At 60.2% G+C, this 113133-nt stretch carries 97 protein-coding genes, 25 pseudogenes and 1 riboswitch (1 of these 123 only partly in view); of the genes and pseudogenes, 85 read left to right on the top strand and 37 right to left on the bottom strand.

The annotated features are described in order from the left end of the window. From IVB22_RS27960 to IVB22_RS27950, 3 genes and pseudogenes are all read right to left on the bottom strand, one after another. Positions 1-83 carry the 5' portion of a chaperone NapD gene (locus IVB22_RS27960; RefSeq protein ID WP_247520396.1) on the bottom strand. It extends 241 nt beyond the left edge of the window, so 83 of the gene's 324 nt are visible here — the first part of the coding sequence; the start codon lies at positions 81-83; its stop codon lies beyond the left edge, outside the window. 24 nt (positions 84-107) lie between these two features. Beyond that, positions 108-260 (bottom strand): annotated as a pseudogene (locus IVB22_RS41435) (periplasmic nitrate reductase, NapE protein); the annotation flags it as partial. Between the two features lie 275 nt (positions 261-535). After that, on the bottom strand, positions 536-943 hold the full coding sequence (locus tag IVB22_RS27950; protein ID WP_247520394.1) for a hypothetical protein: 408 nt from the start codon (positions 941-943) through the stop codon (positions 536-538). A 316-nt stretch (positions 944-1259) separates the two neighbouring features. Between IVB22_RS27950 and IVB22_RS27945 the strand changes: the two genes are divergently transcribed. After that, complete coding sequence (locus IVB22_RS27945) at positions 1260-1664, top strand: hypothetical protein (RefSeq protein ID WP_247520393.1); 405 nt, start codon at positions 1260-1262, stop codon at positions 1662-1664. 126 nt (positions 1665-1790) lie between these two features. Here IVB22_RS27945 and IVB22_RS27940 read toward each other — a convergent pair whose 3' ends face one another. The 4 genes from IVB22_RS27940 to fixL all read right to left on the bottom strand — a co-directional run bounded on the left by IVB22_RS27940 (position 1791) and on the right by fixL (position 5231). Then, entirely contained in the window at positions 1791-2486 is a 696-nt protein-coding gene (locus IVB22_RS27940; RefSeq protein WP_247512622.1) for a helix-turn-helix domain-containing protein, read from the bottom strand. A gap of 124 nt (positions 2487-2610) precedes the next feature. Continuing rightward, positions 2611-3045: a response regulator transcription factor gene (locus IVB22_RS27935; protein WP_247520392.1), complete on the bottom strand. Its 435-nt coding sequence runs from the start codon at positions 3043-3045 to the stop codon at positions 2611-2613. A gap of 43 nt (positions 3046-3088) precedes the next feature. Next, positions 3089-3706: a response regulator FixJ gene (gene fixJ, locus IVB22_RS27930; RefSeq protein WP_247520391.1), complete on the bottom strand. Its 618-nt coding sequence runs from the start codon at positions 3704-3706 to the stop codon at positions 3089-3091. Further along, entirely contained in the window at positions 3696-5231 is a 1536-nt protein-coding gene (fixL, locus tag IVB22_RS27925) for a sensor protein FixL (protein ID WP_247520390.1), read from the bottom strand. Before fixL ends, fixJ begins: the two co-directional genes overlap by 11 nt. Before the next feature lie 269 nt (positions 5232-5500). On the opposite strand from fixL, the gene IVB22_RS42085 reads away from it, so the two are divergent. The 6 genes and pseudogenes from IVB22_RS42085 to IVB22_RS27900 all read left to right on the top strand — a co-directional run bounded on the left by IVB22_RS42085 (position 5501) and on the right by IVB22_RS27900 (position 9250). Continuing rightward, on the top strand, positions 5501-5659 hold the full coding sequence (locus IVB22_RS42085; protein ID WP_374207695.1) for a hypothetical protein: 159 nt from the start codon (positions 5501-5503) through the stop codon (positions 5657-5659). A gap of 45 nt (positions 5660-5704) precedes the next feature. Next, positions 5705-6169: a hypothetical protein gene (locus tag IVB22_RS42080; RefSeq protein ID WP_374207693.1), complete on the top strand. Its 465-nt coding sequence runs from the start codon at positions 5705-5707 to the stop codon at positions 6167-6169. 260 nt (positions 6170-6429) lie between these two features. Further along, positions 6430-6837 carry an HPP family protein gene (locus IVB22_RS27915; RefSeq protein WP_374207715.1) on the top strand — a complete coding sequence of 136 codons (408 nt, stop codon included), beginning with the start codon at positions 6430-6432 and terminating at the stop codon, positions 6835-6837. Positions 6838-6915: 78 nt separating this feature from the next. Next, positions 6916-7377: pseudogene (locus IVB22_RS27910) on the top strand (MlaE family ABC transporter permease); the annotation flags it as partial. A 2-nt stretch (positions 7378-7379) separates the two neighbouring features. Next, positions 7380-8155 (top strand): annotated as a pseudogene (locus tag IVB22_RS27905) (ABC transporter ATP-binding protein). A 3-nt stretch (positions 8156-8158) separates the two neighbouring features. Beyond that, positions 8159-9250: pseudogene (locus IVB22_RS27900) on the top strand (MlaD family protein). Between the two features lie 4 nt (positions 9251-9254). Here the strand turns inward: IVB22_RS27900 and IVB22_RS27895 are convergent. After that, entirely contained in the window at positions 9255-9572 is a 318-nt protein-coding gene (locus IVB22_RS27895) for a cytochrome c (RefSeq protein ID WP_247520388.1), read from the bottom strand. 186 nt (positions 9573-9758) lie between these two features. Between IVB22_RS27895 and IVB22_RS27890 the strand changes: the two genes are divergently transcribed. The 12 genes from IVB22_RS27890 (at position 9759) to ccoS (ending at position 20520) form a co-directional block, all read left to right on the top strand. Next, on the top strand, positions 9759-10472 hold the full coding sequence (locus tag IVB22_RS27890) for a Crp/Fnr family transcriptional regulator (protein ID WP_247520387.1): 714 nt from the start codon (positions 9759-9761) through the stop codon (positions 10470-10472). Positions 10473-10564: 92 nt separating this feature from the next. Beyond that, positions 10565-10705 carry a hypothetical protein gene (locus IVB22_RS27885; RefSeq protein ID WP_247520386.1) on the top strand — a complete coding sequence of 47 codons (141 nt, stop codon included), beginning with the start codon at positions 10565-10567 and terminating at the stop codon, positions 10703-10705. 43 nt (positions 10706-10748) lie between these two features. Beyond that, on the top strand, positions 10749-12077 hold the full coding sequence (hemN, locus tag IVB22_RS27880) for an oxygen-independent coproporphyrinogen III oxidase (RefSeq protein ID WP_247520385.1): 1329 nt from the start codon (positions 10749-10751) through the stop codon (positions 12075-12077). Between the two features lie 83 nt (positions 12078-12160). Beyond that, entirely contained in the window at positions 12161-12490 is a 330-nt protein-coding gene (locus IVB22_RS27875; protein WP_247520384.1) for a hypothetical protein, read from the top strand. Between the two features lie 147 nt (positions 12491-12637). Next, positions 12638-14260 carry a cytochrome-c oxidase, cbb3-type subunit I gene (ccoN, locus tag IVB22_RS27870; RefSeq protein ID WP_374207714.1) on the top strand — a complete coding sequence of 541 codons (1623 nt, stop codon included), beginning with the start codon at positions 12638-12640 and terminating at the stop codon, positions 14258-14260. A gap of 11 nt (positions 14261-14271) precedes the next feature. Further along, on the top strand, positions 14272-15006 hold the full coding sequence (ccoO, locus tag IVB22_RS27865) for a cytochrome-c oxidase, cbb3-type subunit II (RefSeq protein ID WP_247520382.1): 735 nt from the start codon (positions 14272-14274) through the stop codon (positions 15004-15006). A gap of 27 nt (positions 15007-15033) precedes the next feature. Beyond that, positions 15034-15198 (top strand): cbb3-type cytochrome c oxidase subunit 3, encoded by a 165-nt coding sequence (locus IVB22_RS27860; RefSeq protein WP_247512611.1) that lies wholly within the window; start codon positions 15034-15036, stop codon positions 15196-15198. 6 nt (positions 15199-15204) lie between these two features. After that, positions 15205-16077, top strand: a complete 873-nt coding sequence (ccoP, locus tag IVB22_RS27855) for a cytochrome-c oxidase, cbb3-type subunit III (RefSeq protein ID WP_247520381.1) — start codon at positions 15205-15207, stop codon at positions 16075-16077. 95 nt (positions 16078-16172) lie between these two features. Continuing rightward, the gene (ccoG, locus tag IVB22_RS27850) at positions 16173-17636 is read left to right on the top strand and encodes a cytochrome c oxidase accessory protein CcoG (RefSeq protein ID WP_247520380.1); all 1464 of its coding nucleotides are present in this window, start codon (positions 16173-16175) and stop codon (positions 17634-17636) included. A gap of 17 nt (positions 17637-17653) precedes the next feature. Next, entirely contained in the window at positions 17654-18151 is a 498-nt protein-coding gene (locus IVB22_RS27845) for a FixH family protein (RefSeq protein ID WP_256467462.1), read from the top strand. A gap of 12 nt (positions 18152-18163) precedes the next feature. Further along, positions 18164-20356 (top strand): heavy metal translocating P-type ATPase, encoded by a 2193-nt coding sequence (locus IVB22_RS27840; RefSeq protein WP_247520379.1) that lies wholly within the window; start codon positions 18164-18166, stop codon positions 20354-20356. Then, entirely contained in the window at positions 20356-20520 is a 165-nt protein-coding gene (gene ccoS / locus IVB22_RS27835; RefSeq protein ID WP_247512607.1) for a cbb3-type cytochrome oxidase assembly protein CcoS, read from the top strand. Before IVB22_RS27840 ends, ccoS begins: the two co-directional genes overlap by 1 nt. A 665-nt stretch (positions 20521-21185) precedes the next feature. On the opposite strand, the gene queD is transcribed toward ccoS, so the two are convergent. After that, positions 21186-21548, bottom strand: a complete 363-nt coding sequence (queD, locus tag IVB22_RS27830; RefSeq protein WP_247520569.1) for a 6-carboxytetrahydropterin synthase QueD — start codon at positions 21546-21548, stop codon at positions 21186-21188. A gap of 1470 nt (positions 21549-23018) precedes the next feature. Between queD and IVB22_RS27825 the strand changes: the two are divergent. Continuing rightward, positions 23019-24209, top strand: a pseudogene (locus IVB22_RS27825) (Glu/Leu/Phe/Val dehydrogenase). A gap of 512 nt (positions 24210-24721) precedes the next feature. On the opposite strand, the gene IVB22_RS27820 reads toward IVB22_RS27825, so the two are convergent. The 4 genes from IVB22_RS27820 to IVB22_RS27805 all read right to left on the bottom strand — a co-directional run bounded on the left by IVB22_RS27820 (position 24722) and on the right by IVB22_RS27805 (position 27424). Beyond that, the gene (locus tag IVB22_RS27820; RefSeq protein ID WP_247520378.1) at positions 24722-26080 is read right to left on the bottom strand and encodes a hypothetical protein; all 1359 of its coding nucleotides are present in this window, start codon (positions 26078-26080) and stop codon (positions 24722-24724) included. Continuing rightward, positions 26077-26340 (bottom strand): outer membrane protein, encoded by a 264-nt coding sequence (locus IVB22_RS27815; protein ID WP_247520377.1) that lies wholly within the window; start codon positions 26338-26340, stop codon positions 26077-26079. Before IVB22_RS27815 ends, IVB22_RS27820 begins: the two co-directional genes overlap by 4 nt. A gap of 470 nt (positions 26341-26810) precedes the next feature. After that, positions 26811-27119, bottom strand: coding sequence for a hypothetical protein (locus IVB22_RS27810; RefSeq protein WP_247512599.1), 309 nt, complete (start codon positions 27117-27119; stop codon positions 26811-26813). A gap of 53 nt (positions 27120-27172) precedes the next feature. Further along, positions 27173-27424, bottom strand: a complete 252-nt coding sequence (locus IVB22_RS27805) for a hypothetical protein (protein ID WP_247520568.1) — start codon at positions 27422-27424, stop codon at positions 27173-27175. Positions 27425-27640: 216 nt separating this feature from the next. On the opposite strand from IVB22_RS27805, the pseudogene IVB22_RS27800 reads away from it, so the two are divergent. The 3 genes and pseudogenes from IVB22_RS27800 to IVB22_RS27790 form a co-directional block, all read left to right on the top strand. Then, positions 27641-28105: pseudogene (locus IVB22_RS27800) on the top strand (helix-turn-helix domain-containing protein); the annotation flags it as partial. Positions 28106-28169: 64 nt separating this feature from the next. Then, a pseudogene (locus IVB22_RS27795) lies at positions 28170-28449 on the top strand (hypothetical protein); the annotation flags it as partial. 161 nt (positions 28450-28610) lie between these two features. Further along, positions 28611-29105, top strand: coding sequence for a hypothetical protein (locus tag IVB22_RS27790; RefSeq protein ID WP_247520577.1), 495 nt, complete (start codon positions 28611-28613; stop codon positions 29103-29105). 1 nt (position 29106) lies between these two features. Here the strand turns inward: IVB22_RS27790 and IVB22_RS27785 are convergent, their stop codons facing one another. After that, the gene (locus IVB22_RS27785; protein ID WP_247389246.1) at positions 29107-29796 is read right to left on the bottom strand and encodes an IclR family transcriptional regulator; all 690 of its coding nucleotides are present in this window, start codon (positions 29794-29796) and stop codon (positions 29107-29109) included. A 161-nt stretch (positions 29797-29957) separates the two neighbouring features. Between IVB22_RS27785 and IVB22_RS27780 the strand changes: the two genes are divergently transcribed. The 6 genes from IVB22_RS27780 to IVB22_RS27755 all read left to right on the top strand — a co-directional run bounded on the left by IVB22_RS27780 (position 29958) and on the right by IVB22_RS27755 (position 35658). Continuing rightward, complete coding sequence (locus IVB22_RS27780; RefSeq protein WP_247512598.1) at positions 29958-30746, top strand: ABC transporter ATP-binding protein; 789 nt, start codon at positions 29958-29960, stop codon at positions 30744-30746. Beyond that, a complete protein-coding gene (locus IVB22_RS27775; protein WP_247512597.1) occupies positions 30730-31503 on the top strand; it encodes an ABC transporter permease in 774 nt (257 codons plus the stop codon). The genes IVB22_RS27780 and IVB22_RS27775 overlap by 17 nt, the downstream gene beginning before the upstream one ends. Before the next feature lie 63 nt (positions 31504-31566). Beyond that, positions 31567-32559 (top strand): ABC transporter substrate-binding protein, encoded by a 993-nt coding sequence (locus tag IVB22_RS27770; RefSeq protein WP_247520376.1) that lies wholly within the window; start codon positions 31567-31569, stop codon positions 32557-32559. 54 nt (positions 32560-32613) lie between these two features. Further along, entirely contained in the window at positions 32614-33879 is a 1266-nt protein-coding gene (locus tag IVB22_RS27765) for a CaiB/BaiF CoA-transferase family protein (RefSeq protein WP_247520375.1), read from the top strand. Between the two features lie 55 nt (positions 33880-33934). Next, positions 33935-34762: a citryl-CoA lyase gene (locus tag IVB22_RS27760; RefSeq protein WP_247512594.1), complete on the top strand. Its 828-nt coding sequence runs from the start codon at positions 33935-33937 to the stop codon at positions 34760-34762. After that, complete coding sequence (locus IVB22_RS27755) at positions 34759-35658, top strand: SMP-30/gluconolactonase/LRE family protein (RefSeq protein ID WP_247520374.1); 900 nt, start codon at positions 34759-34761, stop codon at positions 35656-35658. The genes IVB22_RS27760 and IVB22_RS27755 overlap by 4 nt, the downstream gene beginning before the upstream one ends. A gap of 856 nt (positions 35659-36514) precedes the next feature. On the opposite strand, the gene IVB22_RS27750 is transcribed toward IVB22_RS27755, so the two are convergent. Continuing rightward, positions 36515-36760, bottom strand: a complete 246-nt coding sequence (locus tag IVB22_RS27750) for a hypothetical protein (protein ID WP_247520373.1) — start codon at positions 36758-36760, stop codon at positions 36515-36517. 603 nt (positions 36761-37363) lie between these two features. On the opposite strand from IVB22_RS27750, the gene IVB22_RS27745 reads away from it, so the two are divergent. From IVB22_RS27745 to IVB22_RS27720, 6 genes and pseudogenes are all read left to right on the top strand, one after another. After that, positions 37364-38578 (top strand): EAL domain-containing protein, encoded by a 1215-nt coding sequence (locus IVB22_RS27745; protein ID WP_247520372.1) that lies wholly within the window; start codon positions 37364-37366, stop codon positions 38576-38578. Positions 38579-39113: 535 nt separating this feature from the next. Then, positions 39114-39317, top strand: a complete 204-nt coding sequence (locus IVB22_RS27740; protein ID WP_247512592.1) for a 4Fe-4S binding protein — start codon at positions 39114-39116, stop codon at positions 39315-39317. 780 nt (positions 39318-40097) lie between these two features. Further along, positions 40098-40313: a hypothetical protein gene (locus tag IVB22_RS27735; protein WP_247520371.1), complete on the top strand. Its 216-nt coding sequence runs from the start codon at positions 40098-40100 to the stop codon at positions 40311-40313. 89 nt (positions 40314-40402) lie between these two features. Continuing rightward, positions 40403-40603, top strand: a riboswitch (cobalamin riboswitch). Positions 40604-40702: 99 nt separating this feature from the next. Beyond that, positions 40703-43018 (top strand): annotated as a pseudogene (gene metE, locus IVB22_RS27730) (5-methyltetrahydropteroyltriglutamate--homocysteine S-methyltransferase). A 1602-nt stretch (positions 43019-44620) separates the two neighbouring features. Beyond that, a pseudogene (locus IVB22_RS27725) lies at positions 44621-45004 on the top strand (reverse transcriptase domain-containing protein); the annotation flags it as partial. Continuing rightward, positions 45001-45180 (top strand): hypothetical protein, encoded by a 180-nt coding sequence (locus IVB22_RS27720; protein WP_247512590.1) that lies wholly within the window; start codon positions 45001-45003, stop codon positions 45178-45180. The pseudogene IVB22_RS27725 and the gene IVB22_RS27720, both read left to right, overlap by 4 nt. A 25-nt stretch (positions 45181-45205) precedes the next feature. On the opposite strand, the gene IVB22_RS27715 is transcribed toward IVB22_RS27720, so the two are convergent. Further along, positions 45206-46252, bottom strand: coding sequence for a cytochrome-c peroxidase (locus tag IVB22_RS27715; protein ID WP_247520370.1), 1047 nt, complete (start codon positions 46250-46252; stop codon positions 45206-45208). Between the two features lie 1012 nt (positions 46253-47264). On the opposite strand from IVB22_RS27715, the gene IVB22_RS27710 reads away from it, so the two are divergent. Both IVB22_RS27710 and IVB22_RS27705 read left to right on the top strand, forming a co-directional pair. Further along, the gene (locus IVB22_RS27710; RefSeq protein ID WP_247520369.1) at positions 47265-47630 is read left to right on the top strand and encodes a hypothetical protein; all 366 of its coding nucleotides are present in this window, start codon (positions 47265-47267) and stop codon (positions 47628-47630) included. 596 nt (positions 47631-48226) lie between these two features. Continuing rightward, on the top strand, positions 48227-48520 hold the full coding sequence (locus IVB22_RS27705; RefSeq protein ID WP_247520368.1) for a hypothetical protein: 294 nt from the start codon (positions 48227-48229) through the stop codon (positions 48518-48520). A gap of 1468 nt (positions 48521-49988) precedes the next feature. Here IVB22_RS27705 and IVB22_RS27700 read toward each other — a convergent pair. Beyond that, a complete protein-coding gene (locus tag IVB22_RS27700; protein WP_247520367.1) occupies positions 49989-50147 on the bottom strand; it encodes a hypothetical protein in 159 nt (52 codons plus the stop codon). On the opposite strand from IVB22_RS27700, the gene IVB22_RS27695 reads away from it, so the two are divergent. Next, the gene (locus IVB22_RS27695; RefSeq protein ID WP_247512588.1) at positions 50137-50706 is read left to right on the top strand and encodes a hypothetical protein; all 570 of its coding nucleotides are present in this window, start codon (positions 50137-50139) and stop codon (positions 50704-50706) included. The two genes, IVB22_RS27700 and IVB22_RS27695, sit on opposite strands and share 11 nt — an antisense overlap. Before the next feature lie 81 nt (positions 50707-50787). On the opposite strand, the pseudogene IVB22_RS27690 reads toward IVB22_RS27695, so the two are convergent. The 4 genes and pseudogenes from IVB22_RS27690 to IVB22_RS27675 all read right to left on the bottom strand — a co-directional run bounded on the left by IVB22_RS27690 (position 50788) and on the right by IVB22_RS27675 (position 53895). After that, a pseudogene (locus IVB22_RS27690) lies at positions 50788-51847 on the bottom strand (pyridoxal-phosphate dependent enzyme). Between the two features lie 196 nt (positions 51848-52043). Next, positions 52044-52394, bottom strand: a pseudogene (locus IVB22_RS27685) (aminodeoxychorismate/anthranilate synthase component II); the annotation flags it as partial. Positions 52395-52550: 156 nt separating this feature from the next. Beyond that, on the bottom strand, positions 52551-52976 hold the full coding sequence (locus tag IVB22_RS27680; protein ID WP_308200474.1) for an ImmA/IrrE family metallo-endopeptidase: 426 nt from the start codon (positions 52974-52976) through the stop codon (positions 52551-52553). A gap of 223 nt (positions 52977-53199) precedes the next feature. Beyond that, positions 53200-53895 carry a nodulation protein NolW gene (locus tag IVB22_RS27675; protein ID WP_247512586.1) on the bottom strand — a complete coding sequence of 232 codons (696 nt, stop codon included), beginning with the start codon at positions 53893-53895 and terminating at the stop codon, positions 53200-53202. A 185-nt stretch (positions 53896-54080) separates the two neighbouring features. On the opposite strand from IVB22_RS27675, the gene IVB22_RS27670 reads away from it, so the two are divergent. From IVB22_RS27670 to IVB22_RS27620, 11 genes are read left to right on the top strand one after another with little or no spacing between them, the layout of a single operon-like run. Then, positions 54081-54560 (top strand): nodulation protein NolB, encoded by a 480-nt coding sequence (locus IVB22_RS27670; RefSeq protein ID WP_247512585.1) that lies wholly within the window; start codon positions 54081-54083, stop codon positions 54558-54560. Between the two features lie 9 nt (positions 54561-54569). Then, on the top strand, positions 54570-55436 hold the full coding sequence (gene sctJ / locus IVB22_RS27665; protein ID WP_247520366.1) for a type III secretion system inner membrane ring lipoprotein SctJ: 867 nt from the start codon (positions 54570-54572) through the stop codon (positions 55434-55436). Between the two features lie 13 nt (positions 55437-55449). Continuing rightward, positions 55450-56082 carry a nodulation protein NolU gene (locus IVB22_RS27660; RefSeq protein WP_247520365.1) on the top strand — a complete coding sequence of 211 codons (633 nt, stop codon included), beginning with the start codon at positions 55450-55452 and terminating at the stop codon, positions 56080-56082. Next, a complete protein-coding gene (gene sctL / locus IVB22_RS27655) occupies positions 56079-56699 on the top strand; it encodes a type III secretion system stator protein SctL (RefSeq protein ID WP_247520364.1) in 621 nt (206 codons plus the stop codon). Before IVB22_RS27660 ends, sctL begins: the two co-directional genes overlap by 4 nt. Then, the gene (gene sctN, locus IVB22_RS27650) at positions 56699-58057 is read left to right on the top strand and encodes a type III secretion system ATPase SctN (protein WP_374207691.1); all 1359 of its coding nucleotides are present in this window, start codon (positions 56699-56701) and stop codon (positions 58055-58057) included. The genes sctL and sctN overlap by 1 nt, the downstream gene beginning before the upstream one ends. Further along, positions 58033-58566, top strand: a complete 534-nt coding sequence (locus IVB22_RS27645) for a hypothetical protein (protein WP_247520363.1) — start codon at positions 58033-58035, stop codon at positions 58564-58566. Before sctN ends, IVB22_RS27645 begins: the two co-directional genes overlap by 25 nt. A 26-nt stretch (positions 58567-58592) precedes the next feature. After that, entirely contained in the window at positions 58593-59678 is a 1086-nt protein-coding gene (gene sctQ / locus IVB22_RS27640) for a type III secretion system cytoplasmic ring protein SctQ (RefSeq protein ID WP_374207690.1), read from the top strand. Next, complete coding sequence (gene sctR / locus IVB22_RS27635; protein WP_247302560.1) at positions 59671-60336, top strand: type III secretion system export apparatus subunit SctR; 666 nt, start codon at positions 59671-59673, stop codon at positions 60334-60336. Before sctQ ends, sctR begins: the two co-directional genes overlap by 8 nt. Positions 60337-60338: 2 nt before the next feature. Next, positions 60339-60614, top strand: a complete 276-nt coding sequence (locus IVB22_RS27630) for an EscS/YscS/HrcS family type III secretion system export apparatus protein (protein WP_247275802.1) — start codon at positions 60339-60341, stop codon at positions 60612-60614. Positions 60615-60626: 12 nt separating this feature from the next. Beyond that, positions 60627-61448, top strand: a complete 822-nt coding sequence (gene sctT, locus IVB22_RS27625; protein WP_247520361.1) for a type III secretion system export apparatus subunit SctT — start codon at positions 60627-60629, stop codon at positions 61446-61448. After that, positions 61445-62482, top strand: coding sequence for an EscU/YscU/HrcU family type III secretion system export apparatus switch protein (locus IVB22_RS27620; RefSeq protein ID WP_247520360.1), 1038 nt, complete (start codon positions 61445-61447; stop codon positions 62480-62482). Before sctT ends, IVB22_RS27620 begins: the two co-directional genes overlap by 4 nt. 43 nt (positions 62483-62525) lie before the next feature. Here IVB22_RS27620 and IVB22_RS27615 read toward each other — a convergent pair whose 3' ends face one another. The 4 genes from IVB22_RS27615 to IVB22_RS27600 form a co-directional block, all read right to left on the bottom strand. Continuing rightward, complete coding sequence (locus IVB22_RS27615) at positions 62526-63188, bottom strand: CpaD family pilus assembly lipoprotein (RefSeq protein ID WP_247520359.1); 663 nt, start codon at positions 63186-63188, stop codon at positions 62526-62528. Positions 63189-63198: 10 nt separating this feature from the next. Then, entirely contained in the window at positions 63199-64683 is a 1485-nt protein-coding gene (locus tag IVB22_RS27610) for a type II and III secretion system protein family protein (protein ID WP_249805381.1), read from the bottom strand. Between the two features lie 10 nt (positions 64684-64693). Beyond that, a complete protein-coding gene (locus IVB22_RS27605; protein WP_247512575.1) occupies positions 64694-65383 on the bottom strand; it encodes a response regulator transcription factor in 690 nt (229 codons plus the stop codon). A gap of 262 nt (positions 65384-65645) precedes the next feature. Continuing rightward, a complete protein-coding gene (locus IVB22_RS27600) occupies positions 65646-65801 on the bottom strand; it encodes a hypothetical protein (RefSeq protein ID WP_247520358.1) in 156 nt (51 codons plus the stop codon). Between the two features lie 621 nt (positions 65802-66422). Here IVB22_RS27600 and IVB22_RS27595 point away from each other — a divergent pair. The 5 genes and pseudogenes from IVB22_RS27595 to IVB22_RS27580 form a co-directional block, all read left to right on the top strand. Beyond that, positions 66423-66764, top strand: a complete 342-nt coding sequence (locus IVB22_RS27595; protein WP_247520357.1) for a hypothetical protein — start codon at positions 66423-66425, stop codon at positions 66762-66764. Positions 66765-67926: 1162 nt separating this feature from the next. Then, positions 67927-68238 carry a group II intron maturase-specific domain-containing protein gene (locus IVB22_RS42075; RefSeq protein ID WP_374207713.1) on the top strand — a complete coding sequence of 104 codons (312 nt, stop codon included), beginning with the start codon at positions 67927-67929 and terminating at the stop codon, positions 68236-68238. A gap of 239 nt (positions 68239-68477) precedes the next feature. After that, on the top strand, positions 68478-70883 hold the full coding sequence (locus IVB22_RS27590; RefSeq protein ID WP_308200468.1) for a hypothetical protein: 2406 nt from the start codon (positions 68478-68480) through the stop codon (positions 70881-70883). A 654-nt stretch (positions 70884-71537) separates the two neighbouring features. Next, a pseudogene (locus IVB22_RS27585) lies at positions 71538-72300 on the top strand (IS6 family transposase). 202 nt (positions 72301-72502) lie between these two features. After that, a pseudogene (locus IVB22_RS27580) lies at positions 72503-73338 on the top strand (IS5 family transposase); the annotation flags it as partial. Between the two features lie 196 nt (positions 73339-73534). Here the strand turns inward: IVB22_RS27580 and IVB22_RS42070 are convergent. Together IVB22_RS42070 and IVB22_RS27575 are read right to left on the bottom strand one after the other, a co-directional pair. After that, positions 73535-73654 (bottom strand): annotated as a pseudogene (locus IVB22_RS42070) (hypothetical protein); the annotation flags it as partial. 390 nt (positions 73655-74044) lie between these two features. Next, a complete protein-coding gene (locus IVB22_RS27575; protein WP_247520355.1) occupies positions 74045-74596 on the bottom strand; it encodes an HTH domain-containing protein in 552 nt (183 codons plus the stop codon). A 197-nt stretch (positions 74597-74793) separates the two neighbouring features. Between IVB22_RS27575 and IVB22_RS27570 the strand changes: the two are divergent. Then, positions 74794-75227: pseudogene (locus tag IVB22_RS27570) on the top strand (IS5/IS1182 family transposase); the annotation flags it as partial. Positions 75228-75723: 496 nt separating this feature from the next. Here IVB22_RS27570 and IVB22_RS27565 read toward each other — a convergent pair. Then, positions 75724-76533 (bottom strand): effector protein NopP, encoded by an 810-nt coding sequence (locus IVB22_RS27565; RefSeq protein WP_276576922.1) that lies wholly within the window; start codon positions 76531-76533, stop codon positions 75724-75726. Positions 76534-77584: 1051 nt separating this feature from the next. On the opposite strand from IVB22_RS27565, the pseudogene IVB22_RS27560 reads away from it, so the two are divergent. Together IVB22_RS27560 and IVB22_RS27555 are read left to right on the top strand one after the other, a co-directional pair. After that, a pseudogene (locus IVB22_RS27560) lies at positions 77585-77839 on the top strand (IS21 family transposase); the annotation flags it as partial. A 565-nt stretch (positions 77840-78404) separates the two neighbouring features. Beyond that, positions 78405-79091, top strand: a pseudogene (locus tag IVB22_RS27555) (helix-turn-helix domain-containing protein); the annotation flags it as partial. Positions 79092-79241: 150 nt separating this feature from the next. Here the strand turns inward: IVB22_RS27555 and IVB22_RS27550 are convergent. Together IVB22_RS27550 and IVB22_RS27545 are read right to left on the bottom strand one after the other, a co-directional pair. After that, positions 79242-79483, bottom strand: a pseudogene (locus IVB22_RS27550) (transposase); the annotation flags it as partial. A gap of 300 nt (positions 79484-79783) precedes the next feature. Continuing rightward, on the bottom strand, positions 79784-81679 hold the full coding sequence (locus IVB22_RS27545) for an HrpF/NolX family T3SS translocon protein (protein ID WP_247520354.1): 1896 nt from the start codon (positions 81677-81679) through the stop codon (positions 79784-79786). 646 nt (positions 81680-82325) lie between these two features. On the opposite strand from IVB22_RS27545, the gene IVB22_RS27540 reads away from it, so the two are divergent. From IVB22_RS27540 to sctV, 5 genes are all read left to right on the top strand, one after another. Next, entirely contained in the window at positions 82326-82511 is a 186-nt protein-coding gene (locus tag IVB22_RS27540; protein ID WP_247323782.1) for a hypothetical protein, read from the top strand. A 490-nt stretch (positions 82512-83001) separates the two neighbouring features. Beyond that, positions 83002-83892, top strand: a complete 891-nt coding sequence (locus IVB22_RS27535) for an FHA domain-containing protein (protein ID WP_247520353.1) — start codon at positions 83002-83004, stop codon at positions 83890-83892. 36 nt (positions 83893-83928) lie between these two features. Continuing rightward, entirely contained in the window at positions 83929-84465 is a 537-nt protein-coding gene (locus IVB22_RS27530; RefSeq protein WP_247520352.1) for a hypothetical protein, read from the top strand. Between the two features lie 2 nt (positions 84466-84467). Further along, on the top strand, positions 84468-84911 hold the full coding sequence (locus IVB22_RS27525) for a M48 family metallopeptidase (RefSeq protein WP_247511864.1): 444 nt from the start codon (positions 84468-84470) through the stop codon (positions 84909-84911). Beyond that, positions 84892-87015 carry a type III secretion system export apparatus subunit SctV gene (sctV, locus tag IVB22_RS27520; protein WP_247520351.1) on the top strand — a complete coding sequence of 708 codons (2124 nt, stop codon included), beginning with the start codon at positions 84892-84894 and terminating at the stop codon, positions 87013-87015. The genes IVB22_RS27525 and sctV overlap by 20 nt, the downstream gene beginning before the upstream one ends. Before the next feature lie 185 nt (positions 87016-87200). Here the strand turns inward: sctV and IVB22_RS41700 are convergent, their stop codons facing one another. After that, entirely contained in the window at positions 87201-87992 is a 792-nt protein-coding gene (locus IVB22_RS41700; protein WP_308200467.1) for a hypothetical protein, read from the bottom strand. A 2330-nt stretch (positions 87993-90322) separates the two neighbouring features. On the opposite strand from IVB22_RS41700, the pseudogene IVB22_RS27510 reads away from it, so the two are divergent. The 20 genes and pseudogenes from IVB22_RS27510 to IVB22_RS27415 all read left to right on the top strand — a co-directional run. Continuing rightward, a pseudogene (locus IVB22_RS27510) lies at positions 90323-90496 on the top strand (HupU protein); the annotation flags it as partial. Next, positions 90493-91052 (top strand): annotated as a pseudogene (locus tag IVB22_RS27505) (nickel-dependent hydrogenase large subunit); the annotation flags it as partial. The pseudogenes IVB22_RS27510 and IVB22_RS27505, both read left to right, overlap by 4 nt. Positions 91053-91341: 289 nt before the next feature. Next, positions 91342-92433 (top strand): hydrogenase small subunit, encoded by a 1092-nt coding sequence (locus IVB22_RS27500; protein ID WP_247511866.1) that lies wholly within the window; start codon positions 91342-91344, stop codon positions 92431-92433. A 30-nt stretch (positions 92434-92463) separates the two neighbouring features. After that, positions 92464-94254, top strand: a complete 1791-nt coding sequence (locus tag IVB22_RS27495; protein ID WP_247520350.1) for a nickel-dependent hydrogenase large subunit — start codon at positions 92464-92466, stop codon at positions 94252-94254. A gap of 16 nt (positions 94255-94270) precedes the next feature. Continuing rightward, a complete protein-coding gene (gene cybH / locus IVB22_RS27490) occupies positions 94271-95026 on the top strand; it encodes a Ni/Fe-hydrogenase, b-type cytochrome subunit (RefSeq protein ID WP_247520349.1) in 756 nt (251 codons plus the stop codon). 5 nt (positions 95027-95031) lie between these two features. Next, positions 95032-95616 (top strand): HyaD/HybD family hydrogenase maturation endopeptidase, encoded by a 585-nt coding sequence (locus IVB22_RS27485; RefSeq protein ID WP_247511869.1) that lies wholly within the window; start codon positions 95032-95034, stop codon positions 95614-95616. A 25-nt stretch (positions 95617-95641) separates the two neighbouring features. After that, positions 95642-95938, top strand: a complete 297-nt coding sequence (locus tag IVB22_RS27480; RefSeq protein WP_247511870.1) for a HypC/HybG/HupF family hydrogenase formation chaperone — start codon at positions 95642-95644, stop codon at positions 95936-95938. Between the two features lie 238 nt (positions 95939-96176). Further along, a complete protein-coding gene (locus IVB22_RS27475; protein WP_247520348.1) occupies positions 96177-96620 on the top strand; it encodes a hydrogenase accessory protein in 444 nt (147 codons plus the stop codon). Further along, positions 96617-97480 carry a hydrogenase expression/formation protein gene (locus tag IVB22_RS27470; protein WP_247520347.1) on the top strand — a complete coding sequence of 288 codons (864 nt, stop codon included), beginning with the start codon at positions 96617-96619 and terminating at the stop codon, positions 97478-97480. Before IVB22_RS27475 ends, IVB22_RS27470 begins: the two co-directional genes overlap by 4 nt. Beyond that, complete coding sequence (locus IVB22_RS27465) at positions 97477-97686, top strand: rubredoxin (RefSeq protein ID WP_247520346.1); 210 nt, start codon at positions 97477-97479, stop codon at positions 97684-97686. The genes IVB22_RS27470 and IVB22_RS27465 overlap by 4 nt, the downstream gene beginning before the upstream one ends. Next, positions 97683-98198, top strand: a complete 516-nt coding sequence (gene hybE, locus IVB22_RS27460) for a [NiFe]-hydrogenase assembly chaperone HybE (protein ID WP_247511873.1) — start codon at positions 97683-97685, stop codon at positions 98196-98198. Before IVB22_RS27465 ends, hybE begins: the two co-directional genes overlap by 4 nt. Then, positions 98195-99289 carry a nickel-dependent hydrogenase large subunit gene (locus IVB22_RS27455; protein ID WP_247520345.1) on the top strand — a complete coding sequence of 365 codons (1095 nt, stop codon included), beginning with the start codon at positions 98195-98197 and terminating at the stop codon, positions 99287-99289. Before hybE ends, IVB22_RS27455 begins: the two co-directional genes overlap by 4 nt. Continuing rightward, on the top strand, positions 99282-99623 hold the full coding sequence (gene hypA, locus IVB22_RS27450; RefSeq protein ID WP_247511875.1) for a hydrogenase maturation nickel metallochaperone HypA: 342 nt from the start codon (positions 99282-99284) through the stop codon (positions 99621-99623). The genes IVB22_RS27455 and hypA overlap by 8 nt, the downstream gene beginning before the upstream one ends. Continuing rightward, entirely contained in the window at positions 99623-100513 is an 891-nt protein-coding gene (hypB, locus tag IVB22_RS27445; RefSeq protein WP_247511876.1) for a hydrogenase nickel incorporation protein HypB, read from the top strand. The genes hypA and hypB overlap by 1 nt, the downstream gene beginning before the upstream one ends. Next, entirely contained in the window at positions 100510-102765 is a 2256-nt protein-coding gene (hypF, locus tag IVB22_RS27440) for a carbamoyltransferase HypF (RefSeq protein WP_247511877.1), read from the top strand. Before hypB ends, hypF begins: the two co-directional genes overlap by 4 nt. Then, a complete protein-coding gene (locus IVB22_RS27435) occupies positions 102765-103001 on the top strand; it encodes a HypC/HybG/HupF family hydrogenase formation chaperone (RefSeq protein ID WP_247520344.1) in 237 nt (78 codons plus the stop codon). Before hypF ends, IVB22_RS27435 begins: the two co-directional genes overlap by 1 nt. After that, entirely contained in the window at positions 102998-104140 is a 1143-nt protein-coding gene (gene hypD, locus IVB22_RS27430) for a hydrogenase formation protein HypD (protein WP_247511879.1), read from the top strand. Before IVB22_RS27435 ends, hypD begins: the two co-directional genes overlap by 4 nt. Beyond that, positions 104137-105177: a hydrogenase expression/formation protein HypE gene (gene hypE / locus IVB22_RS27425; RefSeq protein WP_247520343.1), complete on the top strand. Its 1041-nt coding sequence runs from the start codon at positions 104137-104139 to the stop codon at positions 105175-105177. Before hypD ends, hypE begins: the two co-directional genes overlap by 4 nt. Before the next feature lie 289 nt (positions 105178-105466). After that, positions 105467-106864: an enoyl-CoA hydratase-related protein gene (locus tag IVB22_RS27420; RefSeq protein ID WP_247520342.1), complete on the top strand. Its 1398-nt coding sequence runs from the start codon at positions 105467-105469 to the stop codon at positions 106862-106864. Between the two features lie 2 nt (positions 106865-106866). Beyond that, positions 106867-108323, top strand: a pseudogene (locus IVB22_RS27415) (sigma-54-dependent transcriptional regulator). A 322-nt stretch (positions 108324-108645) separates the two neighbouring features. Here the strand turns inward: IVB22_RS27415 and IVB22_RS41695 are convergent. Both IVB22_RS41695 and IVB22_RS41690 read right to left on the bottom strand, forming a co-directional pair. After that, positions 108646-108828, bottom strand: a complete 183-nt coding sequence (locus IVB22_RS41695; protein ID WP_308200466.1) for a hypothetical protein — start codon at positions 108826-108828, stop codon at positions 108646-108648. After that, positions 108786-109097: an ATP-binding protein gene (locus tag IVB22_RS41690; protein ID WP_308200473.1), complete on the bottom strand. Its 312-nt coding sequence runs from the start codon at positions 109095-109097 to the stop codon at positions 108786-108788. Before IVB22_RS41690 ends, IVB22_RS41695 begins: the two co-directional genes overlap by 43 nt. A gap of 567 nt (positions 109098-109664) precedes the next feature. On the opposite strand from IVB22_RS41690, the gene IVB22_RS27405 reads away from it, so the two are divergent. Next, positions 109665-110204, top strand: coding sequence for a helix-turn-helix domain-containing protein (locus IVB22_RS27405; RefSeq protein ID WP_247520341.1), 540 nt, complete (start codon positions 109665-109667; stop codon positions 110202-110204). Here IVB22_RS27405 and IVB22_RS42065 read toward each other — a convergent pair. After that, the gene (locus IVB22_RS42065; RefSeq protein ID WP_374207686.1) at positions 110128-110379 is read right to left on the bottom strand and encodes an ATP-binding protein; all 252 of its coding nucleotides are present in this window, start codon (positions 110377-110379) and stop codon (positions 110128-110130) included. The two genes, IVB22_RS27405 and IVB22_RS42065, sit on opposite strands and share 77 nt — an antisense overlap. Before the next feature lie 37 nt (positions 110380-110416). On the opposite strand from IVB22_RS42065, the pseudogene IVB22_RS27395 reads away from it, so the two are divergent. Next, positions 110417-111128, top strand: a pseudogene (locus tag IVB22_RS27395) (IS66 family transposase); the annotation flags it as partial. A 362-nt stretch (positions 111129-111490) separates the two neighbouring features. Here the strand turns inward: IVB22_RS27395 and IVB22_RS42060 are convergent. Beyond that, a pseudogene (locus IVB22_RS42060) lies at positions 111491-112206 on the bottom strand (transposase); the annotation flags it as partial. A 15-nt stretch (positions 112207-112221) separates the two neighbouring features. On the opposite strand from IVB22_RS42060, the gene IVB22_RS42055 reads away from it, so the two are divergent. Then, positions 112222-112428 (top strand): hypothetical protein, encoded by a 207-nt coding sequence (locus IVB22_RS42055; protein ID WP_374207718.1) that lies wholly within the window; start codon positions 112222-112224, stop codon positions 112426-112428. A 21-nt stretch (positions 112429-112449) separates the two neighbouring features. Here the strand turns inward: IVB22_RS42055 and IVB22_RS42050 are convergent. Continuing rightward, positions 112450-112695 (bottom strand): annotated as a pseudogene (locus tag IVB22_RS42050) (transposase zinc-binding domain-containing protein); the annotation flags it as partial. 11 nt (positions 112696-112706) lie between these two features. Continuing rightward, positions 112707-113133 (bottom strand): annotated as a pseudogene (locus IVB22_RS27385) (tyrosine-type recombinase/integrase); the annotation flags it as partial.

The raw sequence follows: 113133 nt of genomic DNA, 5'->3' as shown, positions 1-113133 counted from the left end.
GGCGGCGCCACCACGCGATCCGGATTGAGCAGACGGCCCGTAACAAGGGCCCGACGATCGATCCGCGCTATGAGGTCTGGCACGTTTTTCTCCCTGAAGAGCTGCAACTACCGCGTGGGAGGGCCGGGGGGCCCGGCCATCATCTGGTAGATCCAAACGGCGAGGGCGTAGCTGCCGACGGTCGCGACCGCAAAGGCCGGCAAAAGCACGGCAGTCAGAAATAGAGACGCGAATTTTTCCATGCGCCTGCGGCGCGGCCTTCCGCCTCCTGTCGTCGCTTGCGGCCGACATGCTGAATCTCGTTTGCGATTTGATGGCTGGATCATTGGCGGCATCGGTGCCGCTGCCCGCGTCAACGCTAGAAGAAGTATCGCTCGCTGCTTTGATCTAGACCAATCCGGCCCGAGTTCGCCGTTTCCGCAGTGCGAAATCGGGGGCGTTTTGCCGCGCCTCGGAATCGAGGCCGTCGCAGCGAATTTCCTCGGTATCTAGCCAAATTCGGCCCGTTGCTCACGGGCCGAAGCTGACGAATGCATCACGCCTTCTGACCCAGTTCGTCGATTGCCGCCGTGTTGGGGCAGTACTCGTCATACCGTTGGGCGAGGGTGCCGGCGTCGAGGTCGTGGTTGCACAGGGCCTTCCGCTCGCATGCAGAGCAGACGCGGACCATGTCACGTTGCAGGACAGGCTGGGTCCGCGACAGGGTCGCTTCGTCGATGCCCAGGACTTTCAGGAGCCTCGGCAACTCATCGCTCGCATGTGGTCCCTGCCGGACAACGGCATCGAGCTCGGCAGGACTCACACAAAGGTCCCGCGCAATACGTGCGAAATCCCCGCTATTCATATCGCGAAGTTCACGCATCTCGCGCTGATGCTGGAGCCAGTCGCCGAACAGATTAATGACGTTTTCGACGATCGGGTATGTCTTGATCTCGGTTGTCATGGCGCGCTCCCTAACGTGCTGAAACCGGCCGAGCATGAACGTATGGCCGCGCTGAGTCGTTGCGGTAGATCAAATGGCATGAAGGTGTGTACGCTTGCCTCCTCTCAATTCCTTATTGACGCCATACGCGCCAGTGCGTCGGATGAATCAGCACGGGCTGGTCGGCCCAGACGTTGAACCACATGGCCTCGCGCTTGCGGCAGGGAAATGCCCAGGGGCGCAAGCGGCCATCATGAATTCGAGCAACACGTCGGATCCATCGTCCGCTCCCTGCACACACACCTGGAGCCGCGCCTCCTGACGAGCGCGCCATGACATGGACCGTTTCCTAGAACTTGCCGCCTTCTATTCCGCGGCATTTCAATCGCCCGTCATTGCCCTTGTCCTGACATCGCTCATCATCGAAATGACGCGGGGGCCGAACATGGCCTATCTCGCCGTGCTCGGTGCGAGCCGGGGCTGCCTCGCCGGATTCTCCGCCGTCCTTGGCGTCGCGCTGGGACTGGCGCTGCTCGGCATCGCGGTCGGGCTTGGTGCGGGATCGCTGATCCTCAACAATCCTGTTCGCTTACGAAACCCTGCGCTGGGCCGGCACGATTTACCTTTTCACCTCGATGCAGTTGGCGTTCAGGCGTTCATTGTCAACCAGCCGTTCAGCCAGCACGCATCGCCTGCGACGGACCATTCGATTGGACATCGACTTGGCGCTGCAGGCACTTGAAGCTGTGGCCGTCCGAATTCAGGATATCCTTATAGAACGAGACGCGATAATTGTTCATTCTCGACTCCTAGCCGTGTGCGTTGCGCATTGTCGCGTACAGATGGAGACATAGGCAGGCGGCCTGCCTCAGGCGTCCATGTCTGCCAGACGTTGGCGGTTGCGCAGCACGATTTGACGGGCACTCGAAAACACCAGGACGCCCTGATCGTTGAGCTGCGACAGCGCGCGCGACACGGTTTCCAGCGTCAGGCCGAGATAATCGCCGATATCGCGGCGGCACATCGGCAGCGCCATCATACCGGTCTTGGCGAGCCGGCGGTCCATTTCCAGGAGGAACGTCGCAACCTTCTCCATCGCGGTCTTGCGGCCGAGCAACAGCATATGATCTTCCGCGTGCCTGAGATCGCTTGCGGTCATGGTCCAGAGATTGTGGGCGACCCTGACGTTGGATCCCGCGGCGGCTTCCAGGCTGCGGCGCTTCACCAGGCGGACGGTGGTATCGGAGATGGCTTCCGCCGTCAGGCGATGGGAGGTGCCGGGATCGAGGCCGAAGACGTCGCCGGCCAGATGGAATGCGCCGATCTGGCGCCGTCCGTCGTTCAGCAGCTTGTAAGTACGAACCGCACCCCGGATTACCTGATAGACGTACTCGGCAAGTTCGCCTTCGCCGTAGATTTCCTCGTCCTTGCGGTAGGAGAATTCGGTCGCGACCACACCCGAGCAACTGGCGATGACGCTGAACTGGTCGGCCGACGGAGGTACCGGGCTGCGCGGGGCGTTGAGAACGTGGGCTGCCGGCGCGGTGATCGTCTGGGTATGCATGTCGCCATCTCCTCGATGCGGGATGGCTTGGTTTATCGAGGAGATCTGTTCGGCGATATTTCGGACGATATCCTAAGGGGGTCTACTTACGGGGTTTTACGGGTGCCGCGTCTCGCCTGATTATTCAGGACTGGCCCGTCGCGGAGCCCGGATTGATGGCGTTTCGAATACATTCCACCAAATTGTCTTCGAGATTGGGCTTGAGGAGGACCTGAAGCACCCCGGCAGAGCTGGCCTTCGCCGAAATGCTCCCGTGTGGATAACCCGTAATCATGACGATCGGCGTGCTGATGTCGAGGCCGCGCAGTCGCTGGGCAAGTTCCAAACCGTCGATCCCTGCCATCTTGTAATCCACGACGAGGCAATCCGCGCCCTGCGGGATCGAAGATTCCAGCAACGCGGACCCGCTGCGGAAGGTGCGGACCTCGAAGCCCTCGGTCTCCAGCAAAAACCGCAGCGACTTCAGGACGTCGTGGTCATCGTCGACGACGTAAATCAGCGATTTTTTGGGGGACGGGCCAGTCTCGGAACGGCCGAATGTGTGATGGGTATGCTGCATCAGTGCAGGATAGCCAGTCCGCCCACGCCCATATTGACTTGGCTCAATCGTCGACGATCCCGGCCCGGATCGCAAACCTGACCAATTCCGAAAGGTTAGCCGCCTGCATCTTGGTCATGACGTTGGCCCGATAGACCTCCACCGTGCGAGGGCTGATATCGTATTCCCTGGCAATCACCTTGTTCGATTGGCCGCTCACCAGGCCCTGCATCACCTGCCGCTCCCGCTGGGTGAGGGACGCGACTCGTGCGGCCATGTCGGCCGTCAGCGCTTCGCTCTTCGCGCCGCCTTCATTCTGCGAGAGCGCGGTCTCGATCATCCCGATCAGCCGGTCATCCTCGAACGGCTTTTCGAGAAAGTCGAGCGCGCCAAGCTTCATGGCTTCGACGGCGAGCGGCACGTCGCCATGGCCGGTCATGACGATGATCGGAAGCTTTCGGACGCTGGAGGCTCCATTGAGTTGACGCAGCAATTCCATGCCGTCCATGCCCGGCATCCTTATATCCGTGACCACGCACCCGGCCTCCAGCTTCGGATGCTCGCTCAGAAAAACCTGCGCGGAATCGAACAGGCGCACGCTGTAGCCGGCCGAGCCGAGCAGGAAATCCAGCGAGTCGCGCATCGCCGCATCGTCATCGATGACATAAACCTTACCGCCCATCAGTCACATCCTTGGCAGCACCGGCGGGCAGCGTGAAACGAAATGTTGCACCGCCGGCTTGATTTGTTTCGGCCCACATCCGGCCGCCATGGGTCTCTATGATTGTCCGGCTGATCGAAAGGCCGACGCCCATGCCTGTCTCCTTGGTCGTGAAAAACGGCTGAAACAGGTTCACATGGGTGTCGCTGCCGAATCCATGTCCGGTGTCCGATATGGCAATTTCAATCATATCGTCCGCTACCTTGGCGTTGGAAGCGATCAGCTCGCGGTGGATCGAATTGGCCATCGCTTCCAGCGCATTGCGGAAGAGGTTGACCAGGACCTGCTGGATCTGGACCCTGTCGGCAAGCACCAGGTCGCAGGCCGGGTCGAGGTTGAAGCGCAGCAATACCCCCTGTTCGCGAGCACCGGTAAGCCCGAGCGCGCCGGCTTCCTCGGTCAGCTTCGAAAGGCTCTCGACGCGCTTCTCCGATGCCTCGCGCCCGACGAAGGTGCGCAGTCGCCGGATGATGTCACCGGCCCGGATGGCCTGTTCCGCGGCACGGTCGAGCGCGGCCTCGATCTTCGGCGCGTTGACGTCGGTGCTGTCCGCGAGCAGGCGGCGTAATCCCTTCATGTAGTTGCTGATAGCTGAAAGCGGCTGATTGAGTTCGTGGGCCAGCGCGGACGCCATCTCTCCCATCGCGCTCAAGCGCGACACGTGAACCAGTTCGGCTTGCAGTTCCTGCAGCCTTGCCTGGGTCTGCTGCTGCTCGGTGAGGTCGCGCACAAAGCCTGTGAAGTAAGGTTTCCCGGCCGATTGCATCTCGCCGATGGTGAGATGCATGGGAAATGTGGTGCCGTCCTTGCGCATCCCGGTCACGATGCGGCCGATGCCGATGATGCGGCGTTCACCTGTCTTCAAATAGCGGGCGAGATAGCCGTCATGGCGGCTGCGATCCGGCTCCGGCATCAGCTGGCTGATATTTTTCCCGATCGCTTCAGGTTCGGTGTAGCCAAATTGCCGTTCGGCGGCGCTCGAGAAAAACTGCATGATGCCGTGCTCGTCAATCACGATCATGGCATCGGGGACCGTGTCCAGGATCGAACGGAAGTGCCGCTCGCGTATCCTTAACTCATCCTCGAAACGCTTCTCACGATCGATGTCGATCATCACACCGCTGAGCCGGGCAGGGGCACCATCCGGGCCGGCTAAGATGGCGCCGAGCGCGCGCACCCAATGACCCGCATCCGCATGCCGGTGCACCCTGTATTGAATATCGAAATTGCACCCGGTTTCGATCGATTGCTGCATCGCCTTCGCGGTGCGATCGCGATCCTGCAAATCAAGCAGGGAGAGGAAATTGTCGTAATCGATCGGCATGTCAGGTGCGACGCCGAAAAGCTTCCTTGTGGTGTTGGACCAGGTCAATTCCCGGGTCGAAAACTCAAAATCCCAGGTGCCGACGCCGGATCCCTCGGCCCCGCTGCGCACGTTCTGGTCGAGCGGATCCTGACTGCGAAAGGGTCGGTCGACGTCTATCATGCCTTGCCTCGAACCATTCCATGCACGCCGGAAATCGTGTCCGATTATTGGGAACGCGGCGAATTATCACTAGCGTTTATCTTATTGAGAGAAAAGGCAATATCCACGAGCTGTATTGCTCCCCGGGTATCGCAAAGCCGGGTTTGCTCGTAACGGCGAAAGCTCTCCGTCTTGATCTAGGTCAGGTTCGATCTGGAATCGTTTTCTAAGGTGCAGCTCTGTGGGCAGCACGCCCATTCGGCATTTCGACCCAAAGGGTGGAGCAGGATATGAACTACAAAACCATCATGGTCAGTCTGGCGCTGGACCGTCCCAATGATGCCTGTCTCGCGGTGGTAGGGGATCTGGCCGAGCGATTCGGGGCGCGAATGATCGGCATTGCGGCCTCGGACGTCAAGGCGCCATTGTATTTTGCAGATGGCGGCTAGGCGCAGAAATTCCTCGATGAGGAGGCCACGGCCGTTCGAAGGCGGTTGTCGGAGCTTGAGGCGCAATTCCGTACTGCGGTCGGGAAGCGCGCCAAGTCGGTGGAGTGGCGTTCCGTCCAGGCGATGCCAGTCCCTTACGTCGTGCACCAGGCCAGGGCCGCGGACATCCTCGTGGTAGGTGCGCGCAGCGAGGCCATTGTCGACCCCTGCGCTGCTGCGGATCCCAGCGCACTTTTGATCAAGGCCGGCCGTCCGATCATCGTCGTGCCTCCTGCGGTGGAATGGTTCGATTTCAGAAGCGTGCTGGTGGCCTGGAAGGATGTGAGGGAGGCGCACCGGGCAATACTCGATGCGCTGCCGATTCTTGCCACTGCAAAAGACATTACGGTTGCAGAAATCAGGGCGCCCATCGCGCCGATGCGTTGTTACATGTTGCGGACGTGGCGGCGTGGCTGCTTGGCCACGGTATCGTTGCGAGCACCGTGGTTCCGGAGTCAGCAGCCGGGGTGACGGAACAGCTTGATAGGATTGCGGCTGACGTCGGCGCTAGCGTTGTCATTGCCGGTGCGTATGGCCACTCACGGTTCAGCGAGTGGATTCTCGGGGGCGTGACGCGACATCTCACCAACCCATCGAACCGCTGCTCCCTGCTGTCACACTGAACTTGATTTCAATCAATACCGCCGGCTGACGGTCTGATTGAATCGCACAGAATTTCGATTGAGGATCGCATCTTGGATAGTTTCATCGATCAGGTTGTTGCAGACCATATGACGGGCAAAGTCACGACGGTCGTGCGCGGCCTTACACTGCGCGAACTCGGCGATCTCTTTGAACGAGAAGACTTCAATACCTACCCGGTTGAGGAAAACGGGCAGGTCGTAGGGCTTGTCTCGAAGTTCGACCATCTAGCCTGCTTTGTCTTTACTCCGGCCCGCATGATGCCGCGTTACGACGATCTGATGAAGCGGACGGTCAACGATATCATGACCTCGGATTTCATCTATGTCGGGACGGATACCGGGCTGACCAGGGTGCTTCAGCTCATGGTCGATCATCGCATCCGCAGCATGCCGGTGATCGACGGTGATCAGCGGCTTGCGGGCATCATCTCTCGCGAAGACGTGATGCGGGCGTTGCAGCGAAGTGTCGGCGGCAAGGTGCAACGCGCTCTCTAAGTGTGCTTCCTGCCAAGGACCATCCATGCAAGCGACTATCCGGATGGAACCAAAGGTCACCTAGCTAACTCATAAAGTGCTGGCCGTTCCGGCAGCGCCTACACCGCCGAGCTCGGCTCGATGAAAATGCGCGAGGAGTTCGACGCGTTGTCGACCATGGGGCTGGATCCGATCGAGCTCCTGATGCTGCCCCGGATCATCGCGCTTGCCTGCGCGCTGCCGATCCTTAGTTTCATCGGCTCGATGGCCGCACTTTATGGCGGCGGCCTGATCGCGTGGTTCTGTGGCGGCATGGGGCCGGCGATCTTCATTGCGCGATTGCACGAGGCCGTATCCGTCACGCATTTCGAGGTGGGCATCATCAAGGCGCCGTTCATGGCGCTGGTGATCGGTATCGTCGCCTGTAGCGAGGGTTTGCGGGTGAAGGGGAGTGCCGAGTCGCTCGGTAAGCAGACCAACACCTCGGTGGTTCAGTCGATCTTCCTGGTGATCGTGCTCGATGGGTTGTTTGCGGTGTTCTTTGCATCGATCGGAATGTAGCGATGCAGGAAGCGGACGGACAGTTTGCGATACGCGTGCATGACCTTGTGGTCGGCTTCCGTCGCCATGTCGTGATCGATCATCTTGATCTCGATGTGCGCCGGGGGAGATCCTCGGCCTGGTCGGCGCTTCCGGCGGCGGCAAGTCGGTGCTGATGCGCACCATCATCGGCCTCATTCCGCGGCAGGAAGGCGAGATCGAGGTGATGGGGGCGACAATTGGTGGCAACCATGACCGCACCTCGCGAAGCGCCGCCGGGCGATGGGGCATCCTATTTCAGCAAGGCGCGCTGTTTTCCTCGCTTACCGTGCGGCAAAACATCCAGTTTCCGTTGCGCGAAAATCTCATGCTGTCGGATGAACTGATGGACGAGATCGCCACCGCCAAGCTCGAAATGGTCGGGCTCAGCCGGAGGACGGCGACAAGTTTCCGTCCGAATTATCCGGAGGCATGACCAAGCGGGTGGCGCTGGCGCGTGCGCTCGCACTCGATCCCGCGATCGTGTTTCTCGACGAGCCGACTTCGGGCCTCGATCCGATTGCGGCGGGCGATTTCGATGCCCTGATTAAGACATTGCAGAAAACACTAGGGCTGACGGTGTTCATGGTCACCCATGATCTTGCCAGTCTGAATACCGTTTGCGACCGCGTCGCGGCACTCGCCGACGGCAAGATCGTCGCCATCGAGCCGATGCGCGAACTGCTCCAATCCGCATCCGTGGGTGCGGGCCTATTTCCAGGGCAAGCGTTCCCAGATGCTGCAATCCAAAGCGAGCTAGACCATGGAAACCCGCGCTCCCTTCGTCGTTGTCGGCGCCTTCGTGCTGGCGGCGATCGCCGCCGTATTTGGCTTCATCTACTCGCTGCACAATGCCGGTGGTCTCGGTCCGCGCGCGACCTACCACGTCCAGTTCGAAGGCTCGGTGCCCGGGCTGTTGGTTGGCGCTGCGGTGCTGTTCAACGGCATCCGCGTCGGCGAAGTCTCCGAGCTCGGTCTCGCGCCGGGTAAACCGCGCGGCGTCAATGCGACCATTTCGGTGGCTTCGACGGTAGCGGTACGCGCCGACACCAAGGTCGGTCTGGAATTCCAGGGCCTGACTGGCGTTCCCGTTATCACGCTGGAAGGCGGTATGCTGGTTGCCAATACCGGCAAGGTGCCGACGCTTATTGCCGACCCCGGTGCCGGGCAGGGCATGTCGCAGGCTGCCCGTGACGCGCTGCGCAAGGTGGATTCGGTGCTGACGGAGAATTCCGGCGCGCTGAAGGACACCATCGCCAATTTCAAGTGTTTTCGGAAGGCCTTGCCCGCAACGCCGGCAAGCTCGACGGCATCGTCGCCGGCCTCGAACGTATGACCGGCGTGACCGCGCCGCCGGTAAAGATCACCTATGATTTGCGCGCCCTGCAAAATCAGGGACCGGCGGGCAAGACGGTGAACGTGCAATGGGCGATCCCGGAGCCCACGGCGGTCGCAGACCCAGCGATTTCTTTTCTCGCCGGCACAGGACCATCCAGGGTTTGCCGAAGCGATGTGGGCCGATTCGCGTCCAAAACTGTTGCAGGCAAGGCTGATCGAGAGCTTTGAGAACTACGACCTCGCGCATGCGCCGCTGTGCATGGCGGACATAGGCCAAACCGAATTCCAGCTTGTGATCGACGTCCGCCGGTTCCGTACTGTGGTCGATGCGAAGCCTTCAGCCGAACCGCTTTGTCGGCGAGGATCATACAAGAGCGGTAAGGTCGTCGCGGCACGCCTGTTCGAGGAAAGTGAGAAGTTCGACCAGGTAGAGCCGCCAGAAGCCGCCGCTGCGTTCAGCGATGCATTCGGCCGGATTGCGAAGAACGTGATCGCCTGGACGGTGGTGGCTTCGTAGAAAGCTATTCCAGCGTCTTCAGATACGACAACAGGTCGTGAATCTGGTCGGGATCGAGCTGGAACTCCGGCATGGTCGGATGCCCGGTCTGGATGCCCTCGGCGAGCGACTCAGCCAAATTCTCTATCGGATAGCGCTTGTGCAATATCCGGAACGGAGGCGCTATCTTTAGCGGGCTTTGGCCCACGCGGTCGACGGCGTGACATCGTGCACAATTATTGAGTGCAAATGTCTTGCCGCGCTGTTCGTCAGGTGAAGCGGCGAGGGCCGGCGTCAACGCGATGAACGCAAAAGCGATAGGCCTCAAAATTTGTTCGATCATTGCAGCGTCCACTCTGGCGGGTTTCCAGACATCGACGGCACAGTGCAGGTTTATTCGAGAACCCAATTGATCTCGATCAACTGGCCTGCCGTGGATCCTTTAAAATGGAACGCGTCTCAGCGGTCGTTGAGTAGCCGGCCTATGACCGCGGGATGCAATTGCCGGTCGGTCGAATGGACAGAGAACATGATCCGAACTATCTCGCCATTACGCGCCAATTTCGGTCGTTGCACGGCCTGCGCTGTACGGTCGCTCAGCATCTGCGGCGCGCTTGACGAGACAGATCTTGTCGAATTCGAGCGAATAGCCCGCCAGGTTCATTTGGCGCCCAGCGAAGCGCTGTTCTCTGCGGGCCAGGTTGCCAGCTCGGTTCACAATCTGACCGCGGGTGTTGCGCGTCTGTACAAGCTGCTGCCAGATGGGCGGCGGCAGGTAATCGGATTTGCACTGCCGGGAGATTTTCTCGGCACCATGCCATCTATTCGCTACAGCTATTCGGCGGACGCGATTAAGCGTGTTTCGGCGTGTCGCTTCCCCGTGGATGCCTTTAAACATTTTATCGAGCAGCGGCCACACTTTCTGCTCCGGATCAACGAATTCGCGTCACGCGAACTGATGCTGGCGCAGCAACAGATGCTACTGTTGGGGCGGCGCACGGCGGAGGAGAAGGTCGCAGCCTTCCTGGTCGGCTGGCGGGCGCGGCTGGCCCATATCGGCGACGAGCGGCAAACTGTTTCCTTGCCTATGAGTCGGCAGGATATCGCGGACTATCTCGGGCTGACGATCGAGACGGTGAGCCGGACGTTGACCCGATTCGAGCGCGAAAAGATGCTTGTTATCGTCAGCGGAGGCGTGCGCCTGCTCGATTGCCCACGTGCCGAGGCGATGGCCGCGGCGTGAAACCATCTTAAGCGGTAACCCATCTATTTGATTCAGCGCAAAGACGATTTGCGTGAAGCAGGCATTGTTCCTCCATCACAAGGAGATCACCTATGCCCGCTGATTCCATGCTCGTTGCCGCAGGCGTTGTCCTGATGTTCGTCGTATTTGCTGCCGTTCTGGCGTGGGGCGATTTTCAGACCCGCCCCAAGCAATTGGCCCAACAGACTGACGCCAGGCGCCGGCCTTTCTGACCCGAGGCATCCGGTCAAGTAGTCTGGCGAAGAGAGCCCTGCCGTGAACGATATTGTACGCCGTTATGCCCGATTGCAGGTGCCGCGATATACGCCCTACCCGACGGCGGCCGAATTCACGCCGGCGGTGGCGTCCGCGGACCAGCAACGCTGGTTGCGCGATCTGGATATGGCCGAGGCCGTCTCGGTCTATCTGCATGTGCCGTATTGCCGCGAACTCTGCCTCTATTGCGGTTGCAATACCAAGAAGGCGCTGCGCGAGGACGTCGGCGGCGCCTATCGCGCGGCGCTGGAGCACGAGATTGTGCTGGTCAGCGACAATCTGACAGCGTCGGTTCACATTGCGCGACTGCACTGGGGTGGGGGAACTCCCAGCATTCTGGGGGCCGAGGGTCTCGCATCCGTGATGGCAGTCCTGCGCCGGCATTTCGTTCTTGAACCCTGTCTCGAGCACGCCATCGAGCTCGATCCCCGCTGTGTGACGTCGTTGCTGGCGGGCAGCCTGAATGAGCTTGGTATCAACCGCGTCAGTCTGGGCGTGCAGGACGTCAATCCAATGGTGCAGGCGGCGATCGGCCGGTGGCAGCCGATGCAGGATGTCACCGCGGCCGTTTTGCGGCTGTGGGCTGCCGGCATCGGCAATCTGAATTTGATCTACGGATTGCCGCTGCAGACCGTCGCCTCGCTCCGCAAGACCTGCGAGATCGTCGCGATGCTCTCGCCGGATCGCATCGCCTGCTACGGCTACGCCCACATGCCGCGTCTCAAGGCCAATCAGCGGCTTATCGATGAGAAGATGCTTCCCGGTGCGGAGGAGCGTATCGACCAGGCCGAGGCCATCGCCGAGGAATTCCAGCGCCACGGCTTTCTGAAGATCGGCATCGATCATTTTGCAAAACCGGGTGATGCGCTGGCGCGGGCCGCGGCGTCGGGACGGCTGCATCGCAATTTCCAGGGCTATACCGACGACAGCAGGGAAACCCTGATCGGCTTCGGCGCGTCTTCGATTTCGCGGTTCAGGGACGGATATGTCCAGAATATCTCCGACGTTCCAAGCTATGTTCGTGTCATTGCGGATGGCCGCCTGGCGGCGGCGCGCGGTTGTCGGGTCGATGCCGCCGAAAAGCAGCGCGCCAATACAATCGAAAGCCTGATGTGCGCGTTTCGGGCCGACCTCGACGTCACCGCGCCGGCAATGGAATTTACGGAAGAAATTGCCTCGCTGCGGCCTTTGGTAGACGACGGCTTGGTACGCATTGAAGGCCGCGTCGTGACGGCGACCGATACCGGCCGTCAGGTGGTACGGGTCATCGCGGCAGTATTCGATCCGCACACGCGCACGGATGCGGCGCGTTTCAGCAAGGCGGCGTGACCCGCGCAGCCGGCTTGACTTCGATCAAGGCAATCCCCGTCCGAACTAGCATTGCTGCGGGATCATCATCCTGGAGACCTCCCATGACGAATGCTTTCGGCCAAACAGGCAAGTTGCGCGGATTCAGTGTTCTGACCGCATGGGCCAAGTCCGTCGCCGCCAGTTTTTCCCGCGCGAACGAGCTGCGCGGCATGGACCGCGCCGAGTTCGAGCAGATTGCGCGAGATCTGAATCTGTCGCCCCCGGAGCTTTACGGGCTTTTGACGGGGTGTCGGGTCTCCGCTGACGCGCTGGATGAATGCCTGGCAGCGGAACTCGAGGCATCTCCGCAGCTTGCGAAGCGACTGCGTAAGATCGAACGGAAGCATCGTGCAGCCCTACGGATGTCCGTCCCGATCGCTCCGTGTTGCTGACGTTTTGACAGCTTTTTCCCCAGCGCTCTCGCAAATTCGCCGGAGTTTGACCTTGATCAATTCGATGACGCCCCAGGTGTGATCATTCGGGACTGACCTTTGCAGAAGAGAAGCCCGCGCATGAACCAGTCTCAATCCGCAAAATCGATGACGCACGGCGAAGCCGGCCTCGCAATAGTTTTTGCCGCGTCGGCGTTTCTATGCCTGTTCGCCACCGCCAAGGCGCTGGATACGGCGTTCGCCTTTCACGCGTCTCTGGCGTGCGCGGCTAGTTTGTGGGCGGTCTTTGCGATCGTGAACCGGTATTATGACCGGCCCGCGGCGCTCCCCCTCCGGGAAATCAATGGCCGGCCCAATTACAATATGGGTCCCGTCAAATTTTCGGCTGTGATGGCGATGTTCTGGGGCATCGCTGGATTTGCGGTCGGGTTGCTGATCGCGTCGCAGCTTGCCTGGCCTGCGCTCAATTTCGACTTGCCATGGACCAGCTTTGGCCGCCTGCGTCCGCTTCACACATCGGCAGTGATCTTTGCGTTTGGCGGCAATGTGTTAATCGCAACGTCGTTCTATGTCGTGCAGAAGACCTGCCGCGTGCGCCTCGCCGGCGATCTCGCGCCGTGGTTCGTCGTGATCGGCTACAACTTCTTCATCCTGATCGCGGGCACCGGCTATTTGCTCGGCGTCACCCAATCCAAGGAATATGCCGAACCGGAATGGTACGCCGATCTGTGGCTGACGATCGTCTGGGTGGCCTATCTGCTGGTGTTCCTGATGACCATTATCAAGCGCAAGGAACCGCATATCTTTGTCGCGAACTGGTTCTATCTCGCCTTCATCGTCACCATCGCCGTGCTGCATCTCGGCAACAATCCCGCGCTGCCAGTATCCGTCTGGGGCTCGAAATCCTACATTGCCTGGGGCGGCGTGCAGGATGCCATGTTCCAGTGGTGGTACGGCCATAACGCGGTGGGCTTCTTCCTGACCGCCGGCTTCCTTGCCATCATGTACTATTTCATTCCGAAGCGCGCCGAGCGGCCGGTCTATTCCTATCGGCTGTCGATCATCCACTTCTGGGCGATCATCTTCCTCTACATCTGGGCCGGGCCGCATCATCTTCACTATACGGCGTTGCCGGACTGGGCGCAGACGCTCGGCATGACGTTCTCCATCATGCTGTGGATGCCGTCCTGGGGCGGCATGATCAACGGCCTCATGACCCTGTCAGGGGCCTGGGACAAATTGCGCACCGACCCCGTGCTCCGAATGCTCGTGGTGTCGGTCGCATTCTACGGCATGGCCACATTCGAAGGCCCGCTGATGTCGATCAAGGTGGTGAATTCGCTCAGCCATTACACCGATTGGACGGTCGGTCACGTTCATTCCGGCGCGCTCGGCTGGGTCGGCTTCGTCTCGTTCGGCGCACTGTACTGCCTGATCCCCTGGTTGTGGGATCGTAAGGGCCTTTACAGCCTCAAGCTCGTCAACTGGCACTTCTGGATCGCGACCATCGGCATCGTGCTCTACATCTCCGCGATGTGGGTTTCAGGGATCCTGCAGGGCCTGATGTGGCGCGCCTACACTTCGCTCGGCTTCCTCGAATATTCCTTCATCGAGTCCGTCGAGGCGATGCATCCCTTCTATGCGATCCGCGCAGCGGGCGGCGCGCTATTCCTGATCGGTGCGTTGATCATGGCCTATAATCTCTGGATGACGGTGCGTGTCGGCGAAGCGGAAGCGCAATCGCCTGTCGCTCTTCAGCCGGCGGAATGAGGAGCGACTAGTTGTCTTTCTGGAGCAGACACCAGATATTCGAGAAGAACTCGATCGTCCTGATCGGCGGAATTCTCACGGTCATTGCCATCGGCGGTCTCGTCGAGATCACGCCGATGTTTTATCTCAAGTCGACCATCGAAGCCGTCGACGGCGTCAGGCCGTATACGCCGCTCGAGCTCGCCGGTCGCAACGTCTATGTCCGCGAGGGCTGCTATCTCTGCCACTCGCAGATGGTCCGGCCATTGCGGGATGAAGTCGAGCGCTACGGCCATTACTCGCTCGCGGCCGAGAGCATGTATGACCACCCGTTTCAGTGGGGATCGAAGCGCACCGGTCCGGATCTGGCGCGCGTCGGCGCCAAATATTCCGATGAATGGCATGTCACGCACCTAACCAATCCACGCGCGATCGTGCCGCAATCTATAATGCCGGGATATGCGTTCCTGTCGGAAACGGAAGTCGATGTCTCTGGCATGGCCAGCCATCTTCGCACCAGCCGCGCGGTCGGTGTGCCCTATTCGGACGACCAGATTGCCAACTCCGTGGCCGATCTCAAGGCGCAGGCTGACCCGGATAATGCCGGTCTCGACGCTTTCGCCAAACGCTATCCCAAAGCGGTTGCCAGAAACTTCGACGGCAAGCCGGGCATGCCCACCGAGATGGACGCGCTAGTCGCGTACTTGCAGATGCTCGGCACGCTGGTCGATTTCAAGCTCTACAACAAAAAAGTCAATCTTCGCTGAGCACATCTCCGTCGAGCAAGCAGAACGATGAAAGCCATCCTGACAGTCCAGAATTTTACATCCGATTTCGTCACCACGTTCTGGACGCCCATCTTCGTGGGAATCTTCCTGGCGATCGTAGCTTACGCGTACTGGCCGCGGAGCAAGGCCGCGTTCGACGAAGCCGCGCAGATGCCGCTGCGGGAGGAGTGACGGATCATGGCTGAGCACAGCGATTTCGACCAAGTCTCCGGCAAGACGACCACCGGCCACGAGTGGGACGGCATCAAGGAATTGAACACGCCGCTGCCGCGCTGGTGGGTGATCACGTTTTACCTGACCATCGTGTGGGCGATCGGCTACTGGATCGTGTATCCGGCGTGGCCGCTGCTGTGGAGCCATACCACCGGCGTGCTGAATTACTCGTCGCGCGCGGACGTTGCCGTTGAGCTCGCAAACCTCGAAAAAATTCGCGGCGACAAGATGGTCGCACTCGGCGCGGCGCCGCTGGCGGAAATCGAGAAGGATCCGGCATTGCTGGCGCTGGCCCGCGCCCGCGGCAAGACAGTATTCGGCGACAACTGCGCGCCGTGCCACGGCAGCGGCGGCGCCGGTGCCAAGGGATATCCCAACCTGAACGATGACGAATGGCTTTGGGGTGGTTCGCTCGATCAGATCATGCAGACGATCCAGTTCGGTGTCCGTTCCGGGCATCCAAAGGCCCACGAAAACGCCATGCTGGCCTTTGGCAAGGATGGCGTTTTGAAGAAGGATCAGATCGTCACCGTTGCCAACTACGTCCGGTCGCTCTCGGGTCTATCGACCAGCCCGGGCTACAACAAATCGGCCGGTGCGAAAATCTTTGCGGATAATTGCGCGGCGTGCCATGGCGACAATGCCAAGGGCAATCAGGAACTCGGAGCGCCCGACCTGACCGACAAGATCTGGCTCTACGGCTCGGACGAGGCGACGCTGATCGAAACGATCAGCAATGGTCGCGCCGGCGTCATGCCGACCTGGGTCGGTCGTCTCGATCCTCCCACGATCAAGGCGCTGGCCGTCTATGTCCACTCGCTCGGCGGGGGCAAATAACGGGCGGGCACCGGAACTTGCGCATTGTTTGAGGTGGATCAATCGCGGTTGCGGGGGCGTGCCTAAAGTCCACGCCGGACCTGAGATCAACCTCGATGAACAAGCCCGTGAATCCAATCGATCTGCAGCTTGAAGACGACGGGCCGCTCTATGTGGCCCAGAAGAAGGTCTATCCGCAGAGCGTGTCGGGGACCTTCCGCCGGATCAAATGGGGCCTGATGGCGTTCTGCCTCGGGGTCTACTATCTGCTGCCGTTCGTGCGCTGGAATCGCGGCCTCGGCGCGCCCGACCAGGCGGTGCTGGTCGACCTGCCGAACAGCCGTTTCTATTTCTTCTTCATCGAGCTGTGGCCGCAGGAGGTCTACTACTTCACCGGCCTATTGATCGTCGCCGCGATCACGCTGTTCCTGATGAACTCGCTGGGCGGCCGTATCTGGTGCGGATACCTCTGCCCGCAAACCGTGTGGACGGATCTGTTCTATGCCGTCGAACGCCTGATCGAGGGCGATCGCCGCGAGCGCATGCGCAAGAATGCCGCGCGCGGCACCATGAAGCTGCAGCGCTTTTCCGAGCTCCTTCTGAAGCATTCGATCTGGCTGATGATCGCGTGGTGGACCGGCGGCGCCTGGGTGCTCTATTTCAACGACGCGCCGACACTGGTGAAGCAGTTGGTGACGTTCCAGGCGCCGATGCTGGCCTATATCTGGATTACGATACTGACAGCAACGACCTATCTGCTCGCCGGCTTCATGCGCGAACAGGTCTGCGTCTATATGTGTCCGTGGCCCCGTATTCAGGCGGCACTCACCGATGAATGGGCGCTCAACGTCACCTACAAATACGATCATGGTGAAAAGCGCACGTCGCTGAAGAAGGCGAACGAGTTGCGGGCCCTCGGCGAGTCGGTCGGTGATTGCATCGATTGCTACCAATGCGTCGCCGTGTGCCCAACCGGGATCGATATCCGTGACGGCGCGCAGCTCGATTGCATCCAGTGCGGACTGTGCATCGATGCCTGCGACACCGTAATGACCAAGATCGGCCGGGAAACCCGTCTGATCGGGTATGACAACGATATCAATATTCACCGCCGTCAGGCCGGCAAGCCGCCGATCTACCGCATTGTGCGGCCGCGCACCGTCGTCTACTCCGCCATGATCGCCTGCGTCGGCGCGTTCATGCTCTATGCGCTACTGACGCGGACGCTGCTCGATGTCAATGTACTCCACGACCGCAATCCGGTCGCGGTGAAGTTGAGCGACGGGTCGATCCGCAATGCCTATACGGTTCGCTTGTTGAACAAGCGGGGCTTCGACCGGGTCATCGCGATCGATATCGACGGTCCGGTCAACGCAACGGTCCATGTCGTCGGCGTCGATTCCGTCACCCCGGAGCGGCCGATGATCATTCTGGGGCGCGACCAGACCACCGAGCTGCGGGTGCTGGTGACGGCGCCTGCCGCAAACAATCCAGAGAAGTCGGTTCCGGTGCATTTCCGCATCACCGATATCGGCCTCGGCGAGGTGGCATCCGCCACCGATAATTTCGTCACGCCGTAAGCGGCAGGAGCCACCACATGACGGGATCGCAGGCGCCAAAACCCATCACCGGCCGCAAGGTGTTGGCAATGCTGATCGCGTTCTTTGGCGTCGTGATCGGAGTCAACCTCGTCATGATGCGGTTTGCCATCCAGACGCTGCCCGGGACCGAGGTCGACAGCGCCTATAGCGCAAGCCTCGCCTATGAGAAGCAAATCACGGCGGCCCGCGATCAGAACGCGCGAAACTGGAAGGTCGATGCGCATGTCGAGCGCAGCGGGCAGGGCGGCGCGACGCTGCAGATCAAGGCGCGCGACAGCAGCGGCCGGCCGATATCGGGCCTAAAGTTTCACGGCCGGTTCGAGCGGCCGACCGACCGGCGCGCCGATTTGCCGGTGCCCCTCGCCGAAGTGGGGATCGGCATCTATCGGGGAAGCGCCCTCGCGATCGCGCCGGGTCAATGGGACCTCGTGCTCGAAGGAGCTTCGGCCGGGCAACGGTTGTTTCTGTCGAAGAACCGTGTGCTGTTGAACTAGGAAGGGCATATCATGCAGGCGGCGCGGGACTTTTCACATTATGTCAGGGACCTCGGTTCCGGGGTGTCGCATATCGATCTTGCGGTCGAAGGCGTCAATTGTGCCGGCTGCATGTCCAAGATCGAACGCGCCCTTTCCGCGCTTCCGGATGTCACGCTGGCTCGTGTCAATTTGACTGACCGTCGAGTGGCGCTGGAATGGAAGCAAGGGGCGCACGATCCAACCCGCTTCATCGACCGGTTGGCCGAACTAGGTTACAAGGCCTATCCGTTCGAGCCGGTCCGTGCCGAAGCGCTCGAGACTGAGCAGGCGAGCTTCCTGTTGCGCTGCCTCGGCGTTGCGGCGTTTGGCGCGATGAACGTGATGATGCTGTCGGTGCCGGTATGGTCCGGCAACGTCACCGACATGATCCCGGAGCAGCGTGATTTTTTCCACTGGCTGTCTGCCTTGATTGCTTTGCCCGCGGCAGCCTATTCGGGACAGCCGTTCTTCAGGTCTGCGTTCCGCGCACTGCGGGCGCGCAGCACCAACATGGACGTTCCCATCAGCATCGGCATCGTGCTGGCGCTCGCGATGTCGGTGGTCGAAACCATTCACCACGCTGAACACGCTTATTTCGATGCGGCGCTGATGCTGATCACCTTTCTGGTGGCCGGCCGCTATCTCGATCAGAGCATGCGCCGGCGGACTCGCGCCGTCGCGGGAAACCTGGCCGCCCTAAGGGGCGAGACGGCAACGAAGTTCGTTGGCGTTGACGAGATATCCGAAGTGCCGATCGCCGCGGTGCAGGCCGGCGATATCGTGTTGCTGCGGCCCGGTGAACGGTCGGCCGTCGACGGCTCCGTGATAGAGGGCCGGTCCAAGATCGATCAAAGCCTGATCACCGGCGAGACCCTGCCGGTGAAGGCGGGACTGGGGACCGCCGTCTATGCGGGAACGCTCAATCTCTCCGGTGCATTGCGCGTGCGGGTGTCGGCGGCGTCTGAAGGCACGCTGCTGTCCGAAATCGGCCGGTTGCTCGACAACGCGGTGCAGGCGCGCACCCGTTATGTGCAATTGGCGGATCGCGCGGCCCGGCTCTATGCGCCCGTGGTCCACGCCGCAGCCCTTCTGACCATGCTGGGTTGGGTCGCGTTCGGCGCGTCCTGGCATGATGCCATCGTCATGGCGATCGCGGTTCTGATCATTACCTGCCCATGCGCGGTCGGCCTGGCCATACCGGCGGTGCAAACCGTCGTATCGGGCGCCATGTTCCGGAACGGCGTGCTGCTCAATTCCGGCGATGCCATCGAGCGGCTGGCCGACGTCGACAGGGCCGTGTTCGACAAGACGGGGACACTGACCTTGCCCGAACTTGATGTCGCCAACGCTGCGAGCATTCCGGCCGAAATGTTCGAACTAGCCGGCCGGCTTGCGCTTGCCAGCCATCACCCGGTCGCGTCCGCGGTAGCCCGCGCGGCCAAAGCAAAAACGCCGCTGGCTGGGGTCGAAGAGGTTACCGGTCAGGGTGTGCATGGTTTCGTCGACGGACTTGAAGTCAGATTGGGCAGGCCGTCATTCTGCGGCGCGGATTATCTGGCCAATGATATCTTGTGCAGGGATCCCGAAGCGTCGGTCGTTGCCTTCCGCCATGGCGAAACGTGCCACGTCTTTGCGGTACGGCAGCGGCTGCGTCCAGATGCAGCCAGAGCTGTCGCCGCACTTCAACAATGTGGCATCGGAGTCGAGATACTGTCCGGCGATCGCAAGCCAGCGGTACGTCACGCCGCGCAGTCGCTCGGAATTCACGAATGGCGGGCAGGCGTAACCCCTGCCGACAAAATTGCGCGGATCGACGAGCTGAAGCGACGTGGCATCAAGGTCATGATGGTCGGTGACGGCATGAACGACGCGCCTGCGCTGGCGGCCGCGCATGTTTCGATGTCGCCGGTGACCGCCACCCATTTGAGCCAGGCGACCGCCGATCTGGTCTTTCTCGGCGACCGCCTGACACCCGTGGTGGCTGCCATCGGCTTCTCGCGGAAAGCGCTGCGGCTAATGCGGCAGAATCTATGGTTGGCCGCTGTCTACAATCTGCTGGCTGTGCCCTTGGCAATTGCTGGTTTGGCGACGCCGCTGGTGGCCGCTGCTGCCATGTCGGGCTCGTCGCTGCTGGTGATCTTGAACGCCCTTCGCGCGCATCGTGGTGTCAGGGAGTTGAGCTGATGGAAGTCCTGGTATTCCTCGTTCCGCTGGCGCTGGTGCTCGGCCTGCTCGGCCTGGTGGGGTTTCTCTGGTCGCTCAGGAACGGCCAATACAACGATCTTGAAGGAGCGGGGTGGCGAGCGATTGCCGATGACGACCCTGTTCAGGACAAGCCGGCTCCTTGAACGTCGTGAGCCCAATGTAGAGTCCGATCGAGGCCGTTGCGGTAGCATCAGCGGCGACGTCACGAATATCCTCGCCGGCGCAATCTAAGGTGAGGGCGTGTGCACTCGGGCCGTCGTGTGCACTATGTGTGCACTGAGAACGCATTCGGATGATTTTTCCCTTCCAATCGGGTCATGTATGATCCTAGAAAATCCAAGGTGCGGAAGCTTGGTCGCGCTGATTTCCTCAGTCGGTTCAACTTATAGGGTCGACCGGAGACAAAATAAGAACGTCCATGTCGAAGCTACGGGTGTGCTCGCGGCTAGCGCCGACCTGCTGCAGCACCGAGATCGCCCAGCCGCGAGCGTCCGGGATCGAGGGTCCTCTCTCCGGTACAATCAGCATCGAATTCGCTCCAACGAATCCCCCCAGACAGTTCCGGCGGTTAGCACAACGCGGGATTCCGGATCGTCTGGCCGAATGCGGTCACGTGCTAGGGGGTCCTCATGGCCAAGCCGGGCGCGGTCCTCTGACCTCCCGCGAGATCCACGGGCCTTCCGCGAGCACGGGAATCTGACCGCGGACCCGGCCGACGAGGAGCCGAAGTGCAGATCGAGCAAGTCGGTTTCGGAGCCGAAGAAGGACAGGCGTACCGCATCGACACAGTCCCAAATGAGCGCTGAATTCAGCCATCGGGCCCGTCATATTCCGCCCAACAATCGGTCGTCTCGTACACCCTCACGCTCGAGAGTTGCGCAAGGCGCGGTTTCGCGTGCTTCCAGATCCAGATGGCGATATTTTCCGCCGTCGGATTTTCCAGTCCCGGGACTTCGTTCAGGCAACGGTGATCGAGGTTCTTTAGAAGAAGACCGAACGCTTCTTCCATGTTGAAGAAATCCATTACGAACCCGGTGTGCGGATCGACGGGCCCGTTCAGCACGACCTCGACCCGATAGGAATGACCGTGCATCCGATGACAGCGATGTGTCTGCGGGACGTTTGGAAGTCGGTGCGCTGCCTCGAACTTAAATACCTGGGATATCTTCATCTGATGCCGAGATGTTTGTGGGATTGCACGCTGAGTCGCCATTTCCAATGAGCAGACATTACGCGACGGCGTGCCGCATGTGGTCGACGGCGTCAAATTGTCCGAGCCCCCTCTCATCGAACCGGTCCGGCAGAGCTACCGGCTGCGGCTACACGAATTTTGAGTTCGTGTCCGCGAGTGATGGCCGCGCGGCGCGATTTGCTGACGCAAATCCAGTCACCACGCCGGCCGGGACCGGCAGGCTGCCGTTCGTCTCGATCGCGATGAGGAACCCGAGATCATGGAGCGCTTGCACGAGATCGTCGCCGAACCGCAACAGTGGTTCTGGGCACGTTCATTGCCTGTGCCATGCAGACGATGGAGCGTCTACTACAAGATCCGGTAGATGCAGAAGCCAACTTGAGGCCCTAGGGTGCCGGCCGCGTTCCCCCGCCGATCATCATCGAAGAAACAGAAGTGAACGCAATCGACGAGAAGCCAACAAAAGGGCAGAACGGCACAATATGACTGGCAGAACCTGGGTGGCTACCCACGAACACCTCAATCAGGCTCCTCGTTGTTCTGACTTAAGAGCCGCAGAACGGAGTTTTCTGCTGTGACCGGGCAATCAATCGTCATGAACGGTGGTCGATCGCTGCCGCGCAGGCCGAAACTCAATCTCACACTGACCGGCTAATTTTCGGCAGGAGAAAGGGCACTGCGTTCTCCTGCCTTGCCTCTTCCGAGTTTGCAGCATGCGTCAAAAAGGAAAGCGAGCTTTTGCCATTCCCCGGTCGTTTAACAAAGTTGCCCGAATCGTCTGCCGCGGTGGATCGATTCGACTTTCGTTTCGGCCATGCTTGTAGAAATACCTCGCGAACCAGAGCTTCTGCGATGAGTTTCACCAAGAAATTGGAAGATTGCCGGGCGTAACGCCGAGCATCGGTATCTTCGGAGTGCTATTCTGTGGTCAATCAGGAGATCGAACGTGAGCGGCAAAACAGCAGCCGGCCTGCCGGATCCAGATGCCGCATCGGGGAATGATATTGAGTCGGTCTACCACATCTGTTGTCAGGCTCGACGCGGCCAGCCGGGGGTGCCTTTTTGCGAGCGCGGTTGGCAGGGCGGCAAGGGCTCTACGCGGCGGTCGAAAGGCTCGGCTTTAGCAGAGTGGGTGGTTTCTGCGCTTATGCAGGTTTGTCTCTTAACCCGGGTCTTTGGACCTAACTTGAATGCCGCCGCTTTGGGCCGACACTTCGCAGGACGCTCTTGAATTTTCGCCTGCCGCGATTCGCTGTTGGGCCGTCGTGGCCGCCTCGGTCAATCTCGCTTTCATCGCATTGGTCATATTTTTGGCGTGACCGCGAGACGCAATCTTGCTGATTGGACTAGTTGTCTCGCCCACATCTGAAACGCGCAACACGCACCAGGGAGCTCGGTGCTCTGAAGCACAAGCATTCCGATGTTTCATATCCAGCCTCAGGAGCTATCGTGACTGTCTACACTGGGCCAGTGTTTGAGATGGCCGTAAAGCAATTCGACGTGATCGCGATTATCTGGGGATACCAGACGACGTAAGATCCCGCCAGCTGCTGCCGAAGCGATCTGTCACGGTGTCGTGCCCAATTCACCTTGATGACGGCACAACGGCGGCTTTTGAAGGCTATCGGGTGCAGCATCACCTTACACTTGGCCCTACAAAAGGGGGCACCAGTTCGGGCCAACCGTCGACCTTGGCGAGGTTGCAGCGCTCGCGATCTGGATGAGCTGGAAGTGTGCCCTGGTCGGATTGCCATATGGCGGCGTCAAGGGCGGAATTAACGTCGACCTTCTAGCTTGTCGAACCGTGAGCTTGAGACTCTGTCGCGCCGGTATATGCAGGAAATGATCCCGTTTGTTGGGCCGCACACTGATGTCATAGCTCCCGATCTTGGAACAAACGAGCAGATCATGACGTGGTTCATGGATACCTACTCGATGTATCAGGGCCAAACCGTCACCGAGATCGTGACTGGCAAACCTGTCAGCGCTGGTGGAACGCTCGGTCGTCGTGAAGCCACAGGCCGGGGTGTGGTTCATTTGGTTCGCCGCGCAGCGGACGAGCTCAAAATCCCACTCAATGGCGCCAACAGCCGTTGTTCAAGGCTTTGGAAATGTCGGTTCGATGACCGCACTCGAGCTACGCAACATGGGAGCGAAAGTGATCGCGGTCAGCGATCACACGGGCGCGCTTTATCGACCTCGGGGGCTCGATATACCACAGCTGGTCGGACATGCTGCCTCGCAAGGTAGCCTGGATGGCTACTCCAGCGAGCTTGCTCTAGACCCAGGCGAGTTGCTGACGATCCCGTGTGACGTGCTTGTTCCGGCTGCCCTGGAACGGGTCATCGACGCCGAAATAGCCAGCAGGAAGGCCATCAGGAGGAGATCTTCCTCATCCCCGATCTTCTCTGCAACTCGGGCGGTGTCGTGGTCAGCTACTTTGAATGGGTGCAGGACCTCCAGCGACTGTTCTGGGAGGAGGAGGAAGTCACGCGTAGGGAGTATCAACTTTTGGACCGTACTTTCGAGCGGGTCCTGGCGCGAAGCAAGCGTGAAAACCTGTTCAATCGCACGGCAGCCATGGCGATAGGTGTCGAGCGCGTTCGCGGAGCAAAAGAAACACGCGGACTGTTTCCCTAGTAGTGTGATCTCGCTGAATGTCTTTGTTGTCAGTTCGATATGTCGGGCCGATGACAGACCGAACTTTCTGCACCGTAGGCCCAGGTGGGTCGCCGCCGAAGTTCACGCGGCGGCCCCTTTTTTACTAGTGAATGAGTGCGTGCGTCTTACGAATCGCCCGTCGATCGCAGCACTAGCAGCCTGTGCGTCATTTCAAAGGAATTGAACCTTGTTTTCACCCGTCACACTTCGTGAATCGTCCTACAAGGGCAAATCTTTGCGGGGCTTGTTGAAGTTGCCTATTCCAGCCTGGCGCCGCTTCCACGTTTCCATCAGCTGCTCGACAGTATCTGACTACTATTTGGCGGCGGAATCCACCGTAAACCCGCCGCCGGCGGGCCACGCCGGTAATGACTTCCACCTTCGAAAACGTCTCGGACGGTTCAAGGTACTTCTGCTAGGGAAACGCGTACGGCTTCAGGATGCTCGTCCAGGAAGGCTGGAGTCTGGAGCTTGACTACGGTGGGGCCTTTTCAATTGACCTTATAAGAGGCCTGAAAGAACGTATCCCAGCGCTCCATGCTAAACTTCGAAAACTCAGTCGCAGTGGTTCCCGGATAACAGCCTGTGCATATCGTTTCGCTGTCCTTTTGGGTCCACATTGCCCAATAGCGCCCGCCGACGCCGATGCTGAGATTATTGGTGATGAAGTAGGACAACACGCCTTCGACCTGTACACCCCCGCCTCCTTTCCCGCGTTGATCAGCGAAGGTAGTCGTCGGGCGCAAGAGATGGTGGTCGCGACCAGCGAAATCGGTCCAAGGCAGGTAAGCGACATCGGTGCTTAAACGCCAACGCTCGGTAAGCATGGTTTCGGCGCTCAGGCCGACGCGAGGTGCATTCCAGTGCGTATCCTGGCTGCCAACGATTTGATCAGCGGACGCCGTGCATGGAGACATGGGGTTGGCAATCTGCATGCATCCCATCGTGTCGGAGTTCTGGGCGTAATAGGTCCAGCCGATAAATCCGCCGACCTTGTAGTTGGCGCCGCGCGAAAAATCGTAACCTACGTCGGCCGTGTAGTACGTGAACCTCCCGTTTGCCTGGCCCGATATCGTGTTGCTATAAGAGAGCCTGCGATGGATGCCCCAATCTTCATCGTTGAGCTTTCCTTTATCGAAGCGCCCGATGCCAACGTTGCTCTTCAGGAACACTCCCCACGGGCTGTCAAGACGGCCAAATAATTCCCCGGAAAGTCCGTCGAGGCCGTGGTAGGTGAGCCTTGATATAAGAATGTTAGGATCTCCAGTAGCGATCTCATCGGGAATAGCGCTGGCGTCCCATTGGAATCGTCCCCGGCTGAGCCAGAGCCGCGATCCGCCTTCGAACGACCAACCGGCCTTGTAAGCAATCGGCGGCGCGCCGGCAGGTGCTTTCGCGTACAGCGGCGCATCGGACCATTGCGCCGCCCATGGGTCCGCGCCGAAATGGTATTTCAATCCCATCTTTCCGATGTGATAGTTGCTGGACAGGCTCGTCATGTTCGCCGGAAGAATTGCGAACGGCGGAAACTGCACCGTCGAAGGCGTTGCGACACTTGGCCCACCGAAATGCAGATAGTCATACTCTACTTTGACCGACCATGCAGGCGTAAGCGCTTGCTCGACGCCCAGCCCGATGACGCCACCGACCTGACCATAGTCGAGATGAGTGTTCTCCTGTGGCTGCAGGCCATTATATTCGTTGTTATTGAGCACGTTGCCCTGATTGTATTGCCAAGCCACGCCTCCCTTGAGATAGGCCAGCGTATGGCCGAGAGCGCCGAACGCGTAACCGACGCGGCCGGTCCCGGTGGCAAAGAGGTTTGGACCTGCCGTGCAGTTTGCGCTCACACAAAGCCCGAGGCGGCCAGGCAAGTATTTGTGCCATCGGAGACAGCACGGCTGGCATCTAGTTCGACGCCAAACACCCAGCCGTTCTTCTGCCAATTGTAGCCGATCTGGCCTCCTGCGAGGAACACTGGGGTATTGACGACGCCGCCATAGATTGACGGACCGTCGGGATTGCTGAAGGAGGTTCGGCCGTACCCACCGCCGACGTGCCCGCCAATATAGCCTCCGGACCAGCTCCACACCGCGGGTGACAGTTTCACTTCTGGCTCAAGGTCCGCCGCATTGGCTGCACCGCTTGCGATGAGCGCAATTGTTGTGGCTCCCGAAAGAAGAACTCCAGATCGCATCCAATACTTCCGTGCATTTTCTCGGTCCACAACCGAGCGCCCTTAAGTTATCCCCGCAGCAAACCGTCGGGGCGGACCAGACGCTAACGGCGATGCGCGCCGAGTCGTCCCGAAGACCATCGCACTGCGATTGGTGATGATGACGTGAACAAAGCAAACCTCGTGCCGAAGAGAGTTCGAGGCTCTGCAGGCACTCCGTAAGGTGTGTAGCGTCAAGTTGCTGACATTTGTCTCAAGACTGACAGTCTGCGCTGCTATCGTCCGACAGGACGTTGCGCTTCGAACAGTTGTCCCATCGCCCCTCAATACGCGGGGCGCGCGTTAATGTAGGGCATTCAACTCCGCATCGTTCAGCGCGGTGATCGAGGAAGCGCTGCTTGGCGTCATCGGTCCCGGGGCGATCGCCGCTGCAATCGCGGCTGCAGAGAGCTAAGGAACGGCGGGATCAGGTGCGTGATGCTCTCCGCCGACATCATCCAGCCGTGCGCCAACTGGTGCTGACTTCCATCCTGATGCCGCGCCGCACGAACTACCACATCCCGGTGTTTAAGCCTGCCGATGGCGGAGTAGTGTGGTCGCCGCCGGGCCGTGTCCCCGTTGGTCTGCTTCACCGGCAGATCGAGATTGTACTCATTGAGCCAGCAAAGCGCCTGTCGCGCGCCGCCCAGTTCCTCGACCTTGTCGAACACCATCTTGATCGCTTCCTGGACACGCTGCCACAACGAACTCGCCCCGACGCGCCTTCTCATAGCGTGCCGAGAGCGAGCGCTGGCGCAACAGATCCGGTTCGTACTCGTTGAGGCTGCCCTTGAGCCCGAGCAGCAGGCGGTCGCTGCCATGCCTCGGCGCGTAGATGGTCTCCTGATCGACCAGAACCGGTATCGACCACGCGGCACATCTCGATGAGTTGCTGCCAATCCCGACTGCTGCGAGCGAAGCGCGAGACCTCGCGGGCGCAAACCGCACCAACCTTACCAAGGCAAACCTCCGCTACCATTCGCTCGAAGCCGGCGCGTTGTACGGCGCCGGCGGCTGAACGACCGAGATCATCATCGATCACTTCGATCTCTGACTAAGCTGGGTGATGACGGACTGAGATAGGCGGCGTATCGAGGCGGGTGTCGAGCCTGCCAGAACCTCTCAAGGAGAGCGACACGCCATGAACGAGACCAGTACCCACTTTCTTGGTCGTGAGTCGTGATTCAAGATATGGATGATCCTTGAAGCAAGAGAAGTCCACCTTTCGAGGAAAGATCGCAAGGCGCTTGAGGCGTGTTGTCGCTCGCCAATGACGTTGCAGCGCGATTTGAAGCGGCGCGGATCGTTCTGTTGGCGGCGGATGGGCGCAGCACCCGGTCGATCGCCAAGGAAGTTGGGGGTCAAGCCGCGGATTGTCAGCCTTTGGCGGCATCGCTATGCCGACCATGGCCTTGAAGGGCCGCAAGACAAGCCGCGGCCTGGCAAGCAGCCGATTTATACGAGGACGACCTACAAGCGGATTCTGAAGCTGCTGGATAAGCTGCCGCCGCAAGGGTTTGCGCGCTGGACAGGCCCTCTGCTGACCGAGGCGCTGGGCGACGTTGACGTCCAATATGTCTGGCGGTTCCTGTGCAGCCACAAGATTGACCCCGCGGCTCGCAAGTCCTGGTGTGAGAGCACCGACCCGAACTTCACGGCCCCGCTCGTGCCCCCACTACTTGATTGTTTGCGTTGACGGTCTTACTGCGCTTCTCTGTAGCGCCATGTCCACGAAATCCCGCGAGTATCTGTTCGGCACCCAAATCAGAATGTCGGCCGAGTGCAAAGGAGGCGCGCAAGCAAGAAGACAAGCTGACTTGTGAGGCGTGGAATTTTCGGATGCTTGGTTACAAGGGACCGACCCCGCCGTCACCTACGATCGGCGACGCGATCAATGCCGGTTATTTTTACTTGGAAGTTCGGTGCCTGGGGTGCGACACCAATCAGACCGTGGCGCTCGACATCATCAGGCGTGCGAAGACCACGCCGGTGCATGAGCTAGATGTAGTCTTTCAGGAGGTTGTCCATCTGGTCCGAACCGAGGAAGCTGAGGTTGCGAAGCTTCAGTGTTCCACGGAAAGACCAGATGAACAGCCACAAGAATGCTCCACTGACGCCGAAAGGTCGAGAGGCCATGGTGCGGTGTGTGGAAGCGGGACTGAGCAATGCACGCCGCCGCGCGCCAGTTCAACACCACGCCGAAGATGGTGGCCGAATGGGTCGAACGGCCGCACAATCTGCGCAACGTTCTGGCCGCGCTTGCATCGATGTCGGCGCGCCGCAGCTTGGCCCTCAGCATATGCCGGCTCCAGAACACCAGCACATATATCGAGCAGCGTAATAGCCTTCGAAGAAGCCTCCCTCCTGATGCCCGTATACGGGTGGGTGGCGTCGAGATCGAGGATGATCTGCGGCGGGATCACTTGGGCGACTCCAGGAACAGCTTCAGGGGCGTCCCACTACTCCAGACTGATCTGCACTACGCTCTGTCGTTATCAGGGCATTCCTTGAACCACCACAAAATTCTTGTCGCAAAAGAACGCCTCGCCGATTCGCGCCCCGATGCGCCTCAACAATGTGAGAAATGCACCCTGCGCTCAGGAGAGGCCCTTGCGGCACCCGCTGAGCTGTGCGTCATAAACGGAACGCTGCCATTGTAGCTCAGCGCTCGCTTGCAGGCAGCAGACCGATCAGCGCTTTAGCCTCGGACTTCAGAACTACAATCGCAGCCTTCCGAGCATCTGCATCAAAGCGAGTCCGAATGGCGGAGACCGAGAGGGCGCCGCGCAATTGGCCATGAACGTCGATCACAGGCACAGCTGCGGCCGCGACCTCAGGATCCCGTTCGCCGATCGAGACGTAGAAGCCACGATCTCTGACCTTCTTTCCATCGGCTGATGCAGAATCGCGGTAGGCGGTAAGAACACGGCCGGCAGCGCCGCGGTCAATCGGCAATCGCTGACCCTCTTCGAGGTGATGCCGGACCGAACGCGGGGAATTGACGCGATAAAGGCAGATGCGCTCGTCGCCCTCCGCGATGTAGAAGGATGCGGTCTCTCCGGTTGCCTCGACCAGACGATGGAGCGAGGGTCTGATCAGGTCACCGAGGTCGAGCCCGCGCTGATAGAGCGCCCCAAGGCGCCATAGCTCCGGCCCGGGTCGAAATAGCCGGTCCGTACCCCGCACCAGGAAGCCATCCGCCTCCAGAGATGCGGCAAGGCGAAGGACTGTGCTCTTGTAGAGGTCAGTTGCATCCGCAATCTCCGTCAGCGTCATCGCGGCGCGCTCCGGGTCGAACGCCTTAAGGATTGCCAGTGCCCGCGCGACCGCATCAACCCCTGTTCTTACCATCGATACCTCTGGTTCTGCTGTGCAGAACCAATAGTCAGAATGACGCCAGGAGTCCAGCCAGCTAGCACGAGGCCATTCTGCACATCAGAATACGATTGACTCCTCGTGAGACGCGAGCTACTCGGTTCCAGACGCCAGAACAAGTTCTATGGAGCGAAACAATGGGGCGGCCGGGACTTGCCGTGGACTTGCGCGACGTGATGATTCGCTTCGGCGACTTCACGGCCGTCAAAAGCATGAACCTCCAGGTAGCCGAGACTGAATTCGTTGCAGTGGTGGGGCCGACCGGCTGCGGAAAATCGACCATTCTCAACACTGTCACCGGACTGCTGAAGCCCGCCGCCGGCGACGTTCGCATTTTCGGCAAGTCTCTTACGGGCCTGAACGGTCAGTCCGGCTACATGCTTCAACAGGAAGGGCTGCTGCCCTGGAAGACCGCCCAGGACAATGTCGGCCTCGGGCTCGTCTTTCAGGGCAGCTCGATCGCGAAAGCGCGCGAGCAGGCACGGCCCTGGCTCGCCAAGGTCGGATTGAAGGGATTCGAGGAGCGCTATCCGCATCAATTGTCCGGCGGCCAGCGCAAGCGCGTTGCGATGGCACAAACCCTGATCATGGAGCCCAAAATCGTTCTCATGGATGAGCCGTTCTCCGCGCTGGACGTTCACACACGCCGGCTCATGCACCGCATCCTGCTCGACCTCTGGCAGGCGGACCGGCGCTCGCTCGTCTTCATCACCCATGATCTCGATGAGGCCATCACGCTGGCGGACCGCGTCGTTGTGATGTCTGCCGGTCCCGCCAGCCGCATGGTTGCCGACGTCAGGATCACGCTGCCTCGTCCGCGCGATGTTTCTGCGCTGCAGACCACCGACGAATTCGTCGCGCTCTATCGTGAAATCTGGTCGCTGCTCGGCGCCGAAGTGGAGAAAAGCTATGTCACGCAGGGGTAGGGTCGCTCTCACGCAGTTCGCCATCGTCCTTGGCCTGATCCTGATCTGGGAATTGGGCGTGTGGGCCGGACTGATCGATTCCTTCTTCTTTCCGGCACCTTCGACACTTGTCGCAAGGATCGGGGAGTGGATGTCGACGGCGGACTTTTGGACCGATATTGGCATAACATTGCTGGAGACGGTCCTGTCGTTCCTGGCTGGCATCGGGATCGGCACAGCACTTGGTATCTGGCTGGGCTTAAGCCCGTTCGCTGCCGAAGTCGTTCAGCCCTTTATCAAGATGTTCAATGCAATCCCGCGGATCTTGCTTGGACCCATTTTCGTCATCTGGTTCGGATTGGGCCTCACCTCCAAGGTTGCGCTCGGCGTCACGCTGGTTCTATTCGTCGCATTCTTTAACACGTTCCAGGGCGTCCGCGAGGTCAATCCGGTCGTGCTGGCGAATGCCCGCCTGCTGCGTGCATCGAAGTCGTCCCTGCTACGGCACGTCTACCTGCCGTCCGCCACGACCTGGATTCTGTCGAGCCTGCGGGTGTCCGTCGGCATGGCCGTGATGGGAGCCGTGGTCGCCGAATATCTCGGCTCGTCCGCAGGATTGGGGCACTTAATTGCGCAGGCCGAAGGCGTCCTCGATGCGACCGGAGTGTTCGCAGGAATTATCGTTCTCTCCGCCTTCGTCGTTGTCCTCGATGCCATCGTCGATTGCGCGGAAAAGCGGCTCCTGGTCTGGCGGCCGGCGCCTGCGCACGAAAGCTGATCGTACGCTCTCCCATCAATCATGGAGGTTCGCATGCACGTTTCCATAAGACTGACGCCGGTCGTGGCGCTGGCCGCATTCTCGGTCATTTTGGCGCATGCCACCGAGCCCGAGAAAACAAAATTGAAGATCGCCGTGGGGTCACAGATCCTCAACTATATGCCTGTCGAACTTGGAGTGAAGCTTGGCTCCTTTAAGGAAGAAGGCCTTGACGTTACCGTCGAGAATTTCCAGGCCGGTGGTTCAAAGGCTCTGCAGGCCCTGATCGGCGGCTCCGTCGACGGGACTATCGGCTTTTACGACCACACCATTCAGATGCAGGCGCAGGGTAAGCAAATTTCCTGCGTGTTCCTGCTGAATGACATTCCCGGCGTCCTGCTCGGTGTCCGCAGCGACCTCGCCGACAAGGTCAGAACCGGCGCCGACCTAAAGGGTCTCAGGCTCGGGATCACGGCGCCGGGGTCATCGACGGAGACTATGGCGCGTTACTACATCAAGAAATCAGGATTGGGTCCACGCGATGTCAACATCATTGCCGTCGGCAGCGGCGCACCGGGCATGGTGGCGCTTGAGGCCATGAACGTTGATGCCCTGGTCTATTTCGATCCCATCGCGACGCTTCTCGCGCGCAAGAAGAGCGCGACAGCGCTGTTCGATGCGCGCACGATCGAAGGCTCAAAGCAGGCCTTCGGCGGATCCTATCCGACCGCGTGTCTCTACCTTCAGCAGTCTTTCATCAACAAAAATCCAGAAACGGTTCAGCGCCTGGTCAACGCCTTGCTCAAAACTCACCGCTGGATCAACGCAACGCCGACGGAGCAGCTCGTCGATGCGATTCCTCCTGGTTACAAGACTGACAATCGCGAGGTGAATATCGAAATCATGAACGCATCGAAAGCGCTCTTCTCGCCAACCGGGCAGATGGACATTGAGGCGGCCAAGGTCCCGCTGGCTGTCCTGAGCGACTTTGATCCAAAAATCGCTGCCGCAAAGATCGACCTGAACAAAACCTTCACCAATCGCTTCGCGGAACGCGCCGCACAACAACTGAAATAGCTGCCCGCAGGCCAAGCCCTCACCATCGGATCACCTAAAGGAAGGCGTCTTCAGATGTCTCTGCCGCTCACCGGCATCCGCGTCCTGGACCTGTCGAACGTGTTGGCCGGTCCGTTCTGCGGTTATCATCTCGCGCGTCTTGGCGCGGAGGTCATCAAAGTCGAAAATCCGAACGGCGGCGACCTCGCGCGGCGCCTCGGCGCCGATCCGAAAAGGGCAGAGCGCCTGCAGGGCCTCTCTTTTGTCGCGGTGAACGCCGGCAAAGAATCCGTGGCGCTGGACTTGAAGTCGGAATCGGGCCGCGAGGTATTCTTGCGACTCGTCAAGGAGGCCGATGTGGTGCTCGAAAACTTCCGGCCGAAGGTGATGGAACGGCTTAGCCTGGGCTTTGATGTGCTCAGCAGGCAGAACCCGCGTCTCGTCTACTGCGCGATCTCCGGCTTTGGGCAGAGCGGGCCGTGGTCCGCCCGTCCAGCCTATGACCAGATCGTTCAGGGTCTGTCTGGTGCTATGAGCGTCACTGGCGATACGGCCTCGGCTCCCCTGCGCACGGGCTTTCCGATCTCGGACACGATTGCGGGACTGACTGCTGCCTTTGCCATCGCCGCGGCTCTGGTCGAACAGCGGCATAGCGGCCGCGGTCGGTTCATTGACGTGTCCCTGCTCGAAGCCACCGTTGCAGCGATGGGATGGGTCGTCTCCAACCACCTGAACGCTGGTGTCGAGCCGCAGCCCATCGGCAACGAGAACTTCACCGCGGCTCCCTCCGGCACGTTCCGCACCGCAACAGGCCCGCTGAACATTTCCGCCAACGAGCAGAAGCAGTACCAAGCCCTATGCGACCTGATTGGCCGACCGGACCTGAAGACCGATCCGCGCTTTGCTGGGCGCGAGATGCGCAAGGTCAATCGCGCAGCGCTGAACACGGAGTTGAACAAGGCGTTGAGTTGCAAGCCCGCTGACGAATGGGAGGCCCAAATGAATCTGGCTGGAGTCCCCGCAGGCTGCGTGCTGACGGTCTCGCAAGTTTTGCAGCAGCCACAGCTCCTCGAGCGCGGATTCGTCGAGACTTTGGCCCCAGAACAACACGGTGCGCAGCCGTTACGAATCACGCGGCCGGGCTTCCGGCTGGATGAGGAGTTTTCGGTGCCTTCACCACCTGCGACGCTCGGAGCAGACACCGAGCGATGGCTGCAGCGGCTCGGCTATTCGTATGCGGAGGTCGAGCAACTGGTCTCAAGCCGGGCCGTCGGGACGCCAAAGCAAGGAGAGGCTGATTTCCTGCCCGTCCGCGTAGCCGCGGACGGACCAATATCATGATATTCGACGGCTTGCGGCGGTTGGCAATCGGCAGGTTGAAGGGGCGGAACCGGAAATGAGCGAAGAAGAATTGCGACAGCAAGCGGCCCGTTGGTGGCGAACCTCCATCTGCGATATCGCGCCCGGTCGCATCGCCTATCGGGGTTATCCAATCGAAGATTTGATCGGCCGGATTTCCTTTCCCGCCATGATCTGGCTGATGTTGCGCGACGATCTGCCGACGCCAGCGCAGGAGCGGCTGCTGCAAGCTGCGCTGGTCGCGTCCGTTGACCACGGTCCGCACGCGCCCTCCATCGCAATTGCGCAGATGGCGGTGAGCTGCGGGCTGCCCCTGAACGGTGCGATGGCCTCCGCAATCAATACACTCGATGACGTGCACGGCGGAGCAGGGGAGCAGGCGGTCGAACTCTACGAAGATGTGCTGCGGAGGCGCGATGGCCTAGAGATCGGCGAGGCCGCGGCCGCCGCAATCGACCATTTCACCGCAAGGCGCGGCAAATATCTGCCCGGCTTCGGCCACCGGTTTCATCCGGTCGACCCGCGCGCGGCACCGCTATTGGCGCTGGTGGATGGCGCAGGTGCTGAGGGCAGTGTCAGCGGCGACTATGCCAAGGCCGCCCGCGCGATCGAGCGCGTGATGCAGCAGCGCAAGGGCAAACTCATCCCAATGAACATTGATGGCGCGACCGCGGTCATTTACGGAGAGCTCGGCTTCGCGCCTTCGCTGGCGCGCGGCGTCTTCTGCCTGTCGCGCGCGGTCGGAATCCTGGCCCACGCCTGGGAACAGACCAGGCGCAAGGATCGTAACAAGGGACCGATGCCCAAGCAGTTTGGCTACAAATATGAGGGCCAGCCGCGCCGCACGCTGGGAGGCGCGTCATGATGTATCTCGACAAGTCGCCTCAGCTGGTTGAGACCCGCGTGTTCTCGTCGATGCCGGCGGAATTTCGTCGCCCGGGTGTTTCCTCGAAATGGGCGGATGCCAACCGCGGGGGCCATCCGGTGGATTGTTTCATCGAGGGGCCGTCGTTCGACAACTCCGGGAATCTCTACGTCGTCGATATCCCCTTCGGCCGCGTTTTCCGGATTTCGCCCGACGGCATCTGGTCTCTGATAATCGAATATGACGGCTGGCCGAATGGTCTGAAGATCGCACCTGATGGCCGGGTGCTGGTGGCCGACTACATGAACGGCCTCATGGAGCTCGATCCGCAGCGGGGTACTATCAGGCCGCTTCTGGGGCACCGCAATTCCGAGTCCTTCAGAGGCTGCAACGACCTGCATATCGCGACCAACGGCGGCATCTATTTCACCGATCAGGGGCAAACTGGATTGCACGATCCGACAGGCCGGGTGTTCCGACTGTGCCCTGACGGCCGGCTCGATTGCCTGATTTCGAACGGGCCTAGCCCGAACGGGCTGGTGCTCAGTCCCGACGAGGCCGTGTTGTTCGTTGCAATGACGCGCGACAACAGCATCTGGCGCGTGCCGCTGATGCGTGACGGCGGGGTTGCGAAGGTGGGACGGTTCAGCTTGTTCTTCGGGACCAGCGGTCCTGACGGGCTGACGATGGATCAAAAAGGGCGGCTCTTTGTCGCGCATGCCTCCCTCGGCCACGTCTTCGTCATGGCGCCGAACGGCGAAACGATCGCCCGCATCAAGTCCTGCGCTGGGGCGACCTGCACGAACCTCGTATTGGAGGCGGCAAACGGCACATTGCTCATTACGGAATCCTCTACCGGATCAGTGTTGATGGCTGATCTCGCTCACCTTCCTTGAACGTTCGCCAGCAGGAGTGACAAGGTGGTACCGAATCCTTCACGCGACGGTCCACCGAATCAAGATGCAGGAAGGAGCCCGGTAGATGATTGGCTTGCCAGTTGCCAAGGCATTGTACTTGGCGACGAATGGATCGCATTTGTGTGCGGTGATCCGAAACTGGAGTCAGTAAGCAGCACTGTGTGGAAAGCGCGAAAGTACGACTGGGCTATCGTTTGTAAGGCTGGGTCGGGCTTCGCCCGCAACGGGCCGCCGCCGACCTGGCTTCGCGCCTTTTAGCCGGGCAGGTTTCGGCTCGCGGTCCACGAGCCTTGAGAAGACCATCGTATCGCTTCGCACCATGAAGAACGATTTGATGGCTGATATCTTGAACGTTCCCGCCAAGAAGGTCGAAGAGGTAACCGCTCGCAGTGGGAGTAAGCACCGCATCAGCGTCGAGGTTCTCCGATCATCCTCGAGCAACCGCGACGCACGCGTTGGAGCGTTCGTTTTGAGAACCAACAAGCAGCAGGGTTTGCTGCTTTGAAAGTCTTTACTGATAGGCCCAGGAGCGCTTTTAACTGTGTGGAGCAGAGGTCGCAGTACTGTCATAGCCTCTTGCGCGCCCGCAATCCTCCAACCCGATATCCCCTCTCCTCGTAGAAACGGCGTACCCGTTCTAAGGCCGGATAGCCATCCGGGGGCAACGCGACCTCAATCATCTGCCAGCCTCGGCGCTTCGCCTCCGAATGTACCGCCTCGAGCAGATGCCGACCGTGGTCAGAGCTTCGGAAGTCGCAAGAAATCCATAGCTCCTGAAGCACACCGTACGCTCCGGCTGCTCTCACGGCCTGTACGGCCGAGATGGCAGCGACCCCTACATCCGCCCCGTGGCTTGTTCTTCGATGACAAAAATGAAGCCCTCTTCGGGATCCTGAATCAGGCGCAAAGCAGCCTGCTTCGCGCCTTCAAGGCTGAACTCTGGTCCGGGGCCACCTAATTCAGAAAGTAGCTTTCCGACGGCTTCTGCGATCGCGTTCTCATCTCCTGGCACGCCTTTGCGCAAAGCCGTGCCCCCGTGGGGCAGGCCTTGCGCTTCAGCGCCAACACGAACACCCGTCACGTTAGTCCCTCCAGTCCTTCTTGAGGATATCCATGTTCAAAAGGGTACAGAAAACGCAACTGAGAGCAACTATCAAGCTCGATAGGGAATAGGACGTCCGCCCTCGCTATAAGCAACAGAGGTGAGGTAAGTGCAAGCTGTTGCCGTTCTCAGAATCGACTGCGGCTTGACCTGCTGCGAACTCATGATGGACTTCCTTCGATTAGAAAGGAAATCCACGAGACGGCACATTCGCGCGTGGGCAGGCCGGCCATGCCGATCAAACATTTCGTAAGAGCGATTGCCGATCACCACTCACGAGCGAATCGATTCAGTAGATCTTGCAGCATGATAATCGCCGTGCCATAGGGCGCATCAGCTCGGCGCGTCCGAAGGTGAGATTCCCCACACTCGTGTGCGTCACTCGTACAAAGTTGCGCGAGGCGGGACAGGTATCATACGCGTGCGCCCGACAAAATCGTCTGAACAACATCGCGAAAGATTTTGCACGCTAATGCACTATCTTAAGCTTACCTCGAAGAACCGAAAGATAATGGCAAGCACAGCTTGTTTTGGACCTTCGCTCCTCGTTTAAGGGACCGTCACGGAACGGGAGTGGTTGCGATGGAGCATGGGCAGGCCGAACTGGTCGGAGGGAAACCTGTAATCTTCGGACAGCGTAAGGTGCGGCCGCGAGCGTGCGTGGCCGTCGGCAAGCGGCATCTGCGCGCCTTTCTTCGGGATGTGCTGGAGGATATGGGGTTTGTTATCAGCGAATGCGGGACTGCTGACGAGCTGCCGCACGTACTCGGCACGGACTTCCCTGATCTGATCCTGCTCGGCATTGGCTCGGATCGCATCGAGCCTGGACGATTGCTCGAGATACTCGTACGCGAAGGATTTGCAGGCGGAGTGCTGGCGTTCGGCGCCCGCGAGTCGATCATCATGACGGCAGTGCAGCAGGTCGGGGGCGAATATGGACTTGCTATGCTGCCGCCGCTGAGGACGCCGTTTGCAGCCGAGACGCTGCGCGATCGGGTCGCCATGCTCTTGCCCAGAGAGCCGGCGCCCCGTCCCGCGGTCCATGTCGGGGAAGCCTTACACGCTGGCTGGCTTGAGCTCTGGTATGAGCCGAAGTTTGACGCGTGTACCCTCAGCCGCCGCGGCGCCGAGGCGCTTGTGCGAATGCGGCACCCGACCTGGGGCGTTGTTCCACCGGCCTATTTCATCCCGGAGGCTCACGATCCGCATTTTAGGGAGTTGTCGCAGTTCGTGATCGACCGCGCGATCAAGGATTGGCAGTATCTTCTGGAGCAGCAAACTTCAATCGATCTCTCCATCAATCTCCCGGCAGCATTCCTGATTGACCCGCAGGCGGTACGCGATCTCTGTCAGCGCATGCCGTCGCACCCCGCTTTCGGCGGCTTGACGATTGAAATCGAGAGCGAGGAAGCGATCGAGAACCTAGATCTCCTGATCGAGGTCGCGCGTGAGGTTCGCTTTCACAACATTGGCCTTGCAATCGACAATGTCGGCGCCAATTGGCCGCAGCTGATGGGGGTGGAAAAATTCCCGTTCATGAAATTAAAAGTGGACCGGCAGTACGTCGCCGGTTGCGGAAATGGGCCCCTGAAGCGAACGGTGTGCCGCCATATCGTCGATCTAGCCAAAGAGTACAGTGTGCGCACCGTCGCCGCAGGTGTGGAGAGCCACGCCGACCTGATCGCTGTGACCGAACTCGGCTTCGACCTTGCGCAGGGCCATCTGTTCGGAAAGGCCATGCCGCTGAAGCAATTTGCACAGTCATCTTTCAGCCCTGTTCCACTTCGTCCAAAATAGTTGCATGAGGAGTGGCTGAGCACAGCCAGGCAAAGCGTACCAGCGCTCGCCCGCGCCGTCATGCCTACTCGGCACCAGGCATGCGGCTGACTGCAATTAAATCGGTCACTTTGCAAAGCCAGTATCGCTCCTCCCGGCGCAACTTCATTTCCCTCCGAAGCGACGCCGAAGCTTGTTGTAGCACAAACCCGTTTTGGCAAGCCTCCAGCGAGTCAATCCGCGGAGTTAACGTTGTAGCCGTGAGCGAGGCTTGCACAAAACCTCCAGTCAGGGCGTGTGACCGGCGGTTTGCCGAGATCCGGCGTAGACGTGCGTCGGCTCGCGGCTTTTAGTCGCGCCGCCGGTTTCGGAATCGTCGAGCGTCGCTTGGCTCCGCGCTGCCGTGCCAGACAAACCGACGGAAGCTCGCAGCGCGACTGGCTCTCGGAGTAGGGCCCGAGGGCTCGCAAATTGCCCATCATTGAGCGCATCTGTGTTTGGCACGGCATTTGAAAGGGATCGCCAATGGCATCGCTCGCCTAAGGAGTCGGAAGGCATGGCTTACAAGATCGTCGCTTCGCAATGCACCGTTTGTGGGGCATGTGAGTTCGAGTGTCCCAACGCGGCGATCAGCCTCAAGCGCGACATTTACGTTATCGATGCCAAAAAGTGTACGGAGTGCGCGGGCCATTGCGACACGCCGCAATGCGCGGTCGTCTGTCCGGTGCCTGACACCTGTGTCCCGTCTAAAACAGCATAAGCAGCCCGCGTCCAGAAGGCTTCACCGCTCGATTTCGCGAACGAAGTAGTAGATGTCGAGCTTGAGGAGGCCGCCGACCGCATGGGGCGCATCGAGGTCGATCAACATCGTTATGACTTAAGGCGCTGATCTTCTCCGAGAAGCCCTCGAAGGGCTCTGTCAGAGGACACCGTCAAATTTGTCTCGAATAAGGACGAGGCCGCCTCGATGCTCCAGTCGCCGCGTCGAGGCTTATCGTCGCTGGCTGACGAGCCAAGGCGAGGTGGACGGGGCGTCAAATATCACAAGATCGATTTGCAGGATATCTAAAGCGACGTCACGGCCGAAGCCGAAGAGACGGTCTCCTCGCGCGACGAGATCGGTCCGGAGATCCTGAAGACGTACGAGAAGCTCGGCATCCGCTTCCGTGCACGAGTGCATGGAGCGTAGAGTCATAGCACGATCCCGCCGCCCGCCCTCTCGCCGCTTACTCCAGTTTGCAAGTCAGCGTGCATCCTGAGGTCCGGAACTGTTCCTGCGATGTCGCGCAGGCCAACGTCCAGGCTGCACTACTCCCCAAGCGGCGACGGAAACAACGAAGGCGCGCGCCAAAGTCGCTCAGCACGTGAGTGCCTGGCGCACCGAGAAGATCATCTTGACCAACGCCACGGGAGGCGATCGAGCTCGCGGCTCGTCGCGGGGTCAGCCGAACACAGGCAGTCCGACCTGATCATCCGTTCGATCCTGGAGTAATCCGGCCTTTGCAATTCCTCAGAGCCTCATGGCACTGTGATCAAACGGATGCCGGCCGAGGATGATCGCAACTTCCTTACGGACGAGTTCGAGAAGCTGCTGACGGAAAAGACCAGGCTTTGTCGCGATCACGCAGATGTCGAAGCGCCCGGCGCGTTCGTTCTGCTCGCGGAGCTCATCCGACTACGCGAACAGGGTGTTGAGCGGACGCATTCACAAGCGGAGTCTCCACAGATCCACGCGTTTTCACCAGGCCGGGAGTAAGACCGTTGTAGCCTACCTAGTACAGCTCGCAATCGCTTGGGCAATATCGCAGCGACACTCCAGTAGGTTGACGGATCGATCCTCGTGCGCATAATGCCAGCCATCGTGGTCTCCGGATTTCGTTTGATCCGGAGCTAAGAGGGAAGCCGGTGCAATGCCGGCGCTGCCCCCGCAACTGTAAGCGGCGAGCCGCTGTCCAACGAAGTCACTGAAGCCATGCGGCTTCGGGAAGGCCGGACAGCAGCGACGACCCGCGAGCCAGGAGACCTGCCTCGACAATATATCGTCCACGGGCGGGGTGTCCCGGTGTGCGCCAAGCAGCTGTCGCTCACGCGATATTCGCTGCATGCGTCCGCCATGGCCTTTGCCCCAATCATGGCGTCTGAGCTATGTCTATTCTTTCGCTTCCCGTTGCCACGCTGGGGATGTCACGCATCGGCCCACGACGCGAACTCAAATTCGCGCTCGAGAGCTACTTGGCGGGAAACTCCAGCGAAGCCGAGCTCCTCGAGGCGGGGAGTAAACTTCGTGCCGCTAATTGGGCACGGCAGAAATCCCGCGGTGCGACCGTCATTCCTTCGAATGACTTCTCGTTTTACGACCATGTGCTCGATACCAGCGTAATGGTCGGCGCCATTCCCGACGTCTACGGCTGGACCGAAGGTCCTGTGTCGCTCAAGACCTACGTCACCATGGCGCGTGGCGCTCAGGACGGTGGTCACGCTCAGCATGGGCCTGGCGTAGCCGCACAGGAAATGACGAAGTGGTTCGATACCAACTACCACTACATGGTGCCGGAATTTCACCAGGATCAGATCTTTAAGTATTCCTCTCGAAAAGCCGATCGAGGAATATGAGGAGGCAAAAAGCCTCGGCTACCAAACGCGCCCCGTCCTAGTTGGCCCAGTCACTTTCCTGAAGCTCGGCAAAAGCGCAGATCCCGCATTCAATCCGCTGTCGCTGCTTGACCGGCTCCTCCCAGTCTATGTCGATGTCCTCCGCGAACTAGCCTCGCGCGGTGCTGATGGGTTCAGCTCGACGAGCCATGCCTAGTGACGGACGTCGACGAAGCGTCGCGGGCGGCTGTCCGCCGGGCCTATGCTCATTTCGCAGAGGTTGTGCCGGCCCTTAAAATCATGCTGGCCACTTATTTCGGCGCTATCGGCGACAATCTTGAAACAGCCTTGGCCTTGCCCGTTGCCGGGCTTCATGTCGATCTGGTTCGGGCACCCGACCAGTTGGACGCAATTGTTGCCACAGCCCGCAGAGATCTCGTGGTCTCGCTAGGCGTCGTTGATGGTCGCAACGTCTGGCGCTCCAATCTTGCGGCGCTGCTCGACCAACTTGCCCCTATGGTCAAAAAGCTGGGCAGGGACCGTGTTCAGATTGCTCCTTCCTGCTCGCTGCTTCATGTTCCGATCGACATTGAGCTAGAGACCGATCTCGATCCCAATCTGAAGACGTGGCTGGCGTTCTCAGTTCAGAAGATCAAGGAACTTTCGATATTGGGCAAAGCGCTGGCCGGCTATGCTGCCGAGGTGGCCGATGAACTTGCGCTTTCGGAGGACGCGGTCGTGACCCGCGAAACATCGCCCGAGATCCACAATGCGAATGTCGCCGGACGAATGGCCGCGATCGACGATAGCATGCGTCGCCGTCGCAGTGCGTTCACCCAGCGTGCCGACGTCCAGCGCGTCGCGTTCGCATTGCCGATGTTTCCAACGACAACCATCGGATCCTTCCCGCAAACGGTCGACGTCCGGAATGCGCGTGCGGCTCATGCGCGGGGAGCGCTGAATGACGCGCAGTACGAGCAGCTTCTGAAAGCGGAGACAGCCCGTACCGTGCAGTGGCAGGAAGATATCGGCCTGGACGTGCTCGTACACGGTGAGTTCGAGCGCAATGATATGGTTCAATACTTTGCCGAGCAGCTGTTGGGATTCGCTTTCACCAAGCACGGCTGGGTTCAGTCTTATGGGTCGCGGTACGTTCGCCCGCCTATCCTGTTCGGAGATGTTTCCCAGCCGAAGCCGATGACCGTTGAATGGTGGCGCTATGCGCAGTCTCTGACCAAGAAACCCGTCAAGGCTATGCTGACCGGACCGGTGACGATCCTGAACTGGTCGTTTGTCCGCGACGACATCTCGCGGAGCGAGACATGCCGTCAGATCGCTCTTGCGATCCGAGATGAGGTCATCGACCTTGAGGCGGCTGGAGCGACCATGATCCAGATCGACGAGGCTGCGTTGCGGGAGGGATTGCCGCTACGCAAATCGCAGTGGAGGAACTATCTCGATTGGGCAGTGGACAGCTTCCGCGTTTGCTCCTCCGCTGTCGCCGACGGAACTCAGATCCATACCCACATGTGTTATTCCGAGTTCAACGAAATCATCGATGCGATCGCAGCAATGGATGCTGACGTCATTTCAATCGAGACGTCGCGTTCTAAGATGGAATTGCTCGAGGCCTTCAAGAGCTACAAATATGTCAATGAGATCGGGCCCGGCGTCTATGACATTCATTCACCGCGCATTCCCGCAGCGGCGGAAATCAAGCAGCTGATTGTGTTGGCGCGGCAGCGAGTTTCCGATCGGCAGCTCTGGATCAATCCCGACTGCGGACTGAAAACTCGAAGATGGGAGGAGGTGCGTCCCGCGCTCATCAATATGGTGGCCGCCGCACGCGAGTTGCGGGCTGAGCCATGATGGTGCGGAGCGTTTCGCCAACGCGTTTGTGAATAAGATGCACGCGCTTTGGGGGCTTACGATGTCCTTGCGAGTTCCCAAAGTTCCCAGCGCCTGGGAATCCGGCCGGCGCCGGCGGAGGCGGTCGCATACAGCCGGCGACAAGCTCGGTTTTCGATCCGACGGCGGACAGCGTGCCGGCGATGCCCGATCCGGTCACATATTCCGAAGTCATTAACGCTCGACGCGAAGCACAGCGCTATTTTTCATTTTATCCATCGCGTGGATGCGTCCCATCACAACAATCTATTTTACCGCCCTTACGGAATGTCATACGAAATTGGCGCCTTGGCACGCTCTTCCGGAAGATAATCGAGCGTTGGTGTTTGGGGGTGCCAAATGCTGCTGCGCGACGGCAAACTGTCGCTTGTGTTTCAGGGCACGGCAGCCAAACCGCTTGCGAAGGATCCCAGCTCAATCAAGGCACTGCCCCGCCAACCGGACAGCGGGCGAGTGGTGGACAAGTCGCGAAGTTTCCGACAGGAGCGGAAGGCAAGCGGCTCCAGATTTCGCGCGGAGTGATATCCGCTTCTCGTTGTTTGACGGCGAATGCCCTCGCCGTAAATCGATCGCCGGTAGTCCTCCCTACCGACGAAAGCTGGTGCGATGCGGAAAGCAGCGTTGTTCCTGCGTGACTTTCGCCCGGCCTCCCGAGGAGGCCGGGCGTTTTTTTGTGGTGCGCCCAGCATGGGCGCACTCTTATGGGTGAAAGTCCCGTCGCGAGTTGATCACAACGAGCGAAGCGAAGCGCAACTGCACGAGGGTGACCGAGTGTGGGCGTGGAGCGAAGCTGCGGGCCGATGAACAAGAACCGGATAGAAGGCGTTGCCGACCAGGGTGAGCGGGCCACAAACCGCGAAACTCTCGTGATCAAGGGGAAGCGGCGTAGATCCGGCGGTCGTGCAGTGAAGGAGTGCGTTCTTACCTGGGGAGATCTCGCCTTGTGCCTGAAAGGGGCAACGGTGTCGAGCCGGAGCGAGAAGTCAGCCGAGGTTGTAGTCGCCGGCGGTAAAGTCGGAAGGCTGAACGGTGGGCGAAGAACCAAACGAGAAGGAGTGTTCAATACCGTGCCGAGGTGGCAAGTATCGCATCAGATGTCTGCGCAAGCAGGGCGGTCCGGGGTAGGACGCGGTGAAGCCCCGTGTGGCTCGGGCAGCGATGAAGCTCGCCGCCCGCGGCATGGACCGGAGAGCCAGGGTCAGGGCTGCTTCTGGCGGCGCTGACGAGAGAGAACTTGCAACGCGCGATCAAGCGGGTGCGGGCCAACAAAGGCGCAGCTGGTGGGGACGGTCTGCACATTGACCAGACCGTCGCACATCTGCGTACGGCGTGGCGGGCGATCCGCGAGCACCTATTGTCGGGGACATACCGGCCCAGTCCGGTACGACGGGTGACGATCCCCAAGCCTGACGGTGGCGAGCGCGAGCTTGGCATTCGGACGGTGACGGATCGTTGGATCCAGCAGGCGCTGCTGCAGGTGCTGCAGCCCATTTTTGATCCGACCTTCGCGAGCACAGCTACGGCTTCCGGCCCGGTCGAAGCGCGCATGATGCCGTCCTCGCGGCGCAGTCATACGTGCAATCGGGTCGCCGGATCGTGGTGGATGTGGACCTGGAAAAGTTCTTTGACCGGGTCAATCACGACATCCTCATCGACCGCTTTCAGAAACGGATCGGGGACACCGGAGTCATCCGGCTGATCCGGGCGTATCTGAACAGCGGAATCATGGACGATGGCGTGGTCCAGACGCGTACGATGGGGACGCCGCAAGGCGGGCCTCTATCGCCGCTGCTGGCCAATGTCCTGCTCGATGAAGTGGACAAGGCGCTGGAACATCGGGGCCATTGCTTCGTGCGTTACGCCGACGATGCGAACGTCTACGTTCGCAGCCGCCGGGCGGACCGGGTGATGGGCTGCTTCGGCGGCTCTACGGCAAGCTGCGCTTGACGGTCAACGAGACCAAAAGCGCAGTGGCCAGTGTGTTCGGTCGCAAGTTCCTGGGCTACAGCTTCTGGCCAGGTCCGGGCGGCGCGATCAAACGCAAGGTCGCCGACAAGCCGCTGAGGACGTGTGCGGGACGCCGGGTTCTTGCGTCGCATCTGTTACTATTCGGCAAGGCATGAAGCTGGTGCTGTTAATCCTATCTGTCTATTGAAGGCTTTGGCGTCGTGTTGGTACGGGATACTCGATCTTAGGTAGGCGCCCGGTTAGCGAATTCAGAAACGCGACAATGTCGTTTTCTTCCCCATCACTAAGCTTGGCGCCGAGCTGGATTTCACTCATCAGGGCGACAGCTTGCTTCAGGCTCCAAACCTGGCCCGAATGGAAGTAAGGGGCTCGCAACGCGACGTTCCGCAACGGCGCCGCGCGGAAGACATATTCGTCGCCGACCGCCTTGGTGACCGCGAATCGGCCCTTATCGCCTTCCGGAAGGAGGGTTGCATCCGGCTTCTTCATCACGCCGAACGGGAAGTAGGCCTGTCCACCGACATTGATTCCATTGTGGCAAGAGGAGCATCCCTTCTCCATAAACAGCGCCAACCCTGACTTCTGCTGATCATCGAGAGCATGTGTATTGCCCTCCAAATACTGATCGAACGGGGCCGCAGGTGTAATGAGAGTCGCTTCAAAAGCCTCGATTGCCTTCGCAAAGTTTTCAAAGCTGACCGGTCTCGCTTCGTTCGGGAAAGCGTTTTTGAACAAGACGACATAGCTGGTCATTGAGTTCAAGGTGTCGAGCACACGATCCGGAGTCGCATTCATTTCGGCACTCGCCTGCACAGGGCCAGTTGCTTGCGCCTTGAGGTCCGCGGCGCGTCCGTCCCAGAATTGCGCCGCATTGAACACTGCGTTGTAGACGGTTGGAGCTCGACGTAGGCCGACCTTCCAGCCGTGACCGACGGAGGTCGGACCGGCATCGACTCCGCCGCTGCCGAGGTTGTGGCACGTATTGCAGCTAATGATCTCGCTTGCCGATAGCCGCGGATCGAAGAACAGAATCTTGCCAAGCTCGACCTTTTCATGCGTGACTGGATTGTCCTTTACCGCAGGAATGACTGAGGGGATCGGATGGAAGATCTGCCTGGCGGTTCTCATCAGATCATCGTCCGCGCTAGCTCCTGACGACATCAGCAACCCAGTCGCCAAAACAGATGCTTCAGCCACAAGCCGAAGCTCCCGGATCGATTTGTTCATACACCCGCCTCATCAGTTCTGATTGTTAATCAAGGAAACAGTCGAAAGCGATGCCACACCCCGTTCCCACAACGGGCCGGCGCAGCATGCACCGGATCCTTTCAAGCGAGGCTGCATCAAATGTTCGATTTTGAGGTGCTCGCTGCCGGCGTTCGCCCACGAGGCGTCAGACCGTTATTTGATTCGCGAGTTCGCTTTGAGCTTAGATCACGACCTTCCTATTGGTAGATCAGACTAGCGCCTCAACCTTCGGCATGATGGCCGATCTGACAACAACAAGCGTGCCGAAAAAGGATAATCTGTCCGGTGGCCGCATCGGTTCTCCATTAAGCGATTGGGCGGGCAATACGCTCCAGCGAAGTTGATCGTATCTGTCTTAAACCGCTGGTCGCGCTAGCGCTCACGGTGCGGCTGGACAATAGCAACCCCCATGCCAGTTGCATCTGACATGCAAGCTGCTGATTAAGTTCACAGAACGAGTCCGGGCTACCGAACAACGTCGGATGTCTTGGCTTGATGAATACATACAGTGTCACAGATGCGACAAGCGCCAGTCCCGGCTAGACATCATCGCAGAAAGTTTTGTGATGAGATCCAATTGCCAGCTCGCCGGCCGCACGTGGGACGGCGGTAATAAGATCTACGCTGGCCTACGGCGAGACACTGAGCCGAGGCGCCCGGCGGTGCGCATCGCTCACGATTTCGCCTCGCCCTGCCGACTGAAGGCTCTCCGACCTCATATCCGGGCCGGCTCTTCGCGCGCCGCCGCCGAAATCCCACTCGTTTGTAACAGACGAGCCCCCAAGCCTGAACATGGCTTGTCTTGAACCCCACCTGGGGTTCGCTGGCATGGCAATTGCCGATCTCAAATCGGTTACCCACAGTTTGACGGTACGACCGTCCGATTACTCCGATACTCCCATTCGACACCAGCCTAAGTGGCCGGCCTGACACCTGATCGGGCCGCGTGTTGGTTGGAGTAAGATAACCATTTCGACTCACTCACGGGCGAGTGGCAGCTTTTGAAATCTGCGCGCTGATGGCAAAAATCGCTGAACTTCTGCAGAAGCAACGGTCACTTCGTGCTCTTGCGTTGAAAGACTTCGATACAAGAGGACATGCTGGGAGGAGATCATTACATCATGTCCGCAGTGTCCATGGCTGGTTCAAGCTAGATATGGTGTCCGTGATGGCTTCGATTGACGATCGCTTGAATGAGATCAGATACGTGCGGAATGACATTTGGCGCTGTCGAAGAAGACTTCAAAGCGAGCTAAGTGATCTCGAGCGTAAGGTTCTCGAAAAGCGCCTGCTTGAGCGGCAATCTGCCTTTGAACGGCTCCTAGCGACCACGTTTCCTTTTACATTGACGCTGTGAAGCAAAATTCGGGACCTGTGCCGCGGGTCATTGGCGCGGAAAATGGTGTCCGCTCATAGAACGCATGCGCCTGCGTCAGGAACGTAGCGCTCCGTCGCCGCGGGCCGTCGCGCCCGTCATGGCCGCCGCCGAGCTGAATGCGTCGGCCCTCAGCCTTGGTTCACCGATGTGCTGGCCCGCGGCGCACCGTGAGCGCCGATAATGAAACCGTTCGGGCCGCCCATCCAGGCCCACCGCTGGGGGGATACCGATTGCCCCGTTTCTGCGACACCGCGGTCACATGAGTAGCTTTCATCCGACAGAGCGATCGAAGAAGCTTGAATCGGCCGTAGCGTCAGATTGTACAGAGCAGGCGAACGATACTCCAGACTAGGTGTAGCCGAATGAGAAGACCCGTTATCGCTTTTGTATTATGTTCCGCTCTCGAGTTGCTCGGGCTAAGCACGGGCGCGGTTGCGGCCACAAGGCGGTACGCGTGCACGATCACTGCCGCCGATAGAGAGCCGGTCGGAGTTCGGGACGAGCGGGTCATTCTCACGGTTCAATATGGCTGCCGGATCGCGGATGGTCTCTTGAGTGACGCGGGGATTACAGCAGTGTCCGTCAGCGAGTGGGCTGCTGATAAAGGAACATACTTAGCGTCCCTGGAATTTCACCGCGCGCTGGAGGGAGTTGCAATTGGGCAACTCTCCGAGGTGACCGGCTTCTCTAGCATGGAAGGCGAGCAAGGCATTGCGGTCGCAACTTCCGGCACGACAGTATTCAAGTTCGCATCTGGCTCATTGGCAGCCCTTTCAGGGAAGACCCTTAAATTCACCACCAAACTCACTGGCCTACGTAGCTTCGAATTGGAGTTCACAGATTGGCCAGAATCTCTTTTTTGGAAGTGACTCGTGTCTCACGCTGATTTCCGCAAGCGCTCGGGCGGACGAGCCACTGTCGACTCTTAACTCCACACGATGAATACCGCTCCGGCCTGTGTGCCGTCCTCAAAGACGAGCACACCGCAACAAAGGTTGAGCCCAAACTCCGAAGGCACTTGAAGGCGCTAGACTACTTCCCAGCGCAAATTAGGTGGACGCAGTCTGAATTCAGAGTCGGCCGGTCGGCGGAAAACTGCAAGGTCGAACGGATCGGCGCTTGACTGGTTAGGCTGCCATTGATTCATTCTTATGGATCATTAGTGAGCGAACCGTTAAAGCGCGCGACAAGCTCGTCGGCAAGCTGCCGGCCACCGGCGAGTTGCTGCGCGGTTCGTAGTTGGAGCGCACCGTCCGACATACCAAAGGCTGTCCTAAATGCGCGCGCGGCGAAGGGCACAGGTGTTCGTGCTCACCCTGACATACGCCGGCGGCCGAAGCGCTCAACGGCTTCTACCGCGAAGTACGTCGGACCTGGCTGCGTTGTCTGAGACGGCGGAGCCAGAAAAGTCGGCGCATGGGCTGGTCCGAGTTCGACACCCTGACGGCACGCTTCCGTCTGCTCGTTCCACGCATCACTCGCACTTGGGCACAGGCGCGGATATGACGCGGGTTACCCCCGGGAACAGCCGGGTGCGGGAAAGCCGCCCGCCCGGATCTGTGAGGGCAAAGCCGAATGGCCGAGCTACTCGACCACGATCATAAGACTAGGGCACGTTGACTGGCGGCAGGGACGCGGTCAGCCGCGGCACAAAGCTATCTTGGTGCCGGCCGCGTGCTGCCAACACTATTGTAAGCGCCACAAAAACGATCAGAAGTCCACGCATTCCGAAGAATTCCCCGCCAACTCCATCGCAATTATGAAACGGCTGACACCTGATGCGCTTGCTCTAAGCTCGCCGCGAAATTGCCGCCGCGTTCAATGCAGGCTGTTAGGCTTGCAAAGTCGAAAAGATAAGCCCACTCAGTCGTCAAAAATCAATATTCCTTGTATTTCCGAGTAAGTCTGCGAACTATCGGGTGGTCAGCTTGAAAAATGCACCGCGTGCGTATGATGTCCTTGTGGCGGTAAGACGTGGCCCGCTGCGATGCCGATCTCGCGATGCCAGCCCATGCACCGGTAAATTCCGGCATAGGGAGCCGTGGCTCCTGGCTCATGATCCTGGTCAAATGGCTCGCTGTTAGACTCGCGCAGATAACGCCCGTTCTTATAGCTCGCGATTCGTCATCTCTCAATCGGCTAGCTTAACTTTGCCTAAAGCCATCCATTCGGGCGCAGAGTTGATCTGAAAAGCTAGCTGAGCCCGCCTTCTGGCCTTCTGCGAGCGTGCTTGTTTATCTTTCGACAGTGCGCCCCGCAGATTGCCGCCAGTGCGGAGGAGCCCGCGCCATCGCGAGTGTACTTAGAGCTATGGCCGCGATCGTATCGTGCGTTTTTTCATTGCCTGTGCAGCGTTAATGCGCCGAGCGCCTGTTGGCGCGGTAAAACATCGATTCGTTGAACGAGAGTCGTGTTGGACGCTGAAGCGGCATGATCTTTCCCGATATCTTTCTGCGCATGACCAAGTACTTTCGCATGGACGCTCTTGACCGTCATCTACTATCGCGGCAACGAGAGCCATTATAGATCGAGAGAAAGAATGATGGATGTGATTGATCAAGCGAACGGTTCGGAATTGCCGCCCGTCTTGCAGAAGTCATCAAGACGCCTTCCGTGGGTTTTTGGATTTGTCGCCGTCTTCATCGGGCTATGCGTTGGGGGTGCATTTTACTGGCCCCATATCGACCGAATGATCGAGGCGTCAGCGGCACGTGAAGTCGTCCCAATGCCGGCGTTGTCACCTGAAGACAAGGCGGCCCTTTCGGAGATTCGGTCGGGGCAACAGGAGGTGAGCGAGGAGATTTCAGCGCTTAACCGCAACATCGATGCGCAGCAAGCCGATTTGAAACGGATGTTAGATCAAATCGCAGCCCTGACCTCAAGAATTGAGTCTCTGCAGAACATTGCTGCGCCTCTTCCTGCAGATATTCGTCCGCCAGCAGCCCAGGCCGCTTCAAAGCCGACTACAAGAGCCACTCGCCCGCCTAAACCAGAAGGGCCGGTTTCCGTCGGGGGCGCACCGCTGGTTCCCGAGCCGGAGACGGACCGCCGATGATCCAATCATGAAGCCTCGAGCCTGCCAGACATGGCGTCACTGAGAGGATGCAAGTCGAACTAAGAGCGAAGATCGCGCTGCTCACGTTCGGTCCTCCCAGTCGCGTTCGGTGAGGAGGACGAGAATGCGGCTCGACCGGTCGAGTCCGAGATCGCTTGTATGGCTCGGGTCTGCGAGAGCAGCCATGGCACCCGCCAGGCCCGCTGCACCGGACGGCGTGGTGGCGAGGCCATCATGGGCGGAGAGTACGCGAACAGCATCCACCAATTCCGCCTCGAGCACGGTAATGGCCCGAGCGCCGTGACGCCTGAGCACCGCAACGGCGGGCGCACTCGCCTGGCCGCAGGAGAGCATCTCCGCGGATGTTCGAAGATCGCCTATCACCCGAATCGGGCGACCGGCCGCGAGCGCGGGCGCAAGACACGCGGCGGTTTCCGGCTCGACCGTCACGATGCATCCCGGAGGTGCCAGCCAGCCCGAGAGGCCCTCGGCGATGGCAGCGGCGAGTCCGCCGACACCAGCTTGTATAAAGACGTGTGTCGGACGCCCATGGCCGGCGAAGTCTACTTGATCGCGGATTTCCGCCGCCGTGACGCCGTATCCCGCCATGACGTCGCAAACGATGGGGTCGTTCGGATCGTCGGTCGTGTCGGCGACAAGAATGCCGGCGCCTTGGCAGGCCGCGGCTGCGGCCGCATCAACTGCATTGTCGTAGGTGCCCGGCACCCACACGATCTCGGCACCCTTGTTCTCGATGCGGCGCGCGCGCGTTCGGCACGCCCTCGTGCAGGAACACGCGGGCGGGCGCCCCGGCAAAGCGCGCGGCGGCAGCTACCGCGAGCCCGTGATTACCGTCACTGGCGCAGACCAGGGTCGGCTGCCCCTTAGGTCGGGCCGCGAGAAGGTCGGCCACCTGCATGCGCGAGGCCCGGGCGAGCGCGCGCAACCCGGCATAGGTGCCACCAAGCGACTTGAAGCTGCCGAGCATGCGGCGGCCCTCGTCTTTCGCTAGCACCTGCGCCACTCCGAGCCGCTCCGCCAGCGCCGGAAGGTTCAGGAGTGGCGTCGGCGCGTATGCGGGATCGAGGCCGGCAAGCTCGGCTGCGATCGCATTGACTGGTGAAGAAGAGGTGCTGTTCATGCGTTGATCTTGCCCGCTACAGGTGACGGCTGCTGCCGGAGCGTTGCACAGCAACTGTTTCCGCCGATCATAACCAGCTGTACCTTCGAGCACCACCCTCGACGACTTCGATCGCGCGCTTCTCGCGGAGGCCCTTTTCGTGCTCGCGTCCGCCTCCGCAAGTTTAAATGCGCATCTGCGCAATGATCTGAGAGTTTTATCGGCAGGAAGTCTCTGCGAGCCGTAAGAAGTCTGTGAGCAGCACGTGCCATCGTTGCGTAAGTGTGGATTCGGGGTGAAACGGCAGGCCGTAAGTTGGTTGATAACGATGTGCGAGAGCCATGACCTCGCCCTCTTCCGAACGCGCTGTCACCATGAGATCCCGCGAGAAGACCTCGTCGAACTCGACGACAAGAGAATGGTAGCGGCCGACGCAAAGTGGGGACGGGAGTCCTGTGAAAAGCCCCCGGCCGTCATGGCTAATATGCGAGGCCCGTCCATGCAGACCTGCGCGCACGACGCGTCCGCCGAAAACGCTCCCAATACACTGATGTCCGAGGCAGATGCCGGCGGTTCAAGGTCTGCCAATTCCTCTAAGTCCTCCAGAGGGAATGGCAGAGCGTTTTTGATGTCGGTAATGGATTGGATATTAGCTTCACACAACATTTCGAAGCAGCGCCGAATGAGGTGAGGCGATTCTGTTTCCATTTTACCGTCAAATGGTTCACCTTTGCGCCATCGGCGCCATCCATAAGCGCTTGGCCGACAAATCATCCAAGATGTCGAGCGACTTGCAGCGCATTATCATTGCACTGACCGAAACGCCCCATCTCTCCTTAAGACTGAGCATGCCATCCAATGTTGGGGCGTATAGCTCGTCTAGGAAGTCACGCTCAGGAAGCAGCATAAAACTTGCAAACTGGTCAGCATGCTTCTCCAAGATCTTATAAGTCGTGCGGTTGTTTAGATGCTCTTGTGTCACCTTCCGATGAAGTAAAACGTGTGCGAGTTCATGCAGTGCATCAAAGCGCTGTCTCGATGCGCTCGCCTTGTCTCGTGATAACATAATGAAGGGAATGCCAAACCGGTCAGACCATTGCGAAAAAGCATCCACCTTTTCCGCGCGAACGTGAATACGAGAAACAAGAATCCCGCTTTCTTCAATACGGACGGCGACCGGCCATCCCCATACTGGAACACAAGGTGGTGCAACGGCAATTCTTGTGGGTCTGGAGTCGATTTACGAGACGCACGTCTCGCATGCTTGTACGGCGTCTGATCGGACGATCGGTCCAGGCTCCCTGCACAACCCGCGCAACGGACTCATTGAGGAGCGCGGCTAACAGGAGTTCGGAAACAAGCTCGTCTCAGTATCATCTTGGGGCCGGCCCTCGCGCAGGCAAGGCACCCTCCTGGCGCGGCATGTCTGAAGAGTACGGGCCTTCAGTTCGCCCATCCCGAACGACCGTCGCGGAGGCGCCGCGATATAACATCAGCACAGATTCCCGGGACGGCATCTCGACGGAGCGAGGTCGCGCCTGCGCCTCCGCCACAAGACCATTGAGCGTCTGATCCACGAGTGCGATGAAGCGTGGTGGACCGGACGCAAGGACTAGGCCATTTCCCGGAGCCGATCTCATGATGTAGCGTTCGTCGGAAATGGCGAGCGCATCGAGGGTTGCCTTGAGCGCGTCGCAGCTGATTGAAGTTAGGAGAAGCAGACGAGTTTGCGCTTCCTTTGCGGTAGAGACGTAAAGCACGAGCCCATCGTAATACCATTGAAGATTGTAGAGCTGAGTCAGATGGTCAAGGAACTCGCGCGGTGGTAGGTCCGGCATGTGCCCGCGAATCCGACCCTTCACCTCGGCGCTGATGGTGACTTTAATATTGAGGTTGTTGCCGAATTCCTGCAGCGCGGCAGAAAGCTCCTGATCCAGAACCGTATACCGGTAAGGGGTCGAGGGCAGCGACAGGGGAGCGCCGCGCGCGATCTGTATTCCGCCGGAAACGAAAACGGCGACACACAGAACTCCGTTCAAAACGTGCGGGATTATGGATCGGATGAGCATTCATGGTTCTCTTTGACTTAAACTAACAGGAGTACGTTTGGTACGTGAACGCGAAACGTGATCTTTAGATGGCGATGTGCGGGCGAACTCGTCAGCTTGTCGTCAGCTGGCCTGTCTAGGACATTAAGCCGCTAATCGGCTTGAACGGCTGGTCGTATCACATCTCGATGAGAGCGAGTCTTTCCATGATGATGTTAGGCGCTGCGCCGATTTCTCACAATCTAGAAGGCCTGTCCAAGGCCTTTTCGGCAACAGTTGTCGACGCGCAGGTCCAGTTTCAGCAGAGTCTCTTGCAAGCGGCTTCGGTTCAAGACCTTGCGCCTTCAGTAACGGAAGCGGCGGCCGTTCCGCCGACATCCGAGGTATCGCGTGCAACAACACAGGCGAGCCCGCTGGGCGATCGCATCCTCCAAAATCTTTCTGCGATGTATCCGGTCAATGCAGTTCCAAAAGGTGCGGAGGCCGGGCCGGCATCGGAGCCCCTTTTGCTGCAACCGGGCAAAGCGGAAGCAGGTGTGCCGGGCACCCCCAGTGGCGCGGGTGACTTCGAGGCGATGTTGGCGAATTTGAAGGATGTTTCTGACAGCGCCATCCAGGTAACACTCATTTCAAATGGCATCGGTAGCCTCGGTTCATCTCTGAACAAGCTGATATCGGCGGGCTGAGTGGGGCGAATGATTGGTTTAATCTATCGCGAAAGCGGTCAGGCGCGCCCATTCCGCAAGCGGGTTCAACTTCTGGCTCTGCTGCCACTCCTGCTTGCCCTGGTTGGTTGCAAAGCCGATCTCTACACGAAAGTTCAGGAGCGTGAGGCCAATGAGATGCTTGCGGTCCTCCTCAAAAACGGGGTCGATGCGCTCCGCGTTGCCGCTAAGGACGGGACTATCACGATCCAGGTCGAGCAGACTCAGATTGCTTCCGCAATCGACCTGCTGAATGGCGAAGGGTTGCCGCGCCACGCTTTCAAGAGTCTCGGCGAAGTGTTCAGCGCGGCGGGTCTGATTGCTTCGCCAATCGAGGAGCGCGCCCGTTACGTCTATGCGCTGAGCGAGGAATTATCTCGCACGATCAGTGATATCGATGGTGTCCTCTCGGCGCGCGTCCACGTTGTTCTGCCAAAGAACGACCTGTTGCGACGTGACACCACGCCATCTTCGGCGTCGGTTTTCATCCGGCATGACTCGAGGGCAAATCTCTCAATTTTGCTGCCGCAGATTAAAATGCTCGTCGCCAACAGCATCGAGGGCTTATCCTATGACAAGGTGGCTGTTGTTTTCGTCTCAGTCGAGCGGCCCGCACTAGAGCCGCGACCGGCGGCTGCGGCTGGTTTCGCCCAAGCATCTGGAGTCATTTCAACGCCATTGGTTGCGGTTGGCATGGGGCTCGGCGGGTCTGTATTCGGCGTCCTATCCTGCGTCTTGCTGAGCGCTCGTGGGCGTCAGCGCAGGCAATCATCTCAGAAAGTTAGCGCTGTTGGTGGGCGCTCGGGTGTCTCTGCTATCGAGATGATTCGCAAAGCGACTAAGCCTAATGCGGCGTAGTGTGGTATCCGACATGACGAGACCGAATCCGTCTGCCGAGCGGCATGATCCGCTGAAATTAGCCTCTGTAGGTATTCGTAAGCTTGCTGCCACGATTCATCCGACCCGCCTTGCCGCGCGACTTGACGCGAACCTCTCGGCCGCGACGTTGGCGCGACTGCAGAAGAGTCCTAGGCTGCAGATAAGACTGCAAGCGTTGCTGCTTGAAGGTGAAATGGGCTTGAACGGAAGTGACTTCGGGCCAGACCTTCTCCACGGGCATGATCCGAGCAGGGCTGCCCTGCTCGCCGGCGGCATTTGGCATGCCCGTTCGCTGACAAGGCTGATTTCAAAGCACGATGTCGCCGTTCTGGTCGAGCACGTCGGTACCGAGGTGCAGGCTTTCGGGATCCGACATGCAGCGCATGCGGTTTCGACCAGATTAATTGCTGATCCTCAAGAACTCGCGCTAGGGATTGAAGACGATGGACATGCCTGCCTCGGCGCTTGGCTCGATGAAGCGTCAACGCTTGATTGCCGCCGCGTGCTTCTACGCCTAGCTGTCGGAACGGCCGCCGACAATCCGGGGACTGAACACCGCGATGCCGCGGGCCAATTGTTTTCGCCGGTGTTGGCCCATTTGGCGAGGGAGGCCCCAGCGGGATGACAGCCGACGAAACTGCGCCGCCCGTCGCTCCGCACATCCGCCCGCTTGGGCCACTCATAGCGGCGAGGGATCTCGAGATTTGGCAGAGCGCCCTCGAGGCGCGTGCCGTGGCCGAGCGAAATCTGAAGCGCGTTCGCGGCTGGACACGCAGAGCTTATCAGAAGGAGCGTGCGCGCGGCCATGCCGAGGGGGTGAGGGCCGGCGCCGAGGAAATGGCACAGCTGGTGGCGCAGGCTGCCTCGGAAGTGGCACGACGAAAGGCCGTTTTGGAGCAGGAACTGTCAGCGCTCGTGATGGACATCGTAACTAATCTACTGGGCGATTTCGATCCCGGCGAGATGTTGGTGAGGACGGTTCGTCACACGATTTCGCACAGATATGGCGGGGCAAAACTGTCCCTTCATGCGTCCCCCATGGATGCTGATGCGCTTACGCGCGAATTTGCTGCCTGTGACGGACGGGAGGACCGGCCGGCGGTCCGAATTATTCCGGACCCGGCGCTGTCAGCGAACGAATGCGTGCTGTGGAGCGAATTTGGCAATATCCATCTCGGACTTGACGCGCAGCTCCGCGCACTGCGTTTGGGCTTTGGTTTAGATCATGAGGCAGACGAATAGTGACGGCGCCGAGACCAGACCATAGCTGTCCTGATGGAGACGGGACTCTGCACGCGGCGCTGGCGCGTCTGCGAACTACGGCAAGCCATGTGGACACGCGTGCCGTACGCGGGCGGATCACGCGGGCGCTCGGCACGTTAATCCATGCAGTTTTGCCGGATGCTCGTATTGGAGAAGTTTGTGTGCTCAAGGATCCGCGCACCGGATGGTCGCTTGAGGCCGAGGTGATCGGTCTGTTGCAGGACGGCGTGTTGCTAACGCCGATCGGTGACCTGCAAGGCATGTCCGGCCGTGCAGAAGTCGTTGCCACTGGCCGAATGCACGAAGTGCCGGTCGGCCCCAATTTGCTTGGCCGGGTGATCGACAGCTTCGGCCGTCCACTCGATGGCAAGGGCCCAGTCAAAGCCATGGAGACGCGCCCGCTGCGCGGCAAAGCGCCAAATCCAATGACGAGGTGCATCATCGCTCGCCCTCTGCCACTCGGTGTTCGCGCCTTGGATGGTCTTCTGACATGCGGCGAGGGCCAGCGCATCGGCATTTATGGAGAGCCTGGTGGCGGCAAGTCGACGTTACTGTCGCAGATCGTAAAAGGCGCGGTCGCTGACGTGACCGTGGTTGCGCTGATAGGCGAGCGTGGACGCGAAGTGCGTGAATTCATCGAGCGGCATCTTGGGGAGACTGCCCTCCGCCGCACGGTCGTCGTCGTTGAGACCTCCGATCGCTCAGCGACGGAGCGGGCGCAATGTGCTTATACGGCAACCGCGCTCGCCGAATATTTTCGCGAACAAGGCCTGCGCGTCGTTCTGATGATGGATTCATTGACGCGATTTAGCCGCGCTATGCGCGAGATCGGGCTTGCTGCCGGTGAGCCACCGACCCGCCGGGGCTTTCCTCCCTCTGTCTTTGCAATGTTGCCAGGTTTGCTGGAGCGCGCTGGTATGAGTGAGCGTGGCTCAATCACGGCCTTCTATACCGTGCTTGTGGAAGGTGACGGCACGGGCGATCCAATCGCTGAGGAAACGCGTGGCATTCTCGATGGTCATATCGTTCTTTCACGCTCTCTCGCGGCGCGGGCGCATTTCCCCGCCATCGATGTACTGTCGAGCCGCAGCCGCGTCATGGATGCCGTCGTATCTGCACCGCATCGCAAGGCAGCATCCCTCTTCCGTGATCTTATCTCCCGTCATGCAGAGGCCGAATTTTTGATCAAGGTTGGTGAATACAAGCAAGGCAGCGATCCGCTGACGGACCGAGCTGTCGCTTCGATCGATGATCTGCGCGAGTTTTTACGCCAAGGTGAAAACGATGCGTCCACTTTTGAGGAAACCGTCACATGGATGTGCCGTCTGACCGCATGAGTTGCATACACGTTTCGAGCTTGCGGCAAGTAAAGGATATGCGCGAGCGTAGTGCTCGTAGTGAGTTGTCCAATATGGAAGCCAAGCGTCATATCGCGACCTCGGCCGCGGAGCACGCATGGCAGGAACTTGCAATTGCTGAAAAGCATCATACAGAGGCCCAGGCGGAGGTTTACCAACAGTTGATGTCGGCCGGTACCTTGTCCGTCGTCGAACTCGATCATTGCCAGCTCACCCTTGAGAGGCTCGCGATCGAGATCACCTCGAAACGCCGCACACTTGAGGAGGCGCGTATCGCTCAAAAGCAGGCCGAGACAGCCGCATCCGAGAGGCGTGCGCACTGGGCGAAGCGTTCCGCAGCGACTCATAAATGGCGACAAATCGAGACCGACGTCCGGCGTACGGCCGATACCCATTCGGAAGTAACAGCCGAGCTAGAGGCCGATGATGAAGTCTTGCTTCGCCATGGGAGGGGTTTGCCCACGCCGGTCGCGGGCGGTTCAATTTGATGACAGCTAGTCCAGTTGGGAAGCAAATGCGCTGCCCTGTACAGCCGCCTCCTGCAACTCGCGCGGACGCATACGCGAAGTACGAGCCAACCCAGCGTCTAACGCAGAGTCTCGTCTCGTGGCTCAACAGAAACATGCGGCCCTCCGCCTCTTTGCGGAGTAACCTTTGCGACAAGCCGCTATCGGTGCGACTGGAACAACTTGTGTGGCAGGAGGAACCTCCGGCTCTGTCGATGCTCGATTGCGTTTGGGGCCTCGGCGATGATACGCTCGTGTTGTCGATACCGCATGCGCTTGCCGAGGCCTTGATCTCGACAGTACAGAGTGGCCTAGCTTTACTTTCCGAGCCAAGTCGTTCGCTGGTTCTCGAACTTGCACTTGAACCGTTGCTCGCGCGCCTGGAGACTGAGACAGAGCAGCAACTGCGACTCCTTCGTGTTGGAAAGGCCGAGAAGAACGGGCCTTATGTCGAATTCGACATCATCTACGGTCCGGTCAGGGGCAAAGGTCGCCTATTTCTTTTCTCGCCTCTTGATGGACCGATACCGCCGGCGTTCCGCGCCTTAGGCGAGCTGCTCGGCCAATTGCCGCGACAGTTGTGTGAGGTCCCCGCACAGTTACCCGTTACAGTTGCAGGAGAGGTCGGCTCCCTCCGGGCGTCAGCCTCGCTTCTTCGCAAAACGCGTAAGGGCGACGCTTTGTTGCCGGATGTAATGCCATTCGCCCGCGGTCAGATCATCCTCACTGCGGGCCGGTTATGGACCGCGGCAGATGTCACTGGCAACCACCTGATCCTGCACGGACCGTTTCGCTTGCGGCCGCGCCCTCTGGAGTATGCGCATATGACGACACTACCCGGTTCACAGCAGCCGCCTTCGGAAGCCGATCTCGACGATATTGAGATTTCGCTTGTCTTTGAATGCGGCCGCTGGCCCATCACGCTCGGAGCCTTGAGAAGCATCAGCAAAGGATATGTATTCGAACTTGGCCGGCCGGTCGATGGCCCGGTCGATATCCTTGCAAACGGCGTACGTATCGGGAGTGGCGACATAGTACGTATTGGGGACGAGCTCGGCGTTAGACTGCGTGGCGGGTTAGCGGGCAATGACTAACATTGAACCAGCAATACTGCCGCTTCTTGCGGTCACGGCCGCGCTCGGCTTGTTGGTCTTCGCTGTCGTCACGACCACGGCGTTCGTAAAGGTATCTGTCGTTCTCTTCCTCGTTCGCAATGCGCTTGGGACCCAGTCGATTCCACCGAACATCGTTCTATACGGCGCGGCATTGATGCTCACCGCTTTCACGAGCGCCCCCGTCTTTGAGCAGAGCTACAATCGAGTCGCCGATCTGCAGCTCCGCTATCAAACGCTCGAGGATTGGGTAGCCGCTGCGAAAGAGGGGCAGGAGCCGCTGCGAGCCTATCTCAAGAACTTCACCAATGAAGAACAGCGAGGCTTCTTCCTGTCCTCGACCGAACGTGTCTGGCCGGAAGAGATGCGCGGCAGAGCCACAGCCGATGATTTTGTCATTCTAGTCCCATCTTTTCTAATCTCAGAACTCAAGCGTGCCTTCGAAATCGGGTTTTTGCTATACCTTCCGTTTATCACTATCGATCTGATCGTAACGACCATTCTGATGGCCATGGGCATGTCAATGGTGTCTCCGACAGTGATCTCAGTTCCTTTCAAGCTGTTCCTATTCGTGGCGATTGACGGCTGGTCGCGGCTTATGCACGGGCTAGTGCTGAGCTATACAACACCTGGAGGGTGAGCATGGATGAGGCCACTATTCTCCCTTATATGAGCCGATCACTGGTGCTTTTCATGACCTGGGTTCTGCCGCCGCTCATTGCAGCGGCGGTCGCCGAAACCGTCATCGGCATCATCCAGGCGGCAACGCAGATCCAGGATCAGACATTGCCACTGACTGTGAAGCTTTTGGTCATTGTTGGGATTATAGGTTTGTTTGCTCCGGTGCTGAGCGCCCCGCTCATCGAACAAGCCAAGCAGATCTTCACTGATTTTCCCGCGCTCACGACGGGCTACTAGCAGCCGCCCGTCATGTATGATCTGTCAACCACCAACACGCAAAGTCTGATCCAGGCAACCATCGAACTCGTCGTTGCTGCCGGCCTTGGTGCGGCCCGCCCCGTGGGCATTATGCTGGTGCTTCCGGTATTTACGCGTCCGCAGATCGGCGGCCTGATCCGCGGTTGCCTGGCCGTTGCACTCGAACTACCATACTTGGCGCACATCGCCGATGGCCTGAAGGAGCTAGATCCGGACACCCGTCTGCTCAAGATCCCGCTACTCGGTCTTAAGGAGACGTGTGTCGGCCTGCTGATCGGCGCCCTGCTCAGTATTCCCCTCTGGAGTCTTCAGGCCGTCGGCGAGTTCATCGACGCGCAACGGGGCATCAGCAGCGTAGTCACTCCCGCCGATCCCGCGACACGCAGTCAGGCTTCGGCGACGGGACTGCTTATCGGTACCACCGCGATCACGATCTTCGTCGTCACGGGGGGGCTGCAAACCATGATCAGCGGGCTTTACGGCAGCTATCTGGTTTGGCCGGCTTATCAGCTTGGACCCACGCTGAGCATGCAAGGGACACTGGAGTTGTGGGGCGTGCTCGACAGCATCATACGTACCGCCGTCCTGGTCTCTGGACCTGTGGTAGCGTTCCTCTTGCTGGCCGACATATCCGCGCTCCTGCTCGGGCGCTTTGCGCCGCAATTCAACCCGCGGGACCTATCTTTGACGATCAAGAATATAGGCTTTGCGATCGTCATGGTCACTTATACGATCTATCTCATCGAATACATGCAATCGGAAATCATGCAGTCGAGCCGAGAGCTGGAGAGGCTTGAAAGGAAACTGAAGTGAGCGACACGAGCGAAGAGAAAACGCTCGCCCCCACTGAAAAGAAGCTAAGCGATTTGCGCAAGAAAGGCGTGGTTCCGCATAGCACGGATCTAGTCAGAGCCCTCAGCGCTTGCGCCGGTCTCGGCTATCTCTGGTTAGAAGCGAGTTCCATCTACGACAAATGTCGTGAAGCGCTCATGCTGACTGACAAGCTGCTTGATAAGCCGTTCAATCTTGCGGTCGACCTTGCGCTCGGCGTCTTGCCCGAAGTTGCACTGAGAATTGTTGGCCCGCTTCTTGGGAGTATGGTCACCTGCGCAATTCTGACGACGGTCCTGGCCAATGGTGGATTAGTGTTCTCCTCGGAGCCGATGACGCCGAAATTCGAGAACATTGATCCCATCAACGGACTGAAGCGCATCGCCTCTTTGCGTTCCCTCATCGAGCTTGGCAAGACCTTGTTCAAGGTCTTCTGCCTCGGCGCGATCTTTCTCCTCGTCGTTGTCGGCGCGTGGAAGACACTGGTCTATCTGCCGGTTTGCGGCACGGGCTGCTTCGAGTTCGTGTTCATTCAAGTGAAACTGTTGATCGGGATTGCAAGTGGTGCATTTCTGATCGGCGGATTGGTCGATCTCCTCGTCCAGCGCTGGTTGTTTTTGCGCGGCATGCGCATGACTAAGAGCGATATGAAGCGCGAGGACAAGGAGCAGCAAGGCAGTCCGGAGGTGAAACGCGAACACCGACGCCTTCGGCGGGAGCAGGCGAGCGAGTCTCCACTCGGCGTGCGTCGCGCGACATTGATCTTGACTGGGCGCGAGCTGCTGGTCGGGGTACGCTACATCCGTGGCGAAACGGGCGTCCCGGTCCTGGTTTGCCGCGGCGATGGGGAGGCGGCTTCACGGCTCCTTGATGAAGCGAGGCGCCTTCGTCTCAGTATCGTCGATGATCACGTCCTGGTCCGTGAGCTAATCCGCAACACTAGCCTTGGCAATTCCATTCCTGTCCAGCATTTCGAGGCTGTCGCAAAAGCACTCTTTGCCACCGGCCAAGTCTAGTTCGTGTTGTGAATGAGGTCGCATCGAATGACTGATGTTCTCGCTATCGAGACGGCTGCACGGTCTGGGTGCCGGCAGACGTGGGATCTGATGGCAGCTTGTTGTTAGCTATACCCAAGTTGCTGTTATTGCCGGTCGCGAAGGCTTTGTATGTGGCAACGGGAATGGCCGCACGATTGCCATCACTCGGCACAACGGCCTGATTGTCAATCAAGTCGCGCGGATCGTTGACCATGCCGGCCAAGTTGTTGCGGATCGAGCAGCCAAGCGTCGGATCGAAAGAATTGTCGTTCACTGAAGGGCCGACGATCGCAATCGACGGACAAACGGGAGGGCGCGCCTCGTACGTAATCGCCTCGATTCGGGCGGCAGAGCCATCACGCCTATCGATGAATGGACCGTACAGGCGGATGTTGAGAGCGTCGACGCCCACTGCGCGGGCCTCAGCTGCTATCTGCGCCCCGAGCCGACGTGAGCCGACGATATCAAGATGGAGCGCGTCATACCGACCGCGACTGGTACTCGCTATGAAATAACGCAGACGCTGCCGTTCGGGCCCTCCAAGGGTCTGTAACAGTAAGACGTTCTTCTCCTGTTCAACCAGGATCGCTTGCGCGGTCGGCTCGAGGTAAGTCGGCGCGGTGCTAGCGCAGCCACCTAGACTGGCCGTCAGACCGATGAGGGGGCGCACGAATCGTAATCTCATTGGTCGATCCTCATTCGATGATGTGGCCGGTGCCCCTTGTCGCGCCTGGTACGCTTATCGGGGGAGCACTGCGAACAGGCGAGCGCGTTGCCAATGTGTTCGTCAGACTGCGCGCGAGGTCTGAGGGCGGAGCGATGCGGTCGGTGGGCGCACTCAATTGCTTCGAGTTCGATCTTGGCCGCACGACGTAAGGCGTGACGATGATCACGAGTTCCGTCTCCTCCTGTTGAAATGACGATGAGCGAAATAGCGCACCAAGAATCGGAACGTCGCCGAGCCAGGGGAAAGTCGTGATCTCTGTGCTGAAGTTGCGCCGGATAAGCCCACCAATTGCAAAGCTCTGGCCGCTGGCGAGCTCGACGACCGTGTTCGCACGCCGGGTGGAGAGAGCCGGCACGGAGATGCCGTTGATGTTGACAGCACCTTGTGACGATAGTTCGCTGACTTCAGGCTTCACGCGGATATTGATCTGATTGTTACTGAGAACGGTCGGCACGAACTCCAGGCTGATGCCGAAGTGACGGAACTCGACAGAGACCTGCCGATTGTCCTGCAACACCGGAATGGGAAATTCGCCGCCGGCGAGGAAGCTGGCGGATTCGCCTGACATTGCGGTGAGGTTCGGTTCAGCAAGTACGGAAGCGAGGCGCTCGTGAGCCAGTGCATCGAGCATAGCGCTGACGTTCACATGGCCAGTGTTGACTCCCATCTTCGCCGTACCGCCGCCCTGCGCCGCGCCGTATCCACCACCACTGCCACTGACCAAGCCGAGAGTGAAAGGGCCAGCTTGACCGGAAGCGGAGAGGTTGACGCCGAGCTCCTTCATGGCGCTCCGGGAGACCTCCGCCACCCGCACGCTCAGATTCACCTGCAATGACCCAGCCACCTGAATCTTGTTGACGACGAGCGCACCAGACCCAAGAAACTGCTCGGTCACTTTCATCGCTATGTCGACGATCTCCGCATTGGGCGCCGTACCGCTAAGGATGGCCCCGCGCGGGGTGTAGCTTACCTGGATGGGATAGTCGCCGACCTGGGCTTTCAGCGTGGCGCGCAGATCCTCGATCGGCTGTGTGACGACAACACGCAGTTCAGCGAGAGCCTCCCCGCCCTCGTTCAGTGCGAACAAGCTGGTCCGCCCGGATTTTTTGCCGAAAACGAAGATGGTCTTGTTCGAAGGTGCCTGATAGTCCGCGACCGTAGGATCGGCGACAAAGATGCTCGCAGCTGGCGCTGGCAGATGAATCGTCTTACCGAACGAAGAGGAAAGGGTCAGCGTTCCGCTAATGCCGTCAGGAGCCGTACGCTGCGGCCCGCCTACATCATCCCGCTTGATCTGAGCTACGGCAGCAGCCGGGAATAGCAGGACGACCACGCACAAAAGCTGCGAAAGACAAGGAAGAAAGGTGGACGAAAGGCCGTTGGCGGCGATCGATCCTCGAGTGACGCCGGCATGCTTGTCAAGAATGATGCTCAAGATGGTCTTTTCTTTCAAGTTCGATTGACTACGCGGTCGATGCCGCGCATTTCAATTCAAGGACGTAGCCGATCCCGCGCGCGGTTTTGATCCGTAGCGTCGCACCGGACTGACTCAAATGACCGCGCAAACGATAGATTCCGACCTCAAGCGCATTGGTGGAGACCTCGTCGTCAAATGCATAGAGGCTATCCTCCAATGACGCGCGAGCCACGGTGCGGCCGGCGCGGCTGAGCAGATGTTCGAGAATGCACACCTCGCGGCGGGCAATCTTCAGCGGTCGACCATTGACCGATGCTTGCCGACCGATTGAATCGAATCGTAGATTGCCAAAGGTAACGATGGGGGCCGTCATTTGCGTTGATCGGCGCAGAGTAGCGCGCATCCGTGCGATGAGTTCATCAGTAGATACGGGCTTGGGCAGGAAGTCGTCCGCACCGCCATTAAATAGTGCTATCCGCCTACCGAGCTCGTTGAAGTTACTCATCATCACGGCAGGCATCGAATGTCCGTCACGTCTCAACTGCTTCAGCCAATCCAAGCCGTCTCCATCCGGTAGAACCAACTCGAGCAAGAGAATGTCATAGCTGGCGCAACAAAAAGCGGCGGCCGCCTCGTCCAGGGTGCACGCTACGTCAACGGCAAAACCGCAATCGGAGAGCGCATCTTGTACAACGCGCGCTGGGTCCGTCTCATGATCAACGAGTAGCGTTCGCATTCCACGACCTCCTGTCAAGTCACGCCAAGACAACCACCACGTCACGTTCGAGCATGACCACCCCCGAGCGGAATTGAACAGTCCGGCCTCCGCGTAAGCGTTGGAATCCGGAATAGACGAAGAGCAGCGGTACTGGCGAATCGCGTACTGGATCGGGATTCCATTGTAAGCTCGACTGGCGTTGTTCACTGTCTCACGTGGCGCGCATGCATCTTGGTGACGTCGAATGTGCTCTTGCCACCGGGACATAGGCGGCAATCAATCAAATGCATCGATAGGCGGGCAGCACCCCGCTCAGCGCCGGAACAATCCCGGCAGTTGTCGCCGACATCGTGAGGTCGAGATGATTGACGAGAACACATTGATTGGTGAAATCGATGGTTTGGATCGATGCATTCACATGGCGGATCAGTGACAATGCCGTTCCATGGTCTGGATCTAAATCTCCTCATCACGATCGATGCTTCCGATGGCGAGCGCAGCCGCACGGCCGCAGGTTTGATGGGGGAGCAGCGATGATAGGCGATTTGCATCGCGGCCCTCAATTTACAAAGCCTCACACGCCGGCAGACGTTCCGTGCTTGAGCAACGAACTTCCTCATTCGGCCTGGAAGGTGAGCCTCCTTCGTGTTCCGATCACCGGAGCGACAGTGATGGCCAAGCGCGGCTACGCTCAGCTGGAGAACGCCATAACGAGGCCGTCCTGCCGCGCCTTCCTTTTTTTGACTTTTATAAAATCACCGAGACGCTGTGGAATGAACTGCTCAACGGCCGCACAATCCAAAGACGGGGGGTGACATGAAGTTGGCCGCACCGGGCAAAACCGTGCCTACAATCCGATCGCGGCGTCCATGATCACGTACTCATCGCAGCTTTGCCGACAGCAAACCTACCATGTTGCGTGATGCACGGCGCTTTCCCTACCCGGCAGCACATGAAGTGTGAAATCAATTCTTTGGATGGATTGCATTCGCATCCTGGATAGTGACAACACGTCTGAGGTCTGTGTCTCAGTCTCCTAGTCGCACCTGATGCTCTGATGACCGAACGCAATCTGTCGCTGGCAGCTCTGGTGGGGCGAGCGATAATTTTGGTGATTTGCATGGCGGCGTCGTCCTGCAAGGCTCACATTGGGCGCCGACTCTTCTGGACTAGCAAAACCCAGGTTATGGTCACTCGCCCAGCAATGTCGGTTGTGCTCCATCCGGACGTGGGAAAAAATGTTGTTGTGATCGACATTCTACGTCTGATCAGAATGGTGCATCATCTCGGAATTGGTGGGCGACTTGCTCCGGAATTCGCATGGTGCATGACCGCGCGTCAGCAAGTTGTTCCGTCTGAGCCGAAGCGCCCCGATCCTAGAGAGCTTGACGGCCAATAAGTCTTCCGCAGAGTGCATGGCAGTCGCATCGGAGTGCGGACAGATGCTTTGGTCAGGTTGTGGTCAGCTAGGTTGTGTATCCTCCTCGGCAAAGCTTGTCGCGGCACGAGCTCAATCGCGTGCATCTGATGTATGGCAGAATCGGTGGCTCCGTTTTGCGGAAGCGGTTGCCGGCCTGGAGCGAGGTGGGTCGTTGTCGGCGGGCGCGACGCCATACTTCCTGCGTTCCAATCCGCCCATTATCAAGATCGTCGACTGAGAATCTTTCATGCGCAAAGTGACGAGATTCTTGTCCAGTGAAATCATGCACATCGCCAGTAACCCGCAGGAGTACTCGGATTTTGTTCGAAGAAAGCCGAGCGGGCTGCAACTGTCGGTGGGTGGAGGCTATTCCAGTACTTACGATGATCCGGGTAAGCACGCGCGATTTTTCAGATATCAGGTTGGGTGACGAAACTATAGGGCTTTTAGGAGCCGGAGGCTCGGTCAGGATCAGGGGGAGACCATTTTCGCCAACAGTTCGGGCGTAACGATATCACGTCCGTGGTAGATCTACGCGTTACTTATCCGCTCGCCGAGAACGCGGGCGATATCCTGCTGGAGCATGAACTGCGAATGGACGGTGATCATCCGGTGGTCTTATCACGTCCTGGCGTAGGAGGTATGGAACCCCGTCTAGCGGAAATGGGTTTTGTTCACGTGGGTCGCAATAACTGGGTGCTTGATCCTCAACAGCATCCCAAAGTGTGGACGAAGAACGAGAACGACCAGTGGCACCGAGTAGTCAGGCCTACAAAGTATCTTTCCAAAGTCGAGGATAGCGATAGTCAAGAGAGCTGCGAGACGGATTCGTGTGACGATGATCCCTCGTATTACCTGGAGCGCGCTGTTCGAAGATTGGCTGGGGGACAAGACGATTCGGAATGATGAGAGCGGGCTGGGGCGGACTGGTATTTCGCTATTGCAGGGGCCGGTTCAGAAGTGAACTTGAAGGAAGCGCTCGCGCCGGATCGTGCTCCTCGCGCGTGACATATGCCCGGTTTCGAACGTCAAGTTTGACTTCCTCGGCTACTGCTTCGGGCCGCGACGGGCAAAGAACTCACAAAACGCCTCGGTGTTTTGCAGTTTTCTGCCTCGGCTCAGCGCTTCGGCGCTGAAGTTTATGCGGGCGGCAATCCGGGATTTGAACCTCCGAAAACGGACCCATGTGTCAATGGCTGAGATCGCTCGGCAGCTCAATCCCCTCCTGCGGGGAGATTGTGTATTACGGTCGATTCAGGCGGGCGCCTCTGGGTCAATCCTTCGATACGTCAATCAGACAATCGAGGCTTGGATGGTGCGGAAGTTCAAACGCTTTATGGGGTCGCAAGGCCAAGACCGGCCGCGTTCTCGAACGACTATCTCGCGAACGTCCCGGGTTGTTCGCACAATGGAAGATCGGCATACGCGGCTCGTTCGCCTGATGGGAGCCTAGTGACGCGAGAGTCTCACGCTGGGATCCTTGAGAGGCCGGCGGTGAGATTCCGCCGGCCTACTCGCCAAAGCCGTCTGCCCGGATCTGTGAGGGCAAAGCAAATGGCCGAGCTACTCGACCACGATCCACGGCGATGTGGGTTTCCTGTGCAACCGGAAAAACGCCCTTCGTCAGCTACTCGTCAGCCAGCCTGTCTATCCAGACAGGCTGCGCATTCTCGACTTGATTGGAGATGGAATATGACGGGCATTGGCCGATCTGGAAGATCGCGCACTGGAGATGCTGGAGCCGGATCGAGCAGTTCACGCTCGCACTCAAGGCTAGCCCCTGGGGAAGGCAGTCAATCGTTCGATTCCGTCGTGGAGCGGATGCGCTCTGGGCCCCAAGATAGAGGGACGCCCTCCGCTAGCACGGCGCGCGGTGCCGACGATGCCCTTGGCGACAGGTCTTCCGGTCCCTCCGTTGGCCCAGATCGAATCCTAGGCGCTGCGGCACGTGCAGCCGCTGCGCCACGTGCAGTCACTGCGCGGCGGCGCGGCTTTCCCTCAGTGTCGGAGGGTGGAGACACGGCGCCGGTCGCCAGCCAGCCGCCAACTTCCGGTGTGGCAGTCCCCATTTCCTCGTCAGAGGAAGAAATCAACGCAACAAGGCGACACATGGATCGCCTGCGTGAGGAACTTGACGCTTGCGGTAATGCGGGCATGCAAGCCCAGAACTCGGAGGAGGCGCTAGAGCTGGCCGATCGGTTCGTCAAAGCAGGCTCGGCAGTTCTGGAGTACTACGCGAGCGTGCGCCCGGCCGTGGCGCGGAGCATTCTGTCCGACGCTGAGGCCCGTCAATACTGCTATGCCGTGCTCGATGCGGGGCATCAAGGCAAGATTGTGGGCTCGGCGATTATCCTCGCCTTGGAAAAGCGCAGAAAGAAATCGGCAGAGGTCTTCCAGCGGATTTTCGAATCCAACGCTACCCCCGACCAGCTGAGCCGAGTGGCTTCCAGTATGGTGAAGGACCATGTGCCTGTCATCGAGTGGTGGGGAAAGAAGCTGTTGCGCTCGGAACGGATGCAGTCCGCCTGCGAGGCCACTGCCAACTTGGCAAGCACGACGCCCGAGATGCGGAAGGCCAACGAAGCCGCACTACGCCTGCATACCGGCTCGGCACTTTATGATGGGTGCTTTTATCTGGAATCGCGGATCGCGCTCGCGAAGCTTCTGATTGAGTCTCAGGCGAGCACGTTTGAACCAGCCGTGAGGGACGCCCTCATGGACGAGAACGGGCGGGTGCGTCTGCTCGGGACCTATATCCAGGATGCTTTTCCGGCATTCCTCTCGACGCACAAAGCCGTTCTGAACCAGGACGGAGAGCCCCTCGACGCAGAGCACTGCACCGTTCTGGAAGGAGTCATGGAACGGCATTCGGAATTGGCCTCAGGGGTGGAACGCATCGTTGCCAGGCTAAGGGATGCTGGAACGGATGCCGACCTTCCATTGGAACAGTTGGACCAGGTCGTGGAAGCTGCATGGGTCACCGCGCATCAAGTCACGCGACTTTTGGCAGTGCAGCCAAAGAGGCAAGTGGAGCAGCCTGCCCAGACTGCGATATCGGAAAAGACCGACTTAGCGGCTGAGAGCCACGCGGCGCGCAGGAAGGGGAAAGGCAAGCGCGCACCGGCCGCAGGCGAGGGGAGTTCAACGGCCGGGCTGCGCGAGCCGCAGCTCGCTAGGCCCGACGCTGCCACAGCCTCTACTGCCAAGGTTATCGTACTCTCGGATATGGGTACGAAGAAACTCGCGAGTGCGGAGGAGGCACGCGCGAGGGCGTCATCATCGGCGACCGGGCACCTGGCGATGTGGCAGGCTCCGCCCTCCAGGAACGCACTGACGGGATTACTCAAGCGATTGGACGAGCTGCTGCAGTTCGATCTGCCGGCTCAGCAAAGCGCCATCTCGCAAGCGCGCCAGATGAAGCCTGAGGACGCCGACCACGTCGTGGATCTCGTCCTTAAGCGCCTGCAGACGCAAGAAGTCGAGATTAAGGCCTGTGTAGCCGCGCTGGAGGAGCCCCTCCGCAATGGCCTACTCACGCATGCGCAATTGCCTGAAGTGCACGGAAAAATAGTCCAGCTTAAGGCGATGTTATCCCAGGTTCAGGGACAGGCAAACTCATTGAACGCACGAAAGGCGGCGATCACGATCGATTGCATGAAGACATACGCGTTTCCGTCGCAGAAGTACCTTGAACAGTTGCAGGCGGCCGAAGAACTTGCGTCTGTGTATCCACCCCGCGCCTTGAAGAGCGAGCCAGCGACGCTGTTCGAGATCAAGCTGCAGCCCAAGGCGCTGCGCAGTGGTAGGATGCCAAATCCGATGTGGGTGCACATCCATACCAAGCTGCCGGTACATGCCTGGCAGTTGGCCACGCTGGGCGGCGCCGACTTCGCCGCTTGCCACGTGAAGTCCAATGAACAGCGCGGCTACAATCGGCAATGGCAGAGCGCTCGAGCGGCCACGGGGCACGAGAACGTCGTGATCCACCGCGGCAAGCTCACGCCTGCGTTCTGTAAGTCGTTGTTGAGCATCGTCCCATGCGACTCCCTTCGCGAGGCGGAGCATGCGTCGATGCAGTTCGCGCGCCTCAGGATGTAGTTACCTGAGTGTCTCACGCCAGAGCGTCGCTGTGGTGACACCATCAAGCAGACCGTTATCACCGAGAGGAAATCCTCGATGAACTCGAAGCCGGCGCGGGCTCCTCGAACAGATCGACAACGGGTCCGACTGAAATTCGATCGGGAGCGTCGAGACCACAACTTCCTTTGGCTTGAAAAACAGCATCGCGGCGCTTGTCGCCGCGCTTGCGATGGCCGGATCCGAATAGCCTAGGATCCGGCTATGCTTCAGATCGTGAATGAAGCAGTTTTGCGCATTTGTGTTCGATCCCGTCGCCGATCGCTTCGGTAAGTGTCTGCGGCGCCGTGCTTAGCGCCCCACAATGATTGGGCTTCCCGGCCTGGAGCACCAGAATGCGGTGTAAAGGGCCAAACGCGTGCGGGCCAGCCGCACCGGGCTCTCGTGCTGGGGTGGACGGCCCTTTCCGCTACTCTGGGGGCAAGATGAGGGGGCGTCGCTGACCTCAAAGCAAGGAGACGCCCGCGAAAACAATTGTTCGCATCGGTTCGGATACGTGAAGAGTGTAGTGTTTCAGCTGCATGGCGTTGACAGGACGGAGCAGCCGAGGGTTGAGGGTGCGGAAGCCACGGTCAAGTTAACGAATTGGAGCGGCCGAGCGGGCAGACGAGCGGCATGCCAACCGCCCGGGGTTCTTTCTCGCCGTCATGGTTTCCCACCGGAAGTGATCTGCTATGCCGTTTGGATGTATTTCCCGTTTCCTTAAGCTTGCGCATGGTCGAGGAAATGCTGGCGGCGCGCGGCATTGTCGTGAACTATTAAACCGTGCGCCAGTGGGGAACCAAATTCGGCAAGGCGTTCTCCTTTTGGATCCGCCAGCGCGCTCCGCGCGCGGCGACAAATGGCATCTGAACGAAATCGCTATCTCGACGCGGCCGAACAACATTGGCTCTGGCGCGCTGTCGACCAGAATGGCCTCGTTCTCGAGGTCTTAATCCAGCGCCGAAGAGACTCGCGCGCTGCGCAGCGGCTTGTCAAGAAGCCCTTGAAAATTCGGCGGCACGCCGCCGCGCGTCATGATCACGTACAAACCCCGTTCGTACGGCGCTGCAAGGGCGAAGATGGGCTTTCACACCGACCGACCATCGCCACCACAAAGCTCTCAACCACCGCGCTGAGAATTCTCACCCGCCGACCCGGCGACGCGAGCGGATCATAAAGCGGCTTAAATCGTCCCGTCAGACTCAGCGGTTTCTGTCAGTTCACGATCAGGTCGCAAACCTTTTCCACGTCCCCTATTCCGGAGCCGTCACTGACGACTTCCGTCGTGCTTCGCGCGAGCCAGCCTTTGCGATTTCCTGCGAGATCTCCGCGACAGGCGCTATCGCCGATTCTCAAACCTCTGAGAAGTGCCTTCTTCGGCTCCGTGCCAGATTAAATCGACGATGCCCTCTGAGCAGCTATGGGCCCAAGCTGTCCACGAACGCGCGACTTCACGAACCATTTCCCGTCAAAGGCATTAAGCGAAGGTGGGGCGGTTCAGCTTGTTCTTCGGGACCAGCGGTCCTGACGGGCTGACGATTCCGTCGAATCGACGGTCCTGGTTCTCTGCTCGTCAGAGTGCATGAGCGGAGGTTTGGATGCGGCCACGGGAGCGACGCGAGACTGGCGAGCAGGATCTGTTTCGCTCCCGGCTCGATCAGATCATCGACATGAAGCATTCGCTGGTGACGCTGGCGCGCACGGTGGATTGGGACTTCCTGGAGCAGGCGTTCGGAGCGGTCTACACGGACGGCCCTGGCCAGCCGCCGGTGCCGACGCGCTTGATGGCGGGGCTCGCGATCCTCAAGCACACCTATGGCCTGTCCGACGAAGTGCTGTGCGAGCGCTGGGTGGAGAACCCTATTACCAGTTCTTCTGCGGCGAGGAGTTCTTCCAGCACCGGCTGGTGTTCGATCGCCCGTCGTCGACGCGCTGGCGCAACCGGATGGGCGAGGAGCGGCTTCAGGCCCTGCTGCAGGAGAGCCTGTCGGTTGCCGTCAGGACCAAGGCGATCAAACCGTCCGAGTTCTCCCGGGTGATCGTCGACACGACGGTGCAGCCCAAGAACGTGATGCTTCCGACCGATGCCAAGCTTCTGAACCGGGCGCGCGAGAAGCTGGTGCGGCTGGCGCAACTAACCGGGGTGGATTTACGCCAGTCCTATGCGAGGGTGGGCAAGTTCGCCCTGATAAAGCATCAGCGCTACGCCCATGCCAAGCAGTTCAAGCGTGCCAGGCGGGCGCTGAAGACGTTGCGTACCTATCTCGGCCGGGTCATGCGGGACATCAGCCGCAAGATCGCGGGCGACGCCGCGCTCGCGGGGAGGTCTTCGAAGCTGTTATTGCTGGCGCGCCGCGTCCACGAGCAGCAGCAGCACCAGCGCGGGCCGAAGGTCTATTCGCTGCATGCGCCGGAGGTCGAATGCATCGGCAAGCGGATCGACCGACCCCAGCGCCGGAATCGATCGGGAGTCCACTCGGCGTAACGCCGATGCGCACTGGGCATGTGATCGGGATCAGTGCCGTGCCGGCGGCCGCCATAACGGCGCTGGTGAGCAGCAACACGCAAACCCGATGGAACAGCTCGATGGACCGGGTGGTGGCGCGAAAGTCGACCTGCTCCCGGATCAGGCCGTGTGGAATTGAGTAGAAGAAGCCGTCGATCTCGACGTGATAATGGAGCGAGACGCGGGCCAGGAGCCATTCCGCGAACTGATAGTCGGCATCCGGCAACGGCGACAGGACAGGCATCTCGACGGTCTCGAACAATTGTCGGCGGCTGACGCCGATCCGGCGCATGACGTGGGCGTTGATGCGCTCCAGCGCGGCGGTGATTGCCGCGTTCGCCTCAGCCAGCGAGAAGAAGGTCTGCCGGCGAAGCCGCCCGAGGATATAGGTCTGGGCAAAACGCACTCCGGCCTCCACTTTCGCCTTATCCCGGGGCTTTCTTGGCCGGGCCGGAAGGATGCCAATGCCGTAATGGGACGCCATCATCCCGTAGCTGCGATTGATTTCAGGGTCGTAGAACGAAGCCCGGTGCACGCCGGACTTCAGATTGTCAGGGACGACGAGGCGTGGCACCCCGCCAAAGAACCGGAACATCCGGACATGGGCCTCGATCCAGTCCGGAAGTGTCTGCGTCTAGGCCGCCTCGGTGTAATTCGAGGCGCCAAGCACGGCGACGAAGATCTCCGCGTCGCGCACAACCCCGGTTGCGCGATCAACGATCATGATCTTCTTGCCGGAGTAATCGACAAAGACCTTGTCGCCGGCCGGATGGTCCTGCCGCATCGTCGGAGACAGCCGCCGCTCGAATTCCCGGAACAGATCGCAGAACCGGCTGTAGCCATAACCTTCCGGATGGACCGCCCGGTACTCCTCCCACAGCACCATCAGATTGACGCCAGGCCGCTTCAGCTCACAGGCCAGCGAGGCCCAATCCGGCTCAGCTCGCCGGCGGAAGCCGCGCCTGACGCCGGCATGGGCAAACAGACGTTGTTCAAGAACGGCGTCGGTCAGATCGCCCGCCAAAGGCCACGCCAGCCCGGCAGTCGAGGCACGCTTGAGATTGTCCTGGATGGTGCTGCGCGCCACGCCGAGCGTGCGGCCGATCTCCCGGGCGCTCACCGCATCACGGGCAAGCCGCAGCATCTGTCGTATCTGTCGCATGGTCAGTTCTCTCTTGGTCGGCATCCGCTTCCCCTCGTTGATCAACGAGGGATTTGATGCCTGAGGGACTGACCCAAACGAAAACGCCGACTTCCAAAAACCCGGCCGGCTTCAAATCCGAATGCCGGCCGGTTTCATTTCGGAATCGTGGCCGGCTTCAAATCGGAACGATGGCCGGCTTCAAATCGGAATACCCGGCCGGAATAAATCGGAATCCGCACGTGCTGCACGCTCGCGGACTGCCCGGCAATCGCTATGACGGACACTCGCTCGGCACCATCATCGAGGCGACCGAAATGCTAACCGGCTGCGCGATCGAGCGCGCCTATGTCGGCAAGGGCTATCGCGGCCACAACACCGATAGACCGCGCCGCGTCTTCATCTCCGGGCAGAAACGGGGCGTCTTCGGCGTCATCGAGCGCGAGCTCCGGCGCCGCTCAGCCATCGAGTCCATCATTGGCCACATGAAGAGCGACGGCCACCTCGGCCGCTGCCATCCCAAGGGGCGTGAGGGCGACGCCATCAACGTCATCCTCACCGCCGTGGCCGCAACCTCCGCCGCGTGCTCGCCTGGCCGAGGGATTTGCTGACATCAATCCTGATCATCCTCTGGCAAGCAGGTGTCCGGTCGCAGGCGCTCAAACCGCCTTCTTAGCGGCGACGATTCCACGATGCTTGGCGGCAGCGAGTCAGTCCGAGCCTGATGAGATTGGCCGCCGATCAAGCTAGCTTGGCTCCGAAGCCGCCGCACACAAGCTTGCCGAGATCGCGTCTGGCATAAAGCCGATTCAGGACGGGCACATCGCGCCGGTCAACACGTCCGTCCTTAAGGTCGGCGGCAGCGGCGCAGAGCTTAGCGCCAGGATCAGAGCGCATGGATTACTGTGGCTCAATTCGCTCGACATCTCGCCTGATTTGGTATCTTCAACCGAAATGGCCGAGACACCCTATCTCCCTTAGATTGGCGCATCAAACGGCGAAACCACCTCGGACCGGCCTGATGGTGAACATTGGTGCCGTTGTTACAAAGCACCTCGCGGATCGAATTGTCGGTTTCGCTCGGCTAAGGCTTGACCTTTGCCGCAGCTGTCGGTTTGCCTGCGCTCCTTGCTCCACCGCCTGCCTAAACATGAATGCCTGCGGATCTCGCATTACATAAAGTCACCATCCTCTTCGGAATCTGCTGGAACCTCAGTATCACTATCGACCTTGGAGAGATAAAGCTGAGATTTAGTTGCGCGCTGCCATTCACCAAGGCTGTTTTTTGTCCACTGCGCGGACTGAGTGGGGTCAAGTACCATGTCGTCCTCATCCACTTCAACGAAGCCCATTGTCTCTGCGCGGGCCTTCGCTTCTGCATTAGCAGGACGCCAGTTCACCAATGGTCGTTCGCCGTCTTGCCGAAGTTGATGTTCGAGCAGAATATCGCCGGCGTTTGCGACAAGCGGATGAGCAACCTGAAAATCCACAATTGAGGTGACTTCACTTCGTCCAGGGAACTGTTCTCGCCACTTATCGCTTTCGAACTCAGTCATGTTGAATCCGGCCTCCGTTCTTTGGAGGCCGACGCTCACATTTCCTAATTGGTAGCTGTAATATCGGGCATTTTCTGAATCTCTTCTGATACCGTATTCCTTAGCGACCTCTGCTGTGCGCTTAGCTCTTGCGGATACAAATTCCGAGTACTCGTGTGGATTGTTGGCGATGCGATTGATTGCGTCGCCATGAAAGGTCCTCACTTCTGTCCTGAAGGTAGCTCTGTCGATCTCGACCACAGGAGGTTGTCGAACGAGGGAATAACTCGGTTGCGAAGGTGAGCTGCCACCAGACTCCTGCAATCGCGTTCTAGCGAACGCATCGGCGAAGCCCTGGCTTTCGGCACCCGCTTCCTCAGCGTTGGCTGCCCGATGATATCTTTCTTCGGCCGGAGTATCGGGCCAATTGTTAACTCGACCGTACATGACGACTGCACCTGGATCATACATCTTGCATTGTTTCAGGTCGTTAGACCTTACCCGCTTGATAGACAGCTTAGCTGTCCGTAAGCTGACGCCAGGCATAAAGGGAAAATCTGACCACGCCTTTGGGCAGCTCGACCGCGTATCGTCGAGGCGTTGCGCGATGCAGGCTTCCACGTTATCCAGCCAGCACGAGGCGAGGAGGTGCTGGACTGGTGCAAGCGGCACGTCGCAAGGGGAACATGATGCGGGGCACTCGGACCCGCCGAGGCGTCGAGCTCGCCGCGAGGAAAGCGACTTCCACCGCCGCCCGAGCGTCTCGTGCGCTGGGTGGCTTGCTCGACCTGGTGGCACTCCCAGTCCGAGGCAGCGAACTGCACGCAGTGTCGACCGGATATTCGGGTGGGCGCGTGGCGCGCAACGCGATCGCGAGAGTGACTCCGGATGACGTCACCTACTACGTGGCACTGCCGTTCGACGAGCGCCTGAACGGCGGTTGGCGTAGGAAGGGGCGCGCCGTGCTCGAACTCATGGAAGCTCCGCCTTCCGAAGCCGAGTCGGGAAGACAGGCAGCCGGAGCTGAGCCATCGACTACATGCCCGCGGCTCGTCTTCCGGTCTTGAGCCAGCTCTGCTGGGATCATTGGGGGACGACGGTCTGGCCGCCGGCGAAGTGGTAGATTACCTGAGCGCAAACGCAGCTCTTGTGCTCGCCGAAGCGCTCTCGCGGAAGCCGCGCATGCTCGTGGCGATCGCCTTCGCGACCAAGATGGCTCGGACGATTTGGGCCATGGCCCCCGGGAAGGTGATTATCGGAACCCAGCGCAGGCAGTGACGGCATCATGACGAATGCAGCACGAAATAGCCTGACGTTGGTGAAGGGTGTGAGAAGGCGACGACCCTAATGGGCGGAACGATCGAACAGATCTGGATCAGGAAAACCAGTTAGAGCCGAAGAGCCGAGGTGCTCGGAGAGAATTGGACTTGATCCGCGGATCACCATACCGGCCAACGGCTTCTGAGGGCGCGCAAAGGAAGGCCTGATAGAAGACCGCATCGTCCACACGCCGAACGGGTCAGGAACTTCTTGCATCACGGGCCGCAACGACAGAAGGCTCTACACGAAGTACCGTCAGATCGATAGCCCGCCAGTGGCCGCCGCCAAGGCGTCGTTTAGTCCGTCAACCGCGTATCGGACCGAGAACGACCCCGCCTACCATCGCAGAAGAAGGGTGGGCGCGGCCGTCGCCGGCCGGACCGGTTGGCCGATGTGTTTTGAGTCAGAAGTGGTGCCGATGCTCGAGGCAGCCCGATGTCACCGATGCGCAGTGGCTGCAGCGGCTCCATTCGTTTGGGCTGTCGCGAGCCAGCTTTCGGCCCAAAGGACAGATTGCGGAGCTGCGATCCTACGTGCGCCAGCGCGAGCGTCTGATTGAGTACGCGGCCTCCCACATCAAGCATATGCACAAGGCCTTGACGGAGATGAATCTTCAACTCCACCACGTCTCGCCGAGATCACCGGCGCCACCGGCTGCGCCTGATCCGCGCGATCCTTGCCGGCGAGCGCGATCCTGAGGCGCTGGCGTGCTTGCGCCATTACAGTTGCCACGCTAGTGCGGAGACGATCGTGAAGGCGCTCACCGGAAGCTATCGCGCCGAGCGTCTGTTTGCGCTCGAGCAGGCACTTGCGCTTTAGGACGCCTACCACGAGAAAGCATCTGTCTGCGACGCCCCGGATCGAAGCCGTGTTGAAGGCGCGCCGGAATCGAACCGATCAGGCGAACGCTTTAGCTGTGGTCTTTCAGGAGGTTGTCCATCTGGTCTGAACCGAGGAAGCTGAGGTTGCGAAGCTTCAGTGTTCCAGGGAGAGACCAGATGAACGTCCATAAGAATGCGCCTTTGACGCCGAAAGATCGAGAGGCGATGGTCCGAAGCGTGGTTGAAGGCGGGCTGAGCAAGGCCGACGCGGCCCACCAATTCAATACAACGCCGAAGACGGTGGCCAAGTGGGTCAAGCGGTTCCGCGCAGAAGGTGTGGCTGGTTTGCGCGACCGCTCCTCCAGACCCCATTCATCGCCGAGCCAAACCCCGCCAGCCAAGTGCGCTGCCGTCGAGACGTTGCGCCGACAGCGCCACACCGGCAAGCAGATCGCAGCCGAGCTCGAGGTGTCACCCGCCACCGTCAGCCGCATCCTTCGCCGTTTGGGATTGAACCGGATACGCGATCTGGAGCCGGCCGAACCGGAACGCCGTTATGAGCGCGAGACCCCAGGCGAGATTATTCACATCGACATCAAAAAGCTCGGACGTTTCGAGCATGTCGGCCACCGTATCACCGGCGATCGAACCGGCCAGAGCAACAGCCGCGGCGTCGGCTGGGAGTTCGTCCATGTCTGCATCGACGATCATTCCCGCGTCGCCTTCTCCGAGATCAAGCCCGACGAGACGGCCGACAGCGCCGTTCCCTTTCTCAAGGCGGCGATCGCCTATTGCAAAAGCCTCGGCGTCACCGTCACCCGCGTCATGACCGACAACGGAAGTTGCTACAAGGCCTTCGCCTTCCTAGGCCGTCGAGCGTGGTGATGTCCTTTCCGACCAACCCGAACAGCGCCACGCGGACGTTCGTAAGCTAGCTGTGGCGCCTCAAGAGGTTGTCCTCGGTTAGACCGAGTCTGCCTTGGGGCCGCAAGTCGGTGCTGCCGTTTCTTAGGAATCATTCTCCAGCGTCAACTCCCCGCTCTTGGCATTTAATGACTTCACATCGACCGCGGGCGCAACCGTCGCGGAGGCCCCCGCGCCGAACACGTCAGAAGCCCGGCCCTCAAGCTGAGCTTTCCAGGCCGTCACCGGGTGGGGTGGACGTCGAAGTGCTCGGCCAATTGGGCTATCGTCCGGTCGCCCTTGACGGTGGCAAGCGCCCCCTTCGCCTGAAAAGCCGGGCTGTGGCTCCTGCGCGGTCATCTGTTCAATCTCAGCTGCTCGCGGCGATCGTCGCCGCTTTCAGGCAGAAACTCCAATTACGACCTGTTCAAATTTGCGGAGCCGGCTTCTCAGAAGAGTGGCGCCAGGTGCTTGGGGTGCGCCTCGAGTGCAGCGCGCGTTCTTCCGCCGCCGCTTGCCGAGCGGCGGCTTCGCCCTGATGACGTGGCACATACCGAGTTTCTCGACGCCGTACTGTCGAGCTGCGCAGAAGTTGCAAGCGTCCGTCCCTGAAAAGGTAGATACGAATCCGCACCTTACCCGCAACTGGCCTTTCAGGCCACCTTCTGAGACGACGGCGGCGTAGCGACCTGACTCGGAACGCCTGCGGCCTGCATGGGCTCGGTAAGGCGTGCCTTCAGGTCGTCCAAATGGTCCTCGGCATAGGACTGCACTTTCGAGATCGCCGTATCGAGGCCGAACTGAACGGTCTGTTCGAGCATCTCCTTTGCGAGGCCCTCACGCAGCGCGAATTTGACCTCGGGCCCAGCGACAAAGCTAATGGCCTGCCCTGCAAGATTAAGGCCAACCTCTTTCAGAGCCTGTTTCATATTACCCCCGCTAATGCCCGTATGCAGAAGGCTCAATGCTTGCGACTCGAGCTCGAGCACCATCGATATGCCATCGGCCAACTCGCCCAGTCCCGGAATGACGCCGAGCAGGCCTACTGCCGTGGCCTCCCAGTCGAGCACCTTCGAGCCCACCTTGGCTACGTCATCGACCGCATGCATGAGGACCCCGCCATTCTTCTTCGGAGACGCGACATCGGGTTGGTCGGATACCCCCATCACCATGTCTGTGACTGCATTTTGTTCAGCGGCGGTCTTGGGGACATGGGTCTTGATCTGCTGAACGGTATGGTTCGCAGGTGACATGTTGCTATAGAAGTGCCTAAAATCGTTGTTGCTGATGTTACCGGAGTCGACCGTATGCCCGCCGCCTAAGTCGAAGAACTCGTGATGGGTCTTGTAGCCCGTAACCGAATTGTTTAGCAAACGGAACAAGAGCGGGTCCGAGAGCAGTTGCGATGCCGCTTCTCGTATCTTCGGGTCGAGAGTCTTGTCCTCCACCATACTCGCCAACTTGTGTCGTGTCAGGTCGCCGTCCCCGAAGAAGGCATTCTGATTCTTGTTGATCGTGTCGAGCGTGTTCAGCTCGCTTTGCGTGGAATTCATCGACGACGAGGCGACTTGCAAGAAGTCTTCCTTGTGGATTTTATCAGTCGCACCACCGCACAACTGCTTCCAGGCGTCCGGGTGCTCGAGGAAGTGTTGAGCCGCCGCGATCAGCTGAGGCGGACACTTACCGACGTCGGCTTTGCCGTCGACGATCCGCTTGAAATCGTCCAGGCTCAAATTCTTGGGCAGGTAGTCAGAATACTTGTAAAGCTCGCGCAATGCATCATTCAAGGTCATGACCGATGCTTGTCCATTCGAGGTGCCGTCGGATGGAATATAGTTCTGCTCGTAGCTATGCGCTTGCTGCTCCTGGAATGTAGCAACCTGCGAATGGCTGGCGGAAAACTCTGACAGATCCTTGGCCTTGATCTTGCCGCCGCAGCGGCCGTCCCCTTGGGAGCCAATCGCATAGAAGAGCTCTGGATCGCGTCGCAATCCGTCGATCGCCTCCTTCAGATCCGGGGGCGTCGACGGATCGCTGGCCTTGGCTGCCAGCGAGTCCCAGCTGAGTGGGCATTGGTCCTTGTGCCGGTTCAGCACTGCCACGATCTGCAACTCGGCATTGGTCAGCGTGCCGCCGTTCCACGTGATCCTAGAGCTTGGCACCGGAGTGCTCGGTACGTCAGGCGATGGAGCAGCCGTCGACGATGCGTCTGCACTAGGGGAGTCGACCGAAGAGGAATCGACCGAGGAAGAAAAAACCGGATCCTTCATCAGCGCCTCGATCGCCGCCTTCGCGTGCGCTGACAACTGGTCCAGCGAATCCTGCGGGATCTGTCGCTCTGATTGCAGCAGATCCGGTGGCGTGGAGGGAACGTCGGATTTCTCTTCCCGCGAGTAGATGGACACCATTGCCTCGAAGATCGAAGGTTCGCCTTGCCGAATCTGGCCGGCGGTCTGCGCGGATGATCCCAAGGCTGACGAAGCCCCCGGAACAAGCCCGAACTGAGCTGGATCTGCACTGGCGGGCAGCGAAACGCTGTTGAGCTGCATTAGGTTCATTTCCATTCCATTGCGGTAAATACTTGGCATCGGCGATCGTAAGATCGAGGCTTTCATGTTAAGGGGGCGAGCTTTCGAGAAGCTGACGACTTTTAGACGGAGCAGGACGAGCCAATGCCGGTCGTCTTAACATCCGGGAGAGGCGTCATCGCGCTCATGAAACTCATCTCCGACTCAGAGCATGCGCAGGCACGACGCTGCTCTGACGCTTTCGGAAAGAAGGCGCCTGCGGTCGTCAGTCCCGAGTGACGATCGCTGTGGAGCCACGAAACAACATTACCACCGATTCCCGCGGTAGCATTTCCAACTGCGCGCGGTTTTGCCTCCGCCTCGCCATCACACCATTGAGCGTCCGATCCAGGAATGTGATGAGCTCCGCTGGACCAGCCCGCTATCTGGCGTTCGTCGACATAATGTAGAGATCAGATCGCCGTAGACACTCGCGCGGTGGCAGTCCCGGCATGCACCTGCGAATGCGCGCTCTCACCTGGCCGTTGATGCTGACTGATATTGAGGTTGTTGCTGCATCCGTCTTTCGACTCGTCAGCTTCCCGACAGCTAATCCCAGTAGCGTAAGCAACGTGGATCGCTCGGTGGTGATACCACCTTTCTGACCGACTGAAGTGAGAGGCACCAGATGGCCGGCGCAATCGAAAGCGTAATTCATACCAATTCTGACAGTGGCAGCTCGCTGTCTGAAGCGGATCGTCAAAACTTCGAATCGGCTTTCGGTTCGGTTTTTGCCAATCTCGCGATGCGAGAGATGACTCGAAACATGGAAAATATTCACGAAGCTATGGCTGAAACAGAAGAAGATACCTGACGCCGGATTCGCCGACGTCAGTGGAGTGTCGCCATTCGTGGCGGCAGATTCAAGCAGAAGGTGACGCGATATGACGAAAACAAGCGCTACTAACTCTTCTAATGGTAGTGTTGGCCACGACCAGAATGATAGCAAGGCTGATAATAAGTCCACGGGTTCCGGTGGCGGTTCCACGGCGTCCACCGCCGCATCAGGCGCTGGAACTGCACTTGAGAAGGTTGGTGGGGCGGCTACGTTCGAGGGGCTAATCGCGGAGTTGAAGGCCGTTAGCCTGCAAGCCATGGTGCAGGACATCCGGTTGCGTTCACTGTCGACCGAGCTCTCGAGTGAGAGGAAGGTGGCCAGCGAGCGCGTCAACGGATAACGGTGAAAGGCGGGGCGAATCGTCGCTCCGCCTTTCCCTCATCGGGGTGATGTGAGTGGTGCGGCCTAGGAATGAGTCGTGCGACCAATCGCCCTGCCGTGCTCCTCATAGTTCGGAGAATTGTCCGTGAATGAGGCTGCCTCCTTACATTTCGAGGTACTGTCGGGACCTTATGCCGGGCTAAGCGGGAGGGCGGCTGTCGGAACGAGCCTTATCGGTAGCGGCCTGGACGCGGATATGGTTTTCGTCGAACAAGGGCTTGAGCCGCATCACCTACGTATCACCCTCGTTGGCAATTCAATCGAGCTTGAGGCTCTTGCGGCCGTAAGCACCCCAGAGGGCGAAGGTGATATTGCCGCAGGTGAGCGTGTTGTTCTTTTTCTTCCGGCCGTCATTCGTGCGGGCGCCATGTCTATTCGCTGGTCGATGCAGAATGCAGTTGAGGCTCGGTCGATCAGCCTCTCGCGCGTTTGGATCTCAGCTCTCGCCCTCGTGCTCCTCAGCTTTCTTGGTGTAGGCAGTCTCTCGACCATTTTCTTCAAAGCCAGCGGAAGTGCACCGACCGGCATTGCGCCGCCTGCCGCAGAGCTGGTACCCAAGCTGGGCATGAACCGGCCTGACGATCGGCGAGCTCAGGCTGCAGCCGAAGTCCTGAAACAGGAAATTGATAAGGCGGGCCTGCTCGATATCAGGGTTGGTTCGGGGCCGGGTTTTGTTAGCGCTGAGGGAAAAGTCACGCCTGCAACCGTTGCGAAATGGCAGGAGCTCCAGCAATGGTTCGATGGTCGTACATCCGGTGCGGTGACACTGGTGAACGGAGTGATCGTCAAGGAGGAAAAGCAGCCATCCTCAATCGCGATCGAAGCTGTTTCGCGCGGACCCCAGCCCTATCTGCTTGTCGGTGGGCAGAAGTATTTCGTCGGCGCTCTCTTGGCCGACGGATGGGCGGTCACTCGAATCGAGGATGGGCGTGTGCTGCTAAGCCGCAATGGCCGCGTTGTTGCCGTTCCGTATTAGGCTTTCCGGGCCCGAAGGAAGGATAAGGAGATCGTCATGTCAAAGGTGTCCCGCTACGATGTCGGGCCTGGCACTGCTTCGCAGAGACTCAGCGAGCACCATCATCAACCAGTGATAGGGCCGACCATCCAACCCAATAAAGGTGAGGCGGACGGTGCTCGTGCAAATGGCGAGAAGGAGCTGGCGTCGATCTGGGGCGAGCTGAACACGCGTTATATGCCGCTAGATGTAGCGATCGAAGCCGCATCGGAGGCCAAAGATATTGATGCAGTCGGGCGTGTCAGTCTCAACGAGATGCGCACTCGCATTTATGAGATCGAGCAACCCGCTGGGGTAGCATCGCTCTACGGGCGCGATATCGCGCACGATCTACTCTCCTTCGTCACTCCAAGCCTTCGTCATCCGGACATGCTGCGGGCAGAGCGGTATAGCATTGTTCTGGAACGTCTCGTCCATAAGCTGGCGGCCGCGCCTGCGGATTCGATGGCGGGGGACGGTATCGTCGTCCTACGGCAGGGACTGCACTGGCTAGCGCTGCTCCGCCAGAATCGGAATAGCTTGATCGAAGCCTAACAATGTTCAACTCCGATGGAGCGCAACGGACGACCAACATTTCCGAATCCGATAACGTCTCACTGAGTTCCGGGCAGGAGCGCGATTTGCTCTGTACACTTTCCTATCTTCACCTTGCATGTGGGCAGAGCGCAGAATGCGTGGCTCTTTTGCGACTCATCGTCGGCAACTACTCGCGAGATGTCGATCTATTACGGATTCTCGCCTATGCCCTCATCTTGGAAGGCCTCGGAGGTGAGGCGTTGCAGGTCCTAGATAGACTGAACACACTTGATGACGAACCCTCGGCGCGTATCTCTTTGATGCTGTTGCGTAGCCACGCCCTGCGGCGGGCCGGCCTCATAGACGAGGCGCTCGCCGCTTTCCAACGCTATGTCTCGTTGCGTGACAGCACTGGCCTGATCAATCAACGATCGGAAGGTCCCCATGACCAGCGTCCTGCGTAAGATCATTGCGCGCGCGTCGGCCAGCTCCGATTTGATGGTCGCGTTGATGCTGCTTCTGACGGTCGGCATGATGATCATGCCGATCCCGATAGTGGCGATCGATACGCTCGTCGGCTTCAATCTGGGCTTCGCCATATTGCTGCTGATGGTCGCTCTCTATATTAGCACTCCACTTGATTTCTCGTCCTTGCCAGGCGTCATTCTGATTTCCACGGTATTCCGTCTGGCGCTCACCGTCTCAACGACGCGGCTGATCTTGGCTGAGGGGGATGCGGGCAGCATCATTCGCACGTTCGGTGATTTCGTCATATCGGGAAATATCGTCGTCGGCATTGTCATATTTTTAGTCGTGACCATGGTGCAGTTCATCGTCGTGGCCAAGGGAGCTGAACGCGTGGCCGAGGTGGCGGCGCGGTTCACGCTCGATGCTCTGCCAGGCAAGCAGATGGGAATCGATGCGGAATTGCGCAATGGGCATATCGATCAGAACGAAGCCCGCAGCCGGCGCGCTACATTGGAGAAAGAAAGCCAGCTTTACGGGGCTATGGATGGCGCCATGAAATTCGTGAAGGGCGACGCCATCGCAGGATTGGTGGTTATCTGCGTCAACATGCTGGGCGGGATCACCATCGGCCTGCTCTCCAAGGGCATGTCTTTCGAGGCGGCGCTGCATCAATATACCCTGCTGACCATAGGTGATGCGTTAATCTCGCAAATTCCCTCGCTGCTGCTCTCGATTACAGCTGCGACAATCATCACTCGTGTAAATGGGGTTGTAAGGCTCAATCTTGGGACCGACATCGTTAACCAGCTCACAGCAAACTCGCACGCATTGCGGCTGTCTGCCTGCGTCCTCGTTGTAATGGGGGCTATTCCGGGTTTTCCGCTCCCTGTCTTTCTCGTCTTGGCTGCAGTCTTTGCGGCAGCGAGCTTTGCCGACGGTGGGACCCAAAGCGGCAAGAAAAGCGCTGATATCTCTCGCCCGGCTCCCACACAGTCTAACAAGGAAATCGTGCCTGCGGAGGCGCTTCCCGTCGCGTTGTTCCTTGCGTCAAGTCTGACACGGGCGATCGACAAAGAAGAATTGCAACAGCACATTGCACGCGTTTCGGGACTGATCTCGTCTGATCTCGGCATCACAATTCCGCGCATCCCCATCGAGGTCGACGAGCGCTTGCCAGACTTGCAGTACAGGGTGGATGTCGAGGGCGTGCCCGTCGAGCAGGAGTTAATTGATCCAACGCAGCTCCTACTGCACGACGATCCGGCCAACATTGAATTGAGTGGCATCCCGTTTCGGCATGACCGGGAGACGGATCAAATCTGGATTGAACAGAGCAATGCACCGGCTCTCAAAGCAGCCGGCATCGGGCACCACCGTCCCATTGAAATCCTGGCCTTGCGCGTCCATTCGGCGTTGACCCGCTATGCACAGTGCTTGGTGGGTATCCAGGAGACGCGCCAGTTGCTGGCCCGCATGGAGACGGAATATTCCGATCTGGTCAAGGAGGTGTTGCGTACGACGCCGATCCCTAAAGTAGCCGACGTCTTGCGGCGCCTCCTGGAGGAGGGTATTCCGATCCGGAACACACGACTGGTCTTGGAAGCATTGGCCGAATGGAGCGGACGTGAACAAAACGTCGTCTTGCTCACGGAACATGTTCGCTCCGGTCTGAGACGGCAAATCTGCCACCGGTATGCCAACGCACACCGCGTCGTGCCCGTCTTTATCATCGAACGTCAAACCGAGGATATCGTGCGCAGCGCGGTTCGAGAGACTGCCAAAGGACCCTACCTGGTTTTGAGCGACGAGCAAAGCGAGGCGCTGCTCTCAAAAATGCGTCAGATACATTCGAACGTAGTTCGGGGGCAGATCAAGCCCGTTATCCTTGCTTCGATGGATATACGACGCTTTGTCCGCGGCTTTCTCACCCGTAATGGGATCGATCTTGCTGTTCTATCCTATCAGGACCTTGCCTCGGACTTCACAATCCAGCCTGTTGGATCCATTACACTCGCAGCTGCAAAGGACGACAACGCCCCGTCCGAGGAACTCCGCAACACGCTCCTTGCAGCCGATTCACAGTCGCAACAGTCAATCTAAGAAGGACCGCATGAATTCACGTCGGAAGGCAGCGCGGTGGCGCTTGGGTTCATTTTGTCTGCTTTCGTGCTCGGCTCTCTTCGCCACTCTGGGGCTCTGCAGTTGCGCTAGCTGGGATAAACCAGCTCTTCAAATGCAGGAGACGCCGGCGCCAAAGTTGCTCGGTGCCAAAGATATCGATCCAGCTATGCGCGAACGCATTGAGTGCGCGATTGGCCGGACTCCTGACCAGGAGCTTTGCACGACGCGCTGAAGCAGAAAAGAAGATGAATGCAGCGGATCGGTCTTGCGTGTCGATGCGAAAGCGCTCGCATTGAGGTGCTCGTCAACGTCTGCCTGAACCTGTGACCTATATGCGAAGACAAATGCGTTAACCTCAACAACGTGGGACGCTTGGTGAGCCACAACCGCAATACAAGCAATCGCGACAGCGCGGGGTATATCCCGATCTCGCGTGACCAAATCACGTTGTCCGCGATATGGCGCAAGGTCGTGTCCCCGATGGTGGTGTAGCTCGGTAGAGCAAAGCTCCCCGGACGCGCGCTGACCTGATCGACGAACCACATCCGCGCCGTCGCAACGGTATGATCGACATTGCAGTGGGCGCTGCCATGATCGGCTGCAATGTCAAAGATCACCGGAGCTTGATCTGCCCCCGTGCCGCGCCGCCACAGCCGCACCGTGCGCGCATAGCCAGATGTCGTCGCCATATCCCGCCCATAAGAGCTCGACAGCACCAGCGTATCGGGATCAATCCATTCAGTGTCGCGCTTGGCTTCCGGCAACACGAAGCTATCGCGAGCAAACGCTTTCGCGTCGATGTCGAACTCACGCAAGGTGACAGCATCGCTGCCGCGCCGCGAGAGGCTCAGCATCGTGCGTCCATGAGCCCCGGGCAGCGAGGCCGTCGCATGCAGAAGCCAGTCTTCACCCTCGCTGATAGCGAGCTGCTCGATGTCGAGCAGAACTTCCCACAACGCGGCGTTCGAAATTCGTCCAGAGTGGTTCGTCGCCAGAGGCCGCGTGGATTGTTGGCGTCCTTCCAGAAATTGTAGAGATAGCCGCCACGGCGGCTAATATATACTGTCTGATCGATCGTAAATCGAGGCCAGCGCGTCCCGCTCCCGCTCGAATGCCGCTCCGCCAAACGTCTGCAAGGTCTTGTAATTCTGCCGCTTGATAAATCTCAGCGCCCGCGCGCTTTCGATCTGTTCCAATCACGAATATGGATCATCGTCTGGAGCCGAGAGCGAGGGCTTTCCAGCCCGCCACTTTGTCTTCGCTCTTGCTGTGATTGCAGTTCACTACCTCCAGTCCTGGCATTTAGGCGCACCGTGGGTATGGCATCCGCGGTGAAGCGCCGTCTCTCGTAAGTTTCTACAACCTGACGCGACGTGAGATGCAAGGCTAGTCCTTCGACGCGGATGTCGCACGGCATCACAGTTTTAGTGGTAATGACAATACGCGCGCGGTTGGAGCGATCCCAGCGGAGCTCGACTGAAGGATTGCGGCGATGGCCCTCGCGGGTCCATCTCTGCGACGCAGCCCATTTACACCGACGCGAGCGCCATGGTGCGGGATGCTGCGGATCTTCGCGGATATCACGTCGCAGAACCAGCCGACGTTTCGAGCGAACAGTACTTAGGTTCTTGGTAGTATTCGCCTGCGTGATCAAGGCAATCGTTTCCGTCATCAAAGTCTGGTCCTCCCTGCATGTGCATTCCGGTATTCGGCAAATGTGTGTTGTGTTCGATTCCGACGCGGTCGTGTTTCAATGCACGCTTGTGTGTCGCGAAAACGACATTCCCGAAGCGAGGCAGTGGCGGCGGTTTACAGATCGAAGGAAGTTCTGTCTTATTTTATATGCGATAAGTTTGGCCTCGGCGTGGGTGGTCACGCGGACGCCATGACATAGTGAACGAATCTCCATCACGTCAGCGAAAAGCTATCGCCAACCGTGCTACTGTGACGCCAGAAAGCCCGACCTTCCAGTTCAAATTAACAATTCGCGCTTCGCGGGCTCCTCCGTGCGACTACCACCTTTCACATCCGTAACAGCCATGACAGGATTTCTGCACTGTCAGCACGGCGAGACGAGTTAGGATCGTTGGATTGCTCTCACCCCGCGCGGCCAGAGTTAGAACCTTCTCGGCGAGGCAAGCCTTCAATGAAGACGTCCGCTTTGCTTCAGGCACCATCCGGACAGCATCCTCCAGAGCACCTCTCAGCACAGCATGCAGCTTGGTTTGAGGGGGTGGATATGACATGGCGCAAAATCCTGAAAACTTAGAATCTAACGATGAGGGCCCAGCATGTCCCAGCCTCCTGATGGTCCATCAAAACGTTTGATAACGATGTTTCGTTTTGAGGTGGCAGTCAGTGGCTCAGCTGTGCCCAAAACGAATACAATGACTAGGACCCGTTGAATGTGACAGTGGAGCTTCACAGACAGCTAAATTTTGTTCTGATCATTGCTGGGCGATCTCGACATTGACGCGACCGGAAAGTCGTGCGGCTTCGGCATTGCCGAAGGCATTCTGCCGTGGTGACGTCCAGATCAAGCTGAAGTGACGCCTGTGCTACGCGGCTTCGTCTTCGAGCCGGACGTGCAGTTGGTGTGTCCCGCGATTGAAGAGGAGTTCGGATCAGCCGAGGCCCGAACGGTCTCTACTGATGGGGCAAGCCACGTCTGTGCATACTATACTCTGGGCCAAGCCGCCGGCGATATGTGCCGGCCAAGGGCGCGTTGAGGGTGCGCTAGACACTGCCCGGTGGCGACATAGATGCGTCGGTTCGCGAGGACCTTGCCGATGAAGCGGCTGCCGCAGATCACAAGATCTAGGCCGATCCCGCTGAGGCCCAAGGCCGCGTTCCAACTTCTTATGAGCTTAAGGTGCCGCCCCTTTGCCTGTTTATTCGTTAGCGTCCGCTCGAAAACGGCTCGCCGCCTCTCGTGTGTAGAGCATAGCCGCCGCGCTCTGTTCGATCACTGAGGCGTCGGGGCAGGGTTTGCGGACGGCAGCACGGGCGTGGCGTGCGAACCGGAAACGAGTCGCGCCGGCGGCCACCGCTGCTTGGAATTCATCCAGGTGGTCGATGAGCCATTCCAACGTTTGTCCACGTGTCTGTTCGGAGTCGCCGTCGCTTTGCGCTGTTGGAATTCAGGCGTGCTCGCCAGCGAGGCGAAAACTGCACATATCGGGCCGATAAGCCAGCCCGGTCACGTGACTCCCTTGAAGATGATCTGTCGCGCCGAGGGAGGTCGCGCGGGAGCAAGTCGCTTCGCGTTTCACTGTGAAGAGAGACATCCGCAAAGCTTGCCGGCATTCCCGTCGGACTTCCGACCGACATGCCCAAGACCTGGTTCGTGGCGCTCGCGGCCCTGTCGAAGTCGGCGACGCTGCGGCGGGTGCGGCTGAATGCGACCGCGGACCGCGTGGTCGTGCCGCCCGGCCGTCCGACGGCCAAGCGCACGCCATGACGCGCATCACGATCGGTCCGCTCAACGCGTCGAGGGCGATCTCGAAGTTGGCCTCGATGTCGAGAGTGGGCGGGTCATGCGCGCGGAGGTGACGGCGCCGCCGTATCGCGGCTTCGAGCAGATCCTGGTGGGGCGTCCGCCCCTCGAGGCGCTGGCGCTGGCGCCGCGGATCTGCGGCATCTGCTCGGTCTCGCAGTCGGTCGCCGCGGCTGCCGCTCTTCGCGATGCGATGGCGGCCGAGGTCGCGCCGAACGGGATTCTCGCCACCAATCTCGCGCATGCGGCGGAGAATGCCGCAGATCATCTCACGCACTTCTACATCTTCTTCATGTCGGACTTCGCTCGCGAGGCCGTGCCGCGCACGCCTGGCATGAGAGAGGCACGGGACCGTTTCGCAGCGACGCGCGGCACTGCGGCACGCGATGTCTTGCCGGCGCGGGCGCGGCTGCTCGAACCCATGGGTATCTTCGCCGGGAAATGGCCGCATAGTCTGGCCTTCCAACCGGCGGATGTCGGCGGCCCGCTGGAGCAGGCGCTGATCGGCACCGATGTCCGCGACGCCGGCGCACGCTCGGTCGCCATCCAGCACGTCGTGCGCTCGTTCGATCCCTGGATGGTGTGCACCGCGCATTGAGTGGTCTGTCGCGCGGGGGGGGAAACTTCGTTGTCGCCTGAAATCGAATTGTTTCCGCTTTTCTCGGTCGGGGCATGCGCGCACCGCAATTCGAGCAATTCAAATCTGCAACAATTTGGTATCACTCTACTTTCCTTACGCTCCCAGTGCTTGGCCTGCTTCTTGCTTTCCTTGGCGTCATAGACAAGTCCAAGCCGAGGCGGGAGGATTCATGGGCGCGGCGACGGAAACGTTTTACAGCGTGATCAGGCGTCAAGGTATCACGCGTCGGAGCTTTCACAAATTTTGCAGCCTGACTGCGACGAGTCTCGGCCTCGGGCCGCTGGCGGCGAGCCGCATCGCGAACGCGCTCGAGACCAAGCCCCGCGTGCCGGTGATCTGGATGCACGGCCTCGAATGCACCTGCTGTTCCGAGAGCTTCATTCGTTCCGCGCACCCGCTGGTGAAGGATGCCGTGCTCTCGATGATCTCGCTCGACTATGACGACACCATCATGGCGGCCGCAGGCCACCAGGCGGAGGCGATCCTCGAAGAGACCCGCGCCAAGCACAAAGGGCAATACATTCTCGCGGTGGAAGGCAATCCGCCGCTGAACGAAGGCGGCATGTTCTGCATCGACGGCGGCAAGCCGTTCGTCGAGAAGCTGAAGATGATGGCGGAGGATGCGATGGCGATCATCGCCTGGGGCGCTTGCGCCTCGTGGGGCTGCGTGCAGGCGGCCAAGCCCAATCCGACGCAGGCGACGCCCATCGACAAGGTCATCGCCAACAAGCCGATCATCAAAGTGCCGGGATGCCCCCCGATCGCCGAAGTGATGACCGGCGTCGTCACCTTCATCATCACTTTCGGCAAATTGCCCGAGCTCGACCGTCAGGGCCGGCCGAAGATGTTTTACTCGCAGCGCATCCACGACAAGTGCTACCGGCGGCCGCATTTCGACGCCGGCCAATTCGTCGAGGAGTGGGACGACGAGGCGGCGCGCAAGGGCTATTGTCTCTACAAGATGGGCTGCAAGGGCCCGACCACCTACAACGCCTGCTCGACCGTGCGCTGGAATGGCGGCGTCTCCTTCCCGATCCAGTCGGGTCATGGCTGCATCGGCTGCTCGGAAGACGGATTCTGGGACAAGGGTTCGTTCTACGACCGTCTCACCAACATCAAGCAGTTCGGCATCGAGAAGAACGCCGACCAGATCGGCATGGTGGCGGCCGGAGCCGTCGGTGCGGCAGTCGCCGCGCATGCAGCGGTGACCGCGGTGAAGCGGCTCGCCGGCAAGCGCGAAGACGCGCACCACACCAGCTAAGCGCCAAAGAGATCCAAGGGTAAGAAAATCATGGGTATCCAGGCTCCCAACGGCTTCAATCTCGACAATTCCGGCAAGCGCATCGTCGTCGATCCGGTGACCCGTATCGAAGGTCACATGCGGGTCGAGGTCAATGTCGACGCCGACAACGTCATCCGAAACGCAGTCTCCACCGGCACGATGTGGCGCGGGATCGAGGTGATCCTGAAGAACCGCGATCCCCGCGACGCCTGGGCGTTCACGGAACGGATCTGCGGCGTCTGCACCGGCACGCACGCGCTGACGTCGGTGCGCGCGGTCGAGAACGCGCTCGGGATCACCATTCCGGAGAACGCCAATTCGATCCGCAATCTGATGCAGCTTGCCTTGCAGGTGCACGACCACGTCGTTCACTTCTATCACCTGCACGCGCTGGATTGGGTCGATGTGGTCTCCGCGCTTTCGGCCGACCCGCGGGCAACCTCGACGCTCGCGCAGTCGATCTCGAGCTGGCCGCTGTCGTCGCCAGGTTACTTCAAGGACCTGCAAACCCGTCTCAAGAAGTTCTTCGAGTCAGGGCAGTTGGGGCCCTTCAAAAACGGCTATTGGGGCAGCAAGGCCTACAAGCTGCCGCCTGAGGCCAATCTGATGGCGGTCGCGCACTATCTGGAGGCGCTCGATTTCCAGAAGGAGATCGTCAAGATCCACACCATCTTCGGCGGCAAGAATCCGCATCCGAACTGGCTCGTGGGCGGCGTGCCCTGTCCGATCAACGTCGACGGCACGGGCGCGGTCGGTGCCATCAACATCGAGCGCCTGAACCTGATCTCGTCGATCATCGATCGCCTGATCGAGTTCAACGAGCAGGTCTACCTGCCCGACGTGGCGGCGATCGGTTCGTTCTACAAGGACTGGCTCTACGGCGGCGGTCTTTCCGGCAAGAGCGTACTCTCTTATGGCGACGTGCCGGAACACGCCAACGACTACTCCTCCAAGACCCTGAAGCTGCCGCGGGGCGCCATCATAAACGGCAATCTCTCGGAGGTGCTTCCCGTCGATCATGCCAACCCCGATGAGATCCAGGAGTTCGTGGTTCACTCCTGGTACAAATATCCCGACGAAACCAAGGGACTGCATCCCTGGGACGGCGTGACCGAGCCGAACTACGTGCTGGGGCCCAATGCGAAAGGCACCAAGACCGCGATCGAGCAGCTCGATGAGGATGGAAAATATTCATGGATCAAGGCGCCGCGCTGGCGGGGTCACGCCATGGAGGTCGGCCCGCTGGCGCGTTGGGTGGTGGGCTATGCGCAGAACAAGGCCGAGTTCAAGGATCCTGTCGACAAGTTCCTGAAGGATATGAACCTTCCGCTGTCGGCGCTATTCTCGACGCTCGGTCGCACGACGGCGCGCGCGATGGAGTCGGTCTGGGCCGGACGACAAATGCGCTACTTCCAGGACAAGCTCGTCGCCAACATCAAGGCCGGCGACAGCTCGACCGCGAACGTCGACAAGTGGAAGCCGGAGAGCTGGCCGAAGGAGGCCAAGGGGTTTGGCTTCACCGAGGCGCCGCGCGGCGCGCTCGCGCACTGGATCAAGATCAAGGAAACCAAGATCGACAACTACCAGTGCGTGGTGCCGACCACCTGGAACGGCTCACCGCGCGATCGGCAAGGGAACATCGGTGCATTCGAGGCCTCGCTGATGAACACCCCGATGGTCAATCCCGAGCAGCCTTTGGAGATCCTGCGCACGATCCATTCCTTCGATCCGTGCCTGGCCTGCTCCACGCATGTCATGAGTCCGGACGGCCAGGAAATGGCCAGCGTCAAGATCAGGTGAAGCAGGGGGAAACGCCATGATGGATGTAGCTGCACGTCCGGCGGAAGCCGAGCCGGACCTCTCCGCGATAGCGGCCGATGCGGCCGGCGAACACGGGGTCGGCCGTCCCGCCGTCTATGTCTACGAAGCGCCGGTGCGGATCTGCCATTGGGTGAACGCGTTCTCGATCATCGTGCTGATGGTGACCGGTTATCTGATCGGAACGCCATTGCCGTCGGTCGAGGGCGAGGCCTCGGCGAACTTCGTGATGGGCTATATCCGCTTTGCCCATTTCGCGGCGGGGCAGGTGCTGGCGGTGTTCTTCCTTGCCCGCATTCTGTGGGCCTTCGTCGGAAATCACCATTCCCGGCAGATTTTCTATCTGCCGGTGCATCGCAAGCACTTCTGGAAGGAAGTGCTGCATGAAATCCGCTGGTATGCGTTCCTGGAGCACGAGCCGAAGATGTATGTCGGCCACAACCCGCTGGCGCGGACCGCGATGTTCACGGGCTTCACGCTGTTCGTGGCGTTCATGATTGTTACCGGCTTTGCGCTCTATTCGGAAGGTGCGGACATCGACAGTTGGCAGCACAAGCTGTTCGGCTGGGTGTTCGCGATCTGGCCGAACAGCCAGGACGTTCACACCTGGCATCATCTCGGCATGTGGGCGCTGGTCGCGTTCGTGATGGTGCACATCTACGCCGCGGTCCGTGAGGACATCATGTCGCGCCAGAGCATCATCTCCTCGATGATCTCCGGCGAGCGGCATTCCGCGACTGAGAAACTGGAATGATACCGATGCCGACATCTTCGCAAGCAAACCGCATCCTGGTGCTCGGCATCGGCAACATCCTGTGGGCCGACGAAGGCTTTGGCGTGCGCGCGGTGGAGGAATTCCACCGCCGCTACGCCGTGCCCGACAACGTCACCATTCTCGACGGCGGCACGCAGGGGCTCTACCTCGTGAACTACCTGGAGGATGCGGATCGTTTGATCGTGTTCGACGCGATCGACTATGGGCTCGAGCCCGGGCAGTTGAAGCTCGTTCGCGACGACGAGGTGCCACGTTTCACCGGCGCCAAGAAGATGAGCTTGCACCAGACCGGCTTCCAGGAGGTCATCAGCGCGGCCGACCTGCTTGGCCGTTGTCCGCGACATCTCGTATTGATCGGCTGCCAGCCGCTCGACCTCGAGGATTGGGGTGGGCCGCTGACGAAGCCGGTGCGCGATCAGATCGCGCCGGCGCTCGAGCTTGGTTGCGAGATCCTGGCCGAATGGGGCGCCGAGGTGATGCCGCGCACCGCGCCGTTGACAGAATCGGAGCGGCTGCTCGCCAACGACATCGATCAACAGCATTACGAGGTGAGGGGGCGGCCGGCCTGACCGGCTGCACCGTCGGAGATCCGCCATGTGCCTCGGCTTGCCGATGACGATCGTTGAGACTGACGGGATATCGGCGCTGTGCGAGTTCCGAGGCGAGCAGCGGCGCGTTTCGATGCTGCTGCTCTCGAACCCGCCGGCCGGTGCCAGGGTGCTGGTCTTTATCGACACCGCGGTTCGGCTTCTGCATGAGGCCGAGGCGCGCCTGATCGGCGCCGCGATCGACGGTCTGGGCGCAGCGATCAATGGCGAGGATTGCGATCGCTTCTTCGCCGACCTCATTGACCGCGAGCCGCAACTGCCCGAGCATCTCCGGCTTGATTAGGGCGGCAGCCCGCTCCGCGAGAGCCCGCGTCCTCGCTGGAGGATAAATTTCTATCTGCTAAGTTCATTTTCATCCGATATGGAAATTAGCTTTCCGTCTTGGGATTGATGCATCTCCTGTCGTGGAAATATATGATTCAAATCAACTGGATAAATCAGGAAAGGTGATAACCGTCCTTGGCACGTACCTTGCTGATCCCTATTCCCAGCAGACTCATAAGCTTGTCAGGGGAGGTCTGATGAAATTCCAGCAGGGAAGGCAGGATCTGGCCCGGCGTGGCTTGCTGGAGGTGGATGCTGCGACGGTCGATCGTTTTCTGAATACGACCGACGAGGCCGACGCCATCGCCGTGTTGCTGTCGGCGGGAGACCCCGCGCGTTTTCCGGAGGCGATCGACGTCGCGGTCGTGCTGCCGGAGCTGATCGAGGCATTCAAGGGTCGGTTGCGTGCCGCGGTGATCGCCCGCGGTGCCGAGAGCGAACTCGGCCAGCGTTTTGGCGTGCGCGTGCAGCCGACGCTGATCTTCGTCGCCAAGGGCGAGACACTCGGGCTGATCGCGAAGATCCAGGACTGGTCGATCTATGTCGACCGCATCACCAAGCTGATCGACCGTCCGCGCGGCACGAGCGCCGTTGTCATGACAACCATCGTTCCCCAGCACCGCCAAGGTGTCGAACTATGAAAGCGGGTTTCTGGACTGCGCCCGAGGGCGCGGAGCAGCCGATCAAAGTGTTTCCGATCGGCGATGAGAGCCTGAACGCGACGAGCGGCAGCCTGACCGCGGCCGGTGCCTTGGCCAAGCTTGCCACGCTCGACAGCGCGGAACTCGCCAGGATCTGCCCGAACGCCATCGAGCTGTTGTCGAAGGTGGCCGCAGCGATCGCGAGCCAGAAGGCCGGCATGCCGACGCAACTGTTCCGGCTTGGCAATCTCAACGATCTCGAGCGCAAGCTGATTGTCGACGTGATGGGCGAGGGCGAAGTGGCCGCCGTCGTTGCGCTGCCCGATGGATCGTTGGCGCAGATCCAGGAATCTGTGCTGGCCGGGATCTGGCGCGTGCGGCTCGAGAGCGACGCCAATCACGAATATCTTGAGGTCGGGCCGATCCCGGAGATCGTGAAGCGCGCCGCTGCCGATCTCACGGCTGCGGATTTCGAGATCGGGCAGGCCCCCGAAGGTGCCATGAACGTGCTGCCGGTGCTTGCGGAAATCCGCGAGCGGGCGCTCGCATGGCGGCCGGGCATCCGCTCGCAGATCATCAATTTCACGCTGCTGCCGATGAGCCCGGTCGACATGAGTTTTCTCCAGGACACGATCAAGAACGGGCCGATCCAACTGGTTTCTCGCGGCTATGGTACCTGCCGGGTGCTCTCCACGGGCATCCGCAATGTCTGGTCGGTGCAGTTCTTCAACGCTATGGACACCATCATCCTCGATACGCTGGAGATCGGCGGCGTGCCGACGGTGGCGATTGCGGCTGACGAGGACTTCGAGGACTCGGCTGAGCGGCTTCAGGAGATCATCGAGGCCTATTTCAAATGAGCGGGTTCGAGAATTTTGGCGTGCGCCAGGACGTCGCCGATGTCACGCGGCTGGAATGCGGCATCTGCTGGACGATCTATGATCCCACCGATGGCGACGGGGTGGCACAGATCGCGCCCGGCACTCCGTTCGCGGCGTTGCCGGAAGACTGGCGCTGCCCGAACTGCGACTCTCCAAAATCCAAGTTCATGGCGATCGAGTCATGACAGCTGATGCGCAAATTCCTGCCAGCGACGCCGACGCCGAAGCATGGGGCGAGCTCTTGGCAGGAAGCCATCGGGAGATCGGCGAGCGCGCGATGCGCGATCTGCCGATCTACAACGACGCGCTCGGCGTCGAAGCGGTCGGTTTCCGCTGGTTCAACGGCACGACCATCGGCATCATGGTCACGCCCTGGTTCATGAACGTGGTGATGCCGGCGAGCGCGATCGCGCGGGATACGTCGGGCCCGAGCCTGCGAATCCGCTTCCCTGCGGGCGATATCGAATTCACTCTCAGCGAGGTCGGACAAATGGGCCTGATCGCGAGCTGCTCGCTGTTCTCGCCGATGTTCCAGTTCGCGGACATGGTCGCCGCGCGGGCGACGGCCGAAGCGACCCTCGCCGAGCTGATGCTGCCGGCCGACAGCGAGGAGGCGGTCCGTCGTCGCGAGCCCGCAACAAGCCCGATCGATCGGCGTAACTTCCTGCGCGGTGTTCTGACGGAGCGGTGCGGATGAGCTTGGCCTTCCGCAACGAGATCGACATCACGGTGTGGCTCGCCGGCGGCACGATCGCCGACGTCGCGATCCGGCCGCGCAGCCGGCCGCCGTTGACGCGCTTGTTCGCGGGAAAGCCGGCCTCGTCACTGCCGTCGGTGCTGCCGCGTCTGTTCTCCCTGTGCTCGATGGCGCATCAGGTAGCTTTCCTGTCCGCGGTCGAGGCGGCGCGGGGCGAGGATGCCAGTCTCGAGATCGAGCACGGTCGCGTCGTCGCTGTCGTCGCCGAACGCCTGACCGAATTGTTACGCGGCCTGTTCGTTGGCCGTCTCACGCTTGACGGCGCCGGCGCCGCAGCCGTTCGTGCCATGATGGAGGCCACGGCCGTTCTGGGTGGCAGCATCGCCGAGCGCGGGGAGGCGGTCTCGCGCCGCGAGGCGGTGGCGAAGATCAGGGCATCGCTCGCCGCGCTCGGGATCGCGAGCGAGGAGCAAACCCCCGGGGCCGGCAGCGCGCTGGCGGTACATCTTGCGAATTTCGATGGCGATGCCTTGCTGCCGCCGGTGGTCGAACAGTCATTCCTGTCGGCAGCCGACGATCTCGAAATCGTCATGCGGCTGCTTGCCGATGGCGCGATATTCTCCGATGCGCCTGATCTCCATGGCCGGATTCCGGAGACCGGCGTCTGGGCGCGGCGGGTTGGGCGTGAGCCGATCCTGCCGCCGGGCGCGGGGCCCGCCGAGCGTCTGAAGGCGCGAATCGCGGAAGTGGCGCGGCTCTGCGCCTTCCTCGAGGCGGACGATGGGACAGTCGAGGACGGTGTCCTCCAGAGCTACCGGGTGGGGACCGGCAGAGGCGCGGGTGCCGTCGAATGCGCGCGGGGCCGGCTCTATCATGCCGTCGAGCTCGACGATGAAGACCGCATCGTCCGCTTCGAATTCTTGGCGCCGACGGAGTGGAATTTCCATGCCCGCGGGCCGTTGGTTCGCAGCCTCCAGGGCTCCGTTCTCGCCGGGGGCCGGCAGGGGCTGGATGCGGTCCGCACGCTCGTCGGCTCGTTCGATCCGTGCGTCGGCTTCAGCCTCAGCTTCCGCGAGATCGGCCATGCATGAGATGGCGCTGTGCGAGGGAATCATCGAGATTATCCAGGAGGAGTCGCGCAAGCACGCCTTCGCTAGGGTGAACGTCGTGTGCCTGGAGATCGGTGCGCTCAGCCATGTTGCGCCTGAGGCGATGAAGTTCTGCTTCGAGGCCGTCGCCGCGCGCACCATTGCGCAAGGAGCAAGGCTCGAGATCGTCGAGACGCCGGGAGCGGCCTGGTGCATGGCCTGCTCCAAAGGCGTCGAGATCAAGCAGCGCTATGAGCCGTGTCCGTCCTGCGGCAGCTATCAATTGCAGGTGACCGGCGGCGAAGAGATGCGCGTGAGAGAGCTGGAGGTCGACTGATGTGCACGGTATGCGGTTGCAGCGATGCCAAAGCGTCCATCGAACACACCCATGATCATTCCCATGATCATTCCCATGGGCACGATCATTCGCATCATCATGGGCACAGCCACGACCATCACCATCATCATGATCACGCGCCCGGCGATGGCGGGCTGGTCGATTGCAGCGCCAACCCGGCAGGCCAGCAGATCGCCGGCATGAGCAGCGACCGCATCATCCAGGTCGAGCGCGACATTCTCGGCAAGAACAATCGGCTTGCCGCCGACAACCGCGCGCGCTTCCGCACCGACGACGTGCTCGTCTTCAACCTGGTCTCGAGCCCCGGCGCCGGAAAAACCTCGCTTCTGGTTCGCGCCGTGTCCGAGCTGAAGGACAGCTTTCCGATTGGCGTGATCGAAGGCGATCAACAGACCTCCAACGATGCCGAACGGATCCGCTCGACCGGCGTGCCGGCGATCCAGGTCAATACCGGCAAGGGCTGCCATCTCGATGCCGCCATGGTCGGCGAAGCCTATGACCGCTTGCCCTGGCTTAACGGCGGCATCCTCTTCATCGAGAACGTCGGTAATCTCGTCTGTCCGGCGGCGTTCGATCTCGGCGAGGCCTGCAAGATCGTGGTGTTCTCGACCACGGAAGGCGAGGACAAGCCGCTGAAATATCCGGACATGTTCGCAGCCTCCTCTCTGATGCTGATCAACAAGATCGATCTTGCGCCCGTACTCGACTTCGATCTTGCAAGGACGATCGAATATGCGCGCCGGGTCAGTCCGAAGATTGAGGTTTTGACGGTGTCGGCGTGCACCGGTGAGGGTTTTGCGGCATTCTATGCCTGGATTCGCAAGCGGGTTGCACAGATGAAGCCGACCGAGATGGCCGTGTCGGGATGAGCATGAGCGGCGAGGCCATGGCGCGAGACCGAAGACGGCTGCGCCTGCATGTGCGCGGCGCCGTGCAGGGCGTGGGCTTTCGTCCCTACGTCTACGGCCTCGCCGCGCGCTATCGGCTCGGCGGCTTCGTTGCCAATGATCCCGATGGCGTGGTGATCGAGGTCGAGGGCGACCGCGCCGCCGATTTTGTCGATGCGCTGCCGCTGGAAAAACCGCCACTGGCTCGGATAGATGAGATTTCCGTGCAACCGGTCGGCATCACCGAAAGCGACGAGTTCCACATCCGCGCCAGTGAGCAGGGCAAGGTCTCGACCCGGATCGCCGCCGATGCCGCGACCTGTCCGCAGTGTCTGAGCGAGCTGTTTGATCCGGCGAGCCGCTTCCATCTCTATCCTTTCGTCAACTGCACCCATTGCGGCCCGCGCTACACCATCGCCGAGCGGCTGCCCTATGACCGCCGTACCACCGCGATGAGGCGCTTCGCGATGTGCACGGCCTGCGCAGCAGACTATGCCGATCCGGCGAGCCGTCGCTTCCACGCCGAAGCAATTGCCTGCCCGCGATGTGGGCCAAGGATCAGTCATGGTACCAAGCAGATCGCCACTGCGATCGCCGACGGAAGGATCGTCGCGATCAAGGGGCTCGGCGGATATCAATTGCTGTGCAATGCCCGTGAAGATGCGGCCGTGTGGCGTCTGCGGCACCGGAAGCATCGCAATCAGAAGCCGTTCGCCGTGATGGTCGGCTCGACGGATGTGGTCGGCGAGATCGCTGAAATCGATGCGGTCGGGCTCGCGCTGCTGGAATCCTCGCCGCGGCCCATCGTGCTGATGAGATCCCGCGATATGCTCCCGCCCGCGATTGCGCCGGAGCTGTCGCGGATCGGCGTCATGCTGCCCGTCGCGCCGCTGCATCATCTGGTGCTGAAGGCGCTCAATTCGGCGCATCCGCGAGCAGACGGCGCAAGTTGGGCGATCGTGGCAACCAGCGCCAATCCTGGCGGCGAGCCGCTGGTGATCGTCAATGCCGAGGCCAAACGGCGGCTTGCCGGCATCGCCGACCTGATCGTCACGCATGACCGCGACATCGTCACCCGCGCGGACGACTCTGTCGTGTCGGTGGTCGCGGGCCGGGCGCAGTTCATCCGCCGCGCCCGCGGCTATATTCCCGAGCCGATTAGGCTCGCGAAGTCCGTCCCGTCGGTGCTTGCGGTCGGCGGCGCGCTGAAGTCGACGGTCACCGTCATCCGCGGCAACGAAGCCTTCGTCTCCCAGCACATCGGCGATCTCGACACCGCGGAAGGCATTCGCTTTTTCGAGGAGACGGTGGATCACCTGCTCTCGACGCTGGACATCGAGCCGGTCGTCATCGCCCACGACCTGCATCCGAACATGGCCTCGACCCGTTTCGCCGAAGCCAGCGGGAGGCGGCTGATCGCGGTCCAGCATCACCATGCCCATGCGGCATCCGTGATGGCGGAACATGGCGTCGCAGGGCCAGCGTTGGCGCTGGTGCTCGACGGCTTCGGCTATGGCAGCGACGGTGGCAATTGGGGCGGCGAGTTGCTCTCGTGCGATGGTGCACGCTTCCGGCGGCTCGGACATCTGGCGCCGATGAAGATGCCGGGTGGCGATCGCGCGACGCGCGAGCCGTGGCGCATGGCCGCGAGCGTGCTGCACGCCTTGCGGCGCGGCGACGCGATTGCGAAGCGCTTTGCGATGCAGCCGCAGGCTGCGCGTCTCTGCGCTATGCTCGACCAGCCCGGCGTGGCGACGACGACCAGCGCCGGCCGGCTGTTTGACGCGGCGGCGGGGCTGCTTGGTCTCTGTCCGGTGCAGAGTTACGAGGGCGAAGCCGCAATGAAGCTGGAAGCGCGTGTCCGCACACCGCGCCTCGCGGAGGACGGCTGGACGATCGAGAATGGCGTGCTGTCTCTTTTCCCCTTGCTCGAGCGCCTTGCGGTCGATCCGGTCGATGGGGCCGAGCTCTTCCATGGCACCTTCGCCGCCGCCTGCATCGACTGGATCGCGCGCGCGGCACTGGAGACCAGCGTCACGACCGTCATCCTGAGCGGTGGCTGCTTCCTCAACGCGATCCTCGCAGACGAGATCGGGCGCGGCTGCATCGCCAGCGGGCTCTCGCCGTTGCTGCCTCGCCAGGTGCCGTCCAATGACGGCGGCCTCAGCCTCGGGCAGGCCTGGGTCGCCGCGCTCCAACTCCTCGAACAGCAAGGCCCGGAAGGAAACGCCTGATGTGTCTCGCGATACCTGCTGAGGTCACAAAGCTCCTGCCCGACGACATGGCCGTCGTCTGGATCGATGGCGTCAGCAAAGAGATCTCGGTGGCGCTGATCGAAAACCTCGCCGTCGGCGACTACGTGATCATCCATGTGGGCTACGCCCTGACCAAGATCGATCCGGAGGAGGCGCAGCGGACGCTGGAGCTGTTGCGTGAAATCGGCGCCGAAAGCCGGGAGGCCGCGCAATGAAATATGCCGACGAGTTTCGCGACAAGGAGATCGCGCTGGGATTGGCGAAGGCGATTCGCTCGGAGGCCGATCCGGAACAATCCTATCGTTTCATGGAATTTTGCGGCGGCCACACGCATGCAATCTCCCGCTACGGGCTGGAGGACATGCTGCCGAAGAACGTGCGGATGATCCACGGCCCCGGCTGCCCTGTCTGCGTCTTGCCAGCGGGACGCATCGACATGGCGATCCGGCTCGCCGAGCGGCCGGACGTGATCCTTTGCGTCTACGGCGACCTGATGCGGGTGCCGGGCTCGCAGGGTGCCTCGCTGCTGAAGGCGAAGGCGCGCGGCGCCGACGTCCGTATGGTTTATTCCACGATTGATGCAATCCGTGTTGCGGAAGAAATTCCCGGCCGCGCGGTCGTGTTCTTCGCCATCGGCTTCGAGACCACGACGCCGCCGACCGCCGTGATGATCCGGCTCGCCGAGAAGAAGCAGCTCAAGAACTTCAGCGTGTTCTGCAATCATGTGCTGACGCCGCCGGCGATGCAGAACATCCTGGAAAGCCCCGATATCCGCAATATCGGCCGCGTCGAGATCGACGGCTTCGTCGGGCCGGCCCATGTCTCGACCATCATCGGCACCGAGCCTTACGAGTTCATTGCCGAAGAATTCGGCAAGCCGGTGGTGATCGCGGGCTTCGAGCCGCTCGACATGATGCAGGCGATCCTGATGCTGGTGCGGCAGGTCAACGAGCACCGACATGAGGTGGAGAACCAGTATAGCCGCGCAGCGACCCGTGACGGCAATCTGCGCGCCAAGGAGGAGGTCTCCGACATCTTCGAGCTGCGCGACCAGTTCGAGTGGCGCGGTCTCGGCCTAGTGCCTTATAGCGGGCTCAAGCTGAAGCGGGCCTACGCCAAATACGACGCCGAGGTCCGCTTCGACATGAACGAGCTTCGCGTTGCCGACAATCCGGCCTGTGAATGCGGCGCCATCCTGCGCGGCGTGAAGAAGCCGGTTGACTGCAAGCTGTTCGGCACGGTGTGCACGCCGGAGACGCCGATGGGGTCCTGCATGGTCTCGTCCGAGGGTGCATGTGCGGCACACTGGACTTACGGCCGCTTCCGCGATCATCAGCAACGGCGGGCGTCATGAAAGCTTATCAGCGCAAGCTCGACATAAGGAACGGCTGCGTCGACCTGTCCCACGGATCCGGTGGCCGCGCGATGTCGCAACTGATCTCGGGCCTGTTCCACGAGGCCTTCGGCAATGAATGGCTGGCGTGCGGCAACGACCAGTCTGCGTTCGATGTCGGCGCCGGGCGCATGGTGATGACGACCGACGGCTATGTGGTCTCGCCGCTGTTCTTTCCGGGCGGCAATATCGGCTCGCTCGCCGTGCATGGCACGGTCAACGACATCGCCATGGCTGGCGCGCGGCCCCTCTATCTCTCGGCGAGCTTCATCATCGAGGAAGGTTTTCGTTTCTCCGACCTGAAGATGATTGCGGATTCCATGGGCGAGGCCGCGCGAGCCGCGGGCGTCTACATCATCACCGGTGACACGAAGGTCGTCGAGCGCGGCAAGGCCGACGGCCTGTTCATCTCGACAGCCGGGGTCGGTGTCGTGCCTGCCGGGCTCGACCTCTCTGCCGGGAATGCCCGCGTCGGCGATCGTGTCCTGATCTCTGGAACGCTCGGGGACCATGGCGTCGCCATCATGTCCAAACGCCAGAACCTCGCTTTTGAGACCGAGATCGTCTCGGATTCCGCGTCGTTGCATGATTTCGTGGCGAGCATGCTGGCGGCCGGCGGCAAGGGCATCCGTTTGATGCGCGATCCCACCCGCGGTGGGCTCGCCGCAACGCTGAACGAGATCGCCCAACAGTCCGGCCTCGGCTTCCGACTTCAGGAGGCGGCGATCCCGGTGAAGCCCGGTGTTGCTGCGGCCTGCGAACTGCTCGGGCTCGATCCGCTCTACGTCGCCAACGAAGGCAAGCTGGCAGCGATCGTGGCGCCCGAGGTTGCAGCAGCCGTGCTTGCGGCGATGCGGGTGCATCCGCTCGGCCGTGATGCCGCCGAGATCGGCGAGGCCGTGGCAGACGACCACCATTTCGTGCAGATGGCGACGAGCTTTGGCGGCGGAAGGATCGTCGACTGGCTGTCGGGCGAACAATTACCCCGGATCTGTTGAGGCTCAGGATGCGCATTCTGCTTTTGTCGCATTCCTTCAACAACCTGACGCAGCGGCTGCATGTCGAACTCTGCGAGCGTAGCCATGAGGTCTCGGTCGAGCTCGATATCCACCCGCGAAAGTGTTGCGCTGTATCGGCCCGACCTCGTTATCGCGGCGTTCTTGAAACGGGCGATCCCGGACGATGTCTGGCGTGGCGTGCGTTGCCTCGTCGTGCACCCCGGCCCGCCCGGTGACCGCGGTCCTGCGGCTCTCGACTGGGCCATTCTCGAGGGCGTCGCGGAGTGGGGTGTCAGCGGATGGCGAGTTCGACGCCGGTCCGATCTGGGTCCATCGCACGTTCCCGATGCGGCGTGCCGCGAAGTCCAGCATCTACCGCAACGAGGTCACCTCCTACGCGGTGGAGGCGGTGCTCGAGGCCATTGCCGCGATCGAGGCCGGGCACGAGGCGCCCGCGCCAATGGCGAGCGACGATCCGCGCATTCGCGTGCGGGGGCCCTGCCGGCAAGCGGATCGCGCGATCGACTGGCAGCACGACACAACCGTCGAGGTGCTTCGCAAGATCGACAACGCCGACGGCATGCCCGGCCTGACCGACAGTCTGTTCTGGCAGGACGTCCGGCTGTTCGATGCGCATGAGGCCCATGGCATCTCCGGCGTACCCGGCACCGTGGTGGCGCAGTGCGACGGTGCGCTGGCCTGGGCGACCGTCGACGGCGCGGTCTGGATCGGCCACGTCCGGAGTGTCGCGCCGAAGAGCTTGAAGCTTCCGGCGACGAAGATCTTCGCGTCGGAAGCCGCGCATCTGCCGCACAGGCCAGGATGCGGCTACGGTCCGATCGAATATCGCGAGCATTGCGAGGTTGGCGAGCTGCAATTCAACTTCTACAACGGCGCCATGAGCTCCGACGACTGCAAGGCACTGCTCAGCGCCTATCGAACCGCGCTTGCGCGCGCAACCAAGGTGCTGCTGCTGACCGGCGGCCGTGATTATTGGTCGAACGGCATTCATCTTGCCGAGATCGAGGCCGCCGATAGCGCGGCGGATGAGTCCTGGCGCAACATCAACGCGATCGACGATCTCGCGCGGGCCATCATCGAGACCACCGATCGGCTGGTGGTTTCCGTCGTTCGCGGCAATGCCGGCGCAGGCGGCGTGTTCCTCAGCCTCGCCGCCGATGAGGTCTGGGCCAGCGATCGGATCGTGCTCAATCCGCATTACAAGGACATGGGCAATCTCTACGGTTCGGAATACTGGACCTATCTTCTGCCGCGGCGCGCGGGTGCCGCGAATGCGGCCATGATCACTCAATGCCGGCTGCCGATGGGCGTGGCTGAGGCCGGACGCCTCGGCATCGTCGATCGCGTGCTGACGGCCAGGGGCGCGGCAACGGACGATCTCGTGAAGCTCGCCGCCGCGCTTGCATCGGATCCCGACTATGCCGCGCGCCTTGTCGACAAGCAAAGGCGCCGCGCCGCCGACGAAGCCGAGAAACCGCTCGACGCGTACCGCAACGAGGAGCTGCGCCGCATGCGGCTCAACTTCTACGGCTTCGATCCAAGCTACCACGTGGCGCGTTACAATTTCATTCACAAGGTCCCGAAGTCGCGTACGCCGCTGACCATCGCTAATCACCGGTCGCGGCGTGAGTGCGCACGACCTACCTGCATGGCGGTGCGATCATGAGCATGCCAGGAAACGTGCCAGGAAACGTCCAAGGAACCATTCTCGTCGTCGACGACGAGATTCGCTCGCAGGAGGCTCTGCGGCGCGTCCTCGACCAGGATTCGGGGTATTGTGCGCCGGCAATGCGGCCGATGCGGAGAAGCTCCTGGAAGGCGATATCGTCCACGCCATTCTCTGCGACCAGCGGATGCCGCACGAATCGGGCGTCAGCTTCCTGAAGCGGGTCCGCGAGATATGGCCGGATCCGGTGCGGATGATCATCTCCGGCTATTCTGACTGCGAAGACATCATCGCTGGCCTCAACGAGGCCGGCATCTATCAATACATCACGAAGCCATGGCAGCCGGACCGGTTGGTCGACATCGTCAAGGAAGCAGTTCAGCTCTAGCGGCTTCAGAAGGAAACGGAAACGGCGGGGGTCGACGTCAAGGCGACGCCCGGGCACGTCAAGAAGGTCGTGTCGGTCAAGCGCGGCGCCGCAAAGCAGCTTTACGACTTCAACCGTGTCGTGCATTCGCCCCATAGTCCGATGCATGACGTGATCGAGCTCGGCAGACGCGCCGCCGACTACGATATCTCCATGCTGATCACCGGGGGGGCGGCACCGGCAAGGAGCTGCTCGCCCGCGCCATTCATTATGGCTCGGCCCGCGCCAACAAGGCGTTCGTGGTCGAGAATTGCGGCGCGCTGCCGGATGAACTGCTCGAAAGCGAAAGTTCGGATGCAACAAGGGCGCCGCCTATCAGGACCGCATCGGCCTGTTCGAGGTGGCGGACGGCGGCACCACCTTCCTCGATGAGATCGGCGAGACCTCGCCGGCGTTCCAGGTCAAGCTGTTGCGCGTGCTGCAGGAGAGCGAGATCCGTCCGCTCGGCGCGCAGCGGGTGCGCAAGGTCGACGTGCGCGTGGTGCCCGCGACCAATCGCGATCTCGAAGCCGAGGTCGAGGCCGGCCGGTTCCGACGCGACCTCTCCTGCCGCCTGGCGGCGTTTCCGGTTCACATGCCGGCACTGCGCGAGCGGCCCATGGACGTCCCGTTGATCGCCGAGGGCGTGCTGTCGGGGTGAAGACGTCCTTCAACCGGCCGAGCCTGCGCTTTGCCGCGTCCGCGCTGGAGGAGTTCGCCAGATATCACTGGCCGGGCAACGTGCGCGAGCTTCAGAACGAGATCCAGCGCATGGCGGTGCTGGCCGACGAGTACGAGCTGCGTGTGCCGCCGCTGCTCGGCCGCCGCAACGGAAGGCGGCCGATCGCGATGCCTGCTCATGGCAAGCTTAACGGCTCGGCCACGCTGAAAGACAAGGTGGAAGATCTCGAGAAGTCCGTTATCATCAACTATCTGGAGAAGTATGAGGGCAATATCAGCCGGATTGCGAGCGAGCTTGGGCTATCGCGCGTGGGCCTCAAACTGTCCAGATACGATTTGAGAAAAAATGCCAAAGGCGACGCATTCTCCTGAGATCGGCGAAACGGAGACGTGCTCAACCTGAACCGATCGCGGCGGGTTCGAGTTCGATCGCGAGCGCGAGGGCGCCTGGATCGAAGTCATCCGTAAGATAGCGACCTGGAACATCGGTATGCCAGAGCAGAGGGCGGGTGAACTGCCCCCACGTTCGCGTTCATAATGTCGGTTGAAGGTTGGCTCCGCCGGTGACGGGACGGAGGAGGCGGAGCCGACCGGAGGGCCGTCATCGGCGGCGGCTTGATGAGGCTGCTCATCTGCTTGGCGCGGAGCGGTAGCTGACGACGCGGATACTCAGCACGTGGCTGTGGTGCAGGAGTCAGTCGAGGATCGCGGTAGCGACCACGGTGCCCCTTCGGCAACGCTGCGCTTCGACGTGATCAGCATGGCGCCAACCGCCGGCTGACCAGCTGGAAGAACAGGTGCGCAGCGTCGGCAGGTAGCCGAGTTCGTCGATGATCAGCAGCTTTGGCTTCGCCAGCGCGAGCAGTTTCTCGTCCAAGTGTCGCTCGCCGTACGCCTTGACGAGCTTAGCGACCAGCGTCGTCGCTGTGGTGGACGCATCCTATATCCGGCCAGGATCGCCTCTCGCCCGAGTGCGATCGACAAATACGTCTTGCCGACGCCCGGCGGACCAGCGTCATAATGCCGGGTGTCTGGGATCTGAGGTGGAGATCCTTTACCCGTTCCATCCGCGATGCGGAGTGTCAGTCGTCGTTGTCGCCTGCAAGCGACTTGGGCGGTCAGAAGCTCCTTTAAGAGCTCCAGCATTTGCTGATGGACTTCGATTGGAATGCTGCTGTATGTCGGAGGGCTCTCGAACAGATCCCCCTGACGACGTGATGCGTCCGCCATGACCGCCTCCTCGCGAATGGGACGATTCCCTGGAAGAGGAGGCTAAGAGCGCGTCGACAAGAAGACGCGCCTCCAGTAGACGATCCACCGGAAGCCGCGGTTCAGCTTTGATATGGAAGGAAGCGGCGGCGGGAGCCGCAGACCGCCGAATGAGATGCACGGATCTCCACCATGGTTGATCTGGCTACCGCGGCAATGGATAGCGCCCGACAGTACTGCGCTCGTCGGCGATACGCGCGCGGATCGCGCCATCAGCGGAGGTCATCGCGCGGCTGCAGCCGCTGGGTGTACAGGCGGCGCTGGCAGCCATGGAAGCGCGCGGGCGTGTCCGCGAGCTTGAGGGCGAGCGCGAGACGTTGCTGGCTACACCGGAGATGACGTTGAGCGACATCGATCGCGATCGATTACTTGCGCTTGGTGCCGATCTCAGCTTGGGAAAGTCCGGGTGCAACAGCTGCGACGCGCAAGAGGATCATCCGAAGCTTGATCCATGAGATTGTTGTGTGCATCCGCGACGAGGTGCTGGACTTGATTGTCCACTGGCATGGCGGCGATCACACGGCATTGCAGGTGAGGAAGAACCGCACCGGCGAGCACCGCTGGAGCACCGCGGCAGATGTGGTCGATCTCGTTCGTGTCCTCGCGCGTCAGATGCCCGACAGCACCATCGCCGCGGTTCTCAACCGCGCCAGTAAGTCGACGGGGCGGGGCAACAGTTGGACCCGTGTCCGCGTTCGCAGCCTGCGCAACCAACACGCCATCGCGGCCTACCGAGAGGGCGAGCGCGCCGAGCGTGGAGATGTCACTTTGGACGAAGCTGCAACTGCGTTGAAAGTCAGTCCTTCGACGGTTCGCCGTCTGATCGAAGAACAGAGCTTGCCTGCGCAGCAGCTGTGCAAAGGCGCACCGTGGATGATCAAAGCGGTTGATCTGGAACATCCCGAAGTCAAGCGCGCGGCGCATGCGCGCCGGTTCCGGCGGCCATCGTCTGGCGATCCGGGTCAAAAAGAGCTTCAACTCTAAGGGGGTAGCGAGATGGGCAGTATGAATCTGACTCGGGCGTCCCAAGCAGTAACACGTTCTCGCCATTAGCGATCCAGCGGGCGCTCGCAAGCTCGCGTATCTGCTTGGGATCCAGCGAGGGCTGGGCCGAGAAGTCGAAGCCCCGACAGATCGCGAACGAACGGGAAGCGAGCAAGTTTGAGCGCCATCTCGATACGGGGTGATCCTTGCGCGTGCCGGTCCTGACCAAAGGCAAGAGCTCAACCGGCCGAATCTGGGTCTATGTGCGCGACGATAAGCGTTTTGGCGGGCAGGCCGAACCGGGGACAGTGCTTTATTACTCACGCGATCGTGCCGGCGAGCATCCCCAGGCCCGTCTGGCCGGCTACAGCAGCATCTTCCAGGCCCACGCCTATGGCGGCTATGGCGGCTATGGCAAGCTCTGCAACCCGGGCCGCAACGCGGGTCCGATCCTGGAAGCCGCATGCTGGGTCCATGCCAGACGGCTGTTCTTCGTGATGGCTGATCTGGCGGAGAATGCGCGCCGCAAAATGCAGGGCAAAAAGCCCGCGGTGATGTCGCCTCTGGCTCTGGAAGCAGTCCGCCGGATCGACGCCTTGTTCGAGATCGAGCGAGGCATTAACGGCGATACGCCCGAACAGCGCCGGACCGGCCGCCAGGAGCTCAGCGCGCCCCTGGTTCGCCGGTTTGGAAACCTGAATGCGTGATCAACGCGCCAGGCTCTCGCGGCGCAACGATGTCGCCAAGGCGATGGACTATATGCTCAAGCGCTGGAGTGCGTTCACCCGCTTCCTCGACGACGGCCGCATCTGCCTGTCGAACAACGCCGAACGAGCCCTATGCGGCATCGCCCTGGGTCGGAAGTCGTGGCTGTTCTGCCGCTCCGACCGTGCCGCGACGATGTACAGCCTGATCGTCACCGCCTTATGCCGCGCGCGGCATAAGAGCGTTTTTAGATTGGCGGCGCGGTACCGAAGCTTCAAAGTGCGCCGCTGTGATTGCGCCGGTAATCTAAAAACGTGTTGGACGAAGCCGCCTAGCGCGCCGGTGCCGCTATGGAAATTGGATGCTGCATCCCAGCGCACAGGGCCGTCGCTGAGCTTCGGGAACATGCTGGGTGCGGTCTTGATGGCGAAACATTCTAATCGAGATATGTTCTCCCGGTCGGAAAGACCGGCGACGCCTGCGCTTGGAGGGCTTGATGTCGGAAGCGCGACAATAGGATTCCTGCTGTCTACCTTGGCAGATAGAAAGAACGATGATCAATGATTGGCAAATCCCGACCGTCATGAAGTGTCCAGAAAAGGTGGGCCTTGTAACGCAACGGGCGCGAGCACCTCGATGCACACCATCTGCCCTTGACGGCAAAAGGGACATTCCCGCAGGGAAACTCCGGTCAGCTCCTCGACCTTGTCGCGATAATCGGGTCCTTCCTTCGGTTTTACGGGCGTATCGGACTGCCGCATTCCGAGCAGTTCGCGGCAGCGGGCGAGCTTTTGCTTGCGGTAGCGGTTGCCCATGAAACCGTAATAGCGGATGCGCTGAAATCCTTCGGGCAAGACATGGACCAGGAAACGCCGGATGAACTCCCCGGCCTCGAGCGTCATTAGCTTTTGCCGGTTCTCGTTGCGATAGTCCTTCCACTGAAAGCGTACCTTGCCATCCTCGATATCGACGATCCGGTTGTTGGCGATTGCCACCCGGTGTGTGTAGCGTCCGACATATTCCAGAACACCGTTCAGCGCCCGCGAATGGTGGCTTGGCATAGACCACCCAGTTGACCTGGCGGGCGGGATCCAGATAGCGCCGGAATGCGACGGGATCGTGCAGCCGTTCCAATGACGAAAAGAATCGCAACTCGCGCCATCGAATGCCTTTTGCAAGCCTTCGAGAAACAGCCGCCGGAATAGTCGGAGAGCACGGCGACTGGCAGGAAGAAGCCGGGACGGCACGCGATCCAGCGGCTCCCGTCAGGCGACAGCCCGCCGCCGGGCACGACGCAGTGCAGATGGGGATGATGGCTGAGATTCTGACCCCAGGTGTGAAGCACCGCGAAAAACCCGATCTCCGCGCCGAGATGTCGCCGATCGGCAGCGATGGTGCGCAACGTCTCGGCGGCTGCGTGGAACAGGATCTTGTAGACCGTGCCGGCATTCTGGAAGGCAATCACGGCGATCTCGTCGGGAACGGTGAAGACGACATGGAAATACTGCGTATCGAGTAGCTCTTCCCGCCGAGCCTCGATCCATTCCGCTCGGGCGAGCCACTGGCACTTAGGGCAGCTGCGGGAACGGCAGCTGTTGTACGCGATCCGTCGTTCGCCACAGCGGTCGCACTGTTCGATATGGCGTCCGAGCGCCGACGTTCGGCAGCGCTCGATGGCAGTCATAGCTGCGCGTTGTTCGGTCGATAGCGAGGCCCAGTGCTGCTCTCGCCAGGCAGCACCGTAGCGACGGAATATATCCGCGACCTCCGGACCTGAACGGCCCATGAGGCTGGCCGTCAGAAATGTTCGGGCGCTGGCGGCGAGGAGGCGTTGGGGATCGGACGCGGCAGCAGTTCAAGCGGGCTCGTCGCCGCGCAGACTTTGTTGGTAGCGATCCGCAGATACTGAGCGGTCGTTGACAGGCTGCGATGGCCGAGCAGGAGCTGTTCCGGCTTCGAGCAGGTGCACCGCAAATGCGTGCCGCAGGGAATGCGGCGTCACCGGCTTGGAGAGTTTCGACACCCGATGTGCCTTGCGGCAGGTGGCATCTACGGCGCTTGTCGATATTGGTTCTCCAGCAACGGCGCCGGGAAACATCCATGCTCCGGTGGGTCGCACGGCGCACCAATAGTTCGTCAGCACCTCCAGCAACCTGGCCGACAGCATGACGTAGCGGTCTTTCTGTCCCTTGCCCTGCTCGACGCGCAGCACCATGCGCTGGCG

The sequence above is a fragment of the Bradyrhizobium sp. 190 genome, from assembly GCF_023073415.1.
Lineage (GTDB): Bacteria > Pseudomonadota > Alphaproteobacteria > Rhizobiales > Xanthobacteraceae > Bradyrhizobium.
This window is presented reverse-complemented; position numbering and strand designations above follow the sequence as displayed.

Excerpts from the sequence above, each read along its gene's own strand:
- hypB (WP_247511876.1), top strand. The coding sequence starts at position 99,623 with ATGTGCACGGTATGCGGTTGCAGCGATGCCAAAGCGTCCATCGAACAC.
- hypF (WP_247511877.1), top strand. The coding sequence starts at position 100,510 with ATGAGCATGAGCGGCGAGGCCATGGCGCGAGACCGAAGACGGCTGCGC.
- hypA (WP_247511875.1), top strand. The coding sequence starts at position 99,282 with ATGCATGAGATGGCGCTGTGCGAGGGAATCATCGAGATTATCCAGGAG.
- ccoP (WP_247520381.1), top strand. The coding sequence starts at position 15,205 with ATGGCTGAGCACAGCGATTTCGACCAAGTCTCCGGCAAGACGACCACC.
- IVB22_RS27845 (WP_256467462.1), top strand. The coding sequence starts at position 17,654 with ATGACGGGATCGCAGGCGCCAAAACCCATCACCGGCCGCAAGGTGTTG.
- IVB22_RS27545 (WP_247520354.1), bottom strand. The coding sequence starts at position 81,679 with ATGCAGCTCAACAGCGTTTCGCTGCCCGCCAGTGCAGATCCAGCTCAG.
- IVB22_RS27565 (WP_276576922.1), bottom strand. The coding sequence starts at position 76,533 with ATGTACGGTCGAGTTAACAATTGGCCCGATACTCCGGCCGAAGAAAGA.
- cybH (WP_247520349.1), top strand. The coding sequence starts at position 94,271 with ATGATGGATGTAGCTGCACGTCCGGCGGAAGCCGAGCCGGACCTCTCC.
- IVB22_RS27590 (WP_308200468.1), top strand. The coding sequence starts at position 68,478 with ATGACGGGCATTGGCCGATCTGGAAGATCGCGCACTGGAGATGCTGGA.
- IVB22_RS27940 (WP_247512622.1), bottom strand. The coding sequence starts at position 2,486 with ATGCATACCCAGACGATCACCGCGCCGGCAGCCCACGTTCTCAACGCC.
- hypE (WP_247520343.1), top strand. The coding sequence starts at position 104,137 with ATGAAAGCTTATCAGCGCAAGCTCGACATAAGGAACGGCTGCGTCGAC.
- IVB22_RS27735 (WP_247520371.1), top strand. The coding sequence starts at position 40,098 with ATGCCGGCCGAGGATGATCGCAACTTCCTTACGGACGAGTTCGAGAAG.
- IVB22_RS27805 (WP_247520568.1), bottom strand. The coding sequence starts at position 27,424 with ATGGTAGCGGAGGTTTGCCTTGGTAAGGTTGGTGCGGTTTGCGCCCGC.
- IVB22_RS27435 (WP_247520344.1), top strand. The coding sequence starts at position 102,765 with ATGTGTCTCGCGATACCTGCTGAGGTCACAAAGCTCCTGCCCGACGAC.
- IVB22_RS27670 (WP_247512585.1), top strand. The coding sequence starts at position 54,081 with ATGATGATGTTAGGCGCTGCGCCGATTTCTCACAATCTAGAAGGCCTG.
- fixL (WP_247520390.1), bottom strand. The coding sequence starts at position 5,231 with ATGATAGACGTCGACCGACCCTTTCGCAGTCAGGATCCGCTCGACCAG.
- IVB22_RS27470 (WP_247520347.1), top strand. The coding sequence starts at position 96,617 with ATGAAAGCGGGTTTCTGGACTGCGCCCGAGGGCGCGGAGCAGCCGATC.
- IVB22_RS27890 (WP_247520387.1), top strand. The coding sequence starts at position 9,759 with ATGATCCGAACTATCTCGCCATTACGCGCCAATTTCGGTCGTTGCACG.
- IVB22_RS27775 (WP_247512597.1), top strand. The coding sequence starts at position 30,730 with ATGTCACGCAGGGGTAGGGTCGCTCTCACGCAGTTCGCCATCGTCCTT.
- IVB22_RS27485 (WP_247511869.1), top strand. The coding sequence starts at position 95,032 with ATGCCGACATCTTCGCAAGCAAACCGCATCCTGGTGCTCGGCATCGGC.
- IVB22_RS27480 (WP_247511870.1), top strand. The coding sequence starts at position 95,642 with ATGTGCCTCGGCTTGCCGATGACGATCGTTGAGACTGACGGGATATCG.
- IVB22_RS27630 (WP_247275802.1), top strand. The coding sequence starts at position 60,339 with ATGGATGAGGCCACTATTCTCCCTTATATGAGCCGATCACTGGTGCTT.
- IVB22_RS27760 (WP_247512594.1), top strand. The coding sequence starts at position 33,935 with ATGAGCGAAGAAGAATTGCGACAGCAAGCGGCCCGTTGGTGGCGAACC.
- ccoG (WP_247520380.1), top strand. The coding sequence starts at position 16,173 with ATGAACAAGCCCGTGAATCCAATCGATCTGCAGCTTGAAGACGACGGG.
- sctJ (WP_247520366.1), top strand. The coding sequence starts at position 54,570 with ATGATTGGTTTAATCTATCGCGAAAGCGGTCAGGCGCGCCCATTCCGC.
- IVB22_RS27945 (WP_247520393.1), top strand. The coding sequence starts at position 1,260 with ATGGACCGTTTCCTAGAACTTGCCGCCTTCTATTCCGCGGCATTTCAA.
- IVB22_RS27605 (WP_247512575.1), bottom strand. The coding sequence starts at position 65,383 with ATGCGAACGCTACTCGTTGATCATGAGACGGACCCAGCGCGCGTTGTA.
- IVB22_RS27765 (WP_247520375.1), top strand. The coding sequence starts at position 32,614 with ATGTCTCTGCCGCTCACCGGCATCCGCGTCCTGGACCTGTCGAACGTG.
- IVB22_RS27500 (WP_247511866.1), top strand. The coding sequence starts at position 91,342 with ATGGGCGCGGCGACGGAAACGTTTTACAGCGTGATCAGGCGTCAAGGT.
- IVB22_RS42055 (WP_374207718.1), top strand. The coding sequence starts at position 112,222 with ATGGCTGAGATTCTGACCCCAGGTGTGAAGCACCGCGAAAAACCCGAT.
- IVB22_RS27615 (WP_247520359.1), bottom strand. The coding sequence starts at position 63,188 with ATGAGATTACGATTCGTGCGCCCCCTCATCGGTCTGACGGCCAGTCTA.
- IVB22_RS27645 (WP_247520363.1), top strand. The coding sequence starts at position 58,033 with ATGGATGTGCCGTCTGACCGCATGAGTTGCATACACGTTTCGAGCTTG.
- sctT (WP_247520361.1), top strand. The coding sequence starts at position 60,627 with ATGTATGATCTGTCAACCACCAACACGCAAAGTCTGATCCAGGCAACC.
- IVB22_RS27810 (WP_247512599.1), bottom strand. The coding sequence starts at position 27,119 with ATGGTGTTCGACAAGGTCGAGGAACTGGGCGGCGCGCGACAGGCGCTT.
- IVB22_RS42075 (WP_374207713.1), top strand. The coding sequence starts at position 67,927 with ATGCGGGCGGCAATCCGGGATTTGAACCTCCGAAAACGGACCCATGTG.
- IVB22_RS27895 (WP_247520388.1), bottom strand. The coding sequence starts at position 9,572 with ATGATCGAACAAATTTTGAGGCCTATCGCTTTTGCGTTCATCGCGTTG.
- IVB22_RS27915 (WP_374207715.1), top strand. The coding sequence starts at position 6,430 with ATGACGGGCAAAGTCACGACGGTCGTGCGCGGCCTTACACTGCGCGAA.
- hypD (WP_247511879.1), top strand. The coding sequence starts at position 102,998 with ATGAAATATGCCGACGAGTTTCGCGACAAGGAGATCGCGCTGGGATTG.
- IVB22_RS27740 (WP_247512592.1), top strand. The coding sequence starts at position 39,114 with ATGGCTTACAAGATCGTCGCTTCGCAATGCACCGTTTGTGGGGCATGT.
- IVB22_RS27950 (WP_247520394.1), bottom strand. The coding sequence starts at position 943 with ATGACAACCGAGATCAAGACATACCCGATCGTCGAAAACGTCATTAAT.
- IVB22_RS27495 (WP_247520350.1), top strand. The coding sequence starts at position 92,464 with ATGGGTATCCAGGCTCCCAACGGCTTCAATCTCGACAATTCCGGCAAG.
- fixJ (WP_247520391.1), bottom strand. The coding sequence starts at position 3,706 with ATGGGCGGTAAGGTTTATGTCATCGATGACGATGCGGCGATGCGCGAC.
- sctR (WP_247302560.1), top strand. The coding sequence starts at position 59,671 with ATGACTAACATTGAACCAGCAATACTGCCGCTTCTTGCGGTCACGGCC.
- IVB22_RS27935 (WP_247520392.1), bottom strand. The coding sequence starts at position 3,045 with ATGCAGCATACCCATCACACATTCGGCCGTTCCGAGACTGGCCCGTCC.
- ccoN (WP_374207714.1), top strand. The coding sequence starts at position 12,638 with ATGACGCACGGCGAAGCCGGCCTCGCAATAGTTTTTGCCGCGTCGGCG.
- IVB22_RS27715 (WP_247520370.1), bottom strand. The coding sequence starts at position 46,252 with ATGAACAAATCGATCCGGGAGCTTCGGCTTGTGGCTGAAGCATCTGTT.
- IVB22_RS27455 (WP_247520345.1), top strand. The coding sequence starts at position 98,195 with ATGAGCTTGGCCTTCCGCAACGAGATCGACATCACGGTGTGGCTCGCC.
- queD (WP_247520569.1), bottom strand. The coding sequence starts at position 21,548 with ATGAAGATATCCCAGGTATTTAAGTTCGAGGCAGCGCACCGACTTCCA.
- IVB22_RS27475 (WP_247520348.1), top strand. The coding sequence starts at position 96,177 with ATGAAATTCCAGCAGGGAAGGCAGGATCTGGCCCGGCGTGGCTTGCTG.
- IVB22_RS27675 (WP_247512586.1), bottom strand. The coding sequence starts at position 53,895 with ATGCTCATCCGATCCATAATCCCGCACGTTTTGAACGGAGTTCTGTGT.
- IVB22_RS41690 (WP_308200473.1), bottom strand. The coding sequence starts at position 109,097 with ATGCTGGAGCTCTTAAAGGAGCTTCTGACCGCCCAAGTCGCTTGCAGG.
- IVB22_RS27755 (WP_247520374.1), top strand. The coding sequence starts at position 34,759 with ATGATGTATCTCGACAAGTCGCCTCAGCTGGTTGAGACCCGCGTGTTC.
- sctV (WP_247520351.1), top strand. The coding sequence starts at position 84,892 with ATGACCAGCGTCCTGCGTAAGATCATTGCGCGCGCGTCGGCCAGCTCC.
- IVB22_RS27575 (WP_247520355.1), bottom strand. The coding sequence starts at position 74,596 with ATGCCGACCAAGAGAGAACTGACCATGCGACAGATACGACAGATGCTG.
- IVB22_RS27700 (WP_247520367.1), bottom strand. The coding sequence starts at position 50,147 with ATGACGGTCAAGAGCGTCCATGCGAAAGTACTTGGTCATGCGCAGAAA.
- IVB22_RS27875 (WP_247520384.1), top strand. The coding sequence starts at position 12,161 with ATGACGAATGCTTTCGGCCAAACAGGCAAGTTGCGCGGATTCAGTGTT.
- IVB22_RS27465 (WP_247520346.1), top strand. The coding sequence starts at position 97,477 with ATGAGCGGGTTCGAGAATTTTGGCGTGCGCCAGGACGTCGCCGATGTC.
- IVB22_RS27790 (WP_247520577.1), top strand. The coding sequence starts at position 28,611 with ATGCACGCCGCCGCGCGCCAGTTCAACACCACGCCGAAGATGGTGGCC.
- IVB22_RS27860 (WP_247512611.1), top strand. The coding sequence starts at position 15,034 with ATGAAAGCCATCCTGACAGTCCAGAATTTTACATCCGATTTCGTCACC.
- IVB22_RS27530 (WP_247520352.1), top strand. The coding sequence starts at position 83,929 with ATGTCAAAGGTGTCCCGCTACGATGTCGGGCCTGGCACTGCTTCGCAG.
- ccoS (WP_247512607.1), top strand. The coding sequence starts at position 20,356 with ATGGAAGTCCTGGTATTCCTCGTTCCGCTGGCGCTGGTGCTCGGCCTG.
- IVB22_RS27780 (WP_247512598.1), top strand. The coding sequence starts at position 29,958 with ATGGGGCGGCCGGGACTTGCCGTGGACTTGCGCGACGTGATGATTCGC.
- IVB22_RS27595 (WP_247520357.1), top strand. The coding sequence starts at position 66,423 with ATGACCGAACGCAATCTGTCGCTGGCAGCTCTGGTGGGGCGAGCGATA.
- IVB22_RS27660 (WP_247520365.1), top strand. The coding sequence starts at position 55,450 with ATGACGAGACCGAATCCGTCTGCCGAGCGGCATGATCCGCTGAAATTA.
- IVB22_RS27540 (WP_247323782.1), top strand. The coding sequence starts at position 82,326 with ATGGCCGGCGCAATCGAAAGCGTAATTCATACCAATTCTGACAGTGGC.
- IVB22_RS27885 (WP_247520386.1), top strand. The coding sequence starts at position 10,565 with ATGCCCGCTGATTCCATGCTCGTTGCCGCAGGCGTTGTCCTGATGTTC.
- sctL (WP_247520364.1), top strand. The coding sequence starts at position 56,079 with ATGACAGCCGACGAAACTGCGCCGCCCGTCGCTCCGCACATCCGCCCG.
- hybE (WP_247511873.1), top strand. The coding sequence starts at position 97,683 with ATGACAGCTGATGCGCAAATTCCTGCCAGCGACGCCGACGCCGAAGCA.
- IVB22_RS27840 (WP_247520379.1), top strand. The coding sequence starts at position 18,164 with ATGCAGGCGGCGCGGGACTTTTCACATTATGTCAGGGACCTCGGTTCC.
- IVB22_RS27785 (WP_247389246.1), bottom strand. The coding sequence starts at position 29,796 with ATGGTAAGAACAGGGGTTGATGCGGTCGCGCGGGCACTGGCAATCCTT.
- IVB22_RS42085 (WP_374207695.1), top strand. The coding sequence starts at position 5,501 with ATGAACTACAAAACCATCATGGTCAGTCTGGCGCTGGACCGTCCCAAT.
- IVB22_RS27745 (WP_247520372.1), top strand. The coding sequence starts at position 37,364 with ATGGAGCATGGGCAGGCCGAACTGGTCGGAGGGAAACCTGTAATCTTC.
- IVB22_RS27525 (WP_247511864.1), top strand. The coding sequence starts at position 84,468 with ATGTTCAACTCCGATGGAGCGCAACGGACGACCAACATTTCCGAATCC.
- sctQ (WP_374207690.1), top strand. The coding sequence starts at position 58,593 with ATGCGCTGCCCTGTACAGCCGCCTCCTGCAACTCGCGCGGACGCATAC.